This window comes from Streptomyces sp. NBC_01268 (assembly GCF_036240795.1).
In the GTDB taxonomy this organism is placed as follows: domain Bacteria; phylum Actinomycetota; class Actinomycetes; order Streptomycetales; family Streptomycetaceae; genus Streptomyces.
On record NZ_CP108454.1, the window covers coordinates 5,330,001 to 5,444,765 of the forward strand.

Sequence of the window (114,765 nt, forward strand, 5' to 3'; positions counted from 1 at the left end):
GCGAAGGACATGCGAAAGGTCCGGCGTAGAGGGTAAGACCCCCGTAGCTGAAATTCATGCGGCTCGTTTAAGAGACACCCAAGTAGCACGGGGCCCGAGAAATCCCGTGTGAATCTGGCGGGACCACCCGCTAAGCCTAAATATTCCCTGGTGACCGATAGCGGATAGTACCGTGAGGGAATGGTGAAAAGTACCGCGGGAGCGGAGTGAAATAGTACCTGAAACCGTGTGCCTACAAGCCGTGGGAGCGTCGGACATAGCTTGCTATGTCTCGTGACTGCGTGCCTTTTGAAGAATGAGCCTGCGAGTTTGCGGTGTGTTGCGAGGTTAACCCGTGTGGGGAAGCCGTAGCGAAAGCGAGTCCGAATAGGGCGATTCAGTAGCACGCTCAAGACCCGAAGCGGAGTGATCTAGCCATGGGCAGGTTGAAGCGGAGGTAAGACTTCGTGGAGGACCGAACCCACCAGGGTTGAAAACCTGGGGGATGACCTGTGGTTAGGGGTGAAAGGCCAATCAAACTCCGTGATAGCTGGTTCTCCCCGAAATGCATTTAGGTGCAGCGTCGTGTGTTTCTTGCCGGAGGTAGAGCACTGGATAGGCGATGGGCCCTACCGGGTTACTGACCTTAGCCAAACTCCGAATGCCGGTAAGTGAGAGCACGGCAGTGAGACTGTGGGGGATAAGCTCCATGGTCGAGAGGGAAACAGCCCAGAGCATCGACTAAGGCCCCTAAGCGTACGCTAAGTGGGAAAGGATGTGGAGTCGCAGAGACAACCAGGAGGTTGGCTTAGAAGCAGCCACCCTTGAAAGAGTGCGTAATAGCTCACTGGTCAAGTGATTCCGCGCCGACAATGTAGCGGGGCTCAAGCGTACCGCCGAAGTCGTGTCATTGCAGCAATAAGCCCCAACGGGTGCTGTGATGGGTAGGGGAGCGTCGTGTGCCGGGTGAAGCAGCCGCGGAAGCGAGTTGTGGACGGTTCACGAGTGAGAATGCAGGCATGAGTAGCGATACACACGTGAGAAACGTGTGCGCCGATTGACTAAGGGTTCCTGGGTCAAGCTGATCTGCCCAGGGTAAGTCGGGACCTAAGGCGAGGCCGACAGGCGTAGTCGATGGACAACCGGTTGATATTCCGGTACCCGCTTTGAAACGCCCAATATCGAGCCCATTAATGCTAAGGCCGTGAAGCCGCCCTGGAGCCTTCGGGCAAAGGGGAGTGGTGGAGCCGCTGACCCAAGGTGGTAGTAGGTAAGCGATGGGGTGACGCAGGAAGGTAGTCCAGCCCGGGCGGTGGTAGTCCCGGGGTAAGGGTGTAGGCCGTGTGGTAGGCAAATCCGTCACACATTAAGGCTGAGACCTGATGCCGAGCCGATTGTGGTGAAGTGGATGATCCTATGCTGTCGAGAAAAGCCTCTAGCGAGTTTCATGGCGGCCCGTACCCTAAACCGACTCAGGTGGTCAGGTAGAGAATACCGAGGCGTTCGGGTGAACTATGGTTAAGGAACTCGGCAAAATGCCCCCGTAACTTCGGGAGAAGGGGGGCCACGTCTGGTGATCGGATTTACTCCGTGAGCTGGGGGTGGCCGCAGAGACCAGCGAGAAGCGACTGTTTACTAAAAACACAGGTCCGTGCGAAGCCGTAAGGCGATGTATACGGACTGACGCCTGCCCGGTGCTGGAACGTTAAGGGGACCGGTTAGCTCTGTTTCGACAGGGCGAAGCTGAGAACTTAAGCGCCAGTAAACGGCGGTGGTAACTATAACCATCCTAAGGTAGCGAAATTCCTTGTCGGGTAAGTTCCGACCTGCACGAATGGCGTAACGACTTCTCGACTGTCTCAACCATAGGCCCGGTGAAATTGCACTACGAGTAAAGATGCTCGTTTCGCGCAGCAGGACGGAAAGACCCCGGGACCTTTACTACAGTTTGATATTGGTGTTCGGTTCGGCTTGTGTAGGATAGGTGGGAGACTTTGAAGCCGTGACGCCAGTCATGGTGGAGTCGCCGTTGAAATACCACTCTGGTCGTGCTGGATGTCTAACCTCGGTCCGTGATCCGGATCAGGGACAGTGTCTGATGGGTAGTTTAACTGGGGCGGTTGCCTCCCAAAGGGTAACGGAGGCGCCCAAAGGTTCCCTCAGCCTGGTTGGCAATCAGGTGTTGAGTGTAAGTGCACAAGGGAGCTTGACTGTGAGACCGACGGGTCGAGCAGGGACGAAAGTCGGGACTAGTGATCCGGCGGTGGCTTGTGGAAGCGCCGTCGCTCAACGGATAAAAGGTACCCCGGGGATAACAGGCTGATCTTCCCCAAGAGTCCATATCGACGGGATGGTTTGGCACCTCGATGTCGGCTCGTCGCATCCTGGGGCTGGAGTCGGTCCCAAGGGTTGGGCTGTTCGCCCATTAAAGCGGTACGCGAGCTGGGTTTAGAACGTCGTGAGACAGTTCGGTCCCTATCCGCTGTGCGCGTAGGAATATTGAGAAGGGCTGTCCCTAGTACGAGAGGACCGGGACGGACGAACCTCTGGTGTGCCAGTTGTCCTGCCAAGGGCATGGCTGGTTGGCTACGTTCGGGAGGGATAACCGCTGAAAGCATCTAAGCGGGAAGCCTGCTTCGAGATGAGTATTCCCACCTCCTTGAGAGGGTAAGGCTCCCAGTAGACGACTGGGTTGATAGGCCGGATGTGGAAGCCCAGTAATGGGTGGAGCTGACCGGTACTAATAGGCCGAGGGCTTGTCCTCAGTTGCTCGCGTCCACTGTGTTAGTTCTGAAGTAACGAACTCGCCCCCTGAGGGGTGCGGCTTGAGTTCAACTTCATAGTGTTTCGGTGGTCATAGCGTTAGGGAAACGCCCGGTTACATTCCGAACCCGGAAGCTAAGCCTTTCAGCGCCGATGGTACTGCAGGGGGGACCCTGTGGGAGAGTAGGACGCCGCCGAACAATCATTGTGGGAAAGCCCCGCACCATTCATGGTGCGGGGCTTTTCTGCGTTTACGGGGCAGGCCGGGCGGTGGGAGGATGCGGGGACTGCACGAGAGGATCGGGACGAGTGGGGCGTGAGGAGCGGGACGCGGTCGCGAGGGGGGTGCTACTGTCCGAGGCGGCTCAGGCGGTGGTCGACGACCATGCCAGGGCTGTCGAGGCGGTGCGGGCGGCACTCGAGCCGTTGCACGACGCGGCGGTCAAGCGGGAGCTCGACGCCATCGCCGTCAGCCGGCTCCAGGACGTCACGGAGGGCCGTCTGAGGCTGGGGAGTGTCGAGCGCGAGGGCTTCGGCACGGTGGGCCGCGTCCTCGAGGCGAGCCCGTATCGGCTGCGTCAGATTCCCGGAGTCGGGCAGCGTACGGTCGATCAGATGCTCGCGGCGGCCCGCCGGATCTCCGAGGCCGTGCGCGACACGGTGGCCGTGCACATCGACGTGGACCGGCCGGAACCGCGTACCACCGCACTCGTCATGGCCCTGCACGTCCTGGTCGAAGCCGGCCCGCAGGCGCGGCGCGCGGTGGAGCGGGCCGCGGAGGTGCCGGGGCGGCTCAGGCCCTTGTTGGTCGAGGCGCGGGCGGCCACCGGGCCGTTCAGGTTGTTGCTGGCCGGTCGGGAGAAGAAGACACGAGCCCTGGCCGCGGTCGCCGGGATCCGGTCGGAGGTGGACGAGGCGGAGCGGTCCGGTCTGCCCGGGCTGCTCGCCCAGGCGTCCGTGGACCTGCTGCGCGGGGCCCCTTCCGACATCGCGGCATGGGTGGACTTCGAGCTTCGTTCCGCCGAGTACTACAGCGTGCTGGCCGAGATCTCCGGGCGGTTGCCGGACCCGGCCGCCGCCGAGGGCTTCCTGCCGGAGGAGATCGCCGAGCGGATACGGACGCAGCGGCTCGACGACTCGCACCGGCGGGTGTCCCTGCGCGGGTACCAGGCCTTCGGAGCGCGGTTCGCCCTGGCGCAGCGCAAGGTGATCCTCGGCGACGAGATGGGGCTGGGCAAGACCATCCAGGCGATCGCCGTGCTGGCGCACCTCGCCGCCGAGGGGCAGAGCCACTTCATGGTCGTCTGCCCGGTGAGCGTCCTCGTGAACTGGACCCGGGAGATCGAGGCGCGCAGCGCCCTGCGCGTGATGGTGCTTCACGGGCCGGACCGGCACGACGCGTTCGCCGACTGGAAGGGGCGGGGCGGGGTGGCGGTGACCACCTTCGACGCGTTGCGCGGATTTCCCACGCCGGGCGGCGGGGAGGTCGGGATGCTCGTCGTCGACGAGGCGCACTCGGTGAAGAACCCGAAGACCAAGCGGGCCCAGGCGGTCGCCTTGTGGGCAGAGCGTTGCGAACGCAGCCTCCTCATGACGGGAACCCCGATGGAGAACCGCGTCGTGGAGTTCCGCAACCTGGTCCGGATGCTCGACGGAGGGGTCGCGGACTCCCTGGGCGAGCGCGACGCGTTGGCTGGATCGGTCGCCTTCCGGAAGGCCGTCGCACCGGTCTACCTGCGCCGCAACCAGGAGGACGTACTGACGGAACTCCCCAGCCTCCAGCACACCGACGAGTGGGAGGACCTGACCGCCTCGGACGAGGAGGCGTACCGGGAGGCCGTGCGTGAGGGCAACTTCATGGCGATGCGCAGGGCCGCGTACATGCGCCCCGCGGAATCGGCCAAGCTGGACCGGCTCCGCGAGATCGTCCGGGAGGCCGGCGAGACCGGGCAGAAGACGGTGGTCTTCTCCTACTTCAAGGACGTGCTGGGCGTCGTGGAGGCGGCGCTCGCCACCGGCCCCACCGCCGGGATCCCGATGTTCGGGCCGCTCACGGGCGGCGTCCCCGCCGCGAGGCGCCAGCACCTCGTCGACGACTTCGCCGACGCGTCCGGGCCGGCGGTGCTCGTCGCGCAGATCCAGGCCGCCGGCGTCGGGCTCAACCTGCAGGCCGCCTCCGTCGTCGTCATCTGCGAACCGCAGATCAAGCCGACCATCGAGCATCAGGCGGTGGCCCGTGCGCACCGGATGGGCCAGGTCAGGCCGGTACGTGTGCACCGGCTTCTCGCCACCGGGGGCGTGGACGAGCGCATGGTGCGGATGCTGAAGGAGAAGAGCCGGCTGTTCGATGCCTACGCCCGCCGCAGCGCCGTCGCCGAAGCCACCCCGGACGCCGTCGACGTGTCGGACACCGAACTGGCACGCCGGATCGTCGAGGAGGAGCAGGCGCGCCTGGGGATGGCGGGGCAGGGGGCCGCGGCATCCGGGTGAGGGGGCGGCCAGGGGGAGGGAGCCGGTCAGGCGGTCTCGGGCGGGTGCGTGGCGGCCGTGGCGGCCGAGGTGGTGGCTTCGTGGAGGGCCGTTCGGGCTCGGGCGGGGTTCACCTCGGTGCGGGCGATGACCGTGGGGACCGCGATGCCGGGCATCAGGAGGCGCCACATGCGGGTGACGCGGTCGACCAGGTCGGCGCGGTCCTCGCTCGCGACGGCCGAATAGGTCTGCATGCCCGTACAGGACTCGACGACGAATTCGGCCAATTCCGTGGGCTCGATGCCCGACAGGAGTTCGCCCTTCTCGACCGCGACCCGGAGGCAGTCCGCCATGATGCGGCTCCAGTCCTGGTACGGGGCGATGTCGCGGAAGCCGAAGGAGCCCTGCTCGCTCGTGAGGCGGACGCCGGCCCTGAGGAGGACGTCGGTCTGGAGCTGGTGGGCCCAGACCAGGGTGATGTCGACGAGGCGCTGGAGGCCCTCGGAGGAGAGCCAGGGGACGATCGAGTCCGGCTGCGCGTTCATGACGGCGCGGGCCAGGTCTTCCTTCGACTTGAAGTGGAAGTAGAGCGCCCCGGCCGTGAGGTCCGCCTCCTGCAGGATGCGGTTGATGCTCGCGCCGGAGAAGCCCGACTTGTCGAAGACGACGGCCGCGGCCCGCAGGATCTCCTTACGGGTCTGGATGGCCCTCTCCTGCTTCGGCTGCTGCGCCACGGTACCTCCTAGAACAAACAGAACATTTCTTATGTTACGCAGGGATCGATGGTGCTGCCAACCTCCTCGTGGGGGTGGGGTATGCGTAGGGGCTTATTGCTGGGCATGTCTGGAAATGGCGAACCTGGCTGAAAGTGCTTGGGTAAGCAATGAGCCTTCCTTTACTATTTCTTTGCTCAAAACAAAACGAGCATTCTTTATTTTCATCACTGGAACAGCGTCTGTCACTCGCACCAGCTCTATTCCATGCATCTCAGGGGGAAACCAGATGTCCGTCACCATCGCCAGCGAGAGCCCAAGCGACCTGCACGATCTGCTCGCCACCTCCATACCTCGGGAGTACGTCCACAAGACCGTGCAGTCGGAAGTGCTGCTGACCGGGTGGTTCCCCGTCGGGCCCGACCGGTTCCGCGTCACCGCGCGGTGGCCCGTCGACCACGCCTTCTACGGGCCGGTCAACGGACACCACGACCCGCTGCTCATCGCCGAATCCGTGCGCCAGACCGTGCCGTTGCTCAGCCACGTCGCCTACGACGTGCCCTTCGGGCACCGCCAGACCTGGAGCACCTTCCGGTACGAGATCGACCCCGCCGCCCTGGTCGCCACCGGCGGTCCGGCCGAGGTCGAGATGGACATCAGCTGCTCCGACGTCGTCCGCCGGGGAGGGCGGCTCGTCTCCGTGCGCATGCACGTCGAGATGCGCGTCGACGGGGCGGAGCTGGGGTGGGTGGAGACCGCGTTCTCCAACATGTCGCCGACCGTCTACCCGCGGCTGCGCGGGCCGTACGCCGACATCGCCGAGGCGGTGCGACGGTCCGTCCCGCTGGCCCCGCCGATGGCGCCCGGCCAGGTCGCCCGGTCCCGCTTCGCCGACGTGGTGCTCTCGCCCACCAACGCCCCGCTCCGCACCGAGCTGCGCGTGGACCACTCGCACCCCTTCCTCTTCGACCACCCGGTCGACCACGCCCCGGGGATGCTGCTCCTCGAAGCCGCCCGGCAGGCCACGCACGCCGCCGCCGGGAACCGGGCGGTGATCGCCTCCGCCATGGACGTGGTCTTCACCCAGTACGTCGAGTTCGACGCCCGGTGCTGGATCCAGGCCGACGTGGCGGACGCGGACGGTGCCGGGGGGCGCGTGCGGGTCGACGCCGAACAGAACGGCGTCTCCGCCTTCAGCGCGCTCGTCACCGCCACCCCGCTCCGGCCGTCCCGCCGGGCCGGCAAGATCCCCGGCCCGCGCAGCTGCCGGGGCCGGTGACGGGAGCGGTCGTCCGGGAACGGATGCTTGTACGGGCGTGCGTGCGGATGGGCGTGCGCGTACTCCGGAGTCAGGTCAGTCGAGTTCAACAGGGGGAATGTCGTCATGGGTCAGCCGCTCGGTCATCTGCGTCTCTGCGCCGTCAACATCGACGGGGTCATGCTGGAGGACACCTTCAGCCCGGTCATCCACCACTTCCTCGTCAGCCGGGGCGTCTCGTACACCGCCGACATCGAGCGCAGCATCTTCTCCCAGCGCCGTGCCGTCGCCGGCCGGCTGATGGCGGAGGCGATCGGCGGGTCGATGACGGGGGAGCAGGCGCTGGAGGCGTACTTCGAGGAGCGGGCGCGGTTCGTCGCCGAGCATCCGGTGCGGATGAGCGACGGGGCCGTCGAGCTGCTCGGGCGGCTGCGGGCGGCCGGGCTCGCGACCGTCTGTTACGGGGGGCTCGCCAAGGACCACTTCGACACCTTCCTCGGCGAGCACGCGGGGCTCTTCGACGAGCCCGGCTACGTCTGCACCGACGGGTTCCGGCCCGGGCTGCGCGAGATCGCCACGGACTACTTCGGGCTCGCCTTCGACCAGGTGCTCGTCATCGACGACGTGGCCCGGGTGGGGGAGGAGGCCGGGCGGCTCGGGATGCCGTTCATCGGGCACCCGAGCTCCTTCGAGCACAGCTTCCAGCGCCGGTTGATGGGCGAGGCCGGGGTGCGGCACGTGGTGGACTCGCTGCACGCGGTCGACGGGGAGCTGCTGAGGACCCTCGACGCGGAGGCGGCGGCCGCCGCCTCGTCGAGACATTGATGACGACGGTACGGGCGAGGGGCAGGGCGAGGGCATGAGCGGGATGAACTTGCTGGACGGCAAGGTGGCCATGGTCACGGGCGCGTCGAGCGGCATCGGGGCGGCGGCCGCCCGGCTGTTCGCCGCCGAGGGGGCGGCCGTGGTGCTGGTGGCCCGGCGCAAGGAGCGTCTGGACGCGCTGGTCGACGAGATCCGCGCGGCCGGCGGGCGGGCCGTCGCGGCGGCCGCGGACGTGACGGACTCCGCGGCGGTCGAGCGGGCCGTCGCGACCGCCGTGGACACCTTCGGCGGACTCCACGCGGCCTTCAACAACGCGGGTTACGCCACGGCGGGGGCGCCCCTGCACGAGATCGACGACGCGACGTACGAGCGGACCGTCGACGTCAACCTGCGCGGGGTGTGGAACTGCATGCGCCACCAGGTGCCGGTGATGCTCGCGGCCGGCTCCGGCGGCTCGATCGTCAACACGTCGAGCGTCGCCGGGCTGAAGGCCACCGGGGCCTCGGCCGCGTACGTCGCGGCGAAGCACGCGGTGATCGGGGTGACCAAGGCGGCGGCCCTGGACTACGCCCGGCAGGGGATCCGGGTCAACGCGCTCGTGGTGGGGTGCACCAGGACCGAGATGATGGACGACGTCCTCGACGCGCATCCGTCGCTGGAGGAGACCTTCCTGTCGCACTCCATGCAGCACCGCATGTCCGCGCCGGACGAGGTCGCCCAGGCGGCGGCCTGGCTGTGCAGTGACCGGTCCTCCTTCGTCACCGGGACCGCCATGGCCGTCGACGGCGGGTCCACCGCCCTGTAGGCGCACGGAGGCGGTATTCGTCAGGGGTGGCCGGGGATTCCCGGCCACCCCTGAGTGCTTCCCGCATCCGTTCCTTTCGGTCAATGCCTCCCGCAGCACACAAAAATACAGAACGCTTGCTATTTTTTGGAGGACAGAAGGAGCGGGGGCATCGGAGGCATGGAAGGGAAGCACGTGGATGGCGATCCAGGGGAGAGCCGTGCGGACGCGCGGCGCGCTTGTCCGGGCAGCGGCTGCGGAGTTCGACGAGGCCGGCTACGAAGGCGCCAGACTGTCGCACATCAGCGAGTTGGCGGCCTGCTCGATGGGGGCCCTGACCTTTCACTTTCCCGCCAAGGCGGCCTTGGCCGACGCCGTCGAGGAAGAGGGCCTGGCCATCACGAAGGCCCTGGTGGACCGCTTGTGCGAGGGGCGGGCGCCCGGCCTTGAGGCGGTCATCGGGCTGACCGTGGGGCTCGTGGGGCTGCTGGAGGATGACCTGGTCGTCCGGTCCTCCGTGCGGCTCGCGCGGGAGCGCCCCGGGGGAGTGGGTCGGTGGGTGGAGGTCTGGCTGCCGGCCGTGCGCGACCAGCTCGGCCAGGCGTACGAGGGGGGCCCCTCGGCCCGTGTCGAGGAGGTCCGGCAGACCGTGGCGGACATGGTGGTGTATCTGCTCGCCGGTGCGGAGTCGCAGGTCAGAGCGGGTTCAGGGGGGTCGAGCAGCGTCACGCGCACGGTCGCGGAGCGGCTGGAGCGCATCTGGCGGCTGGCCCTCGCCGGGGTCCTGTTCGACGAGTTCTGACGGGTGCCCCCGGGGGGTGTCCGGGGGTTCGCGTTCTATGGACAGGGCGGGAAACCACTAGAAAAACAAAGCGAGCGTTCTGTATGGTTCATGACGTCGGGGGCGATCCGGCCCCCGGGGCGTGGGCCCATCGGGCGTTCGCTTGGCGCATCGCAGAGAAACGGGGAAGTCCGTGAAAGTAGCGGTGGTTGGGGCCGGCGGCATCGGCGGCTACTTCGGTGGCCGTCTCGCCGCGGCCGGACACGACGTCCGGTTCGTCGCGCGGGGGCGGCACCTGGAGGCCCTCCGGCGCGACGGGCTGACCGTTGAGGGACCCGAGGGCGACGCGTCCGGCGGCTTCTCCGTCCCGGCCTCGGCGCTGCGCGCCACGGACGACCCGTCCGAGATCGGCCCGGTCGACCACGTCCTGCTCGGCGTGAAGACCTGGCAACTGCCGTCCGCCCTGCCCCTGCTGAAGCCGCTGGTCGAGGACGGCACGGCGGTCCTCACCACGCAGAACGGGGTCGAGGCGCCGGCCGAGGTCGCCGAGGTCGTCGGCCGGGACGCGGTGCTCCTGGGCAGCGCGAAGATCATCACGTACCTCGCCGGGCCCGGCCGGATCCGCCACGTCGGCGGCCTCGGCTCGCTGACCTTCGGCGAGTGGGACAACCGCCCCTCGGACCGGGTCGAGACCCTCCGCCGGGCGCTCGACGAGGCCGGGGTCACCGCCGTGGTGCCCCAGGACATCTGGGCCGAACTCTGGGCCAAGTTCCTCTTCGTGGCGCCCTTCGGCGGCCTCGGCTCGGTGACCGACGCGCCGATCGGCGCGCTCCGCTCCCGGCCCGGCACCCGACGCCTGCTCGCGGACGCCATGACCGAGATCCAGCGGGTCGCGCGGGCGTCCGGCACCGTCCTGCCGGACGACATCGTCACCACCACCCTCGACTTCGTCGACCGGCAGCCGGCCGAGGGCACCTCCTCGCTCCAGCGCGACATCGCCGCGGGCCTGCCCTCCGAACTGGAGGCGTGGACCGGCGCGGTGGTCCGCCTCGGCGGCAGCCACGGCGTCGCCACCCCGGTCAACAGCTTCCTCTACCAGGTGCTCGGCCTGCGCGAGGCGCGCGCCGCCGAACAGCGCGCCGCCGAGCGCCGTACCGGGGGGAGCGCGGCATGACGACCCGCACCGAAGCCACCGAGACCACGGTGGACGTCGCGATCGTCGGAGCCGGGCCCGCCGGGCTCTACGGCGCCTACTACGCCGGGTTCCGCGGTCTGTCGGTCGCCGTGATCGACGCGCTCGACGAGCCGGGCGGCCAGGTCTCGGCGATGTACCCCGAGAAGCTGCTCTACGACGTCGCCGGGCACCCCGGCATCAAGGGCCGGCACCTCATCGACAACCTCCTCGAACAGGCCGCGCCCTTCGGCACCACCCACCTCCTCGGCCGCACGGCCGTCAGCCTCACGCCGAGCGGGCCCGGCTGGACGCTCGGCGCCGACGACGGCACCCGGGTGCACGCGGGCGCCGTCGTGATCGCCGCCGGGCTCGGCCGCTTCGTCCCGCGCAAGCTGCCCTGCTCCATCCCGTACGAGGGCCGGGGCGTCGCGTACCACGTGCCGCGGCTCGCGGACCACGCCGGGCGCGACGTGGTGGTCGTCGGCGGCGGCGACAGCGCGGTGGACTGGGCGCTCGCCCTGGCGCCGATCGCCCGGAGCGTGACCCTGGTGCACCGCAGGGACACCTTCCGCGCCCACGACTACAGCGTCCGGCAGCTGCACGCCTCCCCGGTACGGGTCGTCACCGACGCCCAGGTCGTCGCCTGCCACGGCACGGACCGGCTCGAACGGGTCGAGGTCCGCGCGGGCGACCGGACCCTGGAGCTGCCGGCCGAGGCGCTGGTGGCGGCGCTCGGCTTCTCGTCCGGGCTCGGCCCGGTCGCCGACTGGGGCCTGGAGCTCGAACACCGGCGCATCCGCGTCGACCAGTCCATGCGGACCAACCTGCCGCAGGTGTACGCGGTCGGCGACGGCTGCACCTATCCCGGCCGGGTTCCGCTGATCTCCGTCGGCTTCGGCGAGGCCGGCACCGCGGTCAACCACGCCGCGGTGGCCCTGCGCCCGGGACAGCGGCTCGCGCCGGAGCACTCGTCCGACACGCTCCCCGCGAGCGTGCCGGCCGCACCCGCCGCCGAGACCGCGCCCGCCGTACCCGCCGCCGGGGCCGCGCCCGTCGCGGAGGCCGTCCCGGTCGCCGTGCCCGCCTGAGCCGTCCTGAGGCGCCCCCACCACTTCGACCCGCCCAGAGGGGACTTGGAAGCGATGAAGCTCCACACACTGACACTCATGCCGGACGGCGTGGAGATAGCCCTGCCGCAGGGCTCGCCACTGACGGACATCGAGTACGAGACGTCCGAGCCCCTGATCCCCTTCGGCTGCCGCTCCGGCGCCTGCGGGGCCTGCGTCGTCGAGGTCATCGACGGCCTCGACGCCCTCGGGGAGAGCGACCCCGAGGAGACCGACTTCCTGGAGGACCTGGGCTGGGCGGACGGCAACCACCGTCTGGCCTGCCAGTGCCGCCTCCTGGATTCCGCGACCGTCCGCGTCGTGGAGAACTGACCGCCCACAAGGCGGACCAGAGCAAGCACAGCAAGCACAGCGAACCAAAGCACACCTGTACCGCGCGATCGATCCGAAACGTTATCGACGAGGAGAGTCATGAAGAACCGCGTGTCCAATGTGGGTTATGGCGACCGCAAGCCCTTCCTCAGCGCCGCCGCCGCGGTGGAGCTGCGGGCCGAGATGGACCGGCAGATCGACGCCCAGGTCGTCGAGTGGTACGCCAACGTGCCCGAGGCCGCCCACCTGGAGAGCAAGAACGTCGACTCCGAGTACTACAAGCGCAACCTCATAGAGACCGCCTGGCGCATCCGCCTGCTGCGCGTCGCCGAGTCGAAGGCGCTCACCGAGATCGCCAAGCAGAGCCCCGAGGCGGCTCAGGTCTGGGCGAACTACGAGATGGAGGAGATGCTCCACGACGAGCTCTTCATCCAGGACCTCGCCAAGGTGGGCGTCTCGCGCGAGGAGTTCCTCGCCACCGAGCCGTACCTCTCCACCAAGCTGCTCGCCGGCTACTTCTCGTACCTCCTGGACCACGAGGGTCCGCTCGGCGTGGTCGCGTACTCCTACCTGGTCGAGTACGTGAACGTGAAGCTGGAGCCGCGCAAGCTGGTCGCGCTCAAGGAGTCCATCGGCGAGAAGAACATCGGCGGCCAGATCAGCCACTCGCACACGGACATCAACGACGACCACCCGGGCGAGGTCTGGGCGGCCGTGCGCCACCTGATCCGTGGGGAGCAGGACATCGAGGCCTTCAAGAAGTACCTGGCGGAGCACCAGACCGTCCTCGCCCTGTACTTCAAGGAGCTCGCCGACGACACCATCGCCGCGGACGAGAAGACGGCCGTCTGATCCTGCCCGGTCCGTACGGCGCGTGACGCCGCCGCCCCACCGGCGGCGTCCGCGCCCGGCCCCTCCCTAGAGGAGCAAGGAGCATCGTGCACAAGCAGCACACGGGCGGGGGGATCCTCCTTCTCAGCCATGTCGGGTTCTCCTTCGTGGAGGACCTCGCCGAGGCCCTCGGCGCAAGGGGCCTGAAGACCTTCGTCCTCAGTTCGCGGCCCGAGCGGGCCCACCCCGGCCGCCTCGACGACCTGCGGCGGCTCGCCGACCACGTGACCGCCACCGCCGGACACGTCCTGACCCACCGGGACGTGGAGTCGTGCCTCGAAGACCTCCGCCGGCAGGGCGAGTCCGTCCTCGCCTGCGTCACGGTCTGGGAGGGCTACCGCCATCTGATGGCCTTCGCCAACGAGACGCTCGGGGTGAGCGACCTCGGCGAGAAGCAGGTCCTCGGACTGCGCGACAAACTGACCCTGCGCAACCGGCTGTTCGACGCGGGCCTCACCCGTGTCCGGGCCGCCGAGCTCACCCCCGCCTCGCTCGCCGCCCACCAGGCAGGCGAGGGGCGCCACTTCGTCAAGCCGGTCAGCGGCATCGCCTCGTACGGGGCCTTCCCGCTCACCGACCGCACCACCTGGGCGGACATCGAGCGGATCACCGCCGAGTCGCGCGACGACACCGTCTACGCCTCGGCCTTCGGCGACGACGGCCTGACCTTCCTCGTCGAGGACTACCTGCCCGGGCGGGAGTTCAGCTTCGAGGTGGTCGTGACCGACGGCACGGCCCACGTGGTCGCCCTGCACGAGAAGTGCGAGGTGACCGAGACGGCCGGCACCGTCCTGGAGAACGCCTGCACCAGCCCGCCGGTGAGCGTCACCGCCGCCGAGCGCGCCGAGGGCATCGCCTGGGTGCGCCGGCTGCTCGCGGAGCTCGACCTGGGCTGGGGCTGCTTCCACGTCGAGGCCCGGCACGACGCCGCCCGTCCCGACGGGGCCCGCTGGGACCTCATCGAGGTCAACCCGCGGGTCGGCGGCAGCCTGATCTCCCACAGCACCCGGGAGCTCACCGGCGGCGCGAGCCTCCTGGACCTGTGGATCGACTCGCTCCTGCCCGATCCCGACGGCGGGTTCCGGGCGCGGCTCGCCGCGCTCTCCTACACCGCCGACGGCGAGACGCCGACACAGAACGCCACCTTCTTCCGGGTCTTCTTCGCGGAGAAGGGGCGTATCGCCTCGGTCCGGGTCAGCGAGGAGCTGCCGCTCGCACCCGTGGTCACGCACCTCCTGCTCAAGGCGGGCGACACGGTCGACGCCACCGCCCGCGAGGTCTTCCTCGGCCAGCTGCTGTGGCGGTACCCGCGCGGCGAGGCCGGACGGCGCTTCCCCGAACTGACGCGCGCGTCCGCGCACGCCATCGACATCCAGTACGAGAGCCAGGAAAGAGGGGGTCCGCGGTGAGCCGAACGACCGGCCGGTTCCTGATCATCGACTACAACCTGTCCCGCGTGGACGACGTGCGCCACATGAGCGCGTACGCCCGCGAGCGGCACGGCACCGACGTCACCCTGATCCGGGCCGACCCGAGCGCCGTCGACGCCGAGATCTGCGACGAGGTGATCGACCTCGACCCGCTGAGCCCCGACTTCGTCGAGGAGGCGGAGCGGCTCCTCGGGCCCCGGCGGGCGGAGTTCCGGGCCGGCGTCGTCTTCTCCGACAACGCGGTCCAGAGCGGAGCGGTCCTCCTGGAGCGCCTCGGCCTGCGGATCGACTCGGCGGAGCTCGCCGGCGGCGCGTTCTGCAAGCACGAGTACCGGCTGAGCGAGGCGGCCCACCACAAGCTGCTCGCCGCCCAGCGGCTGCTCGTGCCCGACTTCGTCACGGTCGACTCCCGGGAGGGCCTCGCGGACTTCGCCCGCAGCCACCCCGACGGCTTCGTGGTGAAGCCGACCAAGGAGGGCAACAACCGGGGTGTGGTCGTGGTCCGGCCCGGCGACTCCCTGGACGCCGCGTTCGCCGAGGTGGGCCCGTACCTGGAGGGCGGGGTCATCTGTGAGGAGCTGCTGCCCTACCGGCGGGAGTACTCCTTCGACGGACTCGGCCAGGTCTCCTTCGTCACCGAGAAGGTCAGCGCGACCGGACGGTACCCCGTCGAGGTCGCGCAGATCCTGCCCGCCCGGCTGAACCACGCCGAGCGGTCCGCCGTCGAGCGGGCCGGCCGCCAGGTCAACTGGCTGGTCGGGCAGGTCGACGGGCCCTTCCACAACGAGATCCGGCTCAGCGACGACGCCAGCGGCACGGCGGTCGTCGAGCCCAACCGGCGCCCGGCGGGCATGAAGATCTGGTCGCTCGCGCGCTGGGTCTACGGCATCGACTTCTACCACCGCTGGGTCGACGCGGCCTTCGGGCTCACGGCGGGATCCGCCCTGCCCGAGCCGCTGTGCTCGGCGGCCACGGTGATGCTGGGCGTGCGGACCGACCGGTCCTTCGCCCCGGCGGACGTCAGCCCCGGCGCGACCCCCTTCGAGGACGCGGTCGCGGCGACCGCGGCCGCCCACGGCCTGCTCCCGCACGAGCTCGCCGTGAAGGAGTTCGCGTGGCTGTCCCCGGCCCGGCGCGACCTGCACGCCACCGCCCGGGACAACGCGGACTTCGCCGCCCAGGGCTGCGTGGTCCTGACCGCCCCCGGCGCCGACATGAGCGAGGTCGTGAGCACCCTGCGCGCCACCTGGTCCGACGTGCTCGACGCGAGCACCGGCCGGGGAACCAGGTCCGAGGCGCTCCGGGCGGCGCCGGCCGCCGCTCCCGCGGCACCCCTCGACCCGACCACCATGATGGAGGCAGCCCGATGAGGATCCTGGTCCTGCACCGCGTGCCGTACCCGAAGATCGCCTACCACCGGGGCATCGACCACGACCTGCACGACGTCACCTACTTCGGGCGCCGCGCGGCGCTCGACACCCTGCCGGAGGACCTGCGCTGCGAGCGGGTCGAGCGGCCCGGCACGCGCGCGCCGTACGACGAGGCGCGGGAGTGGCTCGACGCCGACCCGCGCGGCTTCGACCGGGTGATCTCGATGTCGGAGTACGAGCTGCTCGACGCCGCCCGGCTGCGCGCCGACCTCGGGATCGAGGGCGCCTCGGTCGAGCAGGTCGAACTCGCCCGCGACAAGGTCCTGATGAAGCGGGCGGTCGACGCGGCCGGGCTGCGGGTGCCGCGCTTCCTGCCCGTCGAGGAGTTCCTCGCCGCCGGCGGGGCGTCGCCGTGGACGGGGAAGACGGTGCTCAAGCCGCACCGCGGCGCCTCCAGCGTCGACGTGGTCGTCTTCGACAGCGCGGCCGAGGCCCACGCGGCCCTCGCCGGGCGGCGCAGCGGCGTCCCGTCGATCGACGAGGACGGCCGCGGCCTGCCGGAGCACGAGGTCGAGGAGTTCGTCGAGGGCCCGATCCTGCACTTCGACGGCCTGGTCGAGCGCGGCACGGTGCTGACCGTGGGGGCCAGCGAGTACGTGGGCACCTGCCTCCAGTACGCGCAGGGCACCCCGATGGGCTCCTTCCAGTTCGCGCTCACGGACGCGCTGCGCGACTGGGTCTCCGCCGCGCTCGCCGCCGTACGCATCGAGGACGGCAGCTTCCACCTGGAGGCCATCCTCGACGGGACCGACCCGGTCTTCCTGGAGGTCGGCAACCGGGTCGGCGGCGCCGACGTCGTCGACACCTTCGAGCTGGCCACCGGCGTCCACCTGCCCTCCTTCGAACTGCGCGTCCTGATCGGGGAGTCCGTCGCGGGCACGCTGCCCGAGGCGCCCGCCGAGCGCTCCTGGTACGGCTGGTTCGTGCACCCCGGGCACCACCTCGGCGCGGGCGTCTTCGAGCGCTTCGACGGGGCCGAGTCCTTCCGGTCCGCCCCGCAGACCGTCACCTGGCACGAGCTGCCGGCCGGGGCCGCGCTGCCCGACCACATCACGTACGGCGCGCACGAGACCGCGCTCGCCGGGATCGTCGGCACGAACTCCCCCGAGGAGACCAGGAGCTGGCTGACGCGCCTGTTCGCGTCGCTGATCCTGCGGAGCTCCGCGGCACCGCGCGTGCCCGACCCGGTCGCGTAGAGCCCCGCCGGAACGCGCGACCACACCCGAGACCGAGAGAGAAGAAGGAAGATGGCCGAACTCAGGTTCCACTGGGGCTCTTCGCTGGACAGTGGCCAGAAGAAGTCGACGCAGAAGTACCGGTCCGACCTGCTCGACCTGGACGGCGCGATCGAGTTCGCGCAGGACGCGGACTCCCTCGGCGTCGAGTCGCTGCTCATGGCGCAGAGCTACACCCTGCCGGACCCGCTGCCGATCATCGGCGCGCTGGCCCGGGAGACCGAGCGGGTCAAGTACATCCTGGCGTACCGGCCCGGACTGCTCTCGCCGACGCTCTTCACCCAGATCGTCAACACCGTGTCGTGGATCTCCGACCGCCGGATCGCGCTCAACATCGTCGCCGGCACCTCCCCGGTCGAGCAGGGCTACTACGGCGACTTCCTCGCCCACGACGAGCGCTACGCCCGGGAGGGCGAGTTCCTCGACGTCCTGCACCGGCTGTGGGGCGACGGGAAGCCGGTCACCTTCACCGGCGACCACTACGAGGTCGTCGACGCGCAGCTCGGCCTCGGCCACAAGGGCGGCGGCCGCCCCGAGATCTACATCAGCGGCAACTCGGCCGTCGCCCAGCAGACCGCGATCCGCTACGGCGACTGCTGGTTCCGCTACGGGGACACCCCCGAGGAGATCGCCAAGGCGGCCGCCCCGCTGGTCGCGGCGGGCACCGACGTGGGCCTTCGCCTCCAGGTGCTCGCCCGCGAGACCCGCGAGGAGGCGCTCACCGAGCTCGCCGAGATCATGAGCGAGACCGACGAGAACCACCGCGCGTACGTGAAGGCCTTCGTCGAGGCCGGCGACTCCGAGGCGGTCAAGAACTCGATGCGCCTGGCCGAGGAGGCCGGACACGGCTGGATGTCCCCGGTCCTCTACTCCGGAGCCGTCGCCTACCGGGGCGGCCCGGCGCTGTGCCTGGTCGGCAGCTACGAGGAGGTCGCCGCCTACCTGATGGAGTACAAGGCGGCGGGCGTCGGCCAGTTCATCTTCTCCGGCTGGCCGGCCCGCGACGAGATGCGCATCTTCTTCCGGAACGTGCTGCCCGTCGTCCGCGCCTACGAGAAGGAGCACGACGGCTCCCTTGCGGGCGCCCGATGACCGGCGAAAAGACGCGCCGGGGCCTGTTCGGCTCCGGCGTCCTGATCGGCCTCATGGCCGAGCAGGTGGTGATGTTCAGCGTCCCGCTGCTCATCTTCCAGCACACCCGCCAGGTCTCCTCGCTCGGCGTCGCCTACGCCGTCGAGTGGCTGCCCTGCCTCCTCGCGTACCCCTTCGCGGGGCTCGTCGCGGACCGGGACGGCGGCCCCCGGCTCTTCTCGCGGGCCAACACCGCCCGCGCGGCGGTCGTCGCCTGCGCCGTGCTGCTGATCGCGCTGCGGCCGGAGTGGACGGTGCCGGTCCTGATGGCCACCGGCGCCCTGCTCTCCACCCTGGTCGCGCCGATCCGGATGTCCATCGAGAAGGTCGTCCCGCAGCTCGCGCAGGGCTCCGACCTGGCCAGGACCCAGTCCCTGGTGCAGAACATGGAGCTGCTGGCCATGGCCCTCGGGCCGGGCCTCGCGATGGTCGCGGTGATGTTCCTCGGCAAGATCTGGCTGCTCGGCCTCGCCGGGGCGCTGTTCGCGACCGCCGCGAGCTGCTGGCTGGTCCTGCCGCGCACGGCCGCGGCGGCACCGGCCCAGGCCCGGGGCGCCGGGGCGGTCGTGGCCGAACTGGGCCTCGGCTGGCGGCTCCTGGTCGGCAACCGGCCGGTCATCCTGCTGGCCGGCCTGAACTTCGCGATCAACCTGGTCTTCTCGACCGTCCTCGCCGCCAACGCGGCGGTGGTCACCGGCGTCCTGAAGGCCCCCGAGTCGCAGTACGCGATGCTCAACATGTTCGTCGGCATCGTCGGCCTGCTCAACCTGCTGCTGACCCCGCTGCTGCTGCGGAAGTTCGACGTGAACTTCCTCGGCTCGCTCGGCTACACCGTCCTGACCGGCTGCCTGCTGCTGCTCGGCACGGCCTCGTCCTTCTGGATGTACGCGGCGGCCTTCGTGGTCGCGATGTCCGGGGTCGCGTACTTCAACATCTTCAACCGCACCCAGCGGGTGAAGGCCATCCCCCGCGAGCACCTGGGCAAGGTGATGGGCCCCTTCTTCCTGGTCGGCCTGCTCTCCTACCCGATGGGCGGCCTGCTCATCAGCACCGTCGGCGCGAGCATCGGCCCGCAGCGCCTCGTCGCCGCCCTGGCCGTCCTGCTCGGCCTGTACGGAGCGGTCTTCATGCCGCTCACCATCCGCAGTTTCCGCGCGAAGGAGGTGTCCCGTGTCGGCACTGGAACTGAGCCCGCCCTGTCCGGTGGACAGTGACACGTTCCGCGAGGCGATGGCGCACCTCGCCGCCCCGCTGACCGTCGTCACCACCCGCGACGCCACCGGCCGCCGCTGGGGCTTCACCGCCAGCGCGGTGACCTCGGTCTCGATGGATCCGCCGCTCGTCCTCGTCGGCCTCGGCAACGACTCCAGCTGCCGCGAGGCGCTGAGCTCCTCGCCCGAGTTCGTCATCAACGTGCTGGGCGAGCACCACACCGAGATCGCCGGCCGCTTCGCCCGCCGCGGCGTGGACCGTTTCGCCGAGGGCGGCTTCACCACCTGGCCGGACAGCGGACTGCCCTACCTCACCGACGCCACCGCCGTGTTCCGCTGCACGGCCGTCGACCGGATACCGATGGGCGACCACCAGCTCCTCATCGGCGAGCTCACCGGTCTGCGCACCCACGGGGAGGCCAAGCCGCTCCTGTGGTACCGGCGGGGCTTCCGCGCCGCAGGCCCGACACCCGCAGGAGGAGGAGCCCCCCGATGACGACGAGCACCGCGACGACGATCCCCGGGGTCGTGGACGGCACCGTCACGCCCACCGTGGACGCCGAGGGCAACATCTCCCTCCACATCGAGGTACGGAACGGTCCCGGCCGCTCCGAGGGCGGCGACTACATCGAGGTCGTCCTCACCGGCGGCGACGCCCGGGCGCTCCTGGCCGCCTCCGCGGCGGCCCCGGCCCCCCGGTCCCAGGCCTTCCCCTGCTCGGTGGGCGTGCGCCTCCAGTCCGGCCCCTCCCTCTCTTCCTCCCTCTAGGAGTCCTCATGTCCGTGATCAACCCGGAAGCCCCCGCCACCCGCCGCGCTCCCGCGGAGCCCCGGACGCCGGCCGCCGTGGAGCCCCGGCAGAGCATGGCCGTGCTGCCCGGATTCCTCCAGTACCCGCTGACGGTCTTCACCGGCCGCGCCCTGCCGCAGCAGCGCTCGCTCGGCTGGACGCCCACCTTCCACCTGGTGACCGCGACGGGCTCGCTGCTCGCCGGACTCGCGGTCAGCATCATGGCGTACGCGCTCGGCGGCCTCGGCCTGCTGTTGCTGCTGCCCGGCTGGGCGATGACCCTGCACGGGATGCGCAACCTCCGGATGATGGTCTACCACCAGTGCTCGCACCGGAACATGTACCGGAGCCGAAAGCCGGACAAGGCCATCGGCCACGCGATATCGAGCCTGCTCGTCATCCAGAACTTCGCCCGCTACAGCCGCGAGCACGTCGCCGACCACCACGCCACCGGCCACATGACGCTCCAGGACCCCACGGTCCAGGCCTTCCTGGTCAGCCTGAACATGCACCCGGGCATGACCCGCCGCCAGATGTGGCGCCGGCTCCTCCTGAAGCTGGTCTCGCCGCGCTTCCACTTCGCGTTCGGCGTCTCCCGCGTGCTGTCCTTCTCCAAGGACTCGGCCCGCAGCGAGAAGGTCACCGCCCTCGCGCTGTACGGCACCGCCGTCGCCGCGACCGTCCTGACCGGCACCTGGCAGGCCCTGCTCGTCGTCTGGTTCGTGCCGCTCGTCCCGCTCTTCCAGATCAGCAACACCCTGCGCCTGTGCGTGAAGCACACCTTCCCGGTCGCGGGCCTGGAGGACCGGCGCAGCCGCGCGTACTTCACCTCGCTCACCAACGCGATCTTCATCGGCGACCGCGCCCCCTCGCCCGAGCTGCCGGCCGCCCGGCGCGCCCTCGCCTGGAGCCGCTGGACCCTGCGGATGCTGTTCGTGCACGCCCCGTCCCGCTACCTGGTGCTGACCGGTGACACGGTCGTCCACGACTACCACCACCGCCACCCGCGCAGCGCCGACTGGTCCAACTACATCTTCGCCCGCCAGCAGGACGCCGAGGAGGCCGTCGCCGCCGGAGACCCCAACCGCCCGCCGTACCACGAGGTGTGGGGCCTGGTGCCCGCGATCAGCTTCGTCTTCGACTCGCTGGCCGTCGCCGACGCCGAGGAGTTCGACGTGAAGCGCCTGAAGTCCGTCAGCAAGCGCGAGCTGTTCGCCGCCTTCGACGACTGACCGGCCCGCGCGCCGCGCACCGCCCGCCACCCACCTCCCCCCTCCGGATTCAGGAACCCATCGATGCGAACCACCTCCCACCAGGAACCAGCGGCTCGTACGGTCATCCTCGGCGTCGCCGCCAGTGACAGCCACGCCGTGGCCAACCACCTCATCGCCTACTCGCTGCGCGGGCTCGGCTACGACGTCGTCAACCTCGGCACCTGCACCCCGGTCGACGAGTTCGCCGAGGCGTGCGCCCAGCACCCCGAGGCCGAGGCCGTCGTCATCGGCAGCCTCAACGGGCACGTCCACGAGGACCTGCGCGGCCTCGACCGGGCCAAGCAGTCCGGCCGGATCGCCTGCCCGGTGATAGTCGGCGGCAACCTGTCGGTCGGCAGCCACAAGGACGGCTCCTCGCACGAGCGCCTGTACGCGGCCGGGGTCGACCACATCCTGTCCGACCCCTCCGAACTGCCGGGCCTGCTCGACGCGCTGCGCGCCGACCGCGAGCGCACCGCCGTGACCTCCGGGCGGGCGGCGTCATGAGCCTGACCTCCCTCCCGGCCCGGGGCACGGCCCCGCACCCCGACCTGGCGGCGGCGCCGCTGCCGACGCCGGCCGAGTCCGCCGCGTACATCCGCTCGCTCGGCAAGCCCACCGCGGCCGAGGTCCTCGACCGCTGCCGCGCCCAGGGCCGGGTGGCCATCCAGCCCCGCTGCGGCGTCGGCGGGCACGAGGAGATGAAGGCGCTCCTCGCGACCCTGGAGGCCGAGGCCAAGCCCGACATCCTCACCCTGACCATCGACTCGCACACCCGGCTGCTGCGCTTCGAGGAGGCCCTGCGCACCCTCAACCTGCGTCCCGCCGACCTCAACGGCTACCCGATGGTGGCGCACGGCTGGCAGCGCGGCCGCGAGCTCAACGAGCTGGTCGCGGCGCCGCTGGAGATCCGGCACGGCTCGCCGGACGCCCGTACCCTCTTCGACGTGTCCGTGGCCTCCGGCATCACCTCCTTCGAGGGCGGCGGCATCTCGTACAACCTGCCCTACTCGAAGGCGGTGCCGCTCGCCGAGTCGCTCGGCGCCTGGCAGGACGTCGACCGGCGCTGCGGCGAGCTCGCCGAGCACGGCGTGGTCGTCGACCGGGAGCTGTTCGGCACGCTGACCGCCGTGCTCGTGCCGCCGTCGATCAGCCTCGCCGTCAGCGTCCTGGAGGCGGTGCTCGCCGCCCGGGCCGGGGTGCGCTGCATCTCCGTGGCCTACCCGCAGGGCGGCCACCTCGCCCAGGACGTCGCGGCCCTGCGCGCCATCGCCGTGCTCGCCGAGCGCTACCTGCCGGCCGACGTCACGGTCCACGCGGTGCTCCACGAGTTCATGGGCGTCTTCCCGCGCGACCGGGGCAACGCCGAGGACCTGATCTTCTACGGCGCCCTGGTCGCCCGGCTCGGCGGCGCCTCCAAGCTGATCACCAAGACCCACCAGGAGGCGTACGGGATCCCCGACACCGCCGCCAACGTGGAGGGTCTGCGGCTCGCCGACCGCGCCAACTCGCCCCTGCTGGACTTCATCAGGGTCGACGAGGACCAGGTCGCCCGGGAACTGGACTGGATCCTCGCGGAGGTCGCCGACCTCGTCGAGCCGCTCCTCGCCCAGCCCGACCTGATCGGGGCGATCGTCGAGGCCTTCGCGGAGGGCCGGCTCGACATCCCGTTCAGCGCCAGCCGGTACGCCCGCTCCGACCTCATCCCGCGGCGCGACCGCTCGGGCGCCATCCGCTACCTGTCCACCGGTGCCCTGCCCTTTTCGGCCGCCCACCTGGCCCGCAACACCGAGCTCCTGCACGCGGTGGACGGCCCGGACCCCGCCCTGGACGCGCTGATGCGCGGACTGACGGGCGACATCAACCACTTCCGCCACGTGTTCCAGGAGGAGGAGCGGCCCGCCGCCGCCTCCACCGCCCCCGTCCCCGCCCCCGACCCCGCCGCCGTGCCCACCGAACCGAGGAACTGATCCCGATGCGAGCCGTCCATGTCACCGAGGCCGGTGCCCCCTCCGCCCTCACCCTCGCCGAGCTGCCCGAACCGGCCGCCCTCCCGGGCCAGGTCGTCGTCCGCAACGCCGCCATCGGCCTCAACTTCATCGACGTCTACTACCGCAACGGCACCTACCCCGCCCCGTACCCGCTCGTCCCCGGCCAGGAGGCGGCCGGCATCGTGACCGCCGTCGGCGAGGGCGTCGACGAGGTCACCCCGGGCGACCGGGTCGCCTACGCGACCCAGCTCGGCGCGTACGCCGAGTTCACGGCCGTCCCGGCGGCCAAGCTGGTCTCCGTACCCGAGACCGTCACCCTGGACGACGCGGCGGCCGTGCTGCTCCAGGGCCTGGCCGCGCACTACCTCAGCCACACCAGCCACCCGGTGGCGCCCGGCGAGACCGTCGTCGTCCTCGCCGCCGCCGGCGGCCTCGGACAGCTGCTCGTGCAGCTGGCCGCCCACCGGGGCGCCACCGTCGTCGCCGTCGCCTCCACCGAGGAGAAGCGCGCGACCGCCCTCGCCGCCGGCGCCCACCACGCCGTCCCCTACGAGGGCTTCGCGGAGGCCGTCCGCGAACTCACCGGCGGCGAGGGCGCGCACGCGGTGTACGACTCGGTCGGCGCGGCCACCTTCGAGACCAGCGTCAAGGCGCTGCGCCGCCGCGGCACCCTCGTCGTCTGCGGGCTCTCCAGCGGCCCCGTCCCGCCCTTCGACGTGGAGCTGCTGCGCACCTCCGGCTCGCTCTACCTCACCCGCCCGACCCTCGCCGACCACGTGCCGGACGCCGCCTCGCTGCGGGCGGCGGCGGCCGAGCTCTTCCGCTACGTCGCCCAGGGCGTCGTCCGCCCCGAGGTGGGCGCGCGGCTCCCGCTGGCCGACGCGGCGAAGGCGCACGAGCTGCTCGAAGGCCGCGGCACCACCGGCAAGGTGCTGCTGACGCCATGAGTGTCGACATCGGAACGAGCGCGCCGACCGGCGTGAGCACGAGCACCGGCCCGGCCGTCGCCCCCCAGGGCAAGGCGGCCGGCGGCCGGGGCCTCGGCGTGGTCCCGGCACCGGTCCTCATGCTCATCGGCATGGTCAGCACCCAGCTGGGCGCGGCCTTCGCCAAGCAGCTGTTCGGCACGGTGGGGCCGGCGACGGTCACCCTGATGCGGCTCGGCTTCTCGGCCCTCGTCCTGCTGCTGTGGTGGCGGCCCTCCGTGCGCCTGGACCGGCGCACGGCGGGCGCGGTGGCGGCGCTGGGCGTGGCCATCGCGGGCATGAACATCTGCTTCTACCTGGCCATGGCCCGGATGCCGGTCGGCGTGGCGCTGACCGTCGGCATGGCGGGCCCCCTCGCGGTCGCGGGCTTCGCCTCGCGCCGCGCCGCGGACCGCCTCTGGATCGTGCTCGCCGCGCTCGGCATCGCGCTGCTCGGCTGGCAGGGCGGCGCGGCGGGCCTCACCGGCCTGCTCATCGCGCTGGCCTGCGCCGTCTTCTGGGGCTCGTACGTGCCGCTGTCGGCCAGGGTCGGGGCGGTGCTGCCGGGCGGCGGCGGGCTCGCGCTGGCCATGGCCTTCGGCACCCTCTGCTCGCTGCCGGCCGGACTCGCCGAGGGCGCGGCCTCGCTGGCCCGGCCCGAGGTGCTGGCGTTCGGCTTCGGTGTCGCGATGCTGTCCTCGCTCGTCCCGTACACCTGCGAGATGGAGACGCTGCGCCGCGTGTCCGCCACGGTCTTCGGGGTGCTCCTCAGCCTGGAACCGGCGATCGGCGCCCTGGTCGCCCTGGCCGTGCTGAGCGAGACGCTCTCGCCGGCCCAGGTGGCGGGCCTGGTCGCGGTGGTCGTCGCCTCGATCGGCGTCATCCGCGGTTCCCGCAAGGCGGCGGGCCCTGAGCGGGACCTGCGGGAGGCGTCCCTCCAGGCCTCGCTCCAGGCCGCCCCGGCGGCTCCTCCGACGAGCTCCTCGCGGGCCGCCCCGCACGTCTCTGAGCACTCCCCTCCGCACCTGTCTCCCGCTCCTCCCACCCTCACCGAAGGAACCGACAAGTCATGATCACCACCGGCAGCAACGCAGCTCTCGCGGGCCGTCCCGAGGGGCTGGAGCAGCTCAGGGGCCTCCTGGACACGGTGCTCGGCGCCCTCGGTGACGCCGCTCTCAAGCGGGGCGGCCCGGTCGCGGCCGGCGGCCCCGAGGCGGCGGTGGCCGCGGTGGGCGAGGTGCTGGGCGGCGGGCGGTTCCTCGCCGAGGAGCCCAGCGCCGAGCGGGTGACGGAGCTGTTCGAGGCGTACGCCCGCTGGTCCGTGGACCTCACGCACCCGTCGGCCGTGGCCCGCATGCAGTGCGCCCCGACGGCCGCGTCCGCCGCCGCCGAGCTGCTCGCCGCCTCGCTCAACCAGTCGCTGCACGCCTGGGAGAGCGGCCCCTTCGCGCTCGAACTGGAGCGGCGGCTGATCGCGGAGATGGCCTCCTGGGTCGGCTTCGGCCCCGAGGCCGGCGGCACCCTGACGCCCGGCGGCTCCATCTCCAACCTGATGGGCCTGCTGTTCAGCCGGGACCGCGCGCTGAAGGAGGGCGGCGAGGTGTCGGCGAACGGGCTCGCGGGCCGCGCGGTCCGCCCGCGCATCCTGTGCTCCGCCGCCGCGCACTTCTCGGTCGCCCGGGCCGCCGGCTTCCTCGGCCTCGGCCGGTCCGCCGTGGTGAAGGTGCCGGTGGACGACCGGGGCCGGATGCTCGCCGACGAGGCCCGCCGGATCGTCGAGGGCTTCGCGCCCGACGAGGTGCCCGTCGCCCTCGTCGCCACGGCCGGCACCACCGACCACGGCTCCTTCGACCCGCTGCCCGAACTGGCCGACCTCGCGGCCGAGTTCGGCATCTGGCTGCACGTCGACGCCGCGTACGGCATCGGCGCGCTGTTCTCGCCGAAGCTGGCCCCGCTCCTGGACGGCCTCGGCCGGGCCGACTCGGTCGCCTTCGACCTGCACAAGTTCGGCTGGGTCCCGGCCTCGTCGAGCGTGGTCGTGGTGCGCGACCGGCGGCACATGGAGTGCCTGGACGAGCAGGCCGTCTACCTCAACCCGTCCGACGACGAGGCCCTCGGCTTCACCGCCCTGCTCGGCACCTCGCTCCAGACCACCCGCCGCTCCGACGCCCTCAAGATGGCCGCCACCCTGCTCACCGTCGGGCGCGAGGGCATGGGCGCCTGGGTGGACGCCTGCCACGAGCAGGCGCGCCACGCCGCGCGCCGGGTCGCCGCCACCGAGGGCCTGGAGCTCGTCGCGGACCCGCTGCTCAGCACGGTCATCTTCCGCTGCGCGCCCGTCGACGGGATCCCGGTGGACGACGAGAGCGCCTGGAACGCGGCGGTGCGGCGCCGGCTGATGACGGACGGCCGCGCCCTGCTCGCCCGTACGAAGATCGCCGGCCCCGACGGCACCCCGCGGGTGCACCTGAAGCTGGTCTTCCTCAACCCGACGACGACCGAGGACGACATCGACGCCCTGGTGGCGGACGTCGCGGCCGCGGCCCGCGGGCTCGCCCGGGAGGCGGTAGCGGAGCGTTAGCGGTACGCAAGCGGGACGGCAGGGCCGGAAGGGAAGGTAGGTGGTGTCGGCACCGAGCACGGTGCCGGCGCACCGACCGACCTTCTGTTCCACGGGGGAGAACCACCATGCGTACCCAGCGTAAGAACACCGTCCTCGCGGTCACCGCCGCCGCCGTCCTCTCGCTCGGCCTCACCGCCTGCGGTGGCGGCGACGACGCCGGAAGCCGCGACGAGGGCGCCGCCGCCCAGTCCCAGTCCCAGAACCAGGCCGGCGGCAGCACCGGCGGCAGCGCCACCGGCGGCTCGACGAAGGGCGCGTCCTCGACGGGCGGCTCCACGACCGGCGGCTCCACGGCGGGCGGCTCGACCGGCGGCTCCACCACCGGCGGTTCGACGGGCGGGGGCTCCGCCCAGAACGCCTCCAGCTCCAAGTCCGCGGCCAAGGCCCCGGCCTGCGCCTACAACGACGTGAAGATCACGGCGGCGAAGGCCGACGAGACGCCCACCGAGCACATCACCCTCACCGCCACCAACACCTCGGGCAAGACCTGCCGCCTCGACGGCTACCCGCTGATCGCCTTCGGCCCGATCCAGACCGCCAAGGACGTCCCGGCCGTCGCCAAGAGCAAGCCGGCCGCCCCGGTCGTCCTGCAGCCGGGCACGCCCGCGTACGCCAACGTGCGGATCGCGCTCGGCGGCGCGCACGAGGACAACAAGGTGGTCACCAGCTTCAACGTGAACCTCTTCGCGGGCTCCGACCCCGCCGAGGGCAGCGTCGTCGTCAAGGCCCCGGCGGGCGGCCTGGCCGTCGACGAGGCCGTCGCGAAGACCGGCTACTGGACGTACGAGCTCCGCAACGGCGCCGACGAGTTCTGATCGGGGAGCGCCCCGCGCCCGTCGCGGAGCGCGCCCCCTCCCGGACCGACTGAGCCGCCTGCCCCCGCTAGGCGGCCAGTCCCGTCTTGGCCCCCGCCCCGCACAGCGGCAGCACCGTCGTTCCGGGGTGCGCGGGGGCGGCGCGGACGGCCGCCCAGCAGGCGACGCCGGTCGGCTCGACGTACAGCCCGCGGCGGGCGAGGTCGAGCTGCGCTGCCCGGATCTGCTCCTCCGTCACGGTGCGGAAGGTGCCGCCGGAGGCCCGTACCGCGCGCAGGATCTGGGCGGCGCGCGGTGGCGCGGAGATGGCGATGCCCTCGGCGAGGGTGGGTCGGGCGGCGGCCGGGCCGGTGAGCTCCTCGGCTCCCGCGTGGAAGGCGGCGGCCAGCGGGGAGACGGCCTCGGCCTGGACGGCGACGAGGGCGGGGCGCCGTTCGACGAGCCCGTGGCCGTACAGCTCCTCGACGGCGAGGGCCGCGCCGAGCAGCAGGGTCCCGTTGCCGACGGGCAGGACGAGGGTGTCGGGGAGCCGGCCGCCGAGCTCCTCCCAGAGCTCGTAGACATAGGTCTTCGTGCCGTGCAGGAAGTGCGGGTTGTACACGTGCGAGGCGTAGAAGACGCCGGGTGCGTCGGCCGCCGCGCGGGCGGCCCGGGCGGTGGCCTCGCGGTCGCCGGGGACGACGACGGTACGGGCGCCGTGGGCGCGGATCTGCTCCAGCTTCTTGGCGGAGGTCCCTTCGGGGACGTACACGGCGCAGTCGAGTCCGGCGCGGGCGCAGTACGCGGCGATCGCGGTGCCCGCGTTGCCGCTGCTGTCGGCGATCACGGTGTCCGGGCCCAGGCGGCGGGCGAGTTCGGCGAGCATCACGGCGCCGCGGTCCTTGAAGGACAGGGTCGGCATGAGGAAGTCGAGCTTGGCCGAGACGGTGCCGCCGCCGGCGGTGCCGTCTCCGGTGCCGACCGCGCCCTCGCCCCCGGTCAGCGGGACCAGGGGGGTGCGGCCCTCGCCGAGGGTGACGTGGGGCGCCTGGGGCGGTTCGGTCGCGAGGGGCAGGGCCTCCTCGTAACGCCACAAGGAATTCACACGTGACGTGAGGGACGGGAGTGACACCGGTGCGCCGGTGAACTCCAGATCCCAGGGCCCGCGGCAGCGCGGACAACACCAGGTGAGGGCGGACGCGGGGGCGTGGACCTGGCAGCGGGGGCACACGTAGGCGGTCATGAGCGCCAGCATGTCAGCGGTGTGGCGCCCGTGTGACGGGGTGTCCGGCGCCCTTGTGTGTTTCCTATGGATCAGCCAATCTTTCGCTCGGCACCCCGACATGACGAACGGCCCGGGCCCTTCGCCGTCTCTTGTCATGTCCCTGCCGTACCCCCACAGCAGCGCACCACCAATGAGGAGGACCCCTCACATGTCCGTGATGCGTGATTCCAGGCGCAGGCTGGCCGCCGCGAGCGCCATCGCCGTCGCCGCCCTCGCGCTCGGCTCCCTCTCCGCCGTCCCGGCCACCGCCGCCGGGCCCGCCGCCGAAGGCGTCATCCTGAACGCCGGGGCCGAGGGCACCGTCGCCAACAGCTACATCGTCACCCTCCGCGAATCCGCCGCCCAGGCGGAGACCGCGAAGGGGCGGGCCGTCGCGACGAAGTTCGGCGCGAAGATCCGGCGCACGTACACCGCGGCCCTCAACGGCTACTCCGTCGAGCTCTCCGAGGCGCAGGCCAGGAAGCTGGCGGCCGACCCGGCCGTCGAGACCGTCAGCCAGAACCGGGTCTTCCACGTCGACGGCACGCAGCCCTCCCCGCCGTCCTGGGGCCTCGACCGGATCGACCAGAAGGCCCTCCCGCTCAACCAGAGCTACACGTACCCGGACAGCGCGGGCCAGGGCGTCACGGCGTACATCATCGACACCGGCGTCCGCATCACCCACAGCGACTTCGGCGGGCGCGCCTCCTACGGCTACGACGCCATCGACAACGACAACACCGCCCAGGACGGGCACGGCCACGGCACGCACGTCGCCGGCACCGTCGCGGGCTCGTCGTACGGCGTCGCCAAGAAGGCGAAGATCGTCGGCGTCCGCGTCCTCGACAACTCCGGCTCCGGCACCACCGAGCAGGTCGTCGCGGGCATCGACTGGGTGACGCAGAACGCCGTCAAGCCGGCCGTGGCCAACATGAGCCTCGGCGGCGGGGTCGACAGCGTCCTCGACGACGCGGTGCGCCGCTCCATCGCCTCCGGCGTCACCTACGGCGTCGCCGCCGGCAACGAGACCGACAACGCGGCCAACCACTCGCCCGCCCGGGTCGCCGAGGCCATCACGGTCGGCGCCACCACCTCGACCGACGCCAAGGCCAGCTACTCCAACTACGGCAGCGGCCTCGACCTCTTCGCCCCCGGCTCGTCCATCACCTCGTCCTGGAACACCAGCGACTCGGCGACCAACACCATCTCCGGTACGTCGATGGCGACCCCGCACGTGGTCGGCGCCGCCGCCCTCTGGCTGGGCGCCAACCCGACGGCCACCCCGGCGCAGGTCTCCGAGGCGCTGGTCGCCGCCGCGACCCCGAACGTCGTCACCAGCCCCGGCAGCGGCTCGCCGAACCGGCTGCTGTACGTCGGCGGCGGCACCACCCCGCCGCCCACCGGCCCGAAGTTCGAGAACACCGCGGACTACGCGGTCAACGACAACGCGACCGTCGAGTCCCCGGTGACCGTCAGCGGCGTCACGGGCAACGCCCCGGCCGCCCTCCAGGTGCCGGTGAACATCGTGCACACCTACATCGGTGACCTCCAGGTCCAGCTGATAGCCCCCGACGGCTCGGCGTACACCCTGAAGGCCTTCGGCACCGGCGGCAGCGCGGACAACATCAACACCACGTACACCGTCAACGCCTCCTCCGAGGTCGCGAACGGCACGTGGAAGCTGCGGGTCACGGACAACGCGGCCTACGACACCGGAAAGATCGACTCCTGGGCGCTGCAGTTCTGACGCGCCCGAAGCAGGGGTGAGGGGCGGTCGCCGGTCTCCGGCGGCCGCCCCTCGGCCTCAGGGCCGCTCCACCCAGCCCGCCGTCAGGACCAGGCCCGAGGCGCGGTGGACGGCCAGGAAGCCGAACGGGCGGTCGACCTCGACGGCGACGACCCGGACCGTGTACGTCGAGGGCGGCGCACCCGCGCCGAACGCTCCGAAGGCCGCCACCGACGCCGCCTCGAAGCCCTGCGCCGTGAACTCGGCCGTCGCCGCCTGCCGGCCCTGCCCGATCGCGAGCGGGACGTCGCCGACACCGGGGAAGTGGCCGCGGTCGGCGTCCCGCGCGGCGGTCAGGCCGAACAGCCCGTGGTGGGCCAGCAGGTCGTGCCCGGCGGAGAGGGCGAAGGCCGGGACCGACGCCGACAGGCGCGGGTCCGGCGTCGTGCTGCGCGCGGTGCGGACCTCCAGCCCGGGGCCCGGATCGCCGGTCGGGAGCCGGTCGCCGGGGACGGCGGGAGAGCGGCCCTCCAGGACGTCGAGCCCGGCGCGCAGGACGGCACCGGACGCCGCCGCCGGCTCGCCCAGCAGGAGGTGCACGTCGACCCCCGTGTCGCCGCGGACCCGCAGCACCGTCAGCGGCCCCGCCTCCGTGTCGGCCAGGCCGACGTCGTCGAGCGCGGGCGTGGAGCGGTGCAGCCGGGTCACCGTCCGGCCCGACCAAGGGCCGCTCGTCAGCCGGGCCTTGCGGGTCCAGAACGGATCGACCCAGGTCGTCCGCACCGTCTGGGCCGAGGCGAGGACGAGCAGCGTCTCCTCGTCCACGGCGACCGGCAGCGCCGGGACCAGGCCGCCCGTGCGCTCGGCCGCCCACGCGTCCAGCGCCTTGCGGTCGGCCGCGGCGTCCCCGGTGAGCCGGCCGAGCACCGCGTCCGGCAGGCCCGCCACCCAGGAGTCGCGCAGCCGCAGTTCCGCGCGGGCCCACAGACCGGTGGCCGAGGCCACCCCGGGGATCGCGCCGAGGCCGGCCACCAGCTCGCGGGCCGCTCCGGCCGCCGCCTCCGCCGGCAGCCCGAGCGCCTCCGCCAGCTCCTCCCTGGCCGCTCCGGCGGCGCCGTCCGCGAGAGGGGCCAGCAGGGGCCAGACGCCCGCCGCCGACAGGACGGTGCTCCCGCCCGCCGGAAGCGCCCCGGCCCATCGTGCCGTCATCCGGTTGACCGCCCGTACCGTGTCGCCCCGCATATCGCCCCCGTTCCCCGGACCACGTACGATGCGCGCGCCCGTTCGATTGTCCGTTCCACCCGCCCCGATCAGGAGCACCGTACTCGTGGACCCGTCCCAGCCGCCCCAGGATTCCCCGGCCCCGGGGACCCCGACGCCGCCTCCCGCGGAGTTGCCCGCCGGGCCGCCTGCCGCGCCGCCCGCCGGACCCGCGCAGACTCCGGGCGGGGCGTTCGCGCCGCCCGCCGGTCCGCCCGCGCCGCCCGTCGGGCCCGGCGGTCCGGCCGCGCCCGGGCCGTACGGTGCCCCCGGGCCGTACCAGGTTCCCGGGCCCTACACGCCGTACGGCCCGTACGGACCGCAGGGGCCCGGTGGCGCCGGTCCCTACGGGGCGCCCCGGCCGGGCACCAACGGACTGGCCGTCGCCTCCCTCGTCTCCGGCATCGTCTGCTGTCTGCCGCCCCTCGGACTGATCCTGGGCCTGGTCGCCCTGCCCCGGATCCGGAAGCAGCAGCAGAAGGGCAAGGGCCTCGCCGTCGCGGGCATCGCCCTGTCCACGGTGAGCTGCCTCCTCGTCGTCCTCGGCTTCGCGACCGGCGGCTTCGCCTCGTTCTGGGAGGGCTTCCAGGAGGGCGTGGACAAGGCGGGCTCCTCCAAGTCCGCCTTCTCGCTGCGCAAGGGCGAGTGCTTCGACGTGCCCGGGAAGATGGAGGAGTACACCGAGAACGTCGACATCGTCGACTGCGCGAAGCCCCACGAGGGCGAGGTCACCGGCAGCTTCAAGATCACCGGCTACGCCAAGTGGCCCGGCGACAAGGCCCTCGACGGCCTCGCCGAGGAGCGCTGCCAGGAGATCAACGACGCGTACACGCTGGACAAGTGGGCCGTCCCGGACGATGTCTGGACCTACTACTACCTGCCCAGCAGCATGTCCTGGCGGGGCGGCGACCGCACGGTGACCTGCACCTACGGCACGGACAAGACGCCCTTCTCCGGCTCCCTGCGCAAGGACGGCTTCACCCTCAACGCCGACCAGCACGCCTTCCTGCTGGCCGTCAACGCGATCGACACGGCCCTCATGAAGGAGCCCGAGGAGGACGCCGACGCCGACCTCGACGCCAACACGGCCTGGGCCCGGGAGGTCCTCACGACCGTCACGGCGGAGGCCCAGGGGCTGCGCACCCGCGGCTGGCCGGCCGCCGTCGAGCGGCCGGTGGTCGAGCTGGCGGACAAGCTGGACGCCGCCGGGAAGAAGTGGCGGAAGCTGGCGGCGGCGCAGGACGACGAGGCGTTCTGGGCGGAGTACGAGAAGGCGTACGACGCGCTCGACCCGAAGATGGAGTCCGCGGCCCGCCGGGCGCTCGGCCTCGCCGACACCCTCAACCGCGACAGCGAGAAGGTCTGAGCCGCGCCCGCGCACGACGGACGGGGTCCGGTCTCGGCCGAGACCGGACCCCGTCCGTCGTTTCGTGCTCCCGTCGTTCCCGTCGTTCCCGTCAGACCTTCGCGGCCGTCCTGGCCCTCCTGGCCGTCAGGACCTCACGGCTCAGGACGTCACGGCTCCGTCCGCTCAACGGCGGCCGCCCAGTACGCCGTTGACCGCGGTGATCAGCTCGCCGTCCGGGGTGTCCCCGTCCAGCGACCAGAACATCGCGCCGCCGAGCCCCTTGGCCCGTACGTACGCCGACTTGGTGCGCAGGACCTGCGGGTCGTCGTACGTCCACAGGGTCGTGCCGTCGAACAGCCAGGCGTGCCCGTTGCGGCGGTCCCGGTGCACGGTGGACGCGCCCGAGTCGGCCAGCTTCCTCAGCGCCTCGTAGTCCTCGGAGCCGGCGCCCCAGGTGCCGGCCGCCGCGCCGGTGGCGGGCTTGCCGAGGCCGGTGCCGCCGCCGGTGACGCCGGTCCAGCCCTGGCCGTAGAACGGCATGCCGACCACCAGCTTGCGGGCGGGGGCGCCGCGCCGCAGCCAGTCGTTCACGGTCTGGTCGACGCTGAAGTCGCCCCGGGGGGCGAAGAGCGCGGACTGCTGGGCGGTGGTCGACTCCCAGCTGCCGTGGAAGTCGTAGCCCTGGAGGTTCACGAAGTCGAAGTCACGCATGATCTTCCGGACCTCGAAGCCCGCGTCGATCTTGGCGGGCGCGGTCGGCACGAACGCCGACAGCTCGTAGTGCTTCCGCTTCCGCTCGGTCTTCGCGTACCCGTCGAGCTGGGTGCGGAACTCGTGCACCAGCGCGGTGAAGTTCTGCTTGTCCTCCGGGCGGAAGACGGTGTCGGTGTCGCCCGCGGAGCCGGGCCACTCCCAGTCGATGTCGATGCCGTCGAAGAGGCCCGCGGCGGCTCCCGCACCGCCACGGGCGCCGTCGACGGGCAGGTTGCCCTTGATGTAGAGGTCGATGCAGGAGGCGACGAGGGCCTTGCGGGAGGCGGGGGTGCGGGCCGCGTCCGAGAAGTGGGTGGACCAGCTCCAACCGCCCAGCGAGATCATGACCTTGAGGCCGGGGTGCGCGGCCTTGAGCTCGCGCAGCTGGTTGAAGTTGCCGGCCAGCCGCTGGTCCGGGGTGTCGGCGACCCCGTCGACCGAACCGGCCGCGTCGAGCGGGCGCACGTAGTCGGCCCAGGCGTCGGCTTCACCGGGGACGTTCCCGGTGAAGCACTTCCCTTCGGCGCTCACGTTGCCGAAGGCGTAGTTGATGTGGCTCAGTTTTGCGGCGGTGCCGCTGGTCTCCAGGTCCTTGACCTGGAAGTTCCGCCCGTAGACGCCCCATTGGGTGAAGTAGCCGACGCGCTTGTACGCGGGCTTGGCGGGCTTCTCGTGGGTCGGGGCCGCGCCCGCGGCGGGGGCGAGGGCGGCGAGCAGGCCGAGGGAGACGGCGGCGACGGACATCCGGGAAAGGCTTCTGCGACGCATGAGGCGGAACGTATTGGTCTGGACCATCAACGTCAAGGATTCCGACGGGAGTTCGGTGGCTATACCTGCGGTAAGCGCCTGCGTAAAGGCAAGTCATCACTTCGAGTGAAACTGTGGCCCATGCTTGCGGTCGCGCACCCTCGGTTGTCAGTCTGTAGCTGTCAGTCAACCTGAGGGGAGTGTCCAGTGACGTTCGGTGAGCAGCCCGCCTATCTGCGTGTGGCGAGCGATCTCCGGGAGAAGATCGCCAACGGCTCGCTTCCTCCGCACACCCGGCTCCCCTCCCAGGCGCGCATCCGCGAGGAGTACGGGGTGTCGGACACCGTCGCACTGGAAGCGCGCAAGGTCCTGATGGCCGAGGGCCTGGTCGAGGGGCGCTCGGGCTCGGGGACCTATGTGCGCGAGCGGCCCGTGCCGCGCCCCATCGCCCGCTCCGGCTACCGCCCCGCCGCGGGCGCCACCCCCTTCCGGCAGGAGCAGGCCGCCGAAGGGGCGCGCGGCACCTGGGAGTCGAACAGCGAGCAGGAGCCCGCGAGCGCCGAGACCGCCGCGCGACTCGGCATCGAGCCGGGGGAGCGGGTGATGCGCACGCGGTACGTCTACCGGGACGCGGGCGAGCCGATGATGCTCTCCACCTCCTGGGAGCCGCTCGCCGTCACCGGCCGCACGCCGGTCATGCTGCCCGAGGAGGGGCCGCTGGGCGGCTGCGGGGTGGTCGAGCGGATGGCCGCGATCGACGTGGTGGTGGACAACGTGGTGGAGGAGGTCGGCGCCCGTCCCGGCCTCGCGGAGGAGCTGCTGACCCTCGGCGGCGTCCCCGGCCACGTGGTGATGGTGGTCGAGCGGACCTACTACGCCTCGGGGCGGGCGGTCGAGACCGCGGACGTCGTCGTGCCCGCCGACCGCTACCGGATCGCCTACCACCTGCCCGTGCGGTGAGCGGCTGAGCGGCCCTGACTCTCTGCCCGCTCACCGCCCGGGCGTCCGGGGGCGGCCCGGGCCACCCCGTGAACGGTCCGGGCGCGGCCGTCCCCGACGTGACCGCCCCCCATGGGCGCGCGGTCCCGCGCCACCCCGTACGAGCTGCGCCGGCATCGCCGCCCGCCCCGCCCGCTCCGGGCCGGTCCGCCCGCTGCGCGGCTCCCTCGACACCATGTGCCGGGGCGTCCGGCGCAGGGACCGGCGGCCGCCGGAGCGGCCCTGATGCCGGTGCCGACCACCCCCTCAGGCTCCGCCCGTGGCCCGACCCCGGCCTCCCTTCGCCGGTTACTGGCCAGATGCGTATCTCTTCGTGAAAAGACGCCTCCGCTGTGTAAAGGTCAGGCGTAAGCTCCGGCATATGCGGATTGCGATTTCCTGGAGATCGTCAGACATGGCCGGACCGGCGGAGGGAGAAGTCCGATGAGCGACAGCGGCCCCGTCCTTCCCTGGCTCGTCATACGGCAGGACGACAACGGCAACCGCTACCGCGTCGGTCAGTACGCGACCAAGGACGAGGCCCAGCGGATCGCCGACAGCCTCGACGACCGCGGCCACCAGCAGCTCTACTCGGTCGAGCGGATCGGCTCGCCCGCGATCTGAGCGGGCCGGGCCGACGGCGGCCCCGCGTCCGGGCGGCCCTCGTGGCCGCCCGCGTTACGCTCCGCCCCATGACCGATCATCCCGCCCGCCCCACCGGACCCGGCCCCGACCCCGACCCCGTCGTCGTGGTGGCCGGGGCGCTCTACGACCGGGGCCGCCTGCTCGCCGCCCGCCGCAGCGCCCCCGCCGAACTCGCCGGCCGCTGGGAACTGCCCGGCGGCAAGCTGGAGCCGGGCGAGAGCCCCGAGGAGGCCCTGGTCAGGGAGCTCCGTGAGGAGCTGGGCATCGAGACCGAGCCCGGTGAGCGGATCCCCGGCGAATGGCCGCTGAAGCCCGGATACGTGCTGCGGGTGTGGACCGCCCGGCTGCTCTCCGGTGAGCCGCGCCCACTGGAGGACCACGACCAGCTGCGCTGGCTGGCCCGGCACGAGCTGGACTCCGTCGACTGGCTCGACCAGGACCGGCCCGCCGTCGCCGAAGCGGCCCGGCTGCTGCCCGCGAGCCCGGCGGACGGCGCGCGCGCCTGAGTCATACGCCGTTCGTGCCACCGTGCGCCCAGGCGGCCGCCCGGCGCGATATCCCACTCCGAATATCGGGTATGTGCTGATTAACCCCCCGAAATAGGACGTGGGCCTCGTGATCGACACCGAAGGCGACTGTGCCGAGTGGCACTTTCCGGCGGAGGCCAACGCCGTGCGCACGGCCCGCCACGCGGTGCGGGACACCCTGAGGGCCTGGCAGCTCGACTCGGTGATCGGCGATGTGACGATCCTGCTGGTCAGCGAGCTGGTGACCAACTCCCTGCGCTATGCCTCCGGGCCCATCGGGGTCCGTCTGGTCCGCCTCCAGGCCGACGGGGAGGGCCCCGGACACGGCCCCGCGCTCCTCGTGGAGGTCTCCGATCCGCTTCCGGATGGCCCCACCGAGCGCCCCGCGGGACCCGAGGACGAAGGGGGGCGCGGGCTCCAGCTGGTGGCCTGTTCCGCACGCCGCTGGGGTACCCGCGCGGGCAGGACGGGGAAAACCGTGTGGTTCGAGCTGGCCCTGCCTGGTGAGTAAACAGGGTGGGACGACGATCAGCGGGCCTCGGCCGGAAACGAACGAGACCACCCTGTGATCGTGAACGTCGTGCCGACGGGGGCCATGGTGCTGAATACTGCGCTCATGGCCGGTCCGGTGCGGTGAGCTGGAGGGGACGGTCGCGTGAGCGAGATACCTGAGACGGCGAGCGGGGTCGTGTGGCAGAGCAGCCCGCCCGGATCGATCTATGACTACATCCGGGTCGCCTCCTTCTCGATAGGCCCCGACGGGCTGGTCGAGCAGTGGAGCAGACGGGCCGTCGAGCTGTTCGGCGTGACCGCCGAGGACGCCATGGGCAAGGACCCGGTCGAGGCCTTCATGCCCGCCGACCTGCGCGAGCGCGGCCATCGACGGGTCAAGGAGATCCTCGACGGCAAGGAGTGGACGGGCCTGGTCCCGTTCCGCATGCCGGGGGAGGACCGCCCGCACGGCATCGCCGAGATGTACGTCATGCCGAGCGAGACCGCGTCGGGGCGACGGGCCGCCCTCTGCATCGTGGTGGACGTGCGCGCCCTGCGCCGGATCGAGACCGACCTGGCCGCTTCGCAGGCCATTTTCGGCCAATCCCCGTTCGGCTTCCTCCTCTTCGGCACCGACCTCACCGTCAAGCGGGCCAACCGGCGCTTCGCCGCCGTCTTCGGCGGCTCCGCCGAAGACCACCGCGGCCGCTCCGTCCACGACTACCTGCCCCGGGCAGAGGCCGACCGGATGACCGCCGCGCTGCGCAGGGTGCTGGAGACCGGTGAGTCCGTCGCCGACCTCCAGATCGTCGGTGCCGCCCCCGGCTCCACCGACCGGCGCCAGTGGTCGATCAACCTCTACCGCGTGCACAGCGGCACCGGCCGCCCCGTCGGCGTCGCCGGCCTCGGCATCGACGTCACCCGCCGGCACAACGCGGCCCGCGAGGCCGCCAACGCCCGCCGCAACCTCGCCCTCCTCAACGAGGCCGGCGCCCGCATAGGCAACTCCCTCGACCTGGAGGCCACCGCCCGCGAGCTCCTCGACGTCGCCGTCCCCGGCTTCTGCGACCTCGCCGCCGTCGACCTCTACCAGGGCCTGCTCACCGGCGACGAGGCCCCGCCCGGACGCATGGGCAGCTCCCACGACGTCGGCTACGGCGCCGGCAGCGCCGAACTGCGCAGGGTCGCCGTCGCCAGCGCCGTCTCCGACACCCGCGTCCAGGTCGGCAGGCCCCGGGCCGCCGGCGACGACGCCGCGGCCCGGGCCGCCGGGGCCGACCGTGAGGTCTGTTGCGACGACGGCCCCATCGAGGTCGGCTCCGTCCACCGCTACCCGTTCAACTCGCCGTGCGCCGGCGCCCTGCGCACCGGCCGCATCCGCACCGTCCCCGGCGCGGACGGCAGCCTCGTCCAGTCCACCCTCGTCGTCCCGATGGTCGCCCACGACACCGTCGTCGGACTCGTGCAGTTCTCCCGCGCCAAGGGCAGCGAACCCTTCGGCGAACGGGACCGGGCCCTCGCCGTCGAACTGGCCGCCCGCGCCGCCGTCTGCATCGACAACGCCCGCCTCTACCGGCGCGAACACGAGCGCGCCCTCATCCTCCAGCGCAGCCTGCTGCCGCCCGGCGACCCCGAGGCGGCCGGCCTCGACATCGCCTGCCGCTACCTCCCCGGCACCGCCGCCACCGAGGTCGGCGGCGACTGGTTCGACGTGATCCAGCTCCCCGGCCACCGCACCGCCCTGGTCGTCGGCGACGTCATGGGCCGCGGCCTGCGCGCCGCCGTCGCCATGGGCGAACTGCGCACCGCCGTGCGCACCCTGGCCCAGCTCGACCTCGAACCCGCCGAGGTGCTGTCCCACCTCGACGAGATCGCCCGCGGCCTCGGCGCCCCCGGCGGCGCCCAGCAGTCCGCCCGCGCCCACAAGGCACGCGGCCCCGAGCTCTCCGAGGTCTACCTCGCGACTTGCGTGTACGCCGTCTACGACCCGGTCACCCGGCGCTGCACCTTCGCCAACGCCGGCCACCTGCCGCCCGTGCTCGTCGAACCCGGCGAGGAGGCCCTGCTCCTCGACGTACCGCCCGGGATGCCACTGGGCGTCGGCGGCGAGCCCTTCGAGGAGGTCGAGGTCGAACTCCCCGAGGGCGCGCTGCTCGCCCTCTACACCGACGGGCTCGTCGAATCCCGCGACCACCCGCTCGACGAGGGCCTGAGCGCCTTCCGCAGCGCCCTGAGCAACCCCGGCCGCCCCCTGGAGGACGTCTGCGACCACGTCCTCAGCACCCTCGACACCCGGCACGGCGAGGACGACATCGCGCTGCTGATGGCCCGTATCCAGGGACTGCCCGCCGAGGCGGTCGGCGACTGGCGGCTGCCCAGGGAGCCCCGCTCCGTCGGCCGCGCCCGCGAGCTGGCCCGCGCCCAGCTGACCGCCTGGGAGCTGGAGCCCCTGGTCGACACCGTCGAACTGCTCGTCAGCGAACTCGTCACCAACGCCCTGCGCTACGGCGAGGGGGAGATCCGGCTGCGGCTGCTGCGCGACCGCACCCTGGTCTGCGAGGTGTGGGACGCGGGCCTGGTCCAGCCGCGCCGCCGCCGCGCCAAGGACACCGACGAGGGCGGCCGCGGGCTGCAGCTGGTCGGACTGCTCAGCGCCGCCTGGGGCTCGCGCCGCACCCCGCGCGGCAAGACGGTCTGGTTCGAGCTGCCGCTGCCCGACGGCGACGGCCTCGCCGAGCCCACGGTGGACCAGCTGCTCAGCATGTTCTGAGCAGCGGCCACCGCACCCGGCGGGAGCGGGCCCGGCTCAGCCCTTCAGGGCGGCCAGCCGGGCCTCGATCTCGGCCTGGTCGCCGAGCGCGTCCAGCTGCTCGAACTGCGCGTCCAGGGAGGAGGCCGCGAGCTCCTGCTTGCCCAGGGCCCTCGCCTCCTCCCGCCGCACCTTGTCCTCGAAGCGGTTCAGCTCGCTGGTCGGGTCGAGGACGTCGACGCTCTTCACCGCGTCCATCATCCTGTTCTGCGCCTGCGCGGACTTCGCCCGCGCGACCAGCTCGTCCCGCTTGGCCTGGAGCTCGCCGAGCTTGGCCTTCATCTGGTCGAGGCCGCTCCTGAGCTTCTGCACGACCTCGGTCTGCGCCGCGATCGTCGGCTCCGCCGTGCGGGCCTCCTTCTCCGACTGGAGCTGGCGGCCCAGCGCCACCTTCGCCAGGTTGTCGAAGCGGTCCGCCTCCGCCGCCTGGCCGCCGGCCCGCAGCTCGTCCGCCTTCCGGCTCGCGGCCAGGGCCTTCTCGCCCCACTCCTTCGCCGCGGCGACGTCCTCCTGGTGGTCCGCCTCCGTCATCCGCAGATTGCCGATGGTCGCGGCGACCGCCTCCTCCGCCTCCGCGATGTTGCCCGCGTAGTCGCGGATCAACTGGTCCAGCATCTTCTGCGGATCCTCGGCCTGGTCGAGGAGCGCGTTGATGTTGGCCTTCGCCAGCTGGGCGACCCGGCCCAGGATGGTCTGCTTGCTCATGGTCGGTCTCCATGGGGTGGGGATGACAGGGAGAGTGCGCGAGCGCACGGTCAGAAACGGCCGCCGCCGCCCAGCCGGCCGCGGGTGCCCCCGCCGCCGAAGCTGCCGGGGCCGCCGCCGAAGCCGCCGCCCCCGAACCCCCCGCCGTGACCGCCGCCTCCGCCGCGACCGCCGCCGAACAGGCCGCCGAGGATGATGCCGCCCAGCACCGCGCCGCCCAGCCCGCCCCCGCCGGGCCCGCCCGCCCCCGTGCCGCCGCCGAACCCGTCGGGGTTCCCGTACGTCCGGACGTCCCGCTCGGCCAGCTCCTGCGCCCGCCGGGCCAGCGCGTCCGCCTGCTGCGCCTCCGTCAGAGCGGACTGCGGGTCGCTCTCGGCGAGCTCGCCCGCCCGGTCGAGCCGGCGCCGGGCCTCGGCCAGCCGGGTGCGGGCCTCGGCGCCGACCGCGCCCCGGTGCGTCGTGACGTAGTCGCCGGCCGCCCCGATCGCCGAACGGGCCGTCAGCAGGGCCTGGTCGAGGAGGGCCCGGGCGCGCCGGGTGCCCGACTCGCGCTCCCGGGCGCCCTCCAGTGCCTCGTCGAGGGCGGCGTCCGCCTGCTCGACCCGGCGCAGCGCCTCGATCGGGTCGTACCGGCCGGAGTCCACCGCCGCCCGCACATCGGCGAGCACCGCCTCGGCGCGCGCGATCCGGCCCCGCAGGTCCGCCGTCGACACGCCCTCCGCGGTGCCCTGGAGCAGCCCGCGGGCGTCGGCCAGGTCCGCCTCGGTCTCGGCGAGCGCGCCCGGCAGTCCGCCGACCGCCTCCGCCAGCTCCTTGGCCCGCCGGTCGACCGCCTCGATCAGCCGGGCCGCCTGGTCCACGGCGCCCTCCGCGGCCCGGATCTGCACGGCGGCGGCGCCGTTGTCGCCGGCGTCGAGGTGCTGCCGGGCCTGGTTGACGGTGGAGGTCGCGAACACGAGCCGGTCCTTGGCCTGTTCGACGTCGCCGGAGACCGGGGCCGCCGCGGACTCGGTGTACCGCTCGCGCATCGCCGCGAGCGCCGCCTGTGCCGTACCCATCCGGCCGGTCTGCTCGCGGAAGGCCGCCTCGACGGCCGCGAGGGCCTGCGGGGCGTTGTGCTCCAGGGCGCGCAGCCGGTCGAAGTCCGCGGACTCGGCGTCGAGCCGGGCGTTCACGTCCGCGCAGCGCCGCAGGATCTCCTCCAGCATCGAGCGGCGGGTCGCGTCGTCCTCCGGGAACGCGTCGTCGAGCCGCTGGCGCAGCCGGAACGCGGCCGTCAGCTCGCCCTCGGCGTACCGGACGGCCGCGGTGAACGGCTCGGCCGCCTCCTCGCCGAACTGGGCCGTGGCGAAGCCGAGTTCCTCGTTGCTGGTGCGCACGGCGTCGTCGGTGGCGACCAGCTCCTTCCGAGCCCTGCCGTCCAGCTCCTCCAGGGTCGGCTGCGCGGGCGCCCTCGGCGCGCCCCAGCCCTGCCCGCCGGCGGGCGGCGGGGTGGTGCGGGGCGCGTTCTTCCTGCGGCGCCGGGTGTACGCGTACGCCGCCACCGCGCCGGCGCCGCCGACCAGGACGGCGGGCAGGACGAGGTCGCTCGCGGAGGTGGATCCGGCGGATCCGGTGCCGGGGTCGGCGGGGCCGGGGGTGATCGCGGGGGCGGGGACGGGCTGCCCGGCGAGGACGGCGGAGTAGCCGTTCGCGGCGCCGATCGCCGCGCCCGCCCAGTCGTTCTGCCGCAGCGCGGGCTCGATCGCGGTCCGGGCCACGTCGTCGAGCTGGGCCTGGGTGAAGCGCGAGTCGGGGTCGGCGGAGTAGCCGTACTGCCGGTCGTGGGTGGCGACGGCCAGCAGGACGTCGTCGCGGCCCAGGCCGTTGCGCTCGGCGGTGGTGTCGGCCCAGCTCTGGGCCGGGCGGCCGGAGAAGTCCCGTACGTAGACGACGAAGAGCTGCACCCGGCGGGCGTCGTAGAGCGCGTCCAGGGCCCGCACCACCTCGGGACGCCGGTCGCCCAGCGCTCCCACCCGGTCGGTGATCTGCCCCTCCCGGGACAGCGTGACCGGGTCGTCGGCGCGGGCACCGGGGACGGCGGGCCCGACCAGCCACCACGCCGCCACCAGCACCGCGAGCAGGGCTCGGGTGGCTGTTCGCGTCACAGAAGGGAGGCTATGTCCGCCCCGGAACCTCCGCGACCGGGCCGCCCGGGGCGAAACCGCGCACGATCTTCCGGCGTCACTGTCAGTAGCCGCCACCACGGTGGCCGATGTGAGCGACGATCCCCGGGGGGCCCAGGTGAACGGACGAGAGAACAGACGGTGGCGGCGCGTCCGCCGGTGGGCCCTCGCGCTCGTCCTCCTGCTGGTCGTCCCGCCGCTCGTCGGCGGTCTCGCGCTGCGCCTGAACTACAGCGGCGAGCCCCAGGACGGCACGCGGAGCCGGGGCAAGGACGCCATCTGGCTCGGCCACGCCTGGGTCGACGGGCGGAAGAAGGACGCCGACCTGGCCGCGTTCGCCGCCCGCATCAAGGGGACCGGCATCCGCGACCTGTACGTCCACGCCGGCCCCCTGGAGCACGACGGCACCCTGCCCGCCGCCCGCCACCCGAGGGCGGCCTGGCTCGTCGGCGCCGTGCACCGCACGCTGCCCGGCATACGGGTGCACGCCTGGTTGGGCGACGTCCTGGCCACCGAGGGCCCCGACGGGCTGCGCCTGGAGCGGCCCGCGTCCCGCGCCGCCGTGGTGACCTCCGCCCGGCAGGTCCTCGACGCGGGTTTCGACGGCGTCCACTTCGACCTGGAGCCCCTGCACTCCGACGACGCCGACTACCTCTCCCTCCTCGACGACCTCGGCGCGCTGACCCGCTCCCGGAAGGCGCAGCTCTCCGTCGCCGCGCACCAGATCGACCCGCTGCCGGCCGCGCACGCCGTCCTCGGCGGGCTCAGCGGCAGCGAGAAGTGGTGGTCGCAGGAGTTCTTCGGCCAGGTCGCCCGCCGCGTCGACCAGATCGCCGTCATGTCGTACGACACCTGGATGCCCCTGGAGGGCCTCTACGGCGGGTACGTCGCCCAGCAGACCAGCCTCGCCCTGGAGGTCACCCCCGAGGGCACGGACCTCCTGATGGGCCTGCCGTTCTTCCACGAGGACGACCTCGGCCACCACGAGTCCGCCGAGACCGTGACGGCCGCGGTGCGCGGCGCCCGCCTCGGCCTCGGCCGCACCGACCCCGACCGCGAACGCTTCGGCCTCGCCCTCTACGTCGACTTCGCGGCCCGGGACGAGGACTGGGCGGCCTACCGGGAGGGCTGGCACTGACCGCGGGCGCCCGGCGGACGGCCCGGGGCCGGGGGCGCCGCCCCGCACGGCCCCGGGCACGGCCTCAGTAGGAGCAGCCGCTGGTGGGGAGGGTGTTCGGCGCGGGCGGGGTGGTGCCGTCGTACAGGGCGAGGAGCAGCGGCTGGGGGCAGTGCTTCACGCCGCCGATCCGGATCTCGAAGTGCAGGTGCGGGCCGGTCGACTGGCCGGTGTTCCCGGACTCGCCGAGGTACTGCCCGGGGCTGACCGTGGTGCCCGCGGCGACCCCGCGCGAGTCGAGGTGCCCGTAGATGTACGTGGTGCCGTCGGATCCGGTCAGGGTGACGCCGTTGCCGAACCCGCCGTCGATGTAGCCGACCGTGCCGCGCGTGACCGCGTAGACGGGCGTGCCGGTCGGGACCTGGATGTCGATGGCCGCGTAGTCGTGGTGGGGGTCGTCCAGTTCGGTGCGGGGGACGGCGCCCGTGGGCAGGACGTACGCGAAGTCGCGGCCGGCGCAGGTGGCGGTCTCCGGCTCCGCGGACAGCACGGTCTGGGTCCAGCCGGAGAGGTCGACCGGGTCGTCGTTGTGGTAGACGATGTCGGCGCCCGAACCGTCGGCGGGGTTCACGTCCTGGTACCAGTACATGCCGCCGGCCGGGGTCGCGCCGTAGTAGAGGCCGCCACCGGGGGAGACCAGCCGGTCGAAGCCGGACCAGTTGGCGGCCGCGAGGAGCCGGCTCGACCAGCCGCCCGAGCCGTCGATCCGGTACTCCAGGAGCCGGCCGTCGGAGGTGTTCGCGAGCAGCCGGTCGTCGCCGGTGGCGGTGAGGGCCTTCAGGACGAAGCCGCTGCCGATCTCGACGCGCTGGCCGATGTGCTGGGAGCCGGCCGGCTTGGGCTGGGACACCAGGTACTGGAGGAGCACGCCTCCGGCGGTCCCGTACAGGTGCCCGTGCCCGTCGTACGTCAGCTTGTCGTGGGTCCAGCCGGTGCCTATGGCGACCGGTGCGTCGAGCAGGGCGAGGGAGAGGTTGTTGGTCCTGATGTCGATCCGGTAGAGCGTGCCGGCGCTGTCGGTGGCGAGGACGGTGTTGAAGTTGAGCGTCGCCAGGGCCTTGGGGACGAAGCCGAGGTCGGGGCCGACCAGGGTCTTGACCCGGTTGCCGTTCGAGGGGTCGATCTGCGAGTAGGTCAGACGGCCGTCGGCCAGGGCTCCGTAGACCGACACCGAGCCCGAGCAGTCCGCCGTGGCACCGGCTCCGGCGACGGCGTTCGCCGTGCGCGCGGCGGCGGGGGCGGGGTCGGCCGCCCGCGCCGTGCCGGTGGTGACGGCCGCGAGGCCGAGGGCGAGGGCGGTGGTGAGGAGGGAGCGGACGGCGCCGCGGCGCCTGCGGGTCTGCAACGTGGGACCTCCGTGGTGTGTGGTCCGGCGTCGCTCGCCGCGGGGTGCCCGGCGACCGCCGCCGGGATCCGCCGGGGCGTCGGCGGGCACGAGGTGTGCGGCCTGCCGACGCGTGCGAGCGTCCCCCTGACACGGGCCCGAGCACCCCTTCGTGACCCTCTCGTTACGTGGGCATGCCAAATTGGCCGACGGGTCGTCCGTCGCACGGCGCGCCGGGCCCCCTTGACCGCCCCGAGGTCACCGCCCCCTGGGTCACCGCCCCCTGGTTCACCGCCCCTGGGTCACCACCCCCGGGGGCGCCCCCCCGGATCCCGCCCCGGATCCCCCCCCGATCACCCGCCCCGGATCCCCCCTTGGTCACTGCCCCCGTCGCCGGATCTTGTTCCCCAGCCACACCACCGGGTCGTACTTCCGGTCCACGACCCGTTCCTTCATCGGGATCAGCGCGTTGTCCGTGATCCGGATGGACTCCGGACACACCTCGGTGCAGCACTTGGTGATGTTGCAGTAGCCGAGGCCGTGCGCGTCCTGGGCGGCGCGGCGGCGGTCCAGGCCCGCCTCCTCGGCCGCGTCGAGCGGGTGCATGTCGAGTTCGGCGATCCGCATGAGGAAGCGGGGACCGGCGAAGGCGGGCTTGTTCTCCTCGTGGTCGCGGACGACGTGGCAGGTGTCCTGGCACAGGAAGCACTCGATGCACTTGCGGAACTCCTGCGAGCGGTCGACGTCCTCCTGCCGCATCCGGTACTCGCCCGGGGCGAGCCCGTCGGGCGGGACGAAGGCCGGGATCTCGCGCGCCTTCGCGTAGTTGAAGGAGACGTCCGTGACCAGGTCGCGGATCACGGGAAAGGCGCGCATCGGGGTCACGGTGACCGTCTCGTCGCGCGTGAAGACCGACATCCGGGTCATGCACAGGAGCCGTGGCCGCCCGTTGATCTCGGCCGAGCAGGAGCCGCACTTGCCGGCCTTGCAGTTCCAGCGCACGGCGAGGTCGGGGGCCTGGGTGGCCTGGAGGCGGTGCACGATGTCGAGGACCACCTCGCCGTCGTGCACCTCCACCGTGTAGTCGGTCAGATCTCCGCCGTCGGCGTCGCCCCGCCAGATCCGGAAGCGGGCCTGGTACGTGCTCATGACTCCAGCTCCTCCGCTGACAGGTACTTGGCCAGCTCCTCCCGCTCGAAGAGCGCGAGGAGGTCGGCCCTGATCGGTTCGGTGCCCACCCGGTCCAGGGCGATGCGGGGGCCCGCCATCCGGCACAGCAGGTTCACCGGGCGCCAGGCGCGGTCCATCGCCGGGTGGTCCTCGCGGGTGTGGCCGCCCCTGCTCTCGGTGCGTTCCAGTGCCGCCCGGGCCACGCACTCGCTGACCAGCAGCATGTTCCGCAGGTCCAGGGCGAGGTGCCAGCCCGGGTTGAACTGGCGGTGCCCCTCCACGGCGACCCGGTCCGCGCGCTCACGGAGCTCCGCGATCCGCTCCAGCGCCTCCGCCATCTCGCCCTCCCGCCGGATGATCCCGACGAGGTCGTTCATCGTCTGCTGGAGCTCCTGGTGGAGGGTGTACGGGTTCTCCGGGTCCGCCGCGCCGCCCTCGAAGGGGGCCAGGGCCTCCGCCCGCGCCGCGGACACGGCCTCCTCGGGCACGAGGCCGGATCCAGGACGGGGGGCGCCGGATCCGACGTCCCCCGCGTACGCCGCCGCGTGCATCCCCGCCCGTCGCCCGAACACCAGCAGGTCCGACAGCGAGTTGCCCCCCAGCCGGTTGGAACCGTGCATCCCGCCCGCGACCTCACCGGCGGCGAACAGACCCGGAACGCCGACCGTCGCCGCCGACTCCGAGTCGACGGCCACCCCGCCCATCACGTAGTGACAGGTCGGCCCGACCTCCATCGCCTCGGCCGTGATGTCGACGTCCGCCAGCTCCTTGAACTGGTGGTACATCGAGGGCAGCCGGCGCCGGATCACCTCCGCCGGCATCCGGGTCGACACGTCGAGGAAGACCCCGCCGTGCGGGGAGCCGCGGCCCGCCTTGACCTCGGAGTTGATCGCGCGGGCCACCTCGTCGCGCGGCAGCAGTTCGGGCGGACGCCGGTTGTGGTCGGGGTCCTCGTACCAGCGGTCGCCCTCCTCCTCCGACTGCGCGTACTTCTCCTTGAAGACCTCGGGGACGTAGTCGAACATGAACCGCCGCCCCTCGGAGTTCCTGAGCACCCCGCCGTCGCCGCGCACCGACTCGGTGACGAGGATGCCCTTCACCGACGGCGGCCAGACCATCCCGGTCGGATGGAACTGCACGAACTCCATGTTGACCAGCGGCGCCCCCGCGAGCAGGGCGAGCGCGTGCCCGTCGCCCGTGTACTCCCACGAGTTGGACGTCACCTTGAAGGACTTGCCGATCCCGCCGGTCGCGAGGACCACCGAAGGCGCCTCCAGGACGAAGAAGCGGCCGGTCTCCCGCTCGTAGCAGAAGACCCCGCCGACCCGCTCCCCGGACGCGGTCTTCAGGACGCGGGTGACCGTGCACTCCTGGAAGACCTTCAGCCGCGACTCGTACTCCCCGGTCTCCCGGAAGTCCTCCTGCTGGAGGGAGACGATCTTCTGCTGGAGGGTCCGGATCAGTTCGAGCCCCGTACGGTCGCCGACGTGCGCGAGACGGGGGTACTCGTGGCCGCCGAAGTTGCGCTGCGAGATGCGCCCGTCGGGCGTGCGGTCGAAGAGCGCGCCCCAGGTCTCCAGCTCCCACACCCGCTCGGGCGCCTCCTGCGCGTGGAGCTCCGCCATCCGCCACTGGTTGAGGAACTTCCCGCCGCGCATGGTGTCGCGGAAGTGGACCTGCCAGCTGTCGTGCGGGTTGGCGTTGGCCATGGAGGCGGCGATGCCGCCCTCGGCCATCACCGTGTGGGCCTTGCCGAAGAGGGACTTGCAGATGATGGCGGTGCGGGCGCCGCGGCGCCGCGCCTCGATCGCCGCGCGCAGCCCGGCGCCGCCGGCGCCGACCACGATCACGTCCCACCGCTGTCGTTCCACAGGACTCATCTCAGAAGAACCTCGGGTCGTCGAAGGCACCGGTGGCGAGCAGGTACACGTACAGGTCGCAGACGGCGACGCTGATCAGCGAGGACCAGGCGAGCAGCATGTGGCGCCGGTTCAGCCGGCCCACCCAGGTCCACAGCCGGTAGCGCACCGGGTGCTTCGAGAAGTGCCGCAGCCGCCCGCCCACCACGTGCCGGCAGGAGTGGCAGGAGAGCGTGTACGACCAGATGAGCGCGATGTTGACGACGAACAGCACCGTCCCGAGCCCCGCGTGGCCCCAGGCGTAGGAGGAGTCCCGGAAGGTCAGCACCGTGTCGTAGGTGAGGATCCCGGCGACCGGCAGGGCCAGGTAGAAGAAGTACCGGTGCACGTTCTGCAGGATCAGCGGGAGCCGGGTCTCGCCGGTGTACGTGCGGTGGGGTTCGGCGACCGCGCAGGCGGGGGGAGAGGCCCAGAACCCCCGGTAGTAGGCCTTGCGGTAGTAGTAGCAGGTCAGCCGGAAGCCGAGCGGGAAGACCAGGATCAGCAGGGCGGGGGAGAGGCCCCACCAGCTGCCGAAGAGCTCCCAGTTCGGCCCGCCGCGCATCGGGACGCAGTTCTCCGCGAGGCACGGCGAGTAGAACGGCGACACGTAGGGCGCGGCGTAGTAGTCGGCGTTGGCGAAGGCCCGCCACGTCGAGTACGCGACGAAGGCGAGCAGTCCCGCGGCGGTGACGGCGGGCGCCAGCCACCAGCGGTCGGTGCGCAGATGGCGGGCGGCGAGGGAGGCGCGCCCCGGGGAGCGCACCCCCGTCGCCGCTCCGGTCCTCGGCGGGGGTTGGGTACCTGTGGCCAACGGGGCCTCCTCGGCTCTACGGCGCGTGGCGGTCGCGCGCTCCCAGGCCCTCGTCGTCGGTGTCCGTCCACAGCCCGCTGTCGTACGGGGTGTCGGGGATGGTCACCAGGCTCTCGGCGCGGCCCTCCGGCGGCTGGGGTGCGGCCCGCTCCGTCCCGACGCGGCGCTCCAGCTCTTCGACCGTGTGCTCCAGGTCCTGCAGGCGACGCTTGACGGCCCCCAGATCGTCCTGAACGGACATGGTTGCCCTCACTTCCGCGAACGCGCGGTCTGCGATCACGCGAGGGGGGTCCCCCTCTGGTCGAGCGAAGCCGAGACCTGGGGGAGAGTGTCGCGCGTCACATCGCGCTTGTGAAGCAGTGCGTACGGGATTCCACTCGTCCGGAGCGTCCCGACTTCCCGGCGGTTGGGCCGCACGAGTGGGGTTTGCCGTCCGTGCCGCCGTGTCGTCGTGGCCGGATCCGCTCCGTCCTTTTCAGTGTATGAGCAATAGGTGTGATCATCTCCAAATGGCATAAAACTGGACGAAGGGGTACAAGTCATGTCCCAGGTCGGCGCCCCTCGCGGGAGGACATGCTCCAGGAGCCCCCGCTCCCGCACGCTCCGCTCCGTAGCCACCCTCAGCAGTGCCGTGCTCGCCCTCGCCGTGCTCGCCGGATGCAGCTCCGGAGACGGCGCCGACGAGACCCCCGCCGCCGCCCAGGACAACGCGCCGGCCGCCCGGGACCAGGTCGCCGACGGAGGGACCCTGCGCTGGGCCGTCGACGCGCTGCCCACCACGCTGAACGCCTTCCAGGCCGACGCCGACGGCGCCACCGGCCGCATCGCCGGAGCCGTGCTCCCCTCCCTCTACACCCTGGACGGCCGCGGCCGTCCGCAGATCAACCCGGACTACCTGGAATCCGCCGAGGTGGTCGAGACCGAGCCCAAGCAGGTCGTCCTCTACAAGCTCAACCAGCAGGCGGTCTGGAGCGACGGGCGCGAGATCGGCGCCCCGGACTTCGTCGCCCAGTGGCGGGCGCTGAGCGGCCGGGACACCGCGTACTGGACCGCCCGCAACGCCGGCTACGAGCGGATCGAGAAGATCGAGCGCGGCAAGAACGACCTGGAGGTGCGGGTCACCTTCGGCAAGCCGTACGCCGACTGGCGGTCGCTCTTCACCCCGCTCTACCCGAAGCAGGTGATGGGCTCCCCGAACGCCTTCAACGACGGTGCGCGCACCGCCCTCAAGGCCACCGCAGGACCGTTCCTGCTGAAGACGGTGGACCGCAAGAGCGGCGACATCACGCTCACCCGCAACCCGCGCTGGTGGGGCCAGACCGCCAAACTGGACAGCATCGTCCTCAAGGCCGTCCCCCGCGCCGACCGGGCCGCCGCGCTCGCCGCGGGCAAGCTGGACCTGGCCGAGATCGACCGCTCCGTCGCCGACCGGATCGCGCTCGCGGTACGGGACGCCCGGGCCGGCCGCAACGGCGGGCAGGCCCTCACCCACGGCCCCGGCGCCGGGATCACCCCCGCCGCGGCCCTGCGCTCCTGGGCCCTCGCGCACGGCACCGACGAGGAGAAGGCCGCCGAGGTCAAGGCCGCCCGGGAGAAGAACCAGCAGGCCGTCGCCCGATACGCGACGGAGCAGGACGCCCTGGCCCGGTTCGTCGTACGGAAGTCCCTGGAGCCCGCGTACACCCAGCTCTCCCTCAACGGGGAGTCCGGCGCGCTCGCCGACGAGCGGGTCCGCCGGGCGGTGGCCCGCGCGATCAACCGCCAGGAGCTCGCCGAGACCGTGCTGAAGCCGCTCGGTCTTCCGGCCAAGCCCCCGGGCAGCCACCTGGCCCTCGCCGGGCAGGCCGCCTACGCCGACAGCAGCGACGCGCTCGGCGACCAGGACACCAAGGAGGCGCGGGCGCTCCTCGCCGATGCGGGCTGGGTGCCGGGCGGCGCCCTGAAGAAGCCGGCCGGGGCGAAGGCGGGCAGCACCGCCACCAAGACGGAGAAGACGGAGAAGGCGGAGAAGGGGGCCAAGCCGGAGAAGGCGGGAGAGGAGGGGAAGGAAGGGGAGGAGAAGGCCGCCGTGAAGCCGGCCAAGAAGAAGGAGGGCGACACCGCCTCCGACGACGGCCTCTACATCGTCGGCGACGACAAGCCCGGCGCCCGCCCGGCCGCCCCCCTGATCGGCGCCGGCGGTCCCGAGAACGGCACCAACGTCCTCGCGCCCGCCCCCGGCGCCGCCCTCCAGAGCGCGGCCCTGCTCCGGCAGGCCGAGGCGCTGGACACCGGCACCGGCACGGCCACCGGGACCAGGACCGGGGCCGCGGCCGCCGCGAAGGCGCAGGCCAGGTCCGAGGCCAAGGGCGTGGCCGGGGCCTACGCCCCGCGTGGTTCCGCCGCCCCGGCGGTCGCGGACGCGGCCGCGCAGGCGCTGGGCAAGGACGGCAAGGCCCTCAGCCTCCGGTTCGTCCTGCCCTCGGGGCCCGGTTCCGAGTCGCTGCGGGCGGTCGGCGACCGGATCGTCCGCATGCTCGACGCCGTGGGCATCCGCACCGCGGTGACGAAGGTCTCCGACGAGAGCTTCTTCAAGGACCACATCGCCTCCGGCGACTACGACCTGGCCCTCTACTCCTGGCCCGCCAGCGCCTTCCCGGCGACGGACGCCCGGCCGATCTTCGCGAAGCCGGAGCCCGCCTCCGACGGATCGCTGCTCGTCGAGCAGAACTACGCCCGGGTCGGCACCGACCGGATCGACCAGCTGTTCGACCAGGCGGTGGGCACCCTGGACGAGGAGGAGGCCCGTGACCTGGTCCGCCAGGCCGACGCCCGGATCTGGGCCGCGGCCGGCTCCATCCCGCTGTACCAGCGCCCCCAGCTGGTCGCCGCCAAGAGCGACGTGGTGAACGCCGGCGCCTGGGGGATGGCCGCCCCGCGCTACCAGGACATCGGCTACAAGAAGCCCACGACCGCACAGGGACCGGAGCGCAACACCCGCAAGTGAGCGCAATACCCTAAAGCCGCCGAAAGTCCAAGTCGCAAGCTCAGAAGCAGCTCAATTTCCTTGCCCGCCGGTGATCCCGGCGGGCAGGATCACGTCGGCCCCTTGACCCGGCCGCACGACCTCCTCACCACACCCGTACGTCACCCGTACAGCACTCCCCGCACGTGCCCCCACACCCTTCCGCAGGCGCCCCCGCACCGGCGGAACCCCCTAGTAGAACCCCTCGGATCCCGGGTGGGGAAGCCCCTTGCACGGCAGCCCCGTACCATAGGACATAGCCGTGGCGCGTCCGCCCGGCGGGCGTAAGAGGAACTGACGCCGCATCCCACGATCCGAGAGAAGCGCAAGCACCCATGCCCACGCGCCACGACATCCGTAACGTCGCCATCGTCGCCCACGTCGACCATGGCAAGACGACCATCGTCGACGCCATGCTCAAGCAGGCCGGTGCCTTCGCCGCCCACCAGCAGCTCGACGACCGCATGATGGACTCGAACGACCTGGAGCGTGAGAAGGGCATCACGATCCTCGCCAAGAACACGGCGGTGAAGTATCACCCCAAGGACGGCGGGGCCCCGATCACGATCAACATCATCGACACCCCCGGCCACGCCGACTTCGGTGGCGAGGTCGAGCGCGGTCTGTCGATGGTGGACGCGGTCGTCCTCCTCGTGGACGCCTCCGAGGGTCCGCTCCCGCAGACCCGCTTCGTGCTGCGCAAGGCTCTCCAGCAGCGCAAGCCCGTCATCCTCTGCATCAACAAGACGGACCGCCCGGACTCCCGGATCGACGAGGTCGTCAACGAGACCTACGACCTCTTCCTCGACCTGGACGCGGACGAGGACCAGATCGAGTTCCCGATCGTCTACGCCTGCGGCCGTGACGGCATCGCCTCGCTGACCAAGCCGGAGAACGGCACCGTTCCCGCGGACAGCGACAACCTGGAGCCGTTCTTCAGCACCATCCTGGAGCACGTCCCGGCCCCGTCGTACGACGAGGAGGCCCCCCTCCAGGCGCACGTCACCAACCTGGACGCCGACAACTTCCTCGGCCGCATCGCGCTGCTCCGCGTCGAGCAGGGCGAGCTGCGCAAGGGCCAGACGGTCGCGTGGATCAAGCGGGACGGCACGATCTCCAACGTCCGCATCACCGAGCTGATGATGACCGAGGCGCTCACCCGCAAGCCGGCCGAGGTCGCGGGCCCCGGTGACATCTGCGCCGTCGCCGGTATCCCCGACATCATGATCGGCGAGACCCTGGCCGACCCGGAGAACCCGATCGCGCTGCCGCTGATCACGGTCGACCAGCCGGCGATCTCGATGACCATCGGTACCAACACCTCGCCGCTCGTCGGCCGCGGTGGCACCGGCAAGGGCGCGGACGCCAAGTCCGCGGTCAAGCAGCGCAAGGTCACCGCCCGCCAGGTCAAGGACCGTCTGGACCGCGAGCTGATCGGTAACGTCTCGCTCCGCGTCCTCGACACCGAGCGCCCGGACGCCTGGGAGGTCCAGGGCCGTGGTGAGCTCGCGCTCGCCATCCTGGTCGAGCAGATGCGCCGCGAGGGCTTCGAGCTGACCATCGGCAAGCCCCAGGTCGTCACCAAGCTGGTCGACGGCAAGGTCCACGAGCCGGTCGAGCGCCTCACGGTCGACGTCCCCGAGGAGCACATGGGCGCCGTCACGCAGCTCATGGGCGTCCGCAAGGGCCGCATGGACAACATGTCGAACCACGGCTCCGGCTGGGTGCGCATGGAGTTCGTCGTTCCGTCCCGTGGCCTCATCGGCTTCCGTACGGAGTTCCTCACCAACACCCGCGGCACGGGCATCGCCCACTCGATCCACGAGGGCCACGAGCCGTGGTTCGGCACGCTGACCACCCGTAACAACGGCTCGCTGGTCGCCGACCGCGCGGGTGCCGTCACCGCCTTCGCGATGACGAACCTGCAGGAGCGCGGCGTGCTGTTCACCGACCCCGGCACCGAGGTGTACGAGGGCATGATCGTCGGCGAGAACTCGCGCTCCGACGACATGGACGTGAACATCACCAAGGAGAAGAAGCTCACCAACATGCGCTCCGCCTCCGCCGACTCCTTCGAGGCGATCGTCCCGCCGCGCAAGCTGTCCCTGGAGCAGTCCCTGGAGTTCTGCCGCGACGACGAGTGCGTCGAGGTGACCCCGGAGGCCGTGCGCATCCGTAAGGTCATCCTGGACCAGAACGCCCGCGGTCGCGCCTCCTCGCGCGCCAAGAACGGCTGACACGCGGCTCCGCGTCGCTCTGACGCGGCTCCCTGTCGAAGGGCCCGGCCCCCCGCCTGAACAGGCGGGGGGCCGGGCCCTTCTTCAACGTTCAGTCAAGTTCATTACGGAACCCAGCTGTCCGGATATCGGTCGTCGCTCTCCGGAACGTGTGTTAACGGTCCGTTTCGTCGGTGTCTGTCTGTGCTCGCTTTGTCCGGATTTCGGTCTTCGGTGGCTTGGCGATGTTGTCAAAACGAGACCACTTAAGTGTGGTTTACGGCCCGGACGTACTTAATAGTTGGCTCCATTGAGCTCGGGTCAATGGGTCACGCACTGTGGGGAGTGCCGACTCACGAGCACACTCGGGGCACTTGAGTGCAACGCCGTCAGGGGTGTCGGCAGAACTCGAAGTGCCCCTCTTGTAGTGACAAGTGGACTCATGAGGAGGAACCCATGCGCGGTGCCAAGAGCGCCAAGTGGGTAGCGGGCGCGATCGTCGTCGCCCTGGCAGCGACCGCCTGTGGCGGGGGTAAGAGCGACGGCGGCAGCAGTGACGCCAAGGGCGCCGTTGACCCGAACGGCATCTTCTCCGTCGAGCTGGGTGAGCCTGAGAAGCCCCTGCTCACCGGTGACACGATGGAGTCCAACGGCTCCGCCGTCATGGCCGGCCTGTTCTCGACCCTGGTCGACTACAAGGCCGACGGCTCGCTCGAGATGATCAACGCCGAGTCGGTCACCACGACGGACTCGAAGACGTGGACCGTCAAGCTGAAGCCGGGCTGGACCTTCCACGACGGCACTCCGGTGACCTCGAAGTCCTTCGTGGACGCGTGGAACTGGAACGCCAACGTCAAGAACGCGATGGGCCTTTCGTCCTGGTTCGCGGACATCAAGGGCTTCGACAAGGTCCACCCTGAGGCCGAGGGCGCCAAGCCCACGTCCGACAAGCTGGACGGTCTGAAGATCGTCGACGACACCAGCTTCACGATCGAGCTCAACAGCGCCGTGCCGTACTTCGCGCACAAGCTGGCCTACATCGTCTTCGCTCCGCTGCCGGAGTCCTTCTACAAGGACCCCAAGGCCGGCGGCGAGAAGCCGGTCGGCAACGGTCCCTACAAGTTCAAGTCGTGGGACCACAAGAAGCAGATCGAGATCACCCGCTTCGACGGCTACAAGGGCCCGAACAAGGCGAAGAACGGCGGTGTGGTCTTCAAGAACTACACCACCCTCGAGGCCGCGTACGAGGACCTGAAGTCGGGCAACGTCGACGTCCTGCGTCAGCTCGCCCCGAAGGACCTGCCGGTCTACCGTCAGGACCTCGGCGACCGCGCGGTCGACCAGGCGTACTCCGCGATCCAGACGATCGCCGTCGCCTTCTACGCCGACCAGTGGAAGAAGCCGAAGCAGGTCGACCCGAAGGTCATCCAGGGCCTGTCGATGGCGATCGACCGCGCCACCATCACCAAGACGGTGCTGAACGGTACGCGTGAGCCCGCGACCGGCTGGGTCGCCAAGGGTGTGCTCGGCTACCAGCCGAACGCGGTCGAGATCACCAAGTTCGACCCGACCAAGGCCAAGGAGCTCATCAAGGCCGGCGGCGGCGTCCCGAACAACAAGATCTCCATCCAGTACAACGCTGATGGTGGTCACAAGGAGTGGGTGGAGGCTGTCTGCAACAGCATCACCCAGTCCACCGGCGTCCAGTGCGTCGGCGACGGCAAGCCGGACTTCCAGGCCGACCTGACCGCTCGTAAGACGAAGCAGGTCAAGTCCCTGTACCGCTCCGGCTGGGTGCTCGACTACCCGGTGAACGCCAACTTCATCTCGGACCTGTTCCGTACGGGTGCGGGCGGCAACCAGGGCGACTTCTCCAACAAGGAGCTGGACGCCAAGATCGCGGCCGCCGACTCGGCCAAGACGCTCGACGAGTCGGTCAAGGCGTACCAGGCCATCGAGAAGGACCTGGTCAACTACATGCCGTCGATCCCGCTCTGGTACTACAAGGTCAACGCGGGCTACTCGGAGAAGGTTTCCGGCGTGGCGTACGGCCAGGACGGCGACCCGATCCTGACCGGCGTCGAGGTCAAGAAGTAATCACCCAAGCGTAGTCCGCTCGCCGTAGCGCGGGGCTGACGAATCGTCAGCCCCGCCTCGGTGCCTTACGCAGTGGCTGGGGGGCCCTTCCGCGACATCAGCGTGCCCAGATCGGGGCAGGCTGTCGAGGGAGGGCCCGTCGGCTGCGGCCGTCACATCTCAACGGAGGCATGATGGGGCGCTATGTCGCACGACGACTGCTCCAGATGATCCCGGTTTTCCTCGGGACAACCCTGCTGATCTTCCTCATGGTGCACAGCCTGCCCGGTGATCCCGTGCTGGCGATGTTCGGTGACAAGGGGGCAGATCCTGCGACCCTGGCCGCGAAGCGCCATGAACTGGGTCTCGACAAGTCACTGCCGGAGCAGTACTTCGTCTATATGCGGGACATGCTCCTGCATCTGGACTTCGGCACCCAGATCCGCAACGGCCGTCCGGTCACCGAGGTGCTGGGTGAGGCGTTCCCCGTCACGCTCCAGCTGGCCTTCCTGGCCTTCACGTTCGAGCTGATCTTCGGTATCGGCCTCGGCATCATCGCCGGTCTGCGCGCCGGCCGCCTGGCCGACAACGCCATCCTGATCTTCACGCTGCTGATCATCTCGATCCCGGTCTTCGTGCTCGGCTTCCTCATCAAGATGCAGTTCGCGTTCAACCTGGGCTGGATCGCGCCGAACGTGTCGACCGAGGTGAACTGGGACGAACTGATCGCCCCGGCGATCGTGCTCGGTGGTCTCTCACTCGCCTATGTGGCGCGACTGACCCGGACGACGATGGCGGAGAACCTGCGCGCCGACTACATGCGCACGGCCATCGCCAAGGGTCTCCCGAAGCGCCGCATCATCGGTGTCCACCTGATGCGCAACTCGATGATCCCGGTCATCACCTTCCTCGGCACCGACATCGGCGCCCTCATGGGCGGTGCGGTCGTCACCGAGAAGATCTTCAACATCAAGGGCGTCGGCGGTCTGATCGCCGAGTCGATCTCCCGTCGCGAGGGCACCACGCTGGTCGGCCTCGTCACGATCCTGGTGATCGTCTACCTCCTCACCAGCCTTCTCATCGACCTGCTGTACGCGGTCCTGGACCCGAGGATCCGTTATGCCTGACGTGACCAAGACCGCGGCCGCCGTCGAGAACGCCGTCGCCACCCCCTCGGTCGACGCGCCCGCGCCGGCTGCGAAGCAGGAGAAGACCCGCAGCCTCTGGGGCGACGCGTGGTCGGACCTGCGCCGCAACCCGTACTTCATCATCTCGGCAGTGATGATCTTCTTCCTGCTGCTGATCGCCGCCGTCCCGGGGCTGTTCACCAGCGCCTCGCCGACCGACGGCGACCTCGTGAAGCACTTCCTGGGCAAGCCCGAGCTGAGCCACATAGGCTCGGCCGAGTGGCTCGGTTACGACGGCCAGGGCCGCTCCGTGTACGCCCGACTGATCCACGGCACCCGTGCCTCGATCATCGTGGGCGTCTGCGTCACCCTGATCGTCACCATCTTCGGTGGCCTCGTGGGCATGCTCGCCGGCTACTTCGGCGGCGTGATCGACGCGCTCCTGTCCCGGATCACCGACATCTTCTTCGGTATCCCGTTCCTGCTCGGCGCCATGGTCGTGCTCCAGTCCTTCACCGAGCGCACCGTCTGGGTCGTCGTCGGAGCGCTGGCCTTCCTCGGCTGGACCCAGATGGCCCGCGTGATGCGCGGCGCCGTGATCACGGTCAAGCAGGCCGACTACGTCCACGCCGCCACGGCCCTCGGCGCCGGCACCACGCGGATCCTGTTCCGGCACATCCTGCCGAACGCCATGGCCCCGCTGATCGTCGTCGCCACCATCTCGCTCGGCGGCTACATCTCGGCCGAGGCGACCCTGTCCTACCTGGGTCTCGGTCTCGCCTCCCCGACCGTCTCCTGGGGCGTCGACATCTCCACCGCCGTCGACCAGATCCGAGTGTCCCCGCACATCCTGCTGTGGCCCTCGATCATGCTGAGCATCACCGTGCTGGCATTCATCATGCTCGGCGAAGCGGTCCGCAACGCCCTCGACCCGAAGATGCGCTGAGGAGGGCGTACGTGACCATCATCGACAACACCTCGACGGTCCCCGCGCCGCGTGATGGCGGCCAGACCGGTCCGCTGCTCGAAGTCCGTGACCTGCACGTGGAGTTCCACACCCGTGACGGTGTCGCCAAGGCGGTGAACGGCGTCAACTACTCGGTCGACGCCGGTGAGACGCTGGCCGTGCTCGGCGAGTCCGGCTCCGGCAAGTCCGTCACCGCCCAGGCCATCATGGGCATCCTGGACATGCCGCCCGGCAAGATCCCGCGGGGCGAGATCCTCTTCCGCGGCCAGGACATGCTCAAGATGTCCAACGAGGAGCGCCGCAAGGTCCGCGGCCGGAAGATCGCGATGATCTTCCAGGACGCGCTGTCCTCCCTCAACCCGGTCCTCTCCGTGGGCTACCAGCTCGGCGAGATGTTCCGCGTGCACCACGGGCTCTCCAAGAAGGAGGCCAAGGCCAAGGCCATCGAGCTGATGGACAAGGTCAAGATCCCCGCCGCCAAGGCGCGGGTCTCGGACTACCCCCACCAGTTCTCCGGCGGTATGCGCCAGCGCATCATGATCGCCATGGCGCTCGCCCTGGAGCCGGACCTGATCATCGCGGACGAGCCCACCACGGCGCTCGACGTGACGGTCCAGGCCCAGGTCATGGACCTCCTCGCGGAGCTCCAGCGCGAGTACAACATGGGTCTGATCCTGATCACCCACGACCTCGGCGTCGTCGCCGACGTCGCGGACAAGATCGCGGTCATGTACGCCGGCCGGATCGTCGAGCAGGCGCCGGTGCACGAGCTGTACAAGCGCCCGGCCCACCCGTACACCCGCGGTCTGCTGGACTCGATCCCGCGCCTGGACCAGAAGGGCCAGGAGCTCTACGCGATCAAGGGCCTGCCGCCCAACCTGCTCCACGTGCCCACCGGCTGCGCCTTCAACCCGCGCTGCCCGAAGGCCGAGGACATCTGCCGTACGGAGATCCCGGCCCTGGCGCCGGTCACCGAGCAGGACGGCGCCGATCTGCCGGGCCGCAAGAGCGCCTGCCACTTCTGGAAGGAGACGATCCATGGCTGAGCTCAGCAAGAACGAGGAGGCCGTGGCCGCGGCGCTCGACGCACCCGTCAAGCGCGGTGAGCCGATCCTCCAGGTGCGCAACCTGCAGAAGCACTTCCCGCTGACGCAGGGCATCCTCTTCAAGAAGCAGGTCGGTGCGGTCAAGGCCGTGGACGGGGTCTCCTTCGACCTCTACCAGGGTGAGACGCTGGGCATCGTCGGCGAGTCCGGCTGTGGCAAGTCCACGGTCGCCAAGCTGCTGATGAACCTGGAGCGGGCCACCGCCGGCGAGGTCTTCTACAAGGGCCAGGACATCACCCGGCTGTCCGGGCGCGCCCTCAAGGCCGTCCGCCGCAACATCCAGATGGTGTTCCAGGACCCGTACACCTCGCTGAACCCGCGCATGACGGTCGGCGACATCATCGGCGAGCCCTTCGACATCCACCCCGAGGTGGCCCCGAAGGGCGACCGGCGCCGCAAGGTGCAGGAGCTGCTCGACGTCGTCGGTCTGAACCCGGAGTACATCAACCGGTACCCGCACCAGTTCTCCGGCGGTCAGCGCCAGCGCATCGGCATCGCCCGGGGCCTCGCGCTCAACCCGGAGATCATCATCTGCGACGAGCCGGTCTCGGCCCTGGACGTCTCCGTCCAGGCGCAGGTCATCAACCTGATGGAGAAGCTGCAGGACGAGTTCAACCTGTCCTACATCTTCATCGCGCACGACCTGTCGATCGTCCGGCACATCTCCGACCGCGTCGGCGTGATGTACCTCGGCAAGATGGCCGAGATCGGCACGGACACCGAGATCTACGAGCACCCGACCCACCCGTACACGCAGGCGCTGCTCTCCGCGGTGCCGGTGCCGGACCCGGAGGCCCGCGCGCACCGCGAGCGGATCATCCTCACCGGTGACGTGCCCTCGCCGGCCAACCCGCCGTCGGGCTGCCGCTTCCGCACCCGTTGCTGGAAGGCGCAGGAGAAGTGCAGCACCGAGATCCCGCTCCTCGCGGTCCCGGAGCGCTTCCGCGGCCTGGACACCCCGGCCGCGCACGAGTCCGCGTGCCACTTCGCCGAGGAGAAGACGGTCCTTCCCGTCTGACCCACCGGGCGTACGAGGCCCCCGGCACCCGCAAGGGTGCCGGGGGCCTTCGTGTTGCCCCGTCCGGCGTGTCGCAGGACGGGCCGTTCATCCGGACGCCGTAAAAGTGCACTCCCGTCAATATCGGGTGATATTGGGGCCTAAGTCAGATTGAGGACATTCGGGAGGCACTCCATGCGCGGAGCCACGCACGCCAAGTGGGCCGCTCTGGCCACCGCCGTCGCCCTCGCGGCGACCGCTTGCGGTGGGGGCGACGACAGCGGCGGCGGAGGGGCCAACGGCACCGTGAGCTCCTCCTGGGGCGACCCGCAGAACCCACTGGAGCCGGCGAACACCAACGAGGTGCAGGGCGGCAAGGTCCTCTCCATGATCTTCCGGGGGCTCAAGCAGTACGACCCGAAGACCGGCGCGGCCAACAACATGCTGGCCGAGAAGATCGAGACCACCGACTCGACCAACTTCACCATCACGGTCAAGGACGGCTGGACCTTCTCCAACGGCGAGAAGGTCACCGCCAAGTCCTTCGTCGACGCCTGGAACTACGGCGCCCACCTGAAGAACAACCAGAAGAACGCCTACTTCTTCGGCTACATCGAGGGCTACAGCCAGGTCCACCCGGACAAGGGCGAGCCGACCGCCGCCACCCTGTCCGGACTGAAGGTCGTCAACGATTCGACCTTCACGGTCAAGCTGTCGCAGAAGTTCTCGACCTTCCCCGACACCCTCGGCTACGTGGCCTTCGCCCCGCTGCCCCAGGCCTTCTACGACGACCACGCCGGCTGGCTCTCCAAGCCGGTCGGCAACGGCCCGTACACCGTGGACTCCTACGCCAAGGGCTCCCAGATGGTGCTCAAGAAGTGGGACGGCTACCCCGGCACGGACAAGGCCCAGAACGGCGGCATCACCCTCAAGGTCTACACGGACAACAACACCGCCTACACCGACCTGACGGCCGGCAACCTCGACCTCGTCGACGACATTCCCGCCTCGCAGCTCAAGAACGTCTCCGCCGACCTCGGCGACCGGTACATCAACACCCCGGCCGGCATCATCCAGACGCTCGCCTTCCCCTTCTACGACCCGGCCTGGAACAAGCCCGGACAGGAGAAGCTGCGCACCGGCCTGTCCATGGCGATCGACCGCAAGCAGATCACCCAGACGATCTTCCAGAACACCCGCACGCCCGCCCAGGACTGGACCTCGCCGGTGCTCGGCGCCGAAGGCGGCTTCAAGGACATCTGCGCGGCGTCCTGCGTGTACAACCCCACCGAGGCGAAGAAGCTGGTCGCCGAGGGCGGCGGCATCCCCGGCGGCACCATGAAGATCTCGTACAACGCCGACACCGGTTCCCACAAGGAGTGGGTGGACGCCGTCTGCAACTCCATCAACCGCGCCCTCGGCAACAACAAGGCCTGCGTCGGCAACCCGATCGGCACCTTCGCCGACTACCGCAACCAGGTCACCCAGTCGAAGCTGAACGGGCCCTTCCGGGCCGGCTGGCAGATGGACTACCCGCTCATCCAGAACTTCCTCCAGCCGCTGTACTTCACCGGCGCCTCGTCCAACGACGGCAAGTACACCAACCCCGAGTTCGACAAGCTGGTCAACCAGGCCAACGCCGAGACCGACACCACCAAGGCCGTCGGGCTCTTCCAGCAGGCCGAGACCGTGCTGAAGAACGACATGGGCGCCATCCCGCTCTGGTACCAGAACGGCAGCGCCGGCTACTCGGAGCAGGTCGAGAACGTGATGCTCAACCCGTTCAGCGTCCCGGTCTACGACCAGATCAAGGTCAAGTGACGTCGTAGCAGGTCGGCGGCGTACGGCCCGGCCAGCGGAGCTCCGCGCCGGGCCGTACGTGCTCCTCCCGCCCGCCCTTCCGCCTTCCTCCCCCCTTCCCGGAGGCTTCCATGGGTCGATACGTGATCCGGCGGCTGCTGCAGATGATCCCGGTCTTCTTCGGCGCCACGCTGTTGATCTTCCTGATGGTGAACGTGATGGGCGACCCCATCGCCGGACTCTGCGGCGACCGGGCGTGCGACCCGGCGACCGCCGCCCAGCTGCAGAAGGAGTTCGGTCTCGACAAGCCGGTCTGGCAGCAATACCTGATCTACATGGGCAACGTCTTCACCGGAGACTTCGGCACCGCCTTCAACGGACAGCCCGTCACCGAGCTGATGGCCAGCGCCTTCCCGGTCACCATCCGGCTCACCATCGTCGCGATCTTCTTCGAGATCGTCATCGGCATCAGCCTGGGCGTCCTCACCGGCCTCAAGCGCGGCCGGCCCGTCGACACCACCGTGCTGCTGCTGACCCTGGTCGTGCTCTCCATCCCCACCTTCGTCACCGGTCTGCTGGTCCAGCTGCTGCTCGGCGTGAAGTGGGGCTGGATCAAACCGGCGGTGTCGCCCGAGGCGCCCTTCAACGAGCTGATCGTCCCCGGCCTGGTCCTCGCCTCCGTGTCGCTCGCGTACGTCACCCGGCTCACCCGGACCTCGATCGCCGAGAACAAGCGCGCCGACTACGTCCGCACCGCCGTCGCCAAGGGCCTCCCACGCCGCCGGGTCATCACCCGCCACCTGCTGCGCAACAGCCTGATCCCCGTGGTGACCTTCATCGGCGCCGACATCGGCGCGCTGATGGGCGGCGCCATCGTCACCGAACGGATCTTCAACATCCACGGCGTCGGCTACCAGCTCTACCAGGGCATCGTCCGGCAGAACACCCAGACCGTCGTCGGCTTCGTGACCATCCTCGTCCTGGTGTTCCTCCTGGCCAACCTGCTGGTCGACCTCCTGTACGCCGTCCTTGACCCGAGGATTCGCTATGCCTGAGCCGCTTGAACCGTTTGAGCCGCTTGAGTCGTACGGCGCCGAGGGGCGGGCCATCGCCTCCACCGGAGCCGGGGGCGCCTCCGACCTGGCCACGGCCGAGGCCGAGACCTTGGAGCCGCGTCCCACCACCGCCCCCGGCGGTCCGGAAGGCAGCGGCCCCGACCGCAAGGCGCGCTCCCTGTGGTCCGACGCCTGGCACGACCTGCGCCGCAACCCGGTCTTCATCGTGTCCGCGCTGATCATCCTCTTCCTGGTGGTCATCTCCATCTGGCCCTCGCTGATCGCCTCCGGCGACCCCCTCGACTGCGACCTGTCCAAGGCGCAGGAGGGCTCCCAGCCCGGCCACCCCTTCGGCTTCAACGGCCAGGGCTGCGACGTCTACACCCGGACCGTCTACGGCGCCCGCACCTCCGTCACCGTCGGCGTCCTCGCCACCCTCGGCGTCGCGATCCTCGGCAGCGCCCTCGGCGGCCTCGCCGGCTTCTTCGGCGGCGCCTGGGACGGCGTCCTGTCGCGCATCACGGACGTCTTCTTCGCCATCCCGGTCGTCCTCGGCGGCCTGGTGCTGCTGTCCGTGGTGACCAGCGCCACCGTCTGGCCCGTCATCGGCTTCATGGTGCTGCTCGGCTGGCCCCAGCTCTCCCGCATCGCCCGGGGCTCCGTCATCACGGCCAAACAGAACGACTACGTCCAGGCCGCCCGCGCCCTCGGCGCCTCCAACTCCCGGATGCTGCTGCGCCACATCGCGCCGAACGCCGTCGCCCCCGTGATCGTCGTCGCGACCATCGCGCTCGGCACCTACATCTCCCTGGAGGCGACCCTGTCGTACCTCGGCGTCGGGCTGAAGCCGCCGACGGTGTCCTGGGGCATCGACATCTCCTCGGCCTCGCAGTACATCCGCAACGCCCCGCACATGCTGCTCTGGCCGGCCGGCGCGCTCGCCGTCACGGTGCTCGCCTTCATCATGCTCGGCGACGCGGTGCGCGACGCCCTCGACCCCAAGCTGAGGTAGCGGACCATGCTGCTCGAAGTGCGTGACCTGCACGTGGAGTTCCACACCCGCGAGGGGGTGGCCAAGGCGGTCAACGGCGTCAACTACTCGGTCGACGCGGGGGAGACCCTCGCGGTGCTCGGCGAGTCGGGCTCCGGCAAGTCCGTCACCGCCCAGGCCGTCATGGGCATCCTCGACATGCCCCCCGGGAAGATCAGTGGCGGCGAGATCCTCTTCCAGGGGAAGGACCTGCTCAAGCTGAAGGAGGAGGAGCGCAGGAAGATCCGCGGCGCCAAGATGGCGATGGTCTTCCAGGACGCGCTCTCCTCCCTCAACCCGGTGGTCAGCGTGGGCGATCAGCTCGGCGAGATGTTCCAGGTGCACCGCGGGATGTCGAGGAAGGACTCCCGGGTCAAGGCCGTCGAGCTGATGGACCGGGTCCGCATCCCGGCCGCCAAGGAACGGGTCGGGCAGTACCCGCACCAGTTCTCCGGCGGCATGCGGCAGCGCATCATGATCGCGATGGCGCTCGCCCTCGAACCCGAGCTGATCATCGCCGACGAGCCGACCACCGCCCTCGACGTCACCGTCCAGGCCCAGGTGATGGACCTGCTCGCCGAGCTCCAGCGCGAGCTCAACATGGGGCTCATCCTGATCACCCACGACCTCGGCGTGGTCGCCGACGTCGCCGACAAGATCGCCGTCATGTACGCGGGCCGGATCGTCGAACAGGCCCCGGTCCACGAGATCTACAAGGCCCCCGCCCACCCGTACACGCGCGGCCTGCTGGACTCGATCCCGCGGCTCGACCAGAAGGGCCAGGAGCTCTACGCGATCAAGGGCCTGCCGCCCAACCTGCTCGCCATCCCGTCCGGCTGCGCCTTCAACCCGCGCTGCCCGCTCGCCCAGGACGTGTGCCGCACCGACGTGCCGCCGCTGTACGACGTGACCGAATCGCCCGTACCGCGGTCGAGCGCCTGCCACTTCTGGAAGGAGTGCCTCCATGGCTGAGGCGATTCTCCAGGTCCGCGACCTGGTCAAGCACTACCCGCTGACCCAGGGCATCCTCTTCAAGAAGCAGGTCGGCGCGGTCAAGGCGGTGGACGGCGTCGACTTCGACCTCGCCGCGGGCGAGACCCTCGGCATCGTCGGCGAGTCCGGCTGCGGCAAGTCGACGGTGGCCAAGATGCTGGTCAACCTGGAGCGGCCGACCGCCGGCTCCATCTCGTACAAGGGCGAGGACCTCACCACGATGTCCCCGCGCGCCCTCAAGGCGGTGCGCCGCAACATCCAGATGGTGTTCCAGGACCCGTACACCTCGCTGAACCCGCGCATGACGGTCGGCGACATCATCGGGGAGCCGTACGAGATCCACCCGGAGGTCGCGCCCAAGGGCGACCGGCGCCGCAAGGTCCAGGACCTGCTCGACGTCGTCGGCCTCAACCCGGAGTACATCAACCGCTATCCGCACCAGTTCTCCGGCGGCCAGCGCCAGCGCATCGGCATCGCCCGCGGCCTCGCCCTGCAGCCCGAGATCATCGTGGCCGACGAGCCCGTCTCGGCCCTGGACGTCTCCGTCCAGGCCCAGGTGGTCAACCTGCTGGAGCGGCTCCAGAACGAGTTCAGCCTGTCGTACGTCTTCATCGCGCACGACCTGTCGATCGTCCGGCACATCTCCGACCGGGTCGGCGTCATGTACCTCGGCCGGATCGTGGAGATCGGATCCGACGCGCAGATCTACGACCACCCCACCCACCCGTACACCCAGGCGCTGCTCTCCGCGGTGCCGGTCCCCGACCCCGAGGCGCGCGCGCACCGCGAGCGGATCATCCTCACCGGCGACGTGCCCTCACCGGCGAACGTCCCCTCCGGCTGCCGCTTCCGCACCCGCTGCTGGAAGGCCCAGGAGCGCTGCACCCTGGAGGTCCCGCTGCTCGCCGTCCCGGCGGTCTTCCGGCTGACCGACAGCCCGGCCAAGCACGACTCGGCCTGCCACTTCGCGGAGGAGAAGCAGGTCGTGGCACCGGAGAACGGCACCGCGACCGCGGCCACCCCGCCCGGCCCGGTGACTCCGGGCGGCCCGGTCACCCCGCCCGACCCGGTGACCCCGCCCGGCCCTGACACCCCCGAGACGCCGGACGCCCCGGAGGCGCCCCCGCAGGCTTAACGTCCGGGCAACTTCGTGGAATCGGATCCGATATACGGACGCGGGACGCTCGACAGCGTACGGCCGTGCGGGTGCCGTGGGACCGGTCGGGGCGCGCCATGTCGTCCCGACCGGTCGCTCCGCGAACCGACTTGACGCACCATCCCTCCGCATATGCGGAACCGCTTGTTTCAGCCGATGGCGACCGTGAGTATCGGCCCCGTGACTGTGACACGAACAGCACGTCTCTCCGGCGCCGCCCTGTGCGGCGCGCTCGCCCTCGTCATCGCCGTCTGGCTGCTGAGCGACCTGGCCGCCTTCCGGTCGCCCGCCGAACTCCTCTGGTACTGGGCGGGGGACCGGGCCTTCCTGCTCCGCCGCAGGGCCGCCACCTCGCTCGTCGACCCGCTGCTCCTCGTCGCCTACGTCGCCACCGCGCACGCCGCCCTGCGCTCCTCGCTCGCCGGGCCGGCCCTCGCCGTCACGGGGCTCACCACCCTCGCGCTGCGGCTGCCCGGCCTGTGGGCCGCCGGCGTCGACGCCCTGGTCACCAGCCTGCTCGCGCTCGCCCTCGCCGCCGGGCTCGTCGTCACCGCCGCCGCCGGCCGGCGCGAGGCCCACGAGGGGGAGCCCGGCGGCCCGGACCGCCCGCGCACCGGACCCGCCGTCGCCGCCGGGACGCTCTGCGGGCTCGCCGCCCTGGTCTGGACGGCCTGGGAGGTGCACTGGGCGAGTGCGCTGCCGGCCGAGTTCACCGTCGACCGGTTCACCGGCGGGCGCTCCCTGCTGCTGCCCGCGCTCGCCGTCCCGCCCGGCTGGCTCGACGTCGTGCTGACCCTGCTGCTGGCCGCGGCCGCGGGCAGCGCCCTCACCCGGGCCCGGCACGCCCGGCCGGTCGGCCTGCTCGCCGGACTGCTGCTCACCGGCTGGGGGACCGGGGGCGTGGCCACCGCGCTGCGCGCCGGCTGGTTCGGCGACTTCCCGCAGCTGGAGACCGACGCCCTGCTCTCCGTCCTCACCTCGGTCTTCGCCGTCCTCGCCGGGACCGCCGTCATGGTGCTGCTGGCGCGGCCGGGGGAGCGGCGCAGCTCCCCGTACCGGCCCGCCGCCGCCCTGCCCCCGGCGCCGCCCGCGCAGCCGCCGCCCGGCTGGTGATCAGCCCAGGCCCAGCGCCCGCCTGAGGAAGTCCACCTGGAGCAGCAGCAGGTTCTCCGCCACCTGCTCCTGCGGCGTCATGTGCGTGACGCCCGACAGCGGCAGCACCTCGTGCGGGCGGCCGGCGGCCAGGAGCGCGGAGGAGAGCCGCAGGGTGTGCGCCACCACCACGTTGTCGTCGGCGAGGCCGTGGACGATCAGCATCGGCCGGGCCGGCTCCACCGCCCCGCTCAGCCCCTCGTCGGTCACCAGCGAGTTCGCCGCGTAGACGGCCGGCTCCTCGTCCGGGTGGCCCAGATACCGCTCGGTGTAGTGGGTGTCGTAGAGCCGCCAGTCCGTGACCGGGGCGCCCACCACGGCCGCGTGGAAGACGTCGGGTCGGCGCAGCGCCGCCAGGGCGGCCAGGTATCCGCCGTACGACCAGCCGCGGACGGCCACCCGCCCGAGGTCGAGCGGGAAGCGGCCGGCGAGCCCGTGGAGCGCCTCGATCTGGTCGTCGAGGGTGCCGGCGAAGTCCCGGCTGACCGACTTCTCCCAGGCGGGGGAGCGGCCCGGCATGCCGCGCCCGTCGGCGACGATCACGGCGAAGCCCTGCTCGGCGAACCACCGGGAGGTCAGATACGGGTTGTGCGCGGCGACCACCCGCTGCCCGTGCGGCCCCCCGTACGGGTCCAGGAGCACCGGCAGCGGACCGTCGCCCTCCGACCAGCCCGAGGGCAGCAGCACCGCGCACGGGATCCGCCGCGCGCCCGCCTCGACCAGCCGCACCCCGGCCGCGAGCGGGGGAGTCTGCGCGTACGAGGCGACCTCGGCGACCGTCTTCCCGTCCCGCAGCACCCGCGCCACGCTCCCCGGAACGTCCGGCCGGGCCGAGGACAGCACCGTCACCGCACCGGAACGCACCGCTCCGTGCACCCCGGCGCCCTCCGAGACCCGCTCGGCGCCCCCGCTGCCCCCGATCCCCACCCGGTACACATGGATCTCACCGATCTCGGAAGCCTCCGCGGCCTCACCCGCCGACGCCGAGATCAGGACATCTTCCGCGCCCACGTCCAGCACCGCGCGGACATGGAGCGTCCCGTCCGTCCGCGCCCGCTCCCCGACCGCGAGCACCCGCGCCCCGCCCTCGTCGGCGATCCGCACCAGCCGCCCGTCCGGCGTCCGGGCCGGGACCCCCGTGAACAGCTCCAGCCACGCCGGATCCTCCTCCCGGCGCACCTCCCGCGTCGCCCCCGACTCCGGGTCGACCTCCAGATACGCCTGCGTGCGCTGGTCCCGGGCCTGGACGAGCAGCAGCGGCGCGCCGTCGCCCGACCAGTGCACCCGGGCCAGGTACGGGAACGCGGCCCGGTCCCACACCACCTCCGTCCGGGCCCCCGCGAGGTCCACAAGGAACAGCCCGACCTCCGCGTTGGGCGTGCCCGCCGCCGGGTAGGCCACCGCGTGCGGAGCCCGCTCCGGGTGCGCCGGATCGGCGATCCACCAGCGCCGCACCGGCCGTTCGTCCACCCGCGCCACCAGCAGCCGGTCCGAGGACGGCGCCCACCAGAAGCCCCGGCTGCGGCTCATCTCCTCCGAGGCCGCGAACTCCGCCAGGCCGTAGCTGACCCCCTCCGCCTCGGGCTCGACCAGCGCCCGGTCCCCGCCCGCCGCGGAGCCCGGGTCGGTGCCCGTGACCCGCAGCGCCCCGCCCGCCGCGTACGCCACGTACCGCCCGTCCGGCGAGGGCCGCGGGTCGACCACCGGACCCGGCACGGGCAGTTCGCCCGCCGTGCCCGCCCGCAGCTCCGCCACGAACAGACGTCCGGACAGCGCGAAGGCCGCCAACTCCACGGCCCCGTCCACGGCATAGCCCACGATCCCGCCCGAGCCCTCCCGGCTGCGCTCCCGGCGGGCCCGCTCCTCCGCGGACAACTCCTCCTCCGCGCCCGCGAGCAGCGCCCGCGGATCGGCCGCCAGGCGCTCGGCCGGGGCGCCGGCACCGCCGGCCCCTCCGAGGTCCAGCACCCACAGCCCGTGCGAGCGGTCCGTCCCCGAGGAGGACCGGACGAACACCACCCGCTCGCCGTCCGGGGACACGCTGAAGGCGCGCGGGGCGCCGAGCGTGAACCGCTGCGTCCGCGCGGACCGGCGGGGGAACGACAGGGAGTCTCGTGACGAAGTCATGTGACCGAAACTAGCGTCCGTGCGCCCCCTCATGCCCCCGTACACCGATCGATGCGATGGCACGGATAGTTATGATCCGTAGCGCTAGGTGGGTATGCATCCCCTGGCACATGCCAACTGAAGGTCCGACCCGAAGAAGTATGGAGGTGAACCGCCGTGGCACTCTCGATTTCGGTGGTTGTGCTGCTGGCGATCGTCGTCTTCCTGCTCATCCGGAAATCCGGGCTCAAAGCCGGACACGCGGCGATCTGCGCGCTCCTCGGTTTCTACCTCGCGAGCTCGTCCATCGCCCCGTCCATCAGCACGCTCACCACGAACGTGGCCAGCATGATCGGCGGACTGAAGTTCTGACCTGCCGCTCCGCCGGTGGTCCCGCCTCGTAGGGTGGGGCCATGACGGTTCTCCCTGCCCGTCGTCTGCTCCTGGTGCACGCCCACCCGGACGACGAGTCGATCAACAACGGCGCCACCATGGCCAGGTACGCGGCCGAGGGCGCCCAGGTCACCCTGGTGACCTGCACCCTGGGCGAGGAGGGCGAGGTCATCCCGCCCGAACTCGCCCACCTGGCACCCGACCGGGAGGACCGGCTCGGCGAGCACCGGGTCGGTGAGCTCGACGCCGCGATGAAGGAGCTGGGCGTCACCGACCACCGCTTCCTCGGCGGCCCGGGGCGCTTCCGCGACTCCGGAATGATGGGCGCCGAACAGAACAGGCGCCCGAACGCCTTCTGGAACACGGACGTCGACACCGCCGCGCCGTACCTCGTCGAGGTGATCCGCGAGACCCGCCCGCAGGTCCTCGTCACCTACGACCCCGAAGGCGGCTACGGCCACCCCGACCACATCCAGGCCCACCGGGTCGCCACCCGCGCCGCCGAGCTGGCCGCCGACCCCGCCTACCGGCCCGAGCTCGGCCCCGCCCACGCCATCGCCAAGATCTACTGGAACCGGCTCCCGCGCCCGGTCGTCGAGGCCGGCTTCGCGCGGCTGCGCGCCGAGGGCTCGGCCTTCCCGGCCGACGCGGAGATCGGCGACCTGCCCGGCGTCGTCGACACCGGCCGGATCACCACCGAGATCGACGGCGGCAGCGCCCACGCGGCCCGCAAGACCGCGGCCATGCGCGCCCACGTCACCCAGATCGCCGTCGACGGGCCCTTCTTCGCGCTCTCGAACAACCTGGGCCAGCCGATCTTCACCACCGAGTACTACGAGCTGGTCCACGGGGTGTCCGGCGCGCCCGCGGGCGAACGCGAGACCGATCTGTTCGCCGGAGTCGTCTCGTGAAGGGGCGTTACGTCTGGTACGCGGTCCTCGTCGTCCTCGGCGCCCTCGTCGGGGCGGCCGGCTCCCTGGTCCAAGCCGCCTGGTTCCCGGCCGGGTTGCTGCTCGCCCTGCTCGCCTCCGCCGCCGTGTTCTACGGCGGCCGGATCGCCACCGGCACCCAGCTGGGCGTCGCGGCCTCCGGCGGCGGTTGGCTGATCGCCATCGTGGTGCTCAGCTTCGGGCGCCCGGAGGGTGACGGCCTGTTCGGCGGTGGACTCGGGGAGATGGTCTTCCTGCTCGGCGGCATGGCCGTCGCTGTGATGTGCGCCACGATGAACCGTCTGTCCCGACCGACCCCGTGAGCAGGCCCACTTGACCGGGCCGTGACCCGACGGCCGGGCCGGACATCCCCCGGTCCGGCCTGACTTCGGCCGGATTGCCCATGGCCGATCCACGCCGGGTCGGGTACAGAGCGGCGGCGGCCAGTATGGTGGTGCGCGCCGTCGACCGCCCCGATCAGCATGAGCATCAGCAAGAGCGGGCGGCGGAGCCAACCGGGAGATCCTGCTTTGAGTCGTGAAACTGGTCGAGAGACTGACAGTTCGTCCTCCGGCGCCCAGGCGCGCGGCGGGGCCGCGTACCCCTCGGGCACCCCTCCGTACGGGATCCGCCCGGGCCAGGAGGCGATGGAGGAGGCCCCCGCGGCCTCCGCACCGCCGGAGGAGCCCAAGACCGAGACCACGCTGACGACCCGTATCCGGATCAACATCCCGGGTTCGCGTCCGATCCCGCCCGTGGTCGTCCGCAAGCCGGTCGCCGACGCCGGCCCCGAAGCCCAGGCCCAGGCCCAGGCCCAGGCCCAGGCCCAGGCCCAGGTCCAGGCCCCCGCCCCGGTGGCCGAGCCGGAGCCGCCGCGTCCGGAGCCGGTGCCCGAGCCCGAGCCGGCCGCCCCGGCCGAGCCGCCCCGGGCGGAGGAGAAGCCCACCAGCGACTGGTTCGCCCCGCGCAAGCCGGCCGCGGCCGCCCCCGCCCCGAAGCCCGCCGCCCAGGCCCCCGCGCCGGGCCCGCTCACGGCCCCGGCGCCCACGCCGGCCGCCGCCGCGCCCGGCTTCGCCGGCGGCTCCGCCTCCGACGGCGTCCCGTCGGCCGCGAGCACCACCCAGAGCATGCCGATCGTCACGCCGCTGACCGGCGGCCCCGGCCACACGCCCGCGGGCGGCACGCCGGTGTTCGACCCCGGTGCCGGGAACCCGCTCTACGACAGCGGCCCGGGCCACACGCCCGCCGCCGGCACGCCCGTCGTCACCCCGCCCTCCGGCCCGACCACCGGCCCCGTCACCGGCGGCAGCCCGGTCGTCGGCCCCGGCCACCCGCGGGGCGGCGCCCCGGCGAACGGGACGCCCGGGATGCCCGGCATGACCGACGCGCTGCGCATGTCGGACGACACCGCGGTCCTGACGCCGCAGAGCCCCGCGCCGCACGACGGCGCCTACGTCTCGGGCGCCACGCTCACCAGCGGCATCCCGGTCGTCCCGCCGGCCTCGGCACCGGGCCCGGACCTGACCCCGCGGATCCCCGAGCGGCAGGGCGCGCCCTTCGACGGCGGCTACGACTCCTTCGACGAGCCCGACGCCTACGCCGAGCCCGCGCCCGCCCCGGCCCGCAAGCCCGCCCCGGCCCCCGCCAAGAAGGGCCGCTCCAAGCTGGTCCTCGTCGGCGTCGGCGTGGTCGGCCTCGTGGGTGTCGCCTACGGCGCCGGACTCCTCCTGAACCACTCCGACGTCCCCAAGGGCACCACCGTGCTCGGCGTGGACATCGGCGGCGGCACCAAGGAGGAGGCGGTCGGCAAGCTGGAGGCGGCCCTGGGCAAGCGCGCCCACGCCCCGCTCCGGCTCGACGTCGGCGGCAGGAAGACCGAGCTCGCCCCCGACAAGGCGGGCCTCGCCCTCGACGCGCAGGAGACCGTGCGCGCCGCCGCCGGCAGCGACTACAACCCGATGTCGGTCATCGGCTCCCTCTTCGGCGGCGAGCGGGTCGCCCAGCCGGTCTTCCCGGTCGACGAGGAGAAGCTGGGCGTCGCCCTCACCGACCTGGCCGGCAGCTCCGGATCGGCCACCGAGGGCACGATCGTCTTCTCCCCCGGCAAGGTCACCGCCGTCGAGGGCAAGCCGGGCAAGGGCCTGGACGTCCAGCGCTCGATGATCGCCGTCAAGGACGCCTACCGCGCCCAGGTCGAGACGGGCGCGGCGAAGTCCGTCGCGCTCCCCGTCGTCACCCGGCAGCCCACCGTCACCAAGGCCGAGCTGGACCGGGCGATGAAGGAGTTCGCCGAGCCCGCGATGTCCGGCCTCATCCGGATCAAGGCGGGTACGAAGCAGATCGACTTCGGCCCGGCCCGGTCCCTGCCGAAGATCCTGTCCATGCGGGCCGTCGACGGGAAGCTGGTCGAGGTCTACAACAAGGAAGCGATCACCGACCTCCTCGACGGCGTCTTCGCCGGGGTCATGATCACCAAGGGCGACGGCAGCAAGCACGAGGTCTCCGCCGACGACGTGGCCTTCGTGATGCGCGACGCCCTGCGCGGCAAGGGCCTGGCCGAGCGCACCAAGACGATCGACCTCAACGGCGAGGGCTGACCCCCGCAGACGGAGACCGCGGTACGGGGGGAGGTCCTACCACTCGCCCCCGTACCGCGCCTTCCTGGCCCGCAGCCAGGCCCGGACCTCCCGGGTCTCGCCCGCGGACGCCGCCCGCAGGTCCTCGGCCCGCACCGTCGCCACGTAGTGCACGAACCGGACCCGCCGGTGCCGTCCGTCCACGCCGATGACCTTGCCGGGGCCGTACACGTCCGTGCCCGTGTGGGCGACGAAGCTGCCGGGACCGTGGGGGGTTTCCATCGCGCGCCTTCCGCTCGTGACGTCCCTCTGCGACGTCCTGGTCCCACCCTGGCGCGGATCACCCCGCCCCCACAGCGCTACACGCCCCTGGAGGGTGGCCTGTCGGCCAGGAGGGGCGCGCCCGGCCCCCGTGGGCCTCAGTTGAGCAGCGCGCGGGCCGCCTTCGCCCGCTGCCGGATCGCCTCGGCGGCGCTCGGCTCCACCGCGTCCATGACCGTCGCGTACGCCTCCATCTCGACCGCCCCGGTGAGGAAGTCGCCGCGCTGGACGAGCAGCTCCGCGCGCTCGTAGCGCAGCCGCGCCGGGTGGGAGGGCAGCATCAGGGAGAGGTCGACCGCCCACAGGGCGACGTCCGAGCACTCGGGGCGGGTGCTGGCCCAGGCCCGGATGTTGTTCAGGACCCGCAGCACGATCGCGGTGGGCGAGGCGGGGCGCAGCATCGACGGGTCGAGCGCCTCGCCGGTGGCGCCCGCGACGAGGAGTTCGGCGTCCGCGCCGGTCATCGCCCGGCCGCCGGCGAACGGGTCGGCCAGGTGGAGGTCGCCCGGGTCGCCGAAGCCGACGACGAAGTGGCCGGGCAGGCCGAGCCCGTAGACGTGCGCCCCGGCCCGGCGGGCGACCTCCATCCACACCACCGACAGCAGGATCGGCAGCCCGCGGCGGCGCCGCAGCACCTCGTGGAGGAGGGAGGACTCGAGCCGCTGGTAGTCGGCGGGCACGCCCTGGAAGCCCTCACGGCGCCCGAGCAGCTCCGAGAGCGCCGCGACCCACGCGTCGGCCCCGCGCGTCCCGTACGGCACGAGTCCGGCGAGCCGGTCCAGCTCGATCTCCGCCGCGTCCAGGTCGGCCTGGGTCACCGAGGGGTCGGCCACCGCGCCGACCAGCAGGCAGAGGCGGGCGAGGTCGGGCTGCTCCGCCCTGGCCTCCTCCGCGAACTCCCGCCGCCAGTCGGTCATGCGCCCGTCCATCGGTAGTGGTGGTAGTGGTGGTGGACCGCGAAGCCCATCCCGTCGTACAGCGCCCTGGCGGCGTCGTTGTCCGCCTCCACCTGGAGCCAGGCGGCCGACGCGCCCTCGTCGAGCGCCCGGCGGGCGAGCGCCGTCATGACGGACGTGGCCAGGCCGCGGCGCCGGTGGGCGGGGTCGACCTCGACCGCCATGAACCCGGCCCAGCGCCCGTCCACCACACAGCGTCCGATCGCCGCCGGTATGTCTCCCGTGCCCGGTACGGAGGCGAACCACACACTCGGGCCGCTGCCGAGCACCTGCAGGACCTGCGGGCCGGGCTCGCCGAAGCGCTGGTAGCGGCGCAGCCAGTCCTCGCCGAAGGAGCGGTCGAGCCGGACCGCGTCGACGTCGGCGTCGGTGTCGCCGATCGGGGCGAGCGCCGCGATCCGCACCTCGGCGGAGACCTCCCGCCGCCAGTCCCGCCGCTCCAGCTCGGCGCAGAGCAGCTCCTGGGCGTCCGCGGCGCCGGTGGCGGCCTGGACGTAGGCGGGCAGCTCCCGGGCCGCGTACCACTCCCGTACGCGGTCGAGGGCGGCGTCCAGCGGCAGCCCCGGGTCGCCCAGCGGCAGCGCCGAGTTGGCCCGGCGGGTGAATCCGCCGGCCGCCCGCAGCGTCCACTCGCCGAGCGGCTCGCTCTCCAGCGGCTGCCAGGCGCGGGCGGTGGCGCGGGCGAGCTCGGGGAAGGTCGCGGCGGGCCCCCGGCGGCGGGCCGGGGCGGCGGGGACGGTCTTGCCGGCGACGAGGGCGGATTCCGCGATCCGGACGGCCTCACCGGTCCTGCGTGTGATCAGCAGCACACCCTCTTCCCACGATGTGAGAACACCGACCGCGTCCGTGAACCTCTCACCCGGCGCACCCGAGTCCGTCAGGTACCGCACGGAGACGCGTTTGCCCACGTCAGAGCGGCTTATGCGGACTTCGAGACGTCCTCCACCGGCGAATTCCACAGCTTCTTGGCCCCTCCTGTTCGGATCGCCCCCGAGAACGGAGATACTAGGGGCGGGCATCGACGACGCCGCGCTCCCGCGCAGACCAGCCCTATCGAGGAGGAACGACAGCGTGACCTACGTCATCGCGCAGCCTTGTGTCGACGTGAAGGACAAGGCGTGCATCGAGGAGTGCCCCGTCGACTGCATCTACGAGGGCCAGCGGTCCTTGTACATCCACCCGGACGAATGCGTCGACTGCGGGGCCTGTGAGCCGGTCTGCCCGGTCGAGGCGATCTTCTACGAGGACGACACCCCGGACGAGTGGAAGGACTACTACAAGGCGAACGTCGAGTTCTTCGACGAGCTCGGTTCGCCCGGTGGTGCCTCCAAGCTGGGCCTGATCGAGCGGGACCACCCCTTCATCGCCGCCCTGCCGCCGCAGAACGGCTGATCATCCGCCCTCGGTCCCGTACGGCATCGTCCGCTGTACGGGACCGACGCGTTTGCCGACGCAGACGCCGACGCATCTCCCGCGTACGAAACGAGGAAGTGAGCCAACCCGTGAGCGCAGTCTCTTCGCGCCTGCCCGTCTTCCCCTGGGACAAGCTGGAGCCGTACAAGAAGACGGCGACGGCCCACCCGGACGGGATCGTGGACCTCTCCGTGGGCACTCCGGTCGACCCGGTCCCCGCGCTGATCCAGGAGGCCCTGGTCGCGGCGGCGGACTCGCCGGGCTATCCCACGGTGTGGGGCACGAAGGACCTGCGGGACGCGCTCACCGGCTGGTGCGAGCGGCGCCTGGGCGCCACGGGCTTCGCCCACGAGAACGTGCTGCCGGTGGTCGGCTCCAAGGAGCTGGTGGCCTGGCTGCCGACCCAGCTCGGCCTCGGCGCCGGCGACCGGGTCGCCTACCCGCGGCTCGCCTACCCGACGTACGAGGTGGGCGCGCGGCTGTGCGGCGCGGAGGCCGTCGTCTACGACGACCCGACCGAGCTGGACCCGGCCGGCCTGAAGCTGCTGTGGCTCAACTCCCCGTCCAACCCGACCGGCAGGGTCCTCGGCAAGGACGAGCTGACCCGGATCGTCGCCTGGGCGCGCGAGCACGGCGTCCTCGTCTTCTCCGACGAGTGCTACCTGGAGCTGGGCTGGGAGGCCGACCCGGTCTCGGTGCTGCACCCGGACGTCTCCGGCGGCTCGTACGAGGGCATCGTCGCCGTCCACTCGCTGTCCAAGCGCTCCAACCTGGCCGGCTACCGGGCCGCGTTCGTCGCGGGCGACGCGGCCGTCCTGGGGGAGCTGCTCCAGATCCGCAAGCACGGCGGCATGATGACCGCCGCCCCGGTCCAGGCGGCCACGGTCGCCGCGCTCGGCGACGACGCGCACGTGGCCGAGCAGCGCGAGCGGTACGCGGCCCGGCGCGCCGCCCTGCGCGCGGCGCTGGAGGCGCACGGCTTCCGGATCGAGCACAGCGAGGCCAGCCTCTACCTGTGGGCGACCCGCGACGAGCCCTGCTGGGACACGGTGGCCTACCTCGCGGAGAAGGGCGTCCTGGTGGCGCCCGGCGACTTCTACGGCGAGGCGGGCGGGCGTTTCGTGCGGGTCGCGTTCACGGCGACCGACGAGCGGGTCGAGGCCGCGGTCAAGCGCCTGGGCTGACCGGCGGACACGAGTGAGGGCCCGGGGGGCGGTGCTCCCCGGGCCCTCACGTGTGTGCGGCGGAGGTCAGCCGCCGATCGGCAGGCCGCCGCCGAGCGGGAGGGTCGGGGCGGGCACGCCCTGGACGGGCAGACCGCCCAGGCTGCCGCCGGTGGGGCCCTCGGCGCTCTCGGCGGCCGCGCCCGCGGTCTGGCCGACGACCTCGCCCGCGCTGCCGGCGGCGTCGCCCGCGACCTGCTGGGCGGCGGGGGTGGCGGTCTTGCCCGCCGTGCCCAGGGTCTTGCCGGCGGCCGGGACGGCCGTGCCGACGGCCTTGCTGCCGGTCTCGCCGACGACGCCGGTCGCGGTCTGCGAGGCGGTGTCGAGGGCGGAGCCGGTGGCGGCACCGTCGAGCTGGGTCAGACCCGGCAGGGCGCCGGTCGGGGCGAGGGACGGCTCCACGGCGCTCGCGGAGCCGGCCGCACCGACCACCGGCGCTGCTCCGGCCGCGACGAGCAGGGCGGCGCGGGCGATCCGACGGGTCAGGGGGAGGGACATGGTGCTCCTTCAGCGGAGGGGGCGTTTGCGGTTGGACGCAGTGACAACCGGCCGTGGGCAGGGGGAGGTTGCGGACGCCGAAGGCAAAGACTGGGTAATGCGTCGTATTGTCGGGTGGGGAGGAAAGCGGACGAACACGTCAATGCGCCGCTGCCTGCCGAACCGTCACTTCCCTTGCGCCGCAAGGGGATTGCCGTGACATGACACGCAGCGGGAAAGCTGCCCGGAGAGCTCTGCGGCGCGCGCGCCGGATGACACGTCCGGGGGACGGTCCGTACGACTGCCCGGGCGGTCTTTCGGAGAGCGGCGCTATCTGGCGGTGAGCCTGAGCCGGACCCAGGAGCCGTCGGTACCGCCGGCGCCGCCGGTGCTCTCGGCCCCCTTGGCGCCGCCGCTCTTCACGCGCTCCCACCCGCCCGACGAGTCGTCCGCCCGCCAGACCCGGTCCCCGTACGCCACCTCGGCGAGACGCAGCTCGTCCGCCCGCGCCACCGCCCACTGCGCCAGCTCCCAGCCGCGCTGCTCCCGGGACCCGGTGGCCGCCCGCACCGGTACGGCGAGCTCGACGGCCGCGGCCCCCGCGCCCGGGGCGCCCGAAGGCGCGCCCTTGGACCCCTGGGGCTCCGTCCGGGGCTTCGCCCGCTCGCCGAAGGCGCGGACCACCTCGTCCCGCACCCGCGCCGGATCGCCCGGCCGGCCCTCCGCCACGTCCGCCGTGCACGCCAGCGAGGCCGGCGCCCGGCCGGTCAGCGCCGCCGACAGCAGCGCCGCGTCCGGCTCGTGCTTCGCGTACGCCTGCGGGAAACCGCTGCGCTGCACCTTCTGCGCCGCCACCGTCAGCGGCAGCCGCGAATACCCCGGGACCTTCTCCAGGCCCTCGTAGAACCTCCCCGACGCGTACACCGGGTCGAGGATCTGCTCGGGCGTCCCCCAGCCCTGCGAGGGGCGTTGCTGGAACAGCCCGAGGGAGTCACGGTCGCCGTGCTCGATGTTGTACAGCGCCGACTCCTGCAGCGCCGTCGCCAGGGCGATCGTCACCGCCCGCTCCGGCATCCCGCGGGTGGTGCCCACGGCCGCGATCGTCGCCGCGTTGGACGCCTGCTCCGGGGTGAACTCGTACTGGTTCGCCCCGCTTCCGACACTGCACCGCGGCGCGCCCTTGCTCCCCGTGACGTAATGCACGGTGACATAGGCGACCAGCCCGAGGAGCACGGCGAACGCGGCCGTGAACCGGGTGAGACGCCCGCGACGTGCGGGGCTGGGGGGACGGGTGGGCTCGGACACGCGCCCCACCGTACTGGAGGCCGCGTTAGGGTCGGCACATGGCTGACACCGCTCCTGGAGAGACTCCGCTGGACCTCACGCTCGACGGCGCCGCGCTGACCGCCGCCCTGGTCGACTTCCCGTCCGTCAGCGGCACCGAGAAGCCGCTCGCCGACGCGATCGAGCAGGCCCTGCGCGGACTGCCGCACCTCACCGTCGACCGGTACGGCAACAACGTCGTCGCGCGCACCCGCCTCGGCCACGACGAGCGGGTCGTCCTCGCCGGACACATCGACACCGTCCCCATCGCCGACAACGTGCCCTCCCGGCTCGACGAGGACGGCATCCTGTGGGGCTGCGGCACCTCCGACATGAAGTCGGGCGTCGCCGTCCAGCTGCGGATCGCCGCCACCGTCCCCGCGCCCAACCGCGACCTCACCTTCGTCTTCTACGACAACGAGGAGGTCGCCGCCCACCTCAACGGCCTCGGCAAGATCGCCGACGCCCACCCGGACTGGCTCGCGGGCGACTTCGCGGTCCTTCTGGAGCCCTCCTACGGAGAGGTCGAGGGAGGCTGCCAGGGCACCCTGCGCGTCAAGCTGCACACGACGGGTGAGCGGGCCCACTCCGCGCGCTCCTGGATGGGCTCCAACGCCATCCACGCCGCCGCCCCCATCCTGGCCCGGCTCGCCGCCTACGAGCCGCGCAAGCCCGTCATCGACGGCCTGGAGTTCCACGAGGGCCTCAACGCCGTCGGCATCGAGGGCGGCGTCGCCACCAACGTCATCCCCGACGCCTGCGTGGTGACCGTCAACTACCGCTACGCCCCCGACCTCTCCCCGGAGCAGGCCGTGGCCCACGTCCGCGAGGTCTTCGCGGACTGCGGCGTCGCGGAGTTCGAGATCGACGACGAGAGCGGCGGCGCCCTGCCCGGCCTCTCGCACCCCGCCGCCGCGGCCTTCATGAAGGCGGTCGGCGGCAGCGCCCGCCCCAAGTTCGGCTGGACCGACGTCGCCCGCTTCAGCGCGCTGGGCGTCCCCGCGGTCAACTACGGGCCCGGCGACCCCATCTACGCGCACAAGCGCGACGAGCACGTGCACGTCGAGCGGATCCACCACTGCGAGGCAAGGCTCCGCGACTGGCTGACCGACTGATTCCCGGAATTTCGCTTTTCGTCACCTCTGTGGACCTACCCTGACCGGACCGGAAGATCAGTGGAACGGCGAAAGGAGCAGGCCATGGGTGTACCCGAGGAGCCCAGGAAGCCCGAGGAGCAGAGGCTGGGGCCGGTGCTCAGGCGCCGCGACCAGGTCCAGCCCGGCACCACGGACCAGCGTCTGCTCGACACCGAGGGCGACTCGGAGTGGGTGCACACCGACCCCTGGCGGGTCATGCGCATCCAGTCCGAGTTCGTCGAGGGCTTCGGCGCCCTGGCCGAACTGCCGAGCGCGATCAGCGTCTTCGGCTCGGCCCGCACCAAGCCCGACTCGCCCGAGTACGAGGCCGGCGTGCGCATCGGCCGCGCGCTCGTGGAAGCGGGCTTCGCGGTCATCACCGGCGGCGGCCCGGGCGCCATGGAGGCGGCCAACAAGGGCGCCCGGGAGGCCAAGGGCGTCTCCGTGGGCCTCGGCATCGAGCTCCCCTTCGAGCAGGGCCTCAACCCGCACGTCGACATCGGCGTGAACTTCCGCTACTTCTTCGTCCGCAAGACGATGTTCGTGAAGTACGCGCAGGGCTTCGTCGTCCTGCCCGGCGGCCTCGGCACCCTCGACGAGCTCTTCGAGGCCCTGACCCTGGTCCAGACCAGCAAGGTCACCCGCTTCCCGATCGTCCTCTTCGGCACGGAGTACTGGAAGGGCCTCGTCGACTGGCTCCGCGACTCGGTCGTCGCCGGCGGCAAGGCCTCCGAACACGACCTGCTCCTCTTCCACCTCACGGACGACGTGGACGAGGCGGTCGCGCTGGTGACGAAGGAGGTCGGGCGGTAGGCCCGCGCGGGCCGGGCCGCCCCGGCCCGTCCGGTGCCTGAGGACACGACCGCAGGCCGTACGGTCCGGGGCGGAGCCCCGGACCGGGAAGGGGTCGGGTGGGGGCCCGGTGGGGGAGAGACCGCGAAGGCGCCCCACCCCCCGCCCGACTACGCCAGCCCGCGCCGGGCGACGGCAGGCGCCCGGTGTCCGGCGATGGACGCGACCATGTCCAGGACCTGCCGTGTCTCGGCGACCTCGTGCACCCGGTACACCTGCGCCCCCAGCCACGCCGAAACCGCCGTCGTGGCGAGCGTCCCCAGCACCCGCTCCTTCACCGGCCGGTCCAGGGTCTCCCCGACGAAGTCCTTGTTGGACAGCGAGACGAGCACCGGCCACCCGGTCGACGTCATCTCCCCGAGCCGCCGCGTCGCCTCCAGGCTGTGCCGCGTGTTCTTCCCGAAGTCGTGACCCGGGTCGATCATGATCCCGTCGCGCCGCACACCCAGCGCCACCGCCCGCTCGGCGAGCCCGACCGTGACCCGCAGGATGTCGGCCATCACGTCCTCGTACTCCGTACGGTGCGGCCGGGTCCGCGGCTCCACACCGCCCGCGTGGGTGCAGACGAGCCCCGCTCCGTACTTCGCGGCGACCTCCGCGAGCCGCGGGTCGACCCCGCCCCACGCGTCGTTCAGGACGTCCGCGCCGGCCTCGCACACCGCCTCGCCGACATCCGCCCGCCAGGTGTCCACGCTGATCACCACGTCCGGGTGGCGCCGCCGCACCTCGGCCACGAAGCCGACCGTGCGCCGCGCCTCCTCCTCGGCCGTGACCTCCTCGCCGGGGCCCGCCTTGACGCCGCCGATGTCGATGATCGCGGCGCCCTCGGCCACGGCCTGCTCCACCCGGGCGAGGGCCGGCTCGTCCGTGAAGGTCGCCCCCTGGTCGTAGAAGGAGTCCGGGGTCCGGTTCACGATCGCCATGATCACCGGCTCGTGCGGCCCGAATTCACGCGGTCCCAAGCGCAGCATCCCTTATGTCCTCCCTTGCGGCCGGTCGCCGCATCGTCTGCGACCCTAACTGTCGGTGCCGCATGGCACGATCGGCACCGGACGTTTTCCACGGACGGGGAGAGGCGCGCGCTGGTGTTCTGGTTTCTGCTGATCACGATGGTCGTGGTCGTCGCGGCGGTCACCCTGGCGGTGGTCGGCGGCGGCGACAGTGAGGTGCTGCCCGAGGCGGCGCCCGAGCAACTGGTCGATCCGCTCCCCGCGACCCGCCCGGTCGGCCAGGCCGACGTCGAGGCGCTGCGGCTGCCCGTCACCGTCCGGGGCTACCGGATGGCGGACGTGGACGACGTCCTCGGCCGGCTCGGCGCCGAGCTCGCCGAGCGCGACGCCCGGATCGTGGAGCTGGAGGCGGCCCTGTCCGGCCCCGGGCCCCGGGACGCCGCTCCGGGCGACGCCCCACGGGACGGGGAGGACGGCGCGTGAGCGAGGGCGCGGCGGTCGCGGGACCCGACGGGCTGCTGCGCTGCCCGTGGGGCCTGTCGGCCGAGGACTACGTGGCGTACCACGACGAGGAGTGGGGCCGCCCGGTCCACGGTGACGACGCCCTGTTCGAGCGCCTGTGCCTGGAGGCCTTCCAGTCCGGGCTGTCGTGGATCACGATCCTGCGCCGCCGTGAGGGCTTCAGGAAGGCCTTCTCCGGCTTCCGGATCGCCGAGGTGGCCCGGTTCACCGACACCGACCGGGAACGGCTCCTGGGCGACGAGGGGATCATCCGCAACCGCGCCAAGATCGACGCCACCATCGCCAACGCGCAGGTGCTCGTCGGCTGGGCCCCCGGCGAGCTGGACGAGCTGATCTGGTCGTACGCGCCGGACCCGGCGACCCGCCCGGTCCCGGCCGGCACGGGCGAGGTGCCGGCCGTGACGGACGAGTCGACGGCCCTGTCCAAGGCGCTCAAGAAGCGCGGACTGCGGTTCATCGGCCCGACCACGGCGTACGCGCTGATGCAGGCCTGCGGTCTGGTCGACGACCACGTCGCCGGCTGCGTGGCGCGCGGCGCCGGCCGCTGAGCCGGCGCCCCCGCGGGCCCCTCAGCGGCCCAGGTACTTCGGCTTCTCCTTGGCGATGAAGGCCTGCACGGCGATCGTGTGGTCCTCGGACGCGCCGGCCTTCGTCTGGAGCTCGTCCTCCTTCTCCAGCGCCTCGGCGAGCGAGTGGTCCGCCCCGTACGCGAGGGACTCCTTCAGCGCCGCGTAGGCGACGGTCGGGCCCTCGGCCAGCTTGCGGGCCACCTTCGCGGCCTCCTCGGCGAGCGACGCGGCCGGGACGAGCCGGTTCACGATGCCCAGCTCGTACGCCTCCTGGGCGCCGATCGAGCGCGGGAAGAGCAGCAGGTCGGCGGCCCGGCTGTGGCCGATCAGTCGGGGGAGGGTCCAGGACATGCCCGAGTCGGCGGTGAGGGCGACCCCGGCGAACGAGGTGTTGAAGCCGGCCGTGTCCGCCACCACCCGGTAGTCCGCCGCCAGCGCGAAGCCGAAACCGGCCCCGGCGGCCACGCCGTTGACCGCCGCGACGACCGGCTTCGCCATGCCGGTGAGCGCCCGCACGATCGGGTTGTAGTGGTCGCGCACCGTGTTCATCGTGGCCTGCGTGCCGGACTCCTGGTCCTGGAGCAGCAGCCCGACGTGCTCCTTCAGGTCCTGGCCCACACAGAACGCGCGGTCGCCGGCGGCGGTCAGCAGCACCGCCCGGACGTCCGGGTCGGCGGCGGCCGCCTCGACCGCCTCGCGCAGGGCGACCTTCGCCGCCACGTTCATGGCGTTCATGGCCTCGGGGCGGTTGATGGTGATGGTGGCGAGCCCGTCGCTCACCTCGTACAGCACCGTGTCGGCCATCGCGGGGGTCCCTTCGCCTCATTGCGTCGATTGACGCCCCCAGCATGGCGGAGATCACCGGCCCGCAGCATGTGACCTGTGTCAAAGAATCAGCGCCCGAACATGGAGCGGCAGCGGCGCAGTATCGCAGGTGGATCGGCGAAATATGCGGTTTTGTGAAAGCGCGTTGCGGAAGCGATGCCACCTGATGTTGGTCATCGGGTCCTCTGATGCGGGATAATGACCGGGAAGCAATCGTGTTCGATGCTTTGGATGAGCTGGTTTCAGGAAGGGGAACGAGCATGGCGGCCATGAAGCCGCGGACGGGTGACGGCCCGCTCGAGGTGACCAAGGAGGGGCGGGGCATCGTCATGCGCGTTCCGCTCGAAGGCGGCGGCCGGCTCGTCGTCGAGCTGACCCCGGACGAGGCGAAGGCGCTCGGTGACGCACTGAAGGACGTCGTCGGCTGACGCGCCCCTGCCACGGATTTCCACTTCTGCCCCGGTACGGTACCCACCGTGCCGGGGCAGAGGTGTACCGGGCCCCGGCCGTACCGGCGGAGCGGCCGCGGCGGGTGTCCTGCCGATCGGACGGGGTTCGCGGCGGCTAGCCGCCCCTGCGGACCGCGCACAGCAGGCCGTCGCCGACCGGCAGCAGGGTCGGCAGCAGCGCCGGGCTCTCCCGCACCGTGCGCAGCAGCTCGCGTATCCGCAGCACCTCGGCCGGCTGGGCCGCCGAGTCCACCGTGCGGCCGTCCGCGAAGACGCCCTCGAAGCAGACCAGACCGCCCGGTCGCAGCAGGCGCAACGATTCAGCGAGATAGTCCAGGGACTCCGTGCGGTCGCCGTCGCAGAACACGAGGTCGTACCCGCCGTCCGCCAGCCGGGGCAGCACCTCCAGGGCACGGCCCGGGATGAACCGCGCCCGGTTGCCCGCGAAGCCCGCCGCGCGGAACGCCGCCTTCGCGTGCGCCTGCCGCTCCGGGTCCATGTCCACGGTGGTCAGCACCCCGTCCGGACGCATCCCGAGCAGCAGATAGATCCCCGACACGCCCGTGCCCGTACCTATCTCCGCCACCGCCTTGGCGTCCGCCGTGGCGGCCAGCAGCCGCAGGGCGGCGCCCGTTCCCGGCGACACCGAGGGCACCCCTGCCTCCCGGGCCCGGTCACGGGCCCAGCGCAGCGCTTCGTCCTCGGCGACAAAGGCGTCGGCGAACGCCATGCTCGTCTGCCGGTTGGCGGTAATGGCCCTCTCCTGTCCCCGTGCCTGTCCCCGTAGTTGACGCAGGCGTCGACTGTATCCGCTGCGCGCGGGAACCCGCAGATGGGACCGCGCGTTCCTAGAGACAGGAAGCACGACGGGACGGCGGCATGAGCCGGCCCCAAATTCGCGTAAAGATTCTTATCCGGAGCTAACGGGCGAGGTGGCTATGGTAGGGGCTCCACTGGACACCACCAGAGCCGACAGGGGAGGTGCGGCTGCGCCTGTGGATCGGAGAGGGAGGCTTCGGCGCCTTCTCGGATCGGCGGGTGAGCCGAAATCCGTGACCGACACCGCTGACCGTTCCCGCACCGCCGACTCCGCACCCACCACCGCGACCTTCGCATCGGATGCGGAATCGCAGGCGTGGACTCCGCCCAGCTGGGAGGAGATCGTCAGCACGCACAGCGGCCGGGTCTACCGACTCGCGTACCGTCTGACGGGCAACCAGCACGATGCCGAGGACCTGACCCAGGAGGTCTTCGTCCGGGTCTTCCGCTCGTTGTCGTCCTACACGCCCGGCACCTTCGAGGGCTGGCTGCACCGCATCACGACCAACCTGTTCCTGGACATGGTCCGCCGCAAGCAGCGCATCCGTTTCGACGCGCTCGCCGACGACGCCGCCGAGCGGCTGCCCAGCCGCGAGCCGTCCCCGCAGCAGGCGTTCAACGACACCCACTTCGACGCCGACGTGCAGCAGGCCCTGGACACCCTCGCGCCCGAGTTCCGTGCCGCGGTCGTCCTCTGCGACATCGAGGGCCTCTCCTACGAGGAGATCGCCGCGACCCTCGGCGTGAAGCTGGGCACCGTCCGCAGCCGCATCCACCGCGGCCGCTCCCACCTGCGCAAGGCGCTCAAGCACCGCTCGCCCGAGGCGCGCGCGGAGCGGGCGCTCGCCGTAGTCGGCTGGGAGGGCGGATCGGCGTGAGCGGCACCCGTCCGTCAGCCAACCCGGCAGAGCAGCACCTCGCCGGGCAGAACCTCGCGGATCAGCACCTCGGAGACCGGCTCGCCGCGCTCGTCGACGGAGAGCTCGGCCATGACGCCCGTGAACGGGTCCTCGCCCACCTCGCCACCTGTGCCAAGTGCAAGGCCGAGGCGGACGCCCAGCGCAGCCTGAAGAGCGTCTTCGCCGCCAGTGCACCCCCTCCGCCCTCGGAGGGGCTGTTGGCGCGGCTCCAGGGGCTGCCGGGGGGACCGAGTGACCCGGGGGGTCCCTTCGACGACCTCCTGCGCGGCGGAGGGCTGCGGTCCGACGGCTTCGCCACGGCCGCGCCGGTCACCCCGCACTCCGGCTTCCGGATCCACGAGGTCGGCGACCGCTCCTCGGGGCGGGGTCGCCGGTTCGCCTTCGCGGCGGCGAGCGCGGTCTCCTTCGCCGCGATCGCGCTGGGCGGCACGCTGCCGCTCGAAGGTGCGCGCGGCCAGAGCACCGGCAACAACGTGACCCCGCTGCGGGCCCCGGCGACCTTCGCCTCGGGCTCCCGCCGGGAGCCGCCCGCCGAGGCGGCGGCCCCCACCGTGGTGCCGGCCCGCCTGGAACTGTCCCCGTTCATACGCCCGGCGGCTCCCGCGCTCAGGCTCTCCTACGCGCCCGGAACCGCCCCGACCGCCACCCCCGCCCCCAGCCCCTCCCACCGCTGACCGGTGACCTGGTTGAATCCAGGGGCAGGGGCGCGCCCGACGAACCGGTGGGCGCGGACAGGTCATCTGTTGCGGGGAGAGCATGAAGAACGGGAAGCCGACCTGGTGGAGCCGTCCGTCGACCACACCCATCCCGCCGCCTGACCAGCCCCCGGCCCCGTCCCCGGACGCGGCGGGGGACCGGGAGGGGGACACGGACTTCACCCTGGCGGCACCGGCACCGGCACCGGCACCGGCTGCGGAGCCGGTCCCGGCCGAGCCCGAGGCGCCCGCGCGCCCGGAGACCCCGGCACCGGCGGACGCGATACCGACGCCGGTCGCGCCCGAGCCCGCCGCGCCCGCCCCGGAGTCGGCCGACCCGCGCCAGACCGAGCCGCTCCCGGCCGAGCCGGTCGTCACGGAGCCGCTCGTCACGGAGCCGCTCTCCGCCGGGTCTCCCTCGGTGGAGCCCGTCCCGGCCGAGCCGCTCCCCGCCGCGCCCGCGGCGGCGGCACCCGTCGGGGACCGGCCGCCCGTGCCCGCCCCCGTACCGGCGCAGCAGCAAGCGGAGCCGCAGCCCCTGCACGCCCCCGATCCCTACCGGACCCCGCCCTACGGCGGGCCGGGGCCGTGGGCGCCCGCGCCTCCCGTGCAGCGGCCCATGGTCGTGGCGCCGGCGTACGACCCGTGGGCGGCCGCCGCGCCGCTCGCCGCGGGGCCGGTCGTCCCGCCGGTCACCGTGAAGCCCAGGAAGTCGCGGCGCGGCCTCGCGCTCGTCGGCGCCCTGGCCTTCGCGCTGGTCACCGGAGTCGTCGGCGGCGGCGTCGGCGCGTACATCGAGCGCAACGGCGGGATCACCAGCGTCGAGCTGCCCCAGGCGGGCCCCGAGGCGTCGGGCCGCGCGCCCGACAGCGTCGCCGGGATCGCCGCGGGAGCCCTGCCGGGCGTCGTCACCATCCATGTGAGCGGCAGCGGTTCCTCCGGCACCGGCACCGGCTTCGTGCTCGACACCCGCGGCAACATCCTCACCAACAACCACGTCGTGGACGCGGCGGCCGCCTCCGGCGAGATCTCCGTCACCTTCAGCAACGGAGAGTCGGCCCGCGCCAAGCTGATCGGCCGCGACACCGGCTACGACCTCGCCGTGATCCGGGTCTCCGGCGTCTCGGGCCTCAAGCCGCTGCCGCTGGGCAACTCCGACACCGTCCGCGTCGGCGACCCGGTCGTCGCCATCGGCGCCCCCTTCGACCTGTCCAACACGGTCACCTCCGGCATCATCAGCGCCAAGGAGCGCCCGATCACCGCCGGCGGCGAGAAGGGCGACGGCACCGACATCAGCTACGTCGACGCCCTCCAGACCGACGCCCCGATAAACCCCGGCAACTCCGGCGGCCCGCTGCTCGACTCCAAGGGCCGGGTGATCGGCATCAACAGCGCGATCCGCGCCGCGAGCAACAGCTCCGAGAGCGGCGGCCAGTCCGGCTCCATCGGCCTCGGCTTCGCCATCCCGGTCAACCAGGGCAAGCGGGTCGCCGAGGAACTCATCAACACCGGCAAGGCCACCCACCCGGTGATCGGCGTGAGCCTCGACATGCAGTACACCGGCGACGGGGCCAAGGTCGGCGCGAAGGGCAAGGACGGCACGTCGTCCGTCACGCCCGACGGCCCCGCGGCCCGCGCCGGGATCAGGCCGGGCGACGTCATCACCAAGGTCGACGGGCAGCGGGTGCACAGCGGCGAGGAGCTGATCGTGAAGATCCGCGCGCACCGTCCCGGCGACCGCCTGAAGCTGACGCTGACCCGCGACGGCAAAGAGCAGACAAAGACGTTGACGCTCGGTTCCTCCTCGGGCGCCTAGGCGCCATGTGGAGGACACCACGAGGTACCCGCCAGGCAGTTTCGGCGGGTACCGTGGACCGGGCCCGGGACCGGCGTGAAGGAGCTACAGGGTGTTCAGCGACATAGGCGCACTCGAGCTGGTGACGCTCGTGGTGCTCGCCGTGCTCATCTTCGGCCCCGAGAAGCTGCCGAAGATGATCCAGGACGTCTCACGCTTCGTCCGCAAGATCCGGGAGTTCTCGGACAGCGCCAAGGCGGACATCCGCAGCGAGCTCGGCCCGGAGTTCAAGGACTTCGAGTTCGAGGACCTCAACCCGAAGAACTTCATCCGCAAGCAGCTCGCGGAGAACCAGGACTTCAAGGAGCTCAACGAACTCCGCTCCAGCTTCGACCTGAAGAAGGAGATGAACGAGGTCGCCGACGCCGTCCACGGCCGCGAGACCGCGCCGGCCGCGCCCACCGCGCCCGCCGCGGTGAACGGCTCCGGCCAGCCGGACCTCCTGAAGAAGCAGGACAAGCCGGACACCGGCGAGCGCCCGCCGTACGACTCCGACGCCACCTGACGACGGCCTGTCACCGTACCGGTGCGGCTCGGTGGCTATCCTCCCTCCTGGGGGTACCCCCGGACGAGGTCCGGGGGCGTGACGAGGAGGCGGCCGAGATGAAGACGACGAGTCGGGTGGAGACCGAGGGGTTTCTGCGCGCGCCCTTCGCCTGGTACGGGCTCGACGAGGCGTTCACCGGCCCGCGCCGGCTGATGCAGATCGGCACGGCCGCGGACGGCACCGTCCAGTACGGCTCGATGGGCCACGGTGACGAGCCGTCGATAAAGTCCGAGGCCGCCGGCACGGAGAAGGAGCGCTTCGCCGTCGTCGTGACCGTCGCCGCGAACCCCGTGCGCCGCACCGGCGACGGCACGGGCGTCCTGGAGGCCACCACGGTCTCCTCCGCGGCCTGGCTGGCCGGCTCGGGGCTGCTCGCCCACACCTGGCCCGCCAACCTCGACCACACGCGGCGGGACAACTGGCTGGACCAGCAGACGGAGACGGCCTTCGAGCTCGCCGACGACCTGGAAGGCCCGGCCTGGTCGACGCTCTCGCTGCCCGTGGACGGGGTCCCGGTGCCGTTCCACTACCGCGAGTCCGAGTTCGGCTGGGTGCTGGCCGGTTCGGCGACCGGCGTGCACATCGGGGCCTACGGGCGCGGGATGAGCGCGTACGGCCTGGGCTTCGCGACCGTCAAGGACCTGGGCGGATACGCCTGACGGCACGCCGGCCAAAGCCCGCGGACACGCGAAAGGGCGCCCCGAAGGGCGCCCTTTCCCCGTCTCAGAACTTGTTGCGCGGCGTGATGCCCAGGCTCATGCCCGACAGGCCGCGCTGGCGGCCGCCCAGCTTGCCGGCGATGGCGCGCAGGGCCGCGCCGGCCGGGGAGTCCGGGTCGGACAGGACGACCGGCTTGCCGTCGTCGCCGCCCTCGCGCAGCCGCACGTCGATCGGGATCGAGCCGAGCACCGGAACGGTCGCGCCGGTGGTCTTCGTCAGCCCGTCGGCGACCTTCTGGCCACCGCCCGTGCCGAACACGTCGACCATCTCGTCGCAGTGCGGACACGGCAGGCCCGCCATGTTCTCGACCACACCGACGATCTTCTGGTGGGTCTGCACGGCGATCGAACCGGCCCGCTCGGCCACCTCCGCCGCCGCCTGCTGCGGGGTGGTGACGACCAGGATCTCCGCGTTCGGCACCAGCTGGGCGACGGAGATCGCGATGTCGCCGGTGCCCGGCGGCAGGTCGAGCAGCAGGACGTCCAGGTCGCCCCAGTACACGTCGGCGAGGAACTGCTGGAGCGCGCGGTGCAGCATCGGGCCGCGCCACACCACCGGGGCGTTGCCCGGGGTGAACATGCCGATGGAGATGACCTTCACACCGTTCGCCGACGGCGGCATGATCATGTTCTCGACCTGGGTCGGACGCCCGTCCGCGCCCAGCATGCGCGGCACGCTGTGACCGTAGATGTCGGCGTCCACGACACCGACCTTCAGCCCGTCGGCCGCCATCGCCGCCGCCAGGTTGACCGTCACCGAGGACTTGCCGACGCCGCCCTTGCCGGAGGCCACCGCGTACACACGGGTGAGCGATCCGGGCTTGGCGAACGGGACCTCGCGTTCGGCGGTGGTGCCGCGCAGCGCGGAGGCGAGCTCCTTGCGCTGCTCGTCGCTCATCACGTCGAGCGTGACGTCGACACCCGTGACGCCCTCGACGCGGGAGACGGCGTCCGTCACGCGCTGGGTGATGGTGTCGCGCATCGGGCAGCCGGAGACCGTGAGATAGACCGTGACGGCGACCCTGCCGTCGGATCCGATCTCCACCGACTTCACCATGCCGAGCTCGGTGATCGGTTTGTTGATCTCGGGGTCGTTCACCGTCGCCAGTGCCTCAAGCACCGCGTCTTCCGTAGCCATAGAACAGATGGTACGGCGACGACCACCGGCCCATGAAAGCCCTGTCAACGGTCGGGTACGTCACTCCCCCGCGAGCCGTCTCCCGGGAATAGATCCCGGCGCTCCCCATCGCCGCGGGGATTGCGCTCTTCCAGCTCCTTCAGCAGGTCCTGGAGCTCCGAGCGCATCCAGTCGCGGGTGGCCACCTCGCCCAGGCCCATCCGCAGCGCCGCGATCTCCCGGGTCAGGTACTCGGTGTCCGCGATCGAGCGCTCGTTCTGCTTGCGGTCCTGTTCGAGGTTGACCCGGTCCCGGTCGTCCTGCCGGTTCTGGGCGAGCAGGATCAGCGGCGCCGCGTACGAGGCCTGCAGCGACAGCATCAGGGTCAGGAAGATGAACGGGTACGTGTCGAAGCGCAGCGAGTCCGGGACGGAGACGTTCCACACCACCCAGGCGATGATGATCACCGTCATCCAGACGATGAACCGCCCCGTCCCCAGGAAGCGCGCGATCCGCTCCGAGAGGCGCCCGAAGGCCTCCGGGTCGTACTCGGGCAGGAACCGGGGGCGCCGCACGCGCGGCTGGTCCAGCCGGATCCGGGGCAGCTGCCGCTCCCGCTCGCGGTCCCGCTCCTGCGTGCGCTCAGCCACGGTGCACCCCCTCCTCGTGGAACTCGGTCTCGCGCCAGTCGTCCGGCAGCAGGTGGTCGAGCACGTCGTCCACCGTCACCGCCCCGAGCAGGGAGCCGCTCTCGTCCACCACCGGCGCCGCCACCAGGTTGTACGCGGCGAAGTAGCTGGTGACGGCCGGCAGCGGGGTGCCGGGGCCGAGCGGCGGCAGATCGCTGTCGACGAGCGAGCTGACCAGCGTGAACGGCGGGTCCCGCAGCAGCCGCTGGAAGTGCACCGTGCCCAGGTACTTGCCCGTCGGCGTCTCGTCCGGCGGGCGGCACACGTAGACCTGCGCGGCCAGCGCGGGGGAGAGGTCCTGCTGGCGCACCCGGGCCAGCGCGTCGGCGACCGTCGCGTCCGGGCGCAGCACGATCGGCTCGGTGGTCATCAGACCGCCCGCGGTCCGCTCCTCGTACGACATGAGCCGGCGCACGTCCGCGGCGTCGTCCGGCTGCATGAGCGTCAGCAGCCGCTCCTTGTCCTCCTCCGGCAGCTCGGACAGCAGGTCGGCCGCGTCGTCCGGGTCCATCGCCTCCAGGACGTCCGCGGCCCGCTCCTCCTTCAGCTTGCCCAGGATCTCGATCTGGTCGTCCTCCGGCAGCTCCTCCAGGACGTCGGCGAGCCGGTCGTCGTCGAGGGCCGCCGCGACCTCGGCCCGGCGCTTGGGGGTGAGGTGGTGCAGCACGTTGGCGAGGTCGGCGGGGCGCAGCTTCTCGAAGGTGGCCACCAGGTTCTCGGCGCCCTGGCCGTGCTCCTCCAGGGAGAAGCCGGTGACGGCGGACCACTCCACGGTCAGCGTCTCGCCCTTGCGGCGCAGCGCTCCGCCCTTGCCGCGCCGGACGAAGACCTTGTCGATCTCCCAGTCGCGGCGGGCCGGCAGCTGCTGGATGGCCACGTCCAGGACGGTGACCTCCTCGCCCTCCTGGCCCTGCGGCCCGACCAGACGGACCCGCCGGTCGAGGAGCTCGCCGAGCACGAGCCGCTCGGTCGGGCGCTGTTCGAAGCGGCGCATGTTGACGACGCCGGTGGTGATGACCTGTCCGGACTCGACGCCGGTGATCCGGGTCATGGGCACGAACACCCGGCGCCGGGAGAGCACCTCCACGACCATGCCGAGCAGCCGCGGCGGGCGCCGGCCCACCCGCAGCATGGCCACCAGGTCGCTGACCCGGCCGACCTGGTCGCCCACGGGGTCGAAGACGGGGACGCCGGCGAGGTGCGAGACGAAGATCCGGGGGGCGCCTGCCGCCATGCCACGCGCCTCCTCGGTGCCGCACGATTCGGGTCATTTCCAGCTGTGCCTGGTTCAGGCTAGCCCGTGCCGCCGTACGCCGCTCCGGCAGAGCGCCCGTCCGGCTGCCTGCGGGTACGTCACCCGGCACGGGTACGCTGCGGTCTGCCGTTCCCACCGGCATCCGGCTCCCACTGGCCCGTCCCCCCACCGACCCGAGAGGCAGCCCTGGTGACCGTTCGCCTTCCGTCCTCGCGCATCCGCAGGGCCGCCCTGCCCCTGGCGCTCTGCGCGGGCCTCGCGGCCTCCCTGACCGCCTGCGCCGCCGACCCGGACGAGGGGACCAACGGCGTCGGAAGACTGTCCCCGACGGCCATCGAGGAGAAGGCGCAGTCGGCCGCGGACGGCGCGAAGGCGGTGCGTCTCGCGGGCACGCTGGTCAGCAAGGGCGGCACGTACAAGCTGAACATGCGGCTCAAGCAGGACGGCGCGAGCGGCTCGGTGATCACGAAGAACAGCACCTTCGAGCTGCTGCGGGTCGGCGAGGCGCTCTACATGAAGGCCGACGCGGGCTTCTGGGCGCACGAGGACGCCTCCACCGAGGCGCCGTCGGAGGCCGGTTCCGAGGCGGCCGACAAGCTGGACGACATGTACGTGAAGGTGCCGCAGGACGACCCCTCGTACAAGCAGCTGCGCGGCTTCACCGACATGGACCTGCTGCTCGACGGACTCATCGGGCTGCACGGGGAGGTCGTGAAGGGCGACCACGACAAGATCGGCGGCATCCGCACGGTCAACGTCAAGGGCGGCGAGGACGCCGAGGGCGGCTCGCTCGACGTGGCCCTGGAGGGCACCCCGTTCCCGCTGCGCTTCGCGCGCGGCGGCGGTGCGGGCGTGGTGATGCTCTCCGAGTGGAACAAGGACTTCCCGCTCGCCGCCCCGTCGAAGAGCCAGACCCTGGACTACGGCAAGCAGTTGCCGCGCGCCTGAGGCCCGGTCCGGGTCCGGGACGTCGCGCCCGTCGCTGCGGGCGGACGGCGCCGCCCACCCGGCCCGACTAGCTCTTCCGGCGCCTCTTGAAGAGCAGCTTCGGCAGGCCCGCCGGGATCGGCCGGCGGGTGAGCACCGGCGACGGCAGCGGTACGGCGGCCAGGGAGCCGTCCGGCAGGTCGGTGGTGGAGGAGCGGGGCTCCAGGCGCACCACCCGGCATTCGCGCGCCCAGCGCTCGGGCATCGCCTCGCCGTCGTGCGCGTTGAGCCGCTTGCCCTTCAGTTCGGCGACCGCCGCCTCCCAGGCCTCGCCGCGCGGGGCGAGCTCGCTCACCGTGGCGGTCCAGGCGACGATCCGGCCGCCCTTGTCCTTGCTGCGGACGGTGACCTCGGCGGTGCCGCCGTCGACCAGTCCGGGCAGCGGCTGCTCGCCGGGGCCGTCGCCGACGACGAGCGCGGCGCCGTCGGCCCAGACGTGCCAGAGCGCACGGGCGGCGGAGTCCTCGCCCCGTACCCAGATGAGGCCGGACTTCTTGGTGGCCTCCTCGACGAGGGCGGACCCGAGCAGCGCGTCTGTCATGCCCCGCAGCCTATCGAGCGGCGTGCGCGGCCCGCGCTACAGCCAGCCGTTGCGCTTGAGGGTGCGGTGGATGGTGAAACAGATGGCGGCGATGCCGACCAGCACCATCGGGTAGCCGTACCGCCACTCCAGCTCCGGCATGTGCTTGAAGTTCATGCCGTAGACGCCGCAGACGGCCGTCGGGACGGCGACGATCGCCGCCCACGAGGTGATCTTGCGCATGTCCTCGTTCTGCGCGACGGTCGCCTGCGCCAGGTTGGCCTGGAGGATCGAGTTCAGCAGCTCGTCGAAGCCGACGACCTGCTCCTGGACGCGTGCGAGGTGGTCGGCGACGTCGCGGAAGTACTTCTGGATGTCGGGGTCGACCAGCCGCATCGGGCGCTCGCTCAGCAGCTGCATCGGGCGCAGCAGCGGCGTCACGGCCCGCTTGAACTCCAGGACCTCGCGCTTGAGCTGGTAGATCCGGCCGGTGTCGGCGCCGCGCGTGGAACCCTTGGCGGGCGGCGAGAAGACGTCGATCTCGATCTGGTCGATGTCGAGCTCGACGGCGTCGGCGACCGCGATGTAGCCGTCGACGACGTGGTCGGCGATGGCGTGCAGCACGGCCGAGGGGCCCTTGGCGAGCAGCTCCGGCTCGCCCTGGAGGCGGTGCCGGAGGTTGCGCAACGAGCCCTGGCCGCCGTGCCGGACGGTGATGACGAAGTCGGGGCCGGTGAAGCACATGACCTCGCCGGTCTCGACGACCTCGCTGGTCGCGGTGAGTTCGGCGTGCTCGACGTAGTGGATCGTCTTGAAGACGGTGAAGAGGGTGTCGTCGTACCGCTCCAGCTTGGGCCGCTGGTGGGCGTGGACGGCGTCCTCGACGGCCAGCGGGTGCAGCCCGAACTCGGCGGCGATACCGGCGAATTCGGCCTCGGTCGGCTCGTGCAGGCCGATCCAGGCGAAGCCGCCGGCGTCCCGTACCTGGCGCATCGCGCCGCGCGGCGTGAGGCAGTCCCGGTCGTCGATCCGGCGTCCGTCGCGGTAGACGGCGCAGTCGACGACGGCGGTGGCGGCCGTGGGGTCGCGGGTGGCGTCGTAGTTGGCGTACGGGGAGGCGGCGTCGGTCTTGCGCAGGGGGTGCCGCAGGGAGGGGCGGACGGCGGCGCGCAGGTCACGGATCATCGACATGGGCATGCTCCTTCACGGAGAGGCCGTCGGCGAGCGTGGCGCAGCCCGGAATGGGGACGTGGTGGTACGTCGTCCACAAAGCGGGCGGCACCGAAGGATCGCGATGACGGCGTTCGCTACAGACAGGCAAAGAGAGACGTGCTCTTCCGTCGTGCGAGATGCCGGAGAGGAGGGGCCCGAACGGGGCCCGCGTCACCGGAGGGAGGAACGCACCGGGCTGGGGTGCGGGGCGGAAGAGCGCTTGGTACTGCCCGATCGACTTCGATCCACCGCAGTCCCACCTCCTCCGGCCGGTCCCTCGTGAGGGATGACGTGTGACGAGCAGTCGGGAATCCCGACCAGTGGCCAAGACTATCAGCCGACAGAGGGTCAATCCCTTACTTTGCCCGTTCCATACGCGCTTTATGCTCGCCGCATGGGAGAAATTCTTGCGCTGGTCGAGGCCCGGCTCCGCACGGCTCTCGGCGAGCCGGACGCGCGGGCCGCGGTCACCTTTCTCGGCACCGACCGCATCGAGGTCCTGCGCTTCGTCGACGCCGACGCGGGCCTGGTGCGCTACGCCACCCTCGGCATGTCCGCCCAGCCGATGGCCGACCCGACCGCCGTGCTCGCGGACCCGGTGAAGGGCCCGCGCGCCGAGCTGGTCCTCTCGGTACGGAACGGGCTCGCCGACACCGACAAGGTGCTGCGCCCGCTCGCGGTGCTGGCCGCCACCCCGCAGGTGGAGGGCGTGGTCGTGGCCCCCGGCGCCTCGCTCGACGTGGGGGAGCCGCTGTGGCCGGGCGCCCCGTTCAGTTCGGTGCTGGTCGCCGAGTCGGGCGGGCTCGTCGAGGACCTGGACCTCGACGAGCCGCTGGACCCGGTGCGCTTCCTGCCGCTGCTGCCGATGACCTCCAACGAGGCGGCGTGGAAGCGGGTGCACGGGGCGCAGGCCCTGGAGGAGCGCTGGCTGGCGAACGGCACGGACCTGCGCGATCCGCTGCGCAGGTCGGTGACGCTGGACTAGCCGGGTCGCGGCGCGAGGAACGCGTGGGTGCGGAGTCCTCGCGCACGACGGCGCCCCTGAAGTGCGGTGGCCGGATCTGTGCGGGCCGTGCTCGGGTCCGACCGAGGGTGAACGTCCCGGGCCGGACGGGTGATCATTGGTGATCGTCCTTGACGCGGGGCTCCGGTGGTAGGACCGTTGAGCCCTATGAGGGGCGAACCCAGTTGCCCGAAGTGCGGTGGCCGGGTCAGGGCGCCCGGTCTCTTTGCCGACTCCTGGCAGTGCGACGTGCATGGCTCGGTGCACCCGCTGCAGCCCGTGATCCCGCCCAGCGTCGAGGCCCTCGGTGTCGTGGTGCACCGGGCCCACGTGCCGGTCTGGATGCCGTGGCCCCTGCCCGTCGGATGGCTCTTCACCGGCGTCGCGTACGCCGGTGACGACCGCAGCGGCGGACGCGCGACCGCCGTCGCCTGTTCCGGCCCCGGTCCGCTCGGCGGCATCGGGGAACTGCTCCTCGTCGCCGAGGAGCTCGGAGTCGGACTCGGCGCGCGGTACGCGGGCATCGACGGACCCGATCCCGGACCCGGGATGGCGATCGACAAAGCGCCCCAGGTCAAGGTGCTCGCCGCCGGCCGCCCGACCCCGCTCTGGCACGTCTCCGGCGCCCCGCAGGACCGCGCGGTCTTCGCGGGCGAGGCGCGCGGACTGTGGCTGTGGGCCATCGTGTGGCCCGAGCAGTCCGGGCTCCTGATGTACGACGAGCTGGTCCTGACCGACCTGCGGGACGCGGGCTCGGAGGTCGAGCTGCTGCCGTGCGGGGCGCTGACGCCGAGGCTGCTCGCGTAAGGGGCGAGCGCTTTTCCGACTCCGTACGGAAGTGTTCGATTCGCCCGTTATCCTTGAGCGTTGCCTCAGTCCGCCCCGAGCCCCTGGAGTCACGCGTCGTGCGCATCGACCTGCACACCCACTCCACGGCTTCGGACGGTACGGACACCCCGGCGGAGCTGGTGCGCAACGCCGCCGCCGCCGGGCTCGACGTGGTCGCGCTGACCGACCACGACACCACTCGCGGCTACGCGGAGGCCGTCGCCGCGCTGCCCGAGGGACTGACCCTGGTCACCGGAGCCGAGCTGTCCTGCCGGCTCGACGGCGTGAGCCTGCACATGCTGGCCTACCTCTTCGACCCCGACGAGCCCGCCTTCGCCGCCGAGCGCGAGCTGGTGCGTGACGACCGGGTGCCGCGGGCGCGGGCCATGGTCGGCAAGCTGCGCGAGCTCGGCGTCCCGGTCACCTGGGAGCAGGTCGCCCGGATCGCGGGCGACGGCTCCGTGGGCCGCCCGCACGTCGCCGAGGCGCTGGTCGAGCTCGGGGTCGTGCCCGACGTCTCCGGCGCCTTCACGCTCGAGTGGCTGGCCGACGGCGGCCGGGCCCACGTGGAGAAGCACGAGCTGGACCCGGTCGAGGCGATCCGCCTGGTCAAGGCGGCCGGCGGCGTGACGGTCTTCGCCCACCCGCTGGCGGTCAAGCGCGGCGAGTGCGTGCCCGAGTCCGCGATCGCCCGGCTCGCCGAGGCCGGTCTCGACGGCATCGAGGTCGACCACATGGACCACGACCTGCCCACCCGGGCCAGGCTCCGCGGTCTGGCGGGCGAGCTCGGTCTGCTGGCCACCGGCTCCAGCGACTACCACGGCAGCCGCAAGACCTGCGGCCTCGGGGACTGCACGACGGACCCCGAGATCTACGGCGAGATCACCCGCCGGGCCACGGGCGCGTTCCCGGTCCCGGGCGCGGGCGGACCCGCCTAGCACGCCCCGGCCCCGGACCTCTCCGGGCCCGGCTCCCTCCGGCCCTCCCGGGTCCGGCCGTCCGCGGTCCGGCCCGCAGGGTCCGGCCTTCCCTCCTCGGGGCCCAGGCCCCCGCGGGGCATCATCCTGCCCTCTCTCCGGAACCCTCGGTTCCGGATGTTCTTGTACGCCCCTTTCCCGCAAGGCCCCATCACCGTGTTCGACGTCGCCGTCTTCGGCTCCCTGTTCCTCACCCTTTTTGTGATCATGGATCCCCCCGGGATCACCCCGATCTTCCTCGCCCTCACCTCCGGCCGAGCCGCCAAGGTCCAGCGCCGCATGGCCTGGCAGGCCGTGGCCGTCGCCTTCGGCGTCATCACCGTCTTCGGCATCCTCGGCCAGCAGATCCTGGCCTACCTGCACGTCTCCGTCCCCGCGCTGATGATCGCGGGCGGTCTGCTCCTGCTGCTGATCGCGCTCGACCTGCTCACCGGCAAGACCGACGAGCCCAAGCAGACCAAGGACGTCAACGTCGCGCTCGTACCGCTGGGCATGCCGCTGCTCGCGGGGCCCGGTGCCATCGTGTCGGTCATCCTCGCGGTGCAGCACGCCGACAGCGTGGCCTCCCAGGTCTCCGTGTGGGCCGCCATCGCCGCCATGCACGTCGTGCTCTGGCTGACCATGCGCTACTCGCTGCTGATCATCCGGGTCATCAAGGACGGCGGCGTGGTCCTCGTGACCCGGCTCGCCGGCATGATGCTCTCGGCCATCGCCGTGCAGCAGATCATCAACGGCGTCACCCAGGTCATCCAGGGCTCCTGACGCCCCGGACCGTCCAGGGCGCCTGACGACCCCCGGACACCACTGCGCCCCCGTACGGATTCCGCTCTGCGGAGTCCATGCGGGGGCGCGGTGCGCTCTACGGGTTACGAGGCCGAGGTCTCGGCCGGGCGGATCCAGATGCGCTGACCGATTGCGGCGGCCTGCTGCACGATCCGGTTGACGGAGGCGGCGTCCACGACGGTCCGGTCGACGGGCGTACCGTCGATGTCGTCGAGTCGCAGGATTTCGAAGCGCACGGGCTTCTCCCTTCGTCTGAGGTGTTCCTCCTGGAGGAGAACTGTCTTACGTACCTGTACAACGACATGCATCCTGCAAACATTCCCTACGCTAAGGAAATTTTTCGGATGACTAACTACGTGCCGGTGGGGAAGGCCGGGACGGACCGGACGGACGCGCTGGAAGCCCGTCTGGAGCGCACCAACGAACTCCTGCGGCGGATGCTGGTCGAGGTGGCGAAGACCCCCTCGACCCATGCCATCTTCGTCGACGCGGGTTACGTCTATGCTTCGGCCGGATTGCTGGTCGCGGGCACCGAGGACCGGCGCTCCTTCGACCTCGACGCCGAAGGGCTGATCGAGGCCTTCATCGACACCGCCCGCACGATCTTCGCGGACAGCAGGCTGCTGCGCGTCTACTGGTACGACGGCGCCCGGCGCCGCATCCACACCCCCGAGCAGCAGTCCATCGCCGAGCTCCCCGACGTCAAGGTCCGCCTCGGCAACCTCAACGCGAACAACCAGCAGAAGGGCGTCGACTCCCTCATCCGCTCCGACCTGGAGTCCCTCGCCCGCCACCGCGCCATCAGCGACGCCGCCCTCGTCGGCGGCGACGAGGACCTGGTCTCCGCCGTCGAGGCCGCCCAGGGCTACGGCGCCCGCGTCCACCTGTGGGGCATCGAGGCCGCCGAGGGCCGCAACCAGGCCGAGGCACTGCTCTGGGAGGTCGACAGCCAGCGCACCTTCGAGCTCGACTTCTGCCGTCCCTACGTCACCCGCAAGCCCGTCACCATGTTCGAGAACGAGGGCGAGCCGCCGCCCTCACGCGACGAGGTGCGCTTCGTCGGCGCCCAGATCGCCGCGACCTGGCTCGCCGAGCGCGGCCGCGACCAGCTCGCCGAACTGCTCCCCGGGCGCCCCTACCTGCCGGGCCCCGTCGACCAGGAGCTCCTGGTCGAGGCGGAACGGTTGCTCAGCCGCTCGCTGCGGGGCCACGCCGCACTGCGCCGCGCGCTGCGCGACGGCTTCTGGCAGCACCTGCAGACCCAGTACTGAGCTGCGCGGCCCGGTCCCAGAACGCGGTGAGCCGGTCCGCGAGCTCCTGCGGGTGCGACACGTTGGGGGAGTGGCCCGCGCCCGCCACCACCGTGTGGTGCGCGTCCGTGCGGGCCGCCGCCGCGGCCAGCTCCGGCACCGGCCAGACCGTCTCCTCGTCGCCGTACGCGAGGTGCAGCGGCAACGGCAGGGCCGCGAGCGCCGCGGTACCGTCCGGATCGCCGAGCAGCAGCCGGCCCGCGCCCGCCAGCTGGGCGATCCGGGTGCGCATCCAGCGCCGGCGCAGGAAGCCCACGATCTCCGGCGGATCCGAGGCGCCCGGCTCCTCGCCCCGGCTGTCCAGCCAGCGCGTCGCCCGCCACACCCGCTCCTTCGGCAGCAGCGCGAGCGCCGTGCGCAGCGCCCGGACCCGCACCCGCTGGGAGCGCGCGACCCGGCCGGGCCCCGAGGACAACAGGGTCAGCGAGCGGAACGCGTCCGGTGCGAGCTGCGCGGCCGCGCGGGCCACCAGACCGCCGAACGAGTGGCCCAGCAGGTGCACCGGCCCGTCGCCGAGCGCCGCCGCCTGCGCCACCGCGTCCAGCGCCAGCGCCTTCCGCCGGTACGCGGCCCGGCCGCGCGGACCCGGCGTCTCGTGCTGCCCGCGCCCGTCGACGGCCACCGCGCGGTAACCGGCCTCGCTCAGCGGAGCGAGCAGGGCCAGGAAGTCCTCCTTGCTGCCCGTGTAACCGGGCAGCAGCAGGGCGGTGCCGCGCGGCGCGCCCTCGGGGGTCGTGTCGAGGACGGCGAAGGAGCCGCGCGCGGTCAGCAGGCGGTAGGCACGGGTACGGGGCGGCAGCGCCAGGGACCGGGGCTTGCTCATACAGGGACTGTAACCGGAGGCGAACGCACCGCGGCCCGGCCCCTCGACGAGGGACCGGGCCGCGGTGACGGCTGCGCGCTTACGCCTCCGGCTCGGCGACCTTCTTGGCGGCCCGCTTGCGCGGCGCCTTCGGGGCCTCGGCGGTCTCGGCCGGAGCCTCGGCCGCCTTCTTCGTCGTACGCCGACGGGTGGGCGTCTTCGGCTCCGAGGCGTCCGGCGCCACGGCGGCGACGGCCTTCCTGGCGGCCCGCTTGCGCGGGGCCTTCGGGGCCTCGGCCTCCACGGCCGGGGTCTCGGCGACGGCGGCCACCGGCTCGACGGCCTTCTTGACGGCCCGCTTGCGCGGGGCCTTCGGGGCCTCGGCCTCCACGGCCGGGGTCTCGAAGGCGGCAGCCGGCTCGGCGACCTTCTTGACGGCCCGCTTGCGCGGCGCCTTCGGAGCCTCGGCGGTCTCGGTCGCCGCCACGGCGACGGCCTTCCTGACGGCCCGCTTGCGCGGGGCCTTCGGCGCCTCGGCCTCGACGGCCGGAGCCGCGTCGACAGGAGCCGCGACGGCCGGAGCCTCGACGACGGGAGCCTCGACGACCGGGGCCTTCGGGGCCTCGACCACCATGACGGCCTCGACCGCCGGGGTGGTCGTGACCGGGCTGGACGCCTTGCGCGTCGCCCGACGGCGCGGCCGGGGAGCCGCCTCCTCGACCGGCGCGGGGGCCACGGGGGCCTCCGGGGCCGCGGGGGCCTCGGCGATCACCGCACCCGGGCTGGTGGCCGGCCGGGTGGCACGGCGGCGCGCCCGGGGAGCCGGGGACGTCTGCGCCGGCACGGAGGCCTCAGCCACCGGGGCGGCGGCGACCGGTTCGGCGGCCTGGGCCGCGGGAGCGGCGACGACGGGCTCGGCGGCCTGCGCCGGGACCGGGGTCTCCGCCGAGGCGGTGGCCTTGCGGGTCGCACGGCGCCGGGGGGCCTTGGGCTCCTCGGCGACCGGGGCCTTGGGCGCCTCGACCGGCTGAGTCGTCTGGGCCGGGACGGTGGCGGTACGGCGGTCGGCGGCGAGCGCCGCGGCGGCCGTCTCGACCGTCTGGAACGTCACGGTGTCCTCGACCGGACGCGGCCGGGTCCGACGCCGACGCGGCGCCGCGGCCTGAGCCTCGGCGGGAGCGGCGGCGGCCACCGGAGCGGCGCTCTCGGTGCGCCCGCCACGGCCCCGGCGCCGACGCGGCTTCGCCTCGGCGGGAGCCTCGGCGGACCGGAACTCGGCGACCGGAGCGGACGCGGCGGGAGCCTCGGCCACGGGGGCCTCGGCGGTGCGGGTCCTGGCGACCGGGGCCTCGGCGACCGGGGCCTCGACCGTGCGGGTCTCGGCGGCCGGAGCCTCGGCGGTGCGGACCTCGGCGGCGCGCGGCTCGGCCTTGGGCGCGACGGACTCCGCCACCGGGGCGGCGGCCGGCTCGGCGGCCGAGACCTGGATCGCGCCGGCGACCGGCACGCCGGTCTGGCCCGTGGCGCGGGTGCGGCGACGGCGGCGCGGGGTGCGCGGCGTGGTCGCCTCGGCGGGAGCTGCGGACTCGGCGGGAGCGGCGGACTCGGTGGGCGCGGCGGACTCGACCGGCGTCGCCGCCGGCGTCTCCACGGCGGAACCGGCCTCGGAGCCACCACGGGTGCGGCGGCGCTGGCGCGGGGTCCGGGTGCGCTCGGGACGCTCCTCGGTCTTCTCCTGCTTCTCCTGGCGCGGGCCGCGGGCCCGACGGCCGCCCGGCTCGCCCAGGTCCTCGAGCACCTCGGCGTCGAGACCGGCACGGGTCCGCTCGGCGCGCGGCAGGATGCCCTTGGTGCCCTCGGGGATGTCCAGCTCGCTGTAGAGGTGCGGCGAGCTGGAGTAGGTCTCGACCGGGTTGTTGAAGTCCAGCTCGAGCGCCTTGTTGATCAGCTGCCAGCGCGGGATGTCGTCCCAGTCGACCAGCGTGATCGCCGTACCGCTCGCGCCCGCGCGGCCGGTGCGGCCGATGCGGTGGAGGTAGGTCTTCTCGTCCTCGGGGGACTGGTAGTTGATGACGTGCGTGACGCCCTCGACGTCGATGCCGCGGGCGGCCACGTCGGTGGCGACGAGGACGTCGACCTTGCCGTTGCGGAAGGCGCGCAGCGCCTGCTCGCGGGCGCCCTGGCCGAGGTCGCCGTGGACCGCGCCGGAGGCGAAGCCGCGGCGCTCCAGCTGCTCGGCGATGTCGGCCGCCGTGCGCTTGGTACGGCAGAAGATCATCGCGAGTCCGCGGCCACGGGCCTGCAGGATGCGGGAGACCATCTCCGGCTTGTCCATGTTGTGCGCGCGGTAGACGCGCTGCGTGATGTTCTTGTGGGTCGCGCCCTGGTCGTCCGGCTCGGTGGCGCGGATGTGCGTGGGCCTCGACATGTAGCGGCGGGCCAGGCCGATGACGGCGCCCGGCATGGTCGCCGAGAACAGCATGGTCTGGCGCGTCGCCGGAAGCATGTTGATGATCTTCTCGACGTCGGGCAGGAAGCCCAGGTCGAGCATCTCGTCCGCCTCGTCCAGGACCAGGGCCCTCACGTGGGAGAGGTCCAGCTTGCGCTGACCGGCCAGGTCGAGCAGGCGGCCGGGGGTGCCGACGATCACGTCGACGCCCTTCTTCAGCGCCTCGACCTGCGGCTCGTACGCGCGGCCGCCGTAGATGGCGAGGACGCGCACGTTGCGCACCTTGCCGGCGGTCAGCAGGTCGTTGGTGACCTGCTGGCACAGCTCACGGGTGGGGACGACGACGAGCGCCTGCGGGGCGTCGGTCAGCTGCTCGGGCGTCGCCCGGCCGGCCTCGACGTCCGCGGGGACCGTCACGCGCTCCAGGATGGGGAGGCCGAAACCGAGGGTCTTGCCCGTGCCGGTCTTGGCCTGGCCGATGACGTCGGTGCCCGAGAGGGCGACCGGGAGCGTCATCTCCTGGATCGGGAAGGGGGAAACGATGCCGACGGCTTCCAGGGCCTCGGCCGTCTCGGGAAGAATCCCGAGGTCTCGGAACGTAGTCAGGGAACTGCCTCTTCTGTGAGACGCGGCGTGAGGCGAACGCTGGGGGTCGTACCGTGCCGGATCACTTCCGGTCTGGCCTTGAAGGCCGTGACCGGGTGGCGCGGGACCACTGCCGTCGCTCGAGCGTCGTGCCGCTGAGGGACCCCTCGGCGGGTGCGCCGGAAGGGTTGTCGGGCCGGAGCCGATCGGGCCACCGACCGGGCATCCTCATTCATGAGTCGGCCCACGGAGTACGTCCGAACGTGCGAAAGCATGTCCGCATACTCAACAGGCGCCTTACCACTGTACCCCGGAATCGCGCATGTGTGTTGGGAGAATTTCCGACGAGGCCACGGTCACAGTCACTGACCAGCGCCTGGGCGGGGTACGGGAGCGGGCTATTGTGCGCTTCATGGAGACGCCTGACAACGCCACACCCACCGGTATCGCCGCCCAGGACTGGGCCACGGCCTCCGCCGTGCCGCAGTACCGCGCTGCCGTGATCGACCTGCTCGGCGCCCTCGCCTACGGCGAGCTGGCCGCCTTCGAGCGGCTCGCCGAGGACGCCAAGCTGGCGCCGACCCTCGCGGACAAGGCGGAGCTGGCGAAGATGGCCTCCGCCGAGTTCCACCACTTCGAGCGGCTGCGCGACCGGCTCGCCGCCGTGGAGGCCGAGCCGACCACGGCGATGGAGCCGTTCGCCAAGGCGCTGGACGACTTCCACCGCCTGACCGCCCCGTCGGACTGGCTGGAGGGCCTGGTCAAGGCCTACGTGGGCGACTCGATCGCGAGCGACTTCTACCGCGAGGTCGCGGCCCGCCTCGACTCCGACACCCGCGGCCTGGTGCTGTCCGTGCTCGACGACACCGGCCACGGCAACTTCGCCGTGGAGAAGGTCCGCGCCGCGATCGACGCCGACCCCCGCGTCGGCGGCCGGCTCGCGCTGTGGGCCCGCCGGCTGATGGGTGAGGCGCTCTCGCAGGCCCAGCGCGTGGTGGCCGAGCGCGACGCGCTGTCGACGATGCTGGTCGGCGGCGTGGACGGGATGGCCGCGGGCTTCGACCTGGCCGAGGTCGGCCGGATGTTCTCCCGGATCACCGAGGCGCACACCAAGCGGATGGCCGCGCTGGGCCTGGCGGCCTAGCGTCGCGTCGCGGGCCGTGACCGGGGGACGCAGGCGCCCCGGTCAGCCCGCCGCGGCTGATCGGCGCAGCCGTCGCGAGGCCGGCCGGACGAGCAGCGAGAGCAGCACCGCCGCCACCGCGACCGCGCCGGTCAGGGTGGCGAGGACGTGGCCGGGACCCAGGGCCCCGTGGGTCACCAGGGCGCCGAAGACGGCGCCGAGCGAGCCCGTGACGAGGACGGCGCCCCGTGCGGGGAGGCGGTCGGGCAGCCGGAGCACGGCGGCCCAGGCCAGGGCGAAGCCGAGCAGGGCGGAACCGAGAGCTTCCAGGAACACGGCGGATCACCTCGCGTGCGGGGCGGGGCGGGCAGTTCGGTCACAGCCGTCCTACCCGGCGGGCCCCGAACACAATCCTCCCCGTACCCCCTGACGTGGGCATACGAAAGGCCCGGTGGACCTGGTCCACCGGGCCTTCCGCCGTTCTGGTCCCGCTCAGAGCGCGCCGAAGCCCACCCGGCGGACCTCGGGCTCACCGAGCTCGACGTACGCGATCTTGTCGGCCGGAACGAGGACCTTGCGGCCCTTCTCGTCCGTCAGGCTGAGCAGCGGCGTCTTGCCGGCCAGCGCGTCGGCCACCGCGCTCTCGACGTCCTCGGCGGACTGCCCGCTCTCCAGAACGATCTCCCGGGGTGCGTACTGCACGCCGATCTTGACCTCCACGGCTATGTCCCTCCGAACGGTCGGCTGTGCGCGGGATACCGCGCCGTACGCTGCACACATTAGCCCGGTGAGGGGACGCGTACGGCGCAGCCGCCGCACGCCAGGAGCGAACAGACGGCGCGGCGTGGGCGGATCGGGTCAGTGCCCCTCGGCGGTCAGCTGTCCGTCCACCGGGTGCAGCGGGAAGCCCGCGATGCCGCGCCAGGCGAGCGAGGTCAGCAGCGCCACGGCCTTGTCGCGGGGGACCGGGGACTCGCTGGAGAGCCAGTAGCGGGCGACGACCTGGGAGACGCCGCCGAGGCCGACGGCGAGCAGCATCGACTCGTCCTTCGCCAGGCCGGTGTCCTCGGCGATCACGTCGGAGATCGCCTCGGCGCACTGCAGGCTCACCCGGTCGACGCGCTCGCGCACCGCCGGCTCGTTGGTGAGGTCGGACTCGAAGACGAGCCGGAAGGCGCCGCCCTCGTCCTCCACGTACGCGAAGTAGGCGTCCATGGTGGCGGCCACGCGCAGCTTGTTGTCCGAGGTGGACGCCAGGGCCGTGCGGACCGACACGAGCAGCGCCTCGCAGTGCTGGTCGAGCAGGGCGAGGTAGAGCTCCAGCTTGCCCGGGAAGTGCTGGTAAAGGACCGGCTTGCTGACTCCGGCCCGCTCGGCGATGTCGTCCATGGCGGCCGAGTGGTACCCCTGGGCGACGAACACCTCCTGGGCGGCGCCGAGGAGCTGGTTGCGTCGTGCACGGCGCGGCAGGCGCGTGCCCCGAGGGCGTGCTGCCTCTGTCTGCTCGATGGCGCTCACGCCGCCTCCAAATATCGATCCATGCGCGCATTGGCGTCGCGCCGCCATCGTACTTTTGGGTAACCCGGCTGTGCGCGGTGCGAACGCAGAATTTCACGGACCGGACGCCCAGGGCGAGAGCGGATTCACGATCGAAGCGAACGGAACAGGGGAAGCCGGCCCGTCGACACGCCGCCGGACACGCTCCCGGACACGCTCCGGACACGGCTTCGCGGCGACGCGCGGCTCACCGCGCCGTCGCCCTCGTCAGCGGTAGTCGTCCTCGTCGAGGGTGACCACCCTGGTCTGCTCCACGGCGTCCGCGTCGTCCGCCGACTCGTGCGCGAGCCGGGGGAGCGGCTCGTCCTCGCGCTGCTGCAGCTCGGCGTGCTGTTCGGCCGCGTCGGCCTCCGGGATCTCCTCGTCGAGCACGACGTCCTCCTTCTCGGCGAACGTGTCCGGCTCGGTCGGGTCGGCAGTCATGCGGTTCCTTCCGGCGCTCGGGGGTCCGCGGGGCCTGGCGGGTCCTGCCTGATGACCCTCTCCTCCGAGCGTAGGAGCTCCTTGGGCCCGCCGCACCCGATCCTGTGACGCCACCCACACGCGCCCGGGCGTGATCGTCTCGTAATATCGCTGCCATGTCCTCGACCGAGCTGCCGGAAACCCGGACCGCCGCATCGCCCGCGACCCGGTCGCGCGCCGTCCGGGTCGCCGACGGCGAGGAGCTGCGCTCCGTCGCACTGCCCGGACTCACGCTGACCGTCCGCGCGCGGCCCGGCACGACGCCCGGCCTTCCGCCCGCGCTGTACGTGCACGGCCTCGGCGGCTCCTCGCAGAACTGGTCGGCCCTGATGCCGCTGCTCGCCGACCTCGTCGACGGCGAGGCGCTCGATCTGCCCGGCTTCGGCGACTCGCCGCCGCCGGACGACGGGAACTACTCCGTCACCGGGCACGCCAGGGCCGTCATCCGGCTCCTGGACTCCGCCGGCCGCGGCCCCGTGCACCTGGTCGGCAACTCGCTGGGCGGCGCGGTCGCCACCCGGGTCGCCGCGGTCCGGCCGGACCTGGTCCGCACCCTGACGCTGGTCTCCCCGGCGCTGCCCGAGCTGCGCGCCCAGAAGACCGCCTGGCCGACCGCGCTGCTCGCGCTGCCGGGCGTCGCCCCGCTGTTCGCCCGCCTCACCGAGGGGTGGACGGCGGAGCAGCGGGTCCGCGGGGTGCTGTCGCTCTGTTACGGGGACCCCGGCCAGGTCACCGACGAGGGCTTGCGACACGCCGTCGAGGAGATGGAGCGGCGCCTGGAGCTGCCGTACTTCTGGGACGCGATGGCCCGTTCCTCGCGCGGCATCGTCGACGCCTACACGCTGGGCGGCCAGCACGGTCTGTGGCGGCAGGCGGAGCGGGTGCTCGCGCCGACGCTGCTCGTGTACGGCGGGCGCGACCAGCTCGTCTCGTACCGGATGGCACGCAAGGCCGCCGCGGCCTTCCGCGGTTCGCGGCTGCTCACGCTCCCGGAGGCCGGGCACGTGGCGATGATGGAGTATCCGGAGACGGTCGCCGCCGCCGTGCGGGAGCTGATCACCGATGCCGCGGAAGCGGCGTCGGCCGAGGGCGGGAGCTGAACCGGACCGTGGGACGACATAGTCGCAAGGGGCCCGCCGCACCGGTGACCGACACCGGGCAGGGGGAGGCAGCGGGGCAGGGACCGGGGACGGGGCGACGCAGGCGGGGCGCGGGGCAGCAGCCCGAGTACCCGGGTGCGTACGACACGCCGATGCACGGCACCCCCCGCTACCAGGGCCCGTACGACCCGGACGCCGACCCCTTCGTACGCGGAGGGCACCCGGTCCACGACGAGCAGGCCGCGCCGCCCGCCCGCTATCCGTACCCGTCCGCCGCGCCCGCGGCCCCGTTCATCCCCGCGCCGCGCCGGGAGGCGCCCGCCGCGCCGGCGCCGGCCGCGCAGGCCGATCCCGCCGCGCGGCCGCGCACGCGGAAGGCGGTCCGGGCCGGAGGGCTCGGCCGCACCCTCACCGGCGTCGCCGCGGCGGCCGTCACCACCGTCCTCGCCATCGTCGTCGCCGGCCAGGTCTCCGGGGGCGAGCCGGACGGGACGCCGCGGTCGCACGCGGCCGACGGCTCCGCGGACCGGGCCGACGCCGCGCACCAGGCGTCCCGCTCCGACGACCGGGACGTGCCGGCGAAGGACGACGCGCCGGCGAAACCGGTGCCGGCCGCGCCGCCCTCGTACGAGCAGCTGATGGCACGGCAGTTCCCGATCGACCCGAAGCTGAAGGGCTCGGCGGAGTTCGCGCCCGTCCCCGGCTTCGACAAGGCGCCCGGCAAGGGCCGCAAGATCCGCTACCGGGTCGACGTCGAGAAGGGCCTCGCCCTCGACGGGGCGCTCTTCGCGCAGGCCGTGCAGAAGACCCTCAACGACCGGCGCAGCTGGGCCGGTGACGGCGAGATGACCTTCGAGCGGATCTCCACCGGTGAGCCGGAGTTCGTGATCACCCTGGCCAGCCCGGGGACCACCGGCGAGTGGTGCAAGAAGTCCGGCCTGGACACCACCGTCGACAACGTGTCCTGCGACTCGGCCTCCACCCAGCGCGTGATGATCAACGCCTTCCGCTGGGCGCAGGGGTCGGTGACCTTCGGCCCGAAGGCGATGCACGCCTACCGGCAGATGCTCATCAACCACGAGGTGGGGCACCGGTTGGGGCACGGGCATGTGAGCTGCAGCACGCCGGGCGCGCTCGCTCCGGTGATGCAGCAGCAGACGAAGTCGCTGGACATCGACGACATCAAGTGCCGCCCCAACCCGTGGGTGCACCCCGGGAGTTGACGGCGCGTCCGGAGGGCCGGACCGCCGGATGTCCGGCATCTGAGACAGGTGTCTCATAAGCACGCTCGGGCGCGTTGACATCGTTCTGGCGTTCGTTCATATTTCTCGGCATGTCGCCCCGCCACGCCGTATCCGATCGCGCCGCCCTTGAGCTGGCGCTCTTCGGCGTGACCGGACACGCGGTCGCCGACATCCTCTGTCGCTGACGCAGCCCGCGCGCTCGTCGGCCGTCTCGTACCGCCGTCCCCTCTTCCCGCGCCCGGGCCGTCCCCGACCCGCAGGCGCGCGTTCCCCCCTCCCGAGCGTTCTCGGCAACGGCTGCGCCGTGCCTGCGGACATCCCTTGCCGTTTGCGGCAGTTCACCGCAGTTCACTCCGAGAGGCTCCCTTCCCATGCGTCAACCGTCCGTCATCTCGCGCCGCGCGGCAGCGGCCGCCGTCAGTCTCGTCCTGGCCTCGGGCGCCGTCGCCTGCGCCGGACCTCAGGACGCCGGTGGAAAGGGCGCCTCCGGCAAGGCCGAGGGCGGCCCGCAGAAGGGCGGCACCCTCACCGTCCTGAACGCCGAGGCGCAGGAGGACTTCGACCCGGCCCGCCTCTACACCTCCGGCGGCGGCAACGTCCCCTCGCTCGTCTTCCGCACCCTCACCACCCGCAACCGCGAGGCGGGCGCCGCCGGCACCGAGGTCGTCCCCGACCTCGCCACCGACACCGGCCGCCCCAACAAGGACGCCACCGAGTGGACGTACACCCTCAAGGACGGGCTGAAGTTCGAGGACGGCACGCCCATCACGAGCGCCGACATCAAGTACGGCATCGAGCGCTCCTTCGCGGCCGAGCTCTCCGGCGGCGCCCCCTACCTGCGTGACTGGCTCGTCGGCGGCGACACCTACCAGGGCCCCTACAAGGCCGCGCCCGACGGGAAGAAGGGGAAGGGCCTCGCGTCGATCGTCACCCCCGACGCGAAGACCATCGTCTTCAAGCTGAAGAAGCCCGAGGGCGAGTTCCCCTTCGTCGCCACCCAGACCCAGTTCGCCCCCGTCCCGAAGGCCAAGGACACCGGCGCCACGTACGAGGAGCACCCCGTCTCCTCCGGCCCGTACAAGGTCGTCAGGAACGAGAACGACGGCCAGCGCCTCGTCCTGGACCGCAACCCGCACTGGGACCCGAAGACGGACGCCGAGCGCAAGGCCTACCCCGACTCGATCGACGTCAAGTCGGGCCTGGACGAGGCCGTCATCAACCAGCGGCTGTCCACCTCCGCGGGCGCCGACGCCGCCGCCGTCACCACCGACACCAACCTCGGCCCGGCCGAGCTCGCCCAGGTCGGCTCCGACAAGGAGCTCGCGGCCCGCGTCGGCACCGGCCACTTCGGCTACACCAACTACCTCGCCTTCAACCCGAAGGTGAAGCCCTTCGACAACCCGAAGGTGCGCCAGGCGATCTCCTACGCCATCAACCGCACCAGCGTCGTCAACGCGGCCGGCGGCTCCGCCCTCGCCGAGGCCGCCACCACCTTCCTGCCCGAGCAGAAGTCCTTCGGCTTCACCGCCTACGACCACTTCCCGGCCGGCAGGACCGGTGACCCGGAGAAGGCCAAGCAGGTCCTGAAGGAGGCCGGCTACCCCAACGGGCTGACCGTCACCCTGCTGCACTCCACCGCGCAGAACCGCGCCACCAGCCCCGAGGTCGCCACCGCCGTCCAGGAGGCCCTCGCCAAGGCCGGCATCACCGTCAAGCTGGACGGCCAGGAGCCCAACTCCTTCAACGAGAAGCGCTGGAGCGTCAAGGACGCGCCCGGCTTCTTCCTCTCCCGCTGGGGTGCCGACTGGCCGGCCGGCGGCCCGTTCCTCGCGCCGATCTTCGACGGCCGCCAGATCGTCACCGACGGCTCCAACTACAACCACGCGCAGCTGAACGACCCGGCGGTCAACCAGGAGATCGACGAGATCAACAAGCTGACCGACCTCAAGGCCGCCGCCGCCCGCTGGGGCGCCCTGGACAAGAAGATCGGCGAGCAGGCGCTCGACGTGCCGCTCTTCCACCCCGTCTACAAGCGGCTCGTCGGCAAGGACGTCAAGAACGTCGTCATCAGCGACTGGACCGGAGTCCTCGACGTCTCGCAGGTCGCGGTCAAGTGACCTCGCTCACCTCACCGTCCGACGTGTCGGCGCCCGCGGCGGTCACCCCCGCCACGGGCGCCGCCCGGCAGCTCTGGCGGCGGCTCCGCACCCGGCCCTCCGCCGTCGCCGCCGCCTCCGTGCTCGCCCTGCTCGTCCTGCTGGCCCTCGCCGCCCCGCTGCTCGCGGCCCTCGCGGGCCAGGACCCGCACACGTACCACGACGACCTCGTCGACTCCGCCCGCGGCGGCGTCCCGTACGGCTCCTTCGGCGGGATCAGCGCCGACCACTGGCTCGGCGTCGAACCCGGCACCGGCCGCGACCTGTTCGTCCGGCTCCTGTACGGCGCCCGGGTCTCCCTGCTCGTCGCCGTCGGCGCCACCGCCGTGCAGATCCTCATCGGCCTGCTCATCGGCCTCGCCGCCGGACTCGGAAGCCGCTGGGTCGACGCCGTCCTGAGCCGGATCACCGACGTGTTCGTCGCCCTGCCGTTCCTCGTCCTGGCCATCGCGCTCACCGCGGTCGTGCCGCGCGACTTCCCGCGTCCGCTGCTGCTGATCCTGGTCATCGGCCTGCTCGGCTGGGCCGGCACCTCCCGGATCGTGCGCGCCCAGACCCTCACCCTCAAGAGCCTCGACTTCGTCGCCGCCTCCCGGCTGGCCGGCTCGGGGCGCGGACGGACCGCCCGGCGCGAACTGGTCCCCTCGCTGGCCGCGCCCGTCATCACCTACGCGGCGATCCTCGTCCCCACCAACATCGTCGTCGAGGCCTCGCTCTCCTTCCTCGGCGTGGGCGTCACCCCGCCCACCCCGTCCTGGGGGCAGATGCTGTCCACCGCGCAGACCTGGTTCCGCGCCGACCCGGCGTACGTCCTGCTGCCCGCCGGACTGCTCTTCGTGACCGTGCTCGCCTTCACCGTGCTCGGCGACGCCGTCCGGACGGCCCTCGACCCGCGAGAGGCCAGCCGCCTCGCCGTGGGCACCGCCCGCGAGAAGCGGGCCCGCAAGGAGAAGACCTCATGACCCGCTACCTCCTGAAGCGGCTCGCGGGCGCCGCCCTCGTGCTGCTCGTGCTGTCGGCTCTGGTCTACGGGCTGTTCTACCTGCTGCCCGGCGACCCCGCCCGGCTCGCCTGCGGCGAACGCTGCAACCCGCAGCAGATCGCCCAGGTCCGCGAGCAGCTCGGCCTGAACGACGGCATCCTCGTGCAGTACCTGCACTTCCTCCAGGGCGTCGTGACCGGCCGCGACTACTCCACCGGCACCGCGCTCACCCACTGCGACGCACCCTGCCTCGGCCTCTCGTACCAGAACGACCAGCAGGTCACGCAGCTCATCCTGGAGCGGCTGCCCGCCACCGCCTCCCTCGCGCTCGGCGCCATGGTCATCTGGCTGGTCGTCGGCGTCGGCACCGGACTGCTCTCCGCGCTCCGCCGCGGCGGACTCACCGAGCGGACCCTGACCGTGCTCACCCTCGCCGGCACCGGCACGCCCGTCTTCATCCTGGGCCTGCTCCTGCTCATGGTGGTCTGCGCCTACCTCCAGTGGCTGCCCTTCCCGACCTACGTGCCGCTCGGCGAGGACCCCGAGCAGTGGGCCTGGAACATGCTGCTGCCCTGGCTCACCCTCGGCTTCTTCGAGTCCGCGAAGTACGCCCGGATGACCCGCAGTTCGACCCTGGAGA

105 protein-coding genes and 2 rRNA genes (2 of these 107 running past the window's edge) are annotated in these 114,765 nt (G+C 72.1%); 75 read left to right on the forward strand and 32 right to left on the reverse strand.

Annotated features, from left to right (window positions below; genetic code table 11):
* From OG309_RS24135 to OG309_RS24145, 3 genes are all read left to right on the forward strand, one after another.
* Positions 1–2,743: ribosomal RNA gene (locus tag OG309_RS24135) — 23S ribosomal RNA — on the forward strand; it begins 377 nt to the left of the window's first position.
* An 82-nt stretch (positions 2,744–2,825) separates the two neighbouring features.
* Positions 2,826–2,942 (forward strand): 5S ribosomal RNA (gene rrf / locus OG309_RS24140).
* A gap of 109 nt (positions 2,943–3,051) precedes the next feature.
* The gene (locus OG309_RS24145) at positions 3,052–5,232 is read left to right on the forward strand and encodes a DEAD/DEAH box helicase (RefSeq protein WP_329423627.1); all 2,181 of its coding nucleotides are present in this window, start codon (positions 3,052–3,054) and stop codon (positions 5,230–5,232) included.
* Between the two features lie 26 nt (positions 5,233–5,258).
* Here the strand turns inward: OG309_RS24145 and OG309_RS24150 are convergent, their stop codons facing one another.
* A complete protein-coding gene (locus tag OG309_RS24150) occupies positions 5,259–5,945 on the reverse strand; it encodes a ScbR family autoregulator-binding transcription factor (protein ID WP_329423629.1) in 687 nt (228 codons plus the stop codon).
* A gap of 268 nt (positions 5,946–6,213) precedes the next feature.
* Between OG309_RS24150 and OG309_RS24155 the strand changes: the two genes are divergently transcribed.
* The 22 genes from OG309_RS24155 to OG309_RS24260 all read left to right on the forward strand — a co-directional run bounded on the left by OG309_RS24155 (position 6,214) and on the right by OG309_RS24260 (position 27,949).
* The gene (locus OG309_RS24155; RefSeq protein WP_329423631.1) at positions 6,214–7,203 is read left to right on the forward strand and encodes a ScbA/BarX family gamma-butyrolactone biosynthesis protein; all 990 of its coding nucleotides are present in this window, start codon (positions 6,214–6,216) and stop codon (positions 7,201–7,203) included.
* 105 nt (positions 7,204–7,308) lie between these two features.
* Positions 7,309–8,007 carry an HAD family phosphatase gene (locus OG309_RS24160; protein ID WP_329423633.1) on the forward strand — a complete coding sequence of 233 codons (699 nt, stop codon included), beginning with the start codon at positions 7,309–7,311 and terminating at the stop codon, positions 8,005–8,007.
* Between the two features lie 34 nt (positions 8,008–8,041).
* Entirely contained in the window at positions 8,042–8,812 is a 771-nt protein-coding gene (locus OG309_RS24165) for an SDR family NAD(P)-dependent oxidoreductase (RefSeq protein WP_329423634.1), read from the forward strand.
* A gap of 178 nt (positions 8,813–8,990) precedes the next feature.
* On the forward strand, positions 8,991–9,593 hold the full coding sequence (locus OG309_RS24170) for a TetR/AcrR family transcriptional regulator (protein WP_329423636.1): 603 nt from the start codon (positions 8,991–8,993) through the stop codon (positions 9,591–9,593).
* A 172-nt stretch (positions 9,594–9,765) separates the two neighbouring features.
* On the forward strand, positions 9,766–10,746 hold the full coding sequence (locus OG309_RS24175) for a 2-dehydropantoate 2-reductase (protein ID WP_329423638.1): 981 nt from the start codon (positions 9,766–9,768) through the stop codon (positions 10,744–10,746).
* A complete protein-coding gene (locus OG309_RS24180; RefSeq protein ID WP_329423640.1) occupies positions 10,743–11,834 on the forward strand; it encodes an NAD(P)/FAD-dependent oxidoreductase in 1,092 nt (363 codons plus the stop codon). Before OG309_RS24175 ends, OG309_RS24180 begins: the two co-directional genes overlap by 4 nt.
* 78 nt (positions 11,835–11,912) lie before the next feature.
* On the forward strand, positions 11,913–12,185 hold the full coding sequence (locus tag OG309_RS24185) for a 2Fe-2S iron-sulfur cluster-binding protein (RefSeq protein WP_329423641.1): 273 nt from the start codon (positions 11,913–11,915) through the stop codon (positions 12,183–12,185).
* A gap of 99 nt (positions 12,186–12,284) precedes the next feature.
* Positions 12,285–13,037, forward strand: a complete 753-nt coding sequence (locus tag OG309_RS24190) for a hypothetical protein (protein ID WP_329423643.1) — start codon at positions 12,285–12,287, stop codon at positions 13,035–13,037.
* A gap of 86 nt (positions 13,038–13,123) precedes the next feature.
* Complete coding sequence (locus OG309_RS24195; RefSeq protein WP_329423645.1) at positions 13,124–14,485, forward strand: ATP-grasp domain-containing protein; 1,362 nt, start codon at positions 13,124–13,126, stop codon at positions 14,483–14,485.
* Complete coding sequence (locus OG309_RS24200) at positions 14,482–15,876, forward strand: biotin carboxylase (protein WP_329423647.1); 1,395 nt, start codon at positions 14,482–14,484, stop codon at positions 15,874–15,876. Before OG309_RS24195 ends, OG309_RS24200 begins: the two co-directional genes overlap by 4 nt.
* Positions 15,873–17,132 carry an ATP-grasp domain-containing protein gene (locus OG309_RS24205; protein ID WP_329423650.1) on the forward strand — a complete coding sequence of 420 codons (1,260 nt, stop codon included), beginning with the start codon at positions 15,873–15,875 and terminating at the stop codon, positions 17,130–17,132. Before OG309_RS24200 ends, OG309_RS24205 begins: the two co-directional genes overlap by 4 nt.
* Positions 17,133–17,183: 51 nt before the next feature.
* Complete coding sequence (locus OG309_RS24210; protein WP_329423652.1) at positions 17,184–18,263, forward strand: LLM class flavin-dependent oxidoreductase; 1,080 nt, start codon at positions 17,184–17,186, stop codon at positions 18,261–18,263.
* Positions 18,260–19,516 carry an MFS transporter gene (locus tag OG309_RS24215; RefSeq protein WP_329423654.1) on the forward strand — a complete coding sequence of 419 codons (1,257 nt, stop codon included), beginning with the start codon at positions 18,260–18,262 and terminating at the stop codon, positions 19,514–19,516. The genes OG309_RS24210 and OG309_RS24215 overlap by 4 nt, the downstream gene beginning before the upstream one ends.
* Positions 19,473–20,009 (forward strand): flavin reductase family protein, encoded by a 537-nt coding sequence (locus OG309_RS24220; RefSeq protein WP_329423655.1) that lies wholly within the window; start codon positions 19,473–19,475, stop codon positions 20,007–20,009. The genes OG309_RS24215 and OG309_RS24220 overlap by 44 nt, the downstream gene beginning before the upstream one ends.
* On the forward strand, positions 20,006–20,281 hold the full coding sequence (locus OG309_RS24225) for a hypothetical protein (RefSeq protein ID WP_329423657.1): 276 nt from the start codon (positions 20,006–20,008) through the stop codon (positions 20,279–20,281). Before OG309_RS24220 ends, OG309_RS24225 begins: the two co-directional genes overlap by 4 nt.
* An 8-nt stretch (positions 20,282–20,289) precedes the next feature.
* Complete coding sequence (locus OG309_RS24230) at positions 20,290–21,534, forward strand: fatty acid desaturase (protein WP_329423659.1); 1,245 nt, start codon at positions 20,290–20,292, stop codon at positions 21,532–21,534.
* Positions 21,535–21,597: 63 nt separating this feature from the next.
* A complete protein-coding gene (locus OG309_RS24235) occupies positions 21,598–22,062 on the forward strand; it encodes a cobalamin-dependent protein (protein ID WP_329423661.1) in 465 nt (154 codons plus the stop codon).
* Positions 22,059–23,525 carry a methylaspartate mutase gene (locus OG309_RS24240; protein WP_329423663.1) on the forward strand — a complete coding sequence of 489 codons (1,467 nt, stop codon included), beginning with the start codon at positions 22,059–22,061 and terminating at the stop codon, positions 23,523–23,525. Before OG309_RS24235 ends, OG309_RS24240 begins: the two co-directional genes overlap by 4 nt.
* Positions 23,526–23,530: 5 nt before the next feature.
* The gene (locus OG309_RS24245; RefSeq protein WP_329423666.1) at positions 23,531–24,493 is read left to right on the forward strand and encodes a quinone oxidoreductase family protein; all 963 of its coding nucleotides are present in this window, start codon (positions 23,531–23,533) and stop codon (positions 24,491–24,493) included.
* Entirely contained in the window at positions 24,490–25,584 is a 1,095-nt protein-coding gene (locus OG309_RS24250) for an EamA family transporter (RefSeq protein WP_329423668.1), read from the forward strand. The genes OG309_RS24245 and OG309_RS24250 overlap by 4 nt, the downstream gene beginning before the upstream one ends.
* The gene (locus tag OG309_RS24255) at positions 25,581–27,092 is read left to right on the forward strand and encodes a pyridoxal phosphate-dependent decarboxylase family protein (RefSeq protein ID WP_329423670.1); all 1,512 of its coding nucleotides are present in this window, start codon (positions 25,581–25,583) and stop codon (positions 27,090–27,092) included. The genes OG309_RS24250 and OG309_RS24255 overlap by 4 nt, the downstream gene beginning before the upstream one ends.
* Positions 27,093–27,199: 107 nt before the next feature.
* Positions 27,200–27,949: a DUF4232 domain-containing protein gene (locus tag OG309_RS24260; RefSeq protein ID WP_329423671.1), complete on the forward strand. Its 750-nt coding sequence runs from the start codon at positions 27,200–27,202 to the stop codon at positions 27,947–27,949.
* Between the two features lie 67 nt (positions 27,950–28,016).
* On the opposite strand, the gene OG309_RS24265 is transcribed toward OG309_RS24260, so the two are convergent.
* Positions 28,017–29,183: a threonine synthase gene (locus tag OG309_RS24265; protein ID WP_329423673.1), complete on the reverse strand. Its 1,167-nt coding sequence runs from the start codon at positions 29,181–29,183 to the stop codon at positions 28,017–28,019.
* A gap of 178 nt (positions 29,184–29,361) precedes the next feature.
* On the opposite strand from OG309_RS24265, the gene OG309_RS24270 reads away from it, so the two are divergent.
* Positions 29,362–30,939 carry a S8 family peptidase gene (locus OG309_RS24270; RefSeq protein WP_329423675.1) on the forward strand — a complete coding sequence of 526 codons (1,578 nt, stop codon included), beginning with the start codon at positions 29,362–29,364 and terminating at the stop codon, positions 30,937–30,939.
* A 57-nt stretch (positions 30,940–30,996) separates the two neighbouring features.
* Here the strand turns inward: OG309_RS24270 and OG309_RS24275 are convergent, their stop codons facing one another.
* Positions 30,997–32,160: a serpin family protein gene (locus OG309_RS24275; RefSeq protein ID WP_329423676.1), complete on the reverse strand. Its 1,164-nt coding sequence runs from the start codon at positions 32,158–32,160 to the stop codon at positions 30,997–30,999.
* 85 nt (positions 32,161–32,245) lie between these two features.
* Between OG309_RS24275 and OG309_RS24280 the strand changes: the two genes are divergently transcribed.
* Positions 32,246–33,544, forward strand: a complete 1,299-nt coding sequence (locus OG309_RS24280) for a DUF4190 domain-containing protein (RefSeq protein ID WP_329423678.1) — start codon at positions 32,246–32,248, stop codon at positions 33,542–33,544.
* A gap of 165 nt (positions 33,545–33,709) precedes the next feature.
* Here OG309_RS24280 and OG309_RS24285 read toward each other — a convergent pair whose 3' ends face one another.
* Positions 33,710–35,047, reverse strand: coding sequence for a glycoside hydrolase family 18 protein (locus OG309_RS24285; protein WP_329423681.1), 1,338 nt, complete (start codon positions 35,045–35,047; stop codon positions 33,710–33,712).
* A gap of 186 nt (positions 35,048–35,233) precedes the next feature.
* Here OG309_RS24285 and OG309_RS24290 point away from each other — a divergent pair, with 186 nt between their 5' ends.
* From OG309_RS24290 to OG309_RS24310, 5 genes are all read left to right on the forward strand, one after another.
* A complete protein-coding gene (locus tag OG309_RS24290; RefSeq protein ID WP_329423684.1) occupies positions 35,234–35,986 on the forward strand; it encodes a GntR family transcriptional regulator in 753 nt (250 codons plus the stop codon).
* A 462-nt stretch (positions 35,987–36,448) separates the two neighbouring features.
* On the forward strand, positions 36,449–36,628 hold the full coding sequence (locus tag OG309_RS24295; RefSeq protein ID WP_329423685.1) for an SPOR domain-containing protein: 180 nt from the start codon (positions 36,449–36,451) through the stop codon (positions 36,626–36,628).
* 68 nt (positions 36,629–36,696) lie between these two features.
* On the forward strand, positions 36,697–37,155 hold the full coding sequence (locus OG309_RS24300; protein ID WP_329423687.1) for a (deoxy)nucleoside triphosphate pyrophosphohydrolase: 459 nt from the start codon (positions 36,697–36,699) through the stop codon (positions 37,153–37,155).
* A 109-nt stretch (positions 37,156–37,264) separates the two neighbouring features.
* Positions 37,265–37,687 (forward strand): ATP-binding protein, encoded by a 423-nt coding sequence (locus OG309_RS24305; RefSeq protein ID WP_329423689.1) that lies wholly within the window; start codon positions 37,265–37,267, stop codon positions 37,685–37,687.
* Between the two features lie 144 nt (positions 37,688–37,831).
* Positions 37,832–40,438 (forward strand): SpoIIE family protein phosphatase, encoded by a 2,607-nt coding sequence (locus tag OG309_RS24310; protein WP_329423691.1) that lies wholly within the window; start codon positions 37,832–37,834, stop codon positions 40,436–40,438.
* Between the two features lie 36 nt (positions 40,439–40,474).
* Here the strand turns inward: OG309_RS24310 and OG309_RS24315 are convergent, their stop codons facing one another.
* A complete protein-coding gene (locus OG309_RS24315) occupies positions 40,475–41,182 on the reverse strand; it encodes a PspA/IM30 family protein (protein ID WP_329423693.1) in 708 nt (235 codons plus the stop codon).
* Positions 41,183–41,232: 50 nt separating this feature from the next.
* Complete coding sequence (locus tag OG309_RS24320) at positions 41,233–43,329, reverse strand: TPM domain-containing protein (protein WP_329423695.1); 2,097 nt, start codon at positions 43,327–43,329, stop codon at positions 41,233–41,235.
* A gap of 100 nt (positions 43,330–43,429) precedes the next feature.
* On the opposite strand from OG309_RS24320, the gene OG309_RS24325 reads away from it, so the two are divergent.
* On the forward strand, positions 43,430–44,485 hold the full coding sequence (locus tag OG309_RS24325; protein WP_443067588.1) for a hypothetical protein: 1,056 nt from the start codon (positions 43,430–43,432) through the stop codon (positions 44,483–44,485).
* Between the two features lie 64 nt (positions 44,486–44,549).
* Here the strand turns inward: OG309_RS24325 and OG309_RS24330 are convergent, their stop codons facing one another.
* The 5 genes from OG309_RS24330 to OG309_RS24350 form a co-directional block, all read right to left on the reverse strand.
* The gene (locus OG309_RS24330) at positions 44,550–45,869 is read right to left on the reverse strand and encodes a M23 family metallopeptidase (protein WP_329423697.1); all 1,320 of its coding nucleotides are present in this window, start codon (positions 45,867–45,869) and stop codon (positions 44,550–44,552) included.
* Positions 45,870–46,226: 357 nt separating this feature from the next.
* Positions 46,227–46,997, reverse strand: coding sequence for a succinate dehydrogenase/fumarate reductase iron-sulfur subunit (locus OG309_RS24335; RefSeq protein ID WP_329423699.1), 771 nt, complete (start codon positions 46,995–46,997; stop codon positions 46,227–46,229).
* On the reverse strand, positions 46,994–48,898 hold the full coding sequence (locus OG309_RS24340; protein WP_329423701.1) for a fumarate reductase/succinate dehydrogenase flavoprotein subunit: 1,905 nt from the start codon (positions 48,896–48,898) through the stop codon (positions 46,994–46,996). The genes OG309_RS24335 and OG309_RS24340 overlap by 4 nt, the downstream gene beginning before the upstream one ends.
* 1 nt (position 48,899) lies before the next feature.
* Positions 48,900–49,730: a hypothetical protein gene (locus OG309_RS24345; protein ID WP_329423704.1), complete on the reverse strand. Its 831-nt coding sequence runs from the start codon at positions 49,728–49,730 to the stop codon at positions 48,900–48,902.
* A 16-nt stretch (positions 49,731–49,746) separates the two neighbouring features.
* Positions 49,747–49,971: a hypothetical protein gene (locus tag OG309_RS24350; RefSeq protein WP_329423706.1), complete on the reverse strand. Its 225-nt coding sequence runs from the start codon at positions 49,969–49,971 to the stop codon at positions 49,747–49,749.
* Positions 49,972–50,271: 300 nt separating this feature from the next.
* Here OG309_RS24350 and OG309_RS24355 point away from each other — a divergent pair, with 300 nt between their 5' ends.
* From OG309_RS24355 to OG309_RS24415, 13 genes are all read left to right on the forward strand, one after another.
* Complete coding sequence (locus tag OG309_RS24355) at positions 50,272–52,716, forward strand: ABC transporter family substrate-binding protein (protein ID WP_329423708.1); 2,445 nt, start codon at positions 50,272–50,274, stop codon at positions 52,714–52,716.
* A 353-nt stretch (positions 52,717–53,069) separates the two neighbouring features.
* Positions 53,070–54,971 carry a translational GTPase TypA gene (gene typA, locus OG309_RS24360; RefSeq protein ID WP_329423710.1) on the forward strand — a complete coding sequence of 634 codons (1,902 nt, stop codon included), beginning with the start codon at positions 53,070–53,072 and terminating at the stop codon, positions 54,969–54,971.
* Positions 54,972–55,406: 435 nt separating this feature from the next.
* Complete coding sequence (locus tag OG309_RS24365) at positions 55,407–57,047, forward strand: peptide ABC transporter substrate-binding protein (RefSeq protein WP_329423712.1); 1,641 nt, start codon at positions 55,407–55,409, stop codon at positions 57,045–57,047.
* 173 nt (positions 57,048–57,220) lie between these two features.
* Positions 57,221–58,153, forward strand: coding sequence for an ABC transporter permease (locus tag OG309_RS24370; RefSeq protein WP_329428519.1), 933 nt, complete (start codon positions 57,221–57,223; stop codon positions 58,151–58,153).
* Positions 58,146–59,099 carry an ABC transporter permease gene (locus tag OG309_RS24375; protein ID WP_329423714.1) on the forward strand — a complete coding sequence of 318 codons (954 nt, stop codon included), beginning with the start codon at positions 58,146–58,148 and terminating at the stop codon, positions 59,097–59,099. The genes OG309_RS24370 and OG309_RS24375 overlap by 8 nt, the downstream gene beginning before the upstream one ends.
* 11 nt (positions 59,100–59,110) lie before the next feature.
* A complete protein-coding gene (locus OG309_RS24380) occupies positions 59,111–60,166 on the forward strand; it encodes an ABC transporter ATP-binding protein (RefSeq protein ID WP_329423716.1) in 1,056 nt (351 codons plus the stop codon).
* Positions 60,159–61,244: an ABC transporter ATP-binding protein gene (locus OG309_RS24385; RefSeq protein ID WP_329423719.1), complete on the forward strand. Its 1,086-nt coding sequence runs from the start codon at positions 60,159–60,161 to the stop codon at positions 61,242–61,244. Before OG309_RS24380 ends, OG309_RS24385 begins: the two co-directional genes overlap by 8 nt.
* Before the next feature lie 174 nt (positions 61,245–61,418).
* On the forward strand, positions 61,419–63,044 hold the full coding sequence (locus OG309_RS24390; protein ID WP_329423722.1) for a peptide ABC transporter substrate-binding protein: 1,626 nt from the start codon (positions 61,419–61,421) through the stop codon (positions 63,042–63,044).
* A 110-nt stretch (positions 63,045–63,154) separates the two neighbouring features.
* Positions 63,155–64,078, forward strand: a complete 924-nt coding sequence (locus OG309_RS24395) for an ABC transporter permease (protein WP_329423725.1) — start codon at positions 63,155–63,157, stop codon at positions 64,076–64,078.
* Complete coding sequence (locus OG309_RS24400) at positions 64,071–65,090, forward strand: ABC transporter permease (protein ID WP_329423727.1); 1,020 nt, start codon at positions 64,071–64,073, stop codon at positions 65,088–65,090. Before OG309_RS24395 ends, OG309_RS24400 begins: the two co-directional genes overlap by 8 nt.
* Positions 65,091–65,096: 6 nt before the next feature.
* Positions 65,097–66,080, forward strand: coding sequence for an ABC transporter ATP-binding protein (locus OG309_RS24405; RefSeq protein ID WP_329423728.1), 984 nt, complete (start codon positions 65,097–65,099; stop codon positions 66,078–66,080).
* Positions 66,073–67,236 carry an ABC transporter ATP-binding protein gene (locus OG309_RS24410; RefSeq protein ID WP_329423730.1) on the forward strand — a complete coding sequence of 388 codons (1,164 nt, stop codon included), beginning with the start codon at positions 66,073–66,075 and terminating at the stop codon, positions 67,234–67,236. Before OG309_RS24405 ends, OG309_RS24410 begins: the two co-directional genes overlap by 8 nt.
* A 201-nt stretch (positions 67,237–67,437) precedes the next feature.
* Complete coding sequence (locus tag OG309_RS24415) at positions 67,438–68,370, forward strand: hypothetical protein (RefSeq protein WP_329423732.1); 933 nt, start codon at positions 67,438–67,440, stop codon at positions 68,368–68,370.
* On the opposite strand, the gene OG309_RS24420 is transcribed toward OG309_RS24415, so the two are convergent.
* A complete protein-coding gene (locus tag OG309_RS24420) occupies positions 68,371–70,536 on the reverse strand; it encodes an alpha/beta fold hydrolase (protein WP_329423734.1) in 2,166 nt (721 codons plus the stop codon).
* A gap of 156 nt (positions 70,537–70,692) precedes the next feature.
* On the opposite strand from OG309_RS24420, the gene OG309_RS24425 reads away from it, so the two are divergent.
* The 4 genes from OG309_RS24425 (at position 70,693) to OG309_RS24440 (ending at position 74,434) form a co-directional block, all read left to right on the forward strand.
* Positions 70,693–70,887, forward strand: a complete 195-nt coding sequence (locus OG309_RS24425) for a hypothetical protein (protein WP_046911704.1) — start codon at positions 70,693–70,695, stop codon at positions 70,885–70,887.
* 41 nt (positions 70,888–70,928) lie between these two features.
* On the forward strand, positions 70,929–71,819 hold the full coding sequence (mshB, locus tag OG309_RS24430) for an N-acetyl-1-D-myo-inositol-2-amino-2-deoxy-alpha-D-glucopyranoside deacetylase (protein ID WP_329423737.1): 891 nt from the start codon (positions 70,929–70,931) through the stop codon (positions 71,817–71,819).
* Positions 71,816–72,160, forward strand: a complete 345-nt coding sequence (locus OG309_RS24435) for a DUF6113 family protein (RefSeq protein WP_329423738.1) — start codon at positions 71,816–71,818, stop codon at positions 72,158–72,160. The genes mshB and OG309_RS24435 overlap by 4 nt, the downstream gene beginning before the upstream one ends.
* Positions 72,161–72,319: 159 nt before the next feature.
* Positions 72,320–74,434 carry a hypothetical protein gene (locus tag OG309_RS24440; protein ID WP_443067589.1) on the forward strand — a complete coding sequence of 705 codons (2,115 nt, stop codon included), beginning with the start codon at positions 72,320–72,322 and terminating at the stop codon, positions 74,432–74,434.
* Between the two features lie 36 nt (positions 74,435–74,470).
* On the opposite strand, the gene OG309_RS24445 is transcribed toward OG309_RS24440, so the two are convergent.
* From OG309_RS24445 to OG309_RS24455, 3 genes are all read right to left on the reverse strand, one after another.
* Positions 74,471–74,695, reverse strand: a complete 225-nt coding sequence (locus OG309_RS24445) for a hypothetical protein (RefSeq protein WP_329423742.1) — start codon at positions 74,693–74,695, stop codon at positions 74,471–74,473.
* 137 nt (positions 74,696–74,832) lie between these two features.
* A complete protein-coding gene (locus tag OG309_RS24450) occupies positions 74,833–75,651 on the reverse strand; it encodes a transglutaminase-like domain-containing protein (RefSeq protein WP_329423744.1) in 819 nt (272 codons plus the stop codon).
* The gene (locus OG309_RS24455) at positions 75,648–76,649 is read right to left on the reverse strand and encodes a GNAT family N-acetyltransferase (RefSeq protein ID WP_329423746.1); all 1,002 of its coding nucleotides are present in this window, start codon (positions 76,647–76,649) and stop codon (positions 75,648–75,650) included. The genes OG309_RS24450 and OG309_RS24455 overlap by 4 nt, the downstream gene beginning before the upstream one ends.
* A gap of 112 nt (positions 76,650–76,761) precedes the next feature.
* On the opposite strand from OG309_RS24455, the gene fdxA reads away from it, so the two are divergent.
* Entirely contained in the window at positions 76,762–77,082 is a 321-nt protein-coding gene (fdxA, locus tag OG309_RS24460) for a ferredoxin (protein WP_046911647.1), read from the forward strand.
* A 110-nt stretch (positions 77,083–77,192) separates the two neighbouring features.
* A complete protein-coding gene (locus OG309_RS24465; RefSeq protein WP_329423748.1) occupies positions 77,193–78,287 on the forward strand; it encodes a bifunctional succinyldiaminopimelate transaminase/glutamate-prephenate aminotransferase in 1,095 nt (364 codons plus the stop codon).
* Positions 78,288–78,353: 66 nt separating this feature from the next.
* Here OG309_RS24465 and OG309_RS24470 read toward each other — a convergent pair whose 3' ends face one another.
* Both OG309_RS24470 and OG309_RS24475 read right to left on the reverse strand, forming a co-directional pair.
* The gene (locus tag OG309_RS24470) at positions 78,354–78,824 is read right to left on the reverse strand and encodes an ATP-binding protein (protein ID WP_329423749.1); all 471 of its coding nucleotides are present in this window, start codon (positions 78,822–78,824) and stop codon (positions 78,354–78,356) included.
* 309 nt (positions 78,825–79,133) lie between these two features.
* Complete coding sequence (locus OG309_RS24475; RefSeq protein WP_443067590.1) at positions 79,134–80,117, reverse strand: hypothetical protein; 984 nt, start codon at positions 80,115–80,117, stop codon at positions 79,134–79,136.
* Positions 80,118–80,146: 29 nt separating this feature from the next.
* Between OG309_RS24475 and dapE the strand changes: the two genes are divergently transcribed.
* Both dapE and OG309_RS24485 read left to right on the forward strand, forming a co-directional pair.
* On the forward strand, positions 80,147–81,241 hold the full coding sequence (gene dapE, locus OG309_RS24480; protein ID WP_329423753.1) for a succinyl-diaminopimelate desuccinylase: 1,095 nt from the start codon (positions 80,147–80,149) through the stop codon (positions 81,239–81,241).
* A gap of 84 nt (positions 81,242–81,325) precedes the next feature.
* Positions 81,326–82,075, forward strand: coding sequence for a TIGR00730 family Rossman fold protein (locus tag OG309_RS24485; RefSeq protein WP_329423755.1), 750 nt, complete (start codon positions 81,326–81,328; stop codon positions 82,073–82,075).
* Positions 82,076–82,224: 149 nt separating this feature from the next.
* Here the strand turns inward: OG309_RS24485 and folP are convergent, their stop codons facing one another.
* Positions 82,225–83,085 carry a dihydropteroate synthase gene (folP, locus tag OG309_RS24490; protein ID WP_329423756.1) on the reverse strand — a complete coding sequence of 287 codons (861 nt, stop codon included), beginning with the start codon at positions 83,083–83,085 and terminating at the stop codon, positions 82,225–82,227.
* Between the two features lie 114 nt (positions 83,086–83,199).
* On the opposite strand from folP, the gene OG309_RS24495 reads away from it, so the two are divergent.
* Positions 83,200–83,547, forward strand: a complete 348-nt coding sequence (locus tag OG309_RS24495) for a DivIVA domain-containing protein (protein WP_329423757.1) — start codon at positions 83,200–83,202, stop codon at positions 83,545–83,547.
* Positions 83,544–84,134, forward strand: a complete 591-nt coding sequence (locus tag OG309_RS24500) for a DNA-3-methyladenine glycosylase I (RefSeq protein WP_329423759.1) — start codon at positions 83,544–83,546, stop codon at positions 84,132–84,134. The genes OG309_RS24495 and OG309_RS24500 overlap by 4 nt, the downstream gene beginning before the upstream one ends.
* Positions 84,135–84,155: 21 nt before the next feature.
* Here the strand turns inward: OG309_RS24500 and OG309_RS24505 are convergent, their stop codons facing one another.
* Positions 84,156–84,959: an enoyl-CoA hydratase/isomerase family protein gene (locus tag OG309_RS24505; RefSeq protein WP_329423761.1), complete on the reverse strand. Its 804-nt coding sequence runs from the start codon at positions 84,957–84,959 to the stop codon at positions 84,156–84,158.
* A 281-nt stretch (positions 84,960–85,240) separates the two neighbouring features.
* Here OG309_RS24505 and OG309_RS24510 point away from each other — a divergent pair, with 281 nt between their 5' ends.
* On the forward strand, positions 85,241–85,408 hold the full coding sequence (locus OG309_RS24510) for a DUF3117 domain-containing protein (protein ID WP_205628308.1): 168 nt from the start codon (positions 85,241–85,243) through the stop codon (positions 85,406–85,408).
* Between the two features lie 136 nt (positions 85,409–85,544).
* Here OG309_RS24510 and OG309_RS24515 read toward each other — a convergent pair whose 3' ends face one another.
* Positions 85,545–86,159, reverse strand: coding sequence for an O-methyltransferase (locus tag OG309_RS24515; protein WP_402546214.1), 615 nt, complete (start codon positions 86,157–86,159; stop codon positions 85,545–85,547).
* 208 nt (positions 86,160–86,367) lie between these two features.
* Between OG309_RS24515 and sigE the strand changes: the two genes are divergently transcribed.
* The 5 genes from sigE to OG309_RS24540 all read left to right on the forward strand — a co-directional run bounded on the left by sigE (position 86,368) and on the right by OG309_RS24540 (position 90,924).
* A complete protein-coding gene (gene sigE, locus OG309_RS24520; RefSeq protein WP_329423762.1) occupies positions 86,368–87,126 on the forward strand; it encodes an RNA polymerase sigma factor SigE in 759 nt (252 codons plus the stop codon).
* Positions 87,123–87,842 (forward strand): anti-sigma factor family protein, encoded by a 720-nt coding sequence (locus OG309_RS24525; RefSeq protein ID WP_329423763.1) that lies wholly within the window; start codon positions 87,123–87,125, stop codon positions 87,840–87,842. The genes sigE and OG309_RS24525 overlap by 4 nt, the downstream gene beginning before the upstream one ends.
* 82 nt (positions 87,843–87,924) lie before the next feature.
* Positions 87,925–89,679, forward strand: coding sequence for a S1C family serine protease (locus tag OG309_RS24530; RefSeq protein WP_329423765.1), 1,755 nt, complete (start codon positions 87,925–87,927; stop codon positions 89,677–89,679).
* A gap of 91 nt (positions 89,680–89,770) precedes the next feature.
* Positions 89,771–90,223 (forward strand): sec-independent translocase, encoded by a 453-nt coding sequence (locus tag OG309_RS24535; RefSeq protein ID WP_329423766.1) that lies wholly within the window; start codon positions 89,771–89,773, stop codon positions 90,221–90,223.
* Positions 90,224–90,321: 98 nt separating this feature from the next.
* Positions 90,322–90,924, forward strand: coding sequence for a hypothetical protein (locus tag OG309_RS24540; RefSeq protein ID WP_329423767.1), 603 nt, complete (start codon positions 90,322–90,324; stop codon positions 90,922–90,924).
* Between the two features lie 64 nt (positions 90,925–90,988).
* On the opposite strand, the gene OG309_RS24545 is transcribed toward OG309_RS24540, so the two are convergent.
* Genes OG309_RS24545 through OG309_RS24555 form a run of 3 tightly spaced genes read right to left on the reverse strand, consistent with a single transcriptional unit; the run spans position 90,989 to position 94,024 of the window.
* Positions 90,989–92,122, reverse strand: a complete 1,134-nt coding sequence (locus tag OG309_RS24545) for an Mrp/NBP35 family ATP-binding protein (RefSeq protein ID WP_329423769.1) — start codon at positions 92,120–92,122, stop codon at positions 90,989–90,991.
* 44 nt (positions 92,123–92,166) lie between these two features.
* A complete protein-coding gene (locus OG309_RS24550; RefSeq protein ID WP_329423770.1) occupies positions 92,167–92,751 on the reverse strand; it encodes a DUF1003 domain-containing protein in 585 nt (194 codons plus the stop codon).
* Positions 92,744–94,024, reverse strand: a complete 1,281-nt coding sequence (locus tag OG309_RS24555; protein WP_329423772.1) for a magnesium transporter MgtE N-terminal domain-containing protein — start codon at positions 94,022–94,024, stop codon at positions 92,744–92,746. Before OG309_RS24555 ends, OG309_RS24550 begins: the two co-directional genes overlap by 8 nt.
* A gap of 210 nt (positions 94,025–94,234) precedes the next feature.
* Here OG309_RS24555 and OG309_RS24560 point away from each other — a divergent pair, with 210 nt between their 5' ends.
* Positions 94,235–94,993, forward strand: coding sequence for a hypothetical protein (locus OG309_RS24560; protein WP_329423773.1), 759 nt, complete (start codon positions 94,235–94,237; stop codon positions 94,991–94,993).
* Positions 94,994–95,060: 67 nt separating this feature from the next.
* Here the strand turns inward: OG309_RS24560 and OG309_RS24565 are convergent, their stop codons facing one another.
* Together OG309_RS24565 and OG309_RS24570 are read right to left on the reverse strand one after the other, a co-directional pair.
* Positions 95,061–95,573, reverse strand: a complete 513-nt coding sequence (locus tag OG309_RS24565) for a hypothetical protein (RefSeq protein ID WP_329423774.1) — start codon at positions 95,571–95,573, stop codon at positions 95,061–95,063.
* A 36-nt stretch (positions 95,574–95,609) separates the two neighbouring features.
* Positions 95,610–96,743, reverse strand: a complete 1,134-nt coding sequence (locus tag OG309_RS24570) for a magnesium and cobalt transport protein CorA (RefSeq protein ID WP_329423776.1) — start codon at positions 96,741–96,743, stop codon at positions 95,610–95,612.
* 415 nt (positions 96,744–97,158) lie between these two features.
* Between OG309_RS24570 and OG309_RS24575 the strand changes: the two genes are divergently transcribed.
* The 4 genes from OG309_RS24575 to OG309_RS24590 all read left to right on the forward strand — a co-directional run bounded on the left by OG309_RS24575 (position 97,159) and on the right by OG309_RS24590 (position 100,334).
* Positions 97,159–97,749, forward strand: a complete 591-nt coding sequence (locus tag OG309_RS24575; RefSeq protein WP_329423778.1) for a suppressor of fused domain protein — start codon at positions 97,159–97,161, stop codon at positions 97,747–97,749.
* Positions 97,750–97,935: 186 nt separating this feature from the next.
* Positions 97,936–98,574 carry a DUF6758 family protein gene (locus OG309_RS24580; RefSeq protein ID WP_329423780.1) on the forward strand — a complete coding sequence of 213 codons (639 nt, stop codon included), beginning with the start codon at positions 97,936–97,938 and terminating at the stop codon, positions 98,572–98,574.
* A gap of 98 nt (positions 98,575–98,672) precedes the next feature.
* Positions 98,673–99,533 carry a PHP domain-containing protein gene (locus OG309_RS24585; protein ID WP_329428523.1) on the forward strand — a complete coding sequence of 287 codons (861 nt, stop codon included), beginning with the start codon at positions 98,673–98,675 and terminating at the stop codon, positions 99,531–99,533.
* Between the two features lie 195 nt (positions 99,534–99,728).
* Positions 99,729–100,334, forward strand: a complete 606-nt coding sequence (locus tag OG309_RS24590; RefSeq protein WP_329423782.1) for a MarC family protein — start codon at positions 99,729–99,731, stop codon at positions 100,332–100,334.
* 104 nt (positions 100,335–100,438) lie between these two features.
* Here the strand turns inward: OG309_RS24590 and OG309_RS24595 are convergent, their stop codons facing one another.
* A complete protein-coding gene (locus tag OG309_RS24595; protein ID WP_086823662.1) occupies positions 100,439–100,591 on the reverse strand; it encodes a hypothetical protein in 153 nt (50 codons plus the stop codon).
* Positions 100,592–100,699: 108 nt separating this feature from the next.
* On the opposite strand from OG309_RS24595, the gene OG309_RS24600 reads away from it, so the two are divergent.
* The gene (locus tag OG309_RS24600; RefSeq protein ID WP_329423784.1) at positions 100,700–101,626 is read left to right on the forward strand and encodes an NYN domain-containing protein; all 927 of its coding nucleotides are present in this window, start codon (positions 100,700–100,702) and stop codon (positions 101,624–101,626) included.
* Here the strand turns inward: OG309_RS24600 and OG309_RS24605 are convergent.
* Positions 101,544–102,488 carry an alpha/beta fold hydrolase gene (locus tag OG309_RS24605; protein ID WP_329423786.1) on the reverse strand — a complete coding sequence of 315 codons (945 nt, stop codon included), beginning with the start codon at positions 102,486–102,488 and terminating at the stop codon, positions 101,544–101,546. The two genes, OG309_RS24600 and OG309_RS24605, sit on opposite strands and share 83 nt — an antisense overlap.
* 79 nt (positions 102,489–102,567) lie before the next feature.
* Positions 102,568–105,432 (reverse strand): DEAD/DEAH box helicase, encoded by a 2,865-nt coding sequence (locus tag OG309_RS24610; RefSeq protein WP_329423788.1) that lies wholly within the window; start codon positions 105,430–105,432, stop codon positions 102,568–102,570.
* Between the two features lie 481 nt (positions 105,433–105,913).
* Here OG309_RS24610 and OG309_RS24615 point away from each other — a divergent pair, with 481 nt between their 5' ends.
* On the forward strand, positions 105,914–106,645 hold the full coding sequence (locus OG309_RS24615) for a ferritin-like fold-containing protein (protein ID WP_329423790.1): 732 nt from the start codon (positions 105,914–105,916) through the stop codon (positions 106,643–106,645).
* A 42-nt stretch (positions 106,646–106,687) separates the two neighbouring features.
* On the opposite strand, the gene OG309_RS24620 is transcribed toward OG309_RS24615, so the two are convergent.
* From OG309_RS24620 to OG309_RS24635, 4 genes are all read right to left on the reverse strand, one after another.
* A complete protein-coding gene (locus OG309_RS24620; protein ID WP_329423791.1) occupies positions 106,688–106,960 on the reverse strand; it encodes a hypothetical protein in 273 nt (90 codons plus the stop codon).
* 156 nt (positions 106,961–107,116) lie between these two features.
* Positions 107,117–107,344 carry a DUF3107 domain-containing protein gene (locus tag OG309_RS24625; protein ID WP_329423793.1) on the reverse strand — a complete coding sequence of 76 codons (228 nt, stop codon included), beginning with the start codon at positions 107,342–107,344 and terminating at the stop codon, positions 107,117–107,119.
* Between the two features lie 138 nt (positions 107,345–107,482).
* Positions 107,483–108,142 carry a TetR/AcrR family transcriptional regulator gene (locus OG309_RS24630; protein ID WP_329423795.1) on the reverse strand — a complete coding sequence of 220 codons (660 nt, stop codon included), beginning with the start codon at positions 108,140–108,142 and terminating at the stop codon, positions 107,483–107,485.
* A gap of 246 nt (positions 108,143–108,388) precedes the next feature.
* On the reverse strand, positions 108,389–108,604 hold the full coding sequence (locus OG309_RS24635) for a hypothetical protein (RefSeq protein WP_329423797.1): 216 nt from the start codon (positions 108,602–108,604) through the stop codon (positions 108,389–108,391).
* 155 nt (positions 108,605–108,759) lie between these two features.
* On the opposite strand from OG309_RS24635, the gene OG309_RS24640 reads away from it, so the two are divergent.
* From OG309_RS24640 to OG309_RS24665, 6 genes are all read left to right on the forward strand, one after another.
* The gene (locus OG309_RS24640) at positions 108,760–109,743 is read left to right on the forward strand and encodes an alpha/beta fold hydrolase (RefSeq protein ID WP_329423799.1); all 984 of its coding nucleotides are present in this window, start codon (positions 108,760–108,762) and stop codon (positions 109,741–109,743) included.
* Between the two features lie 8 nt (positions 109,744–109,751).
* Entirely contained in the window at positions 109,752–110,966 is a 1,215-nt protein-coding gene (locus OG309_RS24645) for a DUF3152 domain-containing protein (RefSeq protein WP_329423801.1), read from the forward strand.
* 110 nt (positions 110,967–111,076) lie between these two features.
* Complete coding sequence (locus tag OG309_RS24650) at positions 111,077–111,172, forward strand: Ms4533A family Cys-rich leader peptide (RefSeq protein ID WP_329423803.1); 96 nt, start codon at positions 111,077–111,079, stop codon at positions 111,170–111,172.
* Positions 111,173–111,358: 186 nt separating this feature from the next.
* Positions 111,359–113,104: an ABC transporter substrate-binding protein gene (locus OG309_RS24655; RefSeq protein WP_329423805.1), complete on the forward strand. Its 1,746-nt coding sequence runs from the start codon at positions 111,359–111,361 to the stop codon at positions 113,102–113,104.
* Positions 113,101–114,105, forward strand: a complete 1,005-nt coding sequence (locus tag OG309_RS24660) for an ABC transporter permease (protein ID WP_402546209.1) — start codon at positions 113,101–113,103, stop codon at positions 114,103–114,105. The genes OG309_RS24655 and OG309_RS24660 overlap by 4 nt, the downstream gene beginning before the upstream one ends.
* Positions 114,102–114,765: the 5' portion of an ABC transporter permease gene (locus OG309_RS24665; protein WP_329423807.1), read on the forward strand. Its footprint extends 326 nt past the window's final position; only the first 664 of its 990 coding nucleotides appear in the window; its start codon is at positions 114,102–114,104; its stop codon lies off the right edge, out of view. The genes OG309_RS24660 and OG309_RS24665 overlap by 4 nt, the downstream gene beginning before the upstream one ends.

Coding starts and splice junctions, on each gene's coding strand:
- OG309_RS24155 (WP_329423631.1), top strand. CDS start 6,214: ATGTCCGTCACCATCGCCAGCGAGAGCCCAAGCGACCTGCACGATCTG.
- OG309_RS24160 (WP_329423633.1), top strand. CDS start 7,309: ATGGGTCAGCCGCTCGGTCATCTGCGTCTCTGCGCCGTCAACATCGAC.
- OG309_RS24165 (WP_329423634.1), top strand. CDS start 8,042: ATGAGCGGGATGAACTTGCTGGACGGCAAGGTGGCCATGGTCACGGGC.
- OG309_RS24170 (WP_329423636.1), top strand. CDS start 8,991: ATGGCGATCCAGGGGAGAGCCGTGCGGACGCGCGGCGCGCTTGTCCGG.
- OG309_RS24180 (WP_329423640.1), top strand. CDS start 10,743: ATGACGACCCGCACCGAAGCCACCGAGACCACGGTGGACGTCGCGATC.
- OG309_RS24185 (WP_329423641.1), top strand. CDS start 11,913: ATGCCGGACGGCGTGGAGATAGCCCTGCCGCAGGGCTCGCCACTGACG.
- OG309_RS24190 (WP_329423643.1), top strand. CDS start 12,285: ATGAAGAACCGCGTGTCCAATGTGGGTTATGGCGACCGCAAGCCCTTC.
- OG309_RS24205 (WP_329423650.1), top strand. CDS start 15,873: ATGAGGATCCTGGTCCTGCACCGCGTGCCGTACCCGAAGATCGCCTAC.
- OG309_RS24210 (WP_329423652.1), top strand. CDS start 17,184: ATGGCCGAACTCAGGTTCCACTGGGGCTCTTCGCTGGACAGTGGCCAG.
- OG309_RS24215 (WP_329423654.1), top strand. CDS start 18,260: ATGACCGGCGAAAAGACGCGCCGGGGCCTGTTCGGCTCCGGCGTCCTG.
- OG309_RS24225 (WP_329423657.1), top strand. CDS start 20,006: ATGACGACGAGCACCGCGACGACGATCCCCGGGGTCGTGGACGGCACC.
- OG309_RS24230 (WP_329423659.1), top strand. CDS start 20,290: ATGTCCGTGATCAACCCGGAAGCCCCCGCCACCCGCCGCGCTCCCGCG.
- OG309_RS24235 (WP_329423661.1), top strand. CDS start 21,598: ATGCGAACCACCTCCCACCAGGAACCAGCGGCTCGTACGGTCATCCTC.
- OG309_RS24240 (WP_329423663.1), top strand. CDS start 22,059: ATGAGCCTGACCTCCCTCCCGGCCCGGGGCACGGCCCCGCACCCCGAC.
- OG309_RS24245 (WP_329423666.1), top strand. CDS start 23,531: ATGCGAGCCGTCCATGTCACCGAGGCCGGTGCCCCCTCCGCCCTCACC.
- OG309_RS24250 (WP_329423668.1), top strand. CDS start 24,490: ATGAGTGTCGACATCGGAACGAGCGCGCCGACCGGCGTGAGCACGAGC.
- OG309_RS24255 (WP_329423670.1), top strand. CDS start 25,581: ATGATCACCACCGGCAGCAACGCAGCTCTCGCGGGCCGTCCCGAGGGG.
- OG309_RS24260 (WP_329423671.1), top strand. CDS start 27,200: ATGCGTACCCAGCGTAAGAACACCGTCCTCGCGGTCACCGCCGCCGCC.
- OG309_RS24265 (WP_329423673.1), bottom strand. CDS start 29,183: ATGCTGGCGCTCATGACCGCCTACGTGTGCCCCCGCTGCCAGGTCCAC.
- OG309_RS24270 (WP_329423675.1), top strand. CDS start 29,362: ATGTCCGTGATGCGTGATTCCAGGCGCAGGCTGGCCGCCGCGAGCGCC.
- OG309_RS24275 (WP_329423676.1), bottom strand. CDS start 32,160: ATGCGGGGCGACACGGTACGGGCGGTCAACCGGATGACGGCACGATGG.
- OG309_RS24285 (WP_329423681.1), bottom strand. CDS start 35,047: ATGCGTCGCAGAAGCCTTTCCCGGATGTCCGTCGCCGCCGTCTCCCTC.
- OG309_RS24295 (WP_329423685.1), top strand. CDS start 36,449: ATGAGCGACAGCGGCCCCGTCCTTCCCTGGCTCGTCATACGGCAGGAC.
- OG309_RS24300 (WP_329423687.1), top strand. CDS start 36,697: ATGACCGATCATCCCGCCCGCCCCACCGGACCCGGCCCCGACCCCGAC.
- OG309_RS24315 (WP_329423693.1), bottom strand. CDS start 41,182: ATGAGCAAGCAGACCATCCTGGGCCGGGTCGCCCAGCTGGCGAAGGCC.
- OG309_RS24335 (WP_329423699.1), bottom strand. CDS start 46,997: ATGAGCACGTACCAGGCCCGCTTCCGGATCTGGCGGGGCGACGCCGAC.
- OG309_RS24340 (WP_329423701.1), bottom strand. CDS start 48,898: ATGAGTCCTGTGGAACGACAGCGGTGGGACGTGATCGTGGTCGGCGCC.
- OG309_RS24350 (WP_329423706.1), bottom strand. CDS start 49,971: ATGTCCGTTCAGGACGATCTGGGGGCCGTCAAGCGTCGCCTGCAGGAC.
- OG309_RS24355 (WP_329423708.1), top strand. CDS start 50,272: ATGTCCCAGGTCGGCGCCCCTCGCGGGAGGACATGCTCCAGGAGCCCC.
- typA (WP_329423710.1), top strand. CDS start 53,070: ATGCCCACGCGCCACGACATCCGTAACGTCGCCATCGTCGCCCACGTC.
- OG309_RS24365 (WP_329423712.1), top strand. CDS start 55,407: ATGCGCGGTGCCAAGAGCGCCAAGTGGGTAGCGGGCGCGATCGTCGTC.
- OG309_RS24370 (WP_329428519.1), top strand. CDS start 57,221: ATGGGGCGCTATGTCGCACGACGACTGCTCCAGATGATCCCGGTTTTC.
- OG309_RS24375 (WP_329423714.1), top strand. CDS start 58,146: ATGCCTGACGTGACCAAGACCGCGGCCGCCGTCGAGAACGCCGTCGCC.
- OG309_RS24385 (WP_329423719.1), top strand. CDS start 60,159: ATGGCTGAGCTCAGCAAGAACGAGGAGGCCGTGGCCGCGGCGCTCGAC.
- OG309_RS24390 (WP_329423722.1), top strand. CDS start 61,419: ATGCGCGGAGCCACGCACGCCAAGTGGGCCGCTCTGGCCACCGCCGTC.
- OG309_RS24395 (WP_329423725.1), top strand. CDS start 63,155: ATGGGTCGATACGTGATCCGGCGGCTGCTGCAGATGATCCCGGTCTTC.
- OG309_RS24400 (WP_329423727.1), top strand. CDS start 64,071: ATGCCTGAGCCGCTTGAACCGTTTGAGCCGCTTGAGTCGTACGGCGCC.
- OG309_RS24405 (WP_329423728.1), top strand. CDS start 65,097: ATGCTGCTCGAAGTGCGTGACCTGCACGTGGAGTTCCACACCCGCGAG.
- OG309_RS24410 (WP_329423730.1), top strand. CDS start 66,073: ATGGCTGAGGCGATTCTCCAGGTCCGCGACCTGGTCAAGCACTACCCG.
- OG309_RS24420 (WP_329423734.1), bottom strand. CDS start 70,536: ATGACTTCGTCACGAGACTCCCTGTCGTTCCCCCGCCGGTCCGCGCGG.
- mshB (WP_329423737.1), top strand. CDS start 70,929: ATGACGGTTCTCCCTGCCCGTCGTCTGCTCCTGGTGCACGCCCACCCG.
- OG309_RS24440 (WP_443067589.1), top strand. CDS start 72,320: ATGAGCATCAGCAAGAGCGGGCGGCGGAGCCAACCGGGAGATCCTGCT.
- OG309_RS24445 (WP_329423742.1), bottom strand. CDS start 74,695: ATGGAAACCCCCCACGGTCCCGGCAGCTTCGTCGCCCACACGGGCACG.
- OG309_RS24450 (WP_329423744.1), bottom strand. CDS start 75,651: ATGACCGACTGGCGGCGGGAGTTCGCGGAGGAGGCCAGGGCGGAGCAG.
- OG309_RS24470 (WP_329423749.1), bottom strand. CDS start 78,824: ATGTCCCTCCCCCTGACCCGTCGGATCGCCCGCGCCGCCCTGCTCGTC.
- dapE (WP_329423753.1), top strand. CDS start 80,147: ATGGCTGACACCGCTCCTGGAGAGACTCCGCTGGACCTCACGCTCGAC.
- OG309_RS24485 (WP_329423755.1), top strand. CDS start 81,326: ATGGGTGTACCCGAGGAGCCCAGGAAGCCCGAGGAGCAGAGGCTGGGG.
- folP (WP_329423756.1), bottom strand. CDS start 83,085: ATGCTGCGCTTGGGACCGCGTGAATTCGGGCCGCACGAGCCGGTGATC.
- OG309_RS24505 (WP_329423761.1), bottom strand. CDS start 84,959: ATGGCCGACACGGTGCTGTACGAGGTGAGCGACGGGCTCGCCACCATC.
- OG309_RS24510 (WP_205628308.1), top strand. CDS start 85,241: ATGGCGGCCATGAAGCCGCGGACGGGTGACGGCCCGCTCGAGGTGACC.
- OG309_RS24515 (WP_402546214.1), bottom strand. CDS start 86,159: ATGGCGTTCGCCGACGCCTTTGTCGCCGAGGACGAAGCGCTGCGCTGG.
- sigE (WP_329423762.1), top strand. CDS start 86,368: ATGGTAGGGGCTCCACTGGACACCACCAGAGCCGACAGGGGAGGTGCG.
- OG309_RS24530 (WP_329423765.1), top strand. CDS start 87,925: ATGAAGAACGGGAAGCCGACCTGGTGGAGCCGTCCGTCGACCACACCC.
- OG309_RS24540 (WP_329423767.1), top strand. CDS start 90,322: ATGAAGACGACGAGTCGGGTGGAGACCGAGGGGTTTCTGCGCGCGCCC.
- OG309_RS24545 (WP_329423769.1), bottom strand. CDS start 92,122: ATGGCTACGGAAGACGCGGTGCTTGAGGCACTGGCGACGGTGAACGAC.
- OG309_RS24555 (WP_329423772.1), bottom strand. CDS start 94,024: ATGGCGGCAGGCGCCCCCCGGATCTTCGTCTCGCACCTCGCCGGCGTC.
- OG309_RS24565 (WP_329423774.1), bottom strand. CDS start 95,573: ATGACAGACGCGCTGCTCGGGTCCGCCCTCGTCGAGGAGGCCACCAAG.
- OG309_RS24570 (WP_329423776.1), bottom strand. CDS start 96,743: ATGTCGATGATCCGTGACCTGCGCGCCGCCGTCCGCCCCTCCCTGCGG.
- OG309_RS24575 (WP_329423778.1), top strand. CDS start 97,159: ATGGGAGAAATTCTTGCGCTGGTCGAGGCCCGGCTCCGCACGGCTCTC.
- OG309_RS24580 (WP_329423780.1), top strand. CDS start 97,936: ATGAGGGGCGAACCCAGTTGCCCGAAGTGCGGTGGCCGGGTCAGGGCG.
- OG309_RS24600 (WP_329423784.1), top strand. CDS start 100,700: ATGACTAACTACGTGCCGGTGGGGAAGGCCGGGACGGACCGGACGGAC.
- OG309_RS24605 (WP_329423786.1), bottom strand. CDS start 102,488: ATGAGCAAGCCCCGGTCCCTGGCGCTGCCGCCCCGTACCCGTGCCTAC.
- OG309_RS24610 (WP_329423788.1), bottom strand. CDS start 105,432: ATGACGCTCCCGGTCGCCCTCTCGGGCACCGACGTCATCGGCCAGGCC.
- OG309_RS24615 (WP_329423790.1), top strand. CDS start 105,914: ATGGAGACGCCTGACAACGCCACACCCACCGGTATCGCCGCCCAGGAC.
- OG309_RS24635 (WP_329423797.1), bottom strand. CDS start 108,604: ATGACTGCCGACCCGACCGAGCCGGACACGTTCGCCGAGAAGGAGGAC.
- OG309_RS24640 (WP_329423799.1), top strand. CDS start 108,760: ATGTCCTCGACCGAGCTGCCGGAAACCCGGACCGCCGCATCGCCCGCG.
- OG309_RS24650 (WP_329423803.1), top strand. CDS start 111,077: ATGTCGCCCCGCCACGCCGTATCCGATCGCGCCGCCCTTGAGCTGGCG.
- OG309_RS24655 (WP_329423805.1), top strand. CDS start 111,359: ATGCGTCAACCGTCCGTCATCTCGCGCCGCGCGGCAGCGGCCGCCGTC.